113 protein-coding genes and 1 rRNA gene (1 of these 114 only partly in view) are annotated in these 114,669 nt (G+C 53.7%); 45 read left to right on the top strand and 69 right to left on the bottom strand.

The features are described from left to right. Positions 1-4: 4 nt before the first annotated feature. Positions 5-120: ribosomal RNA gene (rrf, locus tag K5Y33_RS22085) — 5S ribosomal RNA — on the top strand. Between the two features lie 75 nt (positions 121-195). On the opposite strand, the gene mobB is transcribed toward rrf, so the two are convergent. Together mobB and mobA are read right to left on the bottom strand one after the other, a co-directional pair. After that, positions 196-699 carry a molybdopterin-guanine dinucleotide biosynthesis protein MobB gene (gene mobB / locus K5Y33_RS22090; protein ID WP_222235109.1) on the bottom strand — a complete coding sequence of 168 codons (504 nt, stop codon included), beginning with the start codon at positions 697-699 and terminating at the stop codon, positions 196-198. After that, positions 696-1,271 carry a molybdenum cofactor guanylyltransferase MobA gene (gene mobA, locus K5Y33_RS22095; protein WP_192237006.1) on the bottom strand — a complete coding sequence of 192 codons (576 nt, stop codon included), beginning with the start codon at positions 1,269-1,271 and terminating at the stop codon, positions 696-698. Before mobA ends, mobB begins: the two co-directional genes overlap by 4 nt. Positions 1,272-1,343: 72 nt before the next feature. On the opposite strand from mobA, the gene K5Y33_RS22100 reads away from it, so the two are divergent. The 4 genes from K5Y33_RS22100 (at position 1,344) to polA (ending at position 6,468) form a co-directional block, all read left to right on the top strand. After that, on the top strand, positions 1,344-1,619 hold the full coding sequence (locus K5Y33_RS22100) for a YihD family protein (protein ID WP_101760725.1): 276 nt from the start codon (positions 1,344-1,346) through the stop codon (positions 1,617-1,619). 46 nt (positions 1,620-1,665) lie between these two features. After that, positions 1,666-2,652 carry a serine/threonine protein kinase gene (locus K5Y33_RS22105; RefSeq protein WP_110868417.1) on the top strand — a complete coding sequence of 329 codons (987 nt, stop codon included), beginning with the start codon at positions 1,666-1,668 and terminating at the stop codon, positions 2,650-2,652. 26 nt (positions 2,653-2,678) lie between these two features. Beyond that, a complete protein-coding gene (dsbA, locus tag K5Y33_RS22110; protein ID WP_101760723.1) occupies positions 2,679-3,308 on the top strand; it encodes a thiol:disulfide interchange protein DsbA in 630 nt (209 codons plus the stop codon). A 367-nt stretch (positions 3,309-3,675) separates the two neighbouring features. Further along, positions 3,676-6,468: a DNA polymerase I gene (gene polA, locus K5Y33_RS22115; RefSeq protein ID WP_222235110.1), complete on the top strand. Its 2,793-nt coding sequence runs from the start codon at positions 3,676-3,678 to the stop codon at positions 6,466-6,468. A gap of 395 nt (positions 6,469-6,863) precedes the next feature. Here the strand turns inward: polA and yihA are convergent, their stop codons facing one another. Then, positions 6,864-7,505, bottom strand: coding sequence for a ribosome biogenesis GTP-binding protein YihA/YsxC (gene yihA / locus K5Y33_RS22120; RefSeq protein ID WP_101760721.1), 642 nt, complete (start codon positions 7,503-7,505; stop codon positions 6,864-6,866). Positions 7,506-8,060: 555 nt separating this feature from the next. On the opposite strand from yihA, the gene yihI reads away from it, so the two are divergent. Beyond that, on the top strand, positions 8,061-8,582 hold the full coding sequence (gene yihI / locus K5Y33_RS22125) for a Der GTPase-activating protein YihI (RefSeq protein WP_222235111.1): 522 nt from the start codon (positions 8,061-8,063) through the stop codon (positions 8,580-8,582). Positions 8,583-8,818: 236 nt separating this feature from the next. Then, a complete protein-coding gene (hemN, locus tag K5Y33_RS22130; protein WP_222235112.1) occupies positions 8,819-10,192 on the top strand; it encodes an oxygen-independent coproporphyrinogen III oxidase in 1,374 nt (457 codons plus the stop codon). Positions 10,193-10,243: 51 nt separating this feature from the next. Here the strand turns inward: hemN and glnG are convergent, their stop codons facing one another. The 3 genes from glnG to glnA form a co-directional block, all read right to left on the bottom strand. Continuing rightward, the gene (gene glnG, locus K5Y33_RS22135; RefSeq protein WP_008109800.1) at positions 10,244-11,653 is read right to left on the bottom strand and encodes a nitrogen regulation protein NR(I); all 1,410 of its coding nucleotides are present in this window, start codon (positions 11,651-11,653) and stop codon (positions 10,244-10,246) included. A gap of 7 nt (positions 11,654-11,660) precedes the next feature. Further along, on the bottom strand, positions 11,661-12,710 hold the full coding sequence (glnL, locus tag K5Y33_RS22140) for a nitrogen regulation protein NR(II) (protein ID WP_008109798.1): 1,050 nt from the start codon (positions 12,708-12,710) through the stop codon (positions 11,661-11,663). Between the two features lie 187 nt (positions 12,711-12,897). After that, positions 12,898-14,307 carry a glutamate--ammonia ligase gene (gene glnA / locus K5Y33_RS22145; RefSeq protein WP_007885243.1) on the bottom strand — a complete coding sequence of 470 codons (1,410 nt, stop codon included), beginning with the start codon at positions 14,305-14,307 and terminating at the stop codon, positions 12,898-12,900. Positions 14,308-14,746: 439 nt separating this feature from the next. Between glnA and typA the strand changes: the two genes are divergently transcribed. The 5 genes from typA to fabY all read left to right on the top strand — a co-directional run bounded on the left by typA (position 14,747) and on the right by fabY (position 19,662). Continuing rightward, a complete protein-coding gene (typA, locus tag K5Y33_RS22150; RefSeq protein ID WP_008109794.1) occupies positions 14,747-16,567 on the top strand; it encodes a ribosome-dependent GTPase TypA in 1,821 nt (606 codons plus the stop codon). A gap of 184 nt (positions 16,568-16,751) precedes the next feature. Then, positions 16,752-17,348 carry a glucose-1-phosphatase gene (gene yihX / locus K5Y33_RS22155; RefSeq protein ID WP_101760718.1) on the top strand — a complete coding sequence of 199 codons (597 nt, stop codon included), beginning with the start codon at positions 16,752-16,754 and terminating at the stop codon, positions 17,346-17,348. Continuing rightward, positions 17,349-18,221 carry a virulence factor BrkB family protein gene (locus K5Y33_RS22160; RefSeq protein ID WP_101760717.1) on the top strand — a complete coding sequence of 291 codons (873 nt, stop codon included), beginning with the start codon at positions 17,349-17,351 and terminating at the stop codon, positions 18,219-18,221. It abuts the gene before it with no gap. Continuing rightward, a complete protein-coding gene (gene dtd / locus K5Y33_RS22165; RefSeq protein WP_101760716.1) occupies positions 18,218-18,655 on the top strand; it encodes a D-aminoacyl-tRNA deacylase in 438 nt (145 codons plus the stop codon). Before K5Y33_RS22160 ends, dtd begins: the two co-directional genes overlap by 4 nt. A 59-nt stretch (positions 18,656-18,714) precedes the next feature. Further along, positions 18,715-19,662 (top strand): fatty acid biosynthesis protein FabY, encoded by a 948-nt coding sequence (gene fabY, locus K5Y33_RS22170; RefSeq protein WP_222235113.1) that lies wholly within the window; start codon positions 18,715-18,717, stop codon positions 19,660-19,662. Between the two features lie 92 nt (positions 19,663-19,754). On the opposite strand, the gene K5Y33_RS22175 is transcribed toward fabY, so the two are convergent. The 3 genes from K5Y33_RS22175 to K5Y33_RS22185 all read right to left on the bottom strand — a co-directional run bounded on the left by K5Y33_RS22175 (position 19,755) and on the right by K5Y33_RS22185 (position 23,970). Beyond that, the gene (locus K5Y33_RS22175; RefSeq protein WP_222235114.1) at positions 19,755-21,434 is read right to left on the bottom strand and encodes an AsmA family protein; all 1,680 of its coding nucleotides are present in this window, start codon (positions 21,432-21,434) and stop codon (positions 19,755-19,757) included. Between the two features lie 122 nt (positions 21,435-21,556). Further along, on the bottom strand, positions 21,557-22,942 hold the full coding sequence (locus K5Y33_RS22180; RefSeq protein WP_008109781.1) for an NCS2 family protein: 1,386 nt from the start codon (positions 22,940-22,942) through the stop codon (positions 21,557-21,559). 92 nt (positions 22,943-23,034) lie between these two features. Further along, complete coding sequence (locus tag K5Y33_RS22185; RefSeq protein ID WP_222235115.1) at positions 23,035-23,970, bottom strand: zinc-binding alcohol dehydrogenase family protein; 936 nt, start codon at positions 23,968-23,970, stop codon at positions 23,035-23,037. A 70-nt stretch (positions 23,971-24,040) separates the two neighbouring features. Between K5Y33_RS22185 and K5Y33_RS22190 the strand changes: the two genes are divergently transcribed. Next, positions 24,041-24,526: a MarR family winged helix-turn-helix transcriptional regulator gene (locus K5Y33_RS22190; RefSeq protein WP_192415283.1), complete on the top strand. Its 486-nt coding sequence runs from the start codon at positions 24,041-24,043 to the stop codon at positions 24,524-24,526. Here K5Y33_RS22190 and recG read toward each other — a convergent pair. Genes recG through gmk form a run of 5 tightly spaced genes read right to left on the bottom strand, consistent with a single transcriptional unit; the run spans position 24,523 to position 30,385 of the window. Continuing rightward, complete coding sequence (gene recG, locus K5Y33_RS22195; RefSeq protein ID WP_222235116.1) at positions 24,523-26,601, bottom strand: ATP-dependent DNA helicase RecG; 2,079 nt, start codon at positions 26,599-26,601, stop codon at positions 24,523-24,525. The two genes, K5Y33_RS22190 and recG, sit on opposite strands and share 4 nt — an antisense overlap. Then, a complete protein-coding gene (trmH, locus tag K5Y33_RS22200; protein ID WP_210081773.1) occupies positions 26,598-27,293 on the bottom strand; it encodes a tRNA (guanosine(18)-2'-O)-methyltransferase TrmH in 696 nt (231 codons plus the stop codon). The genes recG and trmH overlap by 4 nt, the downstream gene beginning before the upstream one ends. A 3-nt stretch (positions 27,294-27,296) precedes the next feature. After that, a complete protein-coding gene (gene spoT / locus K5Y33_RS22205) occupies positions 27,297-29,408 on the bottom strand; it encodes a bifunctional GTP diphosphokinase/guanosine-3',5'-bis pyrophosphate 3'-pyrophosphohydrolase (protein WP_101760709.1) in 2,112 nt (703 codons plus the stop codon). A 20-nt stretch (positions 29,409-29,428) separates the two neighbouring features. Next, the gene (gene rpoZ / locus K5Y33_RS22210) at positions 29,429-29,704 is read right to left on the bottom strand and encodes a DNA-directed RNA polymerase subunit omega (protein WP_007885265.1); all 276 of its coding nucleotides are present in this window, start codon (positions 29,702-29,704) and stop codon (positions 29,429-29,431) included. 57 nt (positions 29,705-29,761) lie between these two features. Further along, positions 29,762-30,385, bottom strand: a complete 624-nt coding sequence (gene gmk, locus K5Y33_RS22215; RefSeq protein ID WP_008109768.1) for a guanylate kinase — start codon at positions 30,383-30,385, stop codon at positions 29,762-29,764. A gap of 240 nt (positions 30,386-30,625) precedes the next feature. Between gmk and ligB the strand changes: the two genes are divergently transcribed. Further along, positions 30,626-32,395, top strand: coding sequence for an NAD-dependent DNA ligase LigB (gene ligB / locus K5Y33_RS22220; protein WP_222235117.1), 1,770 nt, complete (start codon positions 30,626-30,628; stop codon positions 32,393-32,395). Here the strand turns inward: ligB and K5Y33_RS22225 are convergent. Further along, positions 32,309-32,926: a trimeric intracellular cation channel family protein gene (locus tag K5Y33_RS22225; protein ID WP_008109765.1), complete on the bottom strand. Its 618-nt coding sequence runs from the start codon at positions 32,924-32,926 to the stop codon at positions 32,309-32,311. The two genes, ligB and K5Y33_RS22225, sit on opposite strands and share 87 nt — an antisense overlap. A gap of 291 nt (positions 32,927-33,217) precedes the next feature. On the opposite strand from K5Y33_RS22225, the gene K5Y33_RS22230 reads away from it, so the two are divergent. Next, positions 33,218-33,910, top strand: coding sequence for a LuxR C-terminal-related transcriptional regulator (locus K5Y33_RS22230; protein ID WP_222235118.1), 693 nt, complete (start codon positions 33,218-33,220; stop codon positions 33,908-33,910). A gap of 80 nt (positions 33,911-33,990) precedes the next feature. Here K5Y33_RS22230 and K5Y33_RS22235 read toward each other — a convergent pair whose 3' ends face one another. From K5Y33_RS22235 to K5Y33_RS22305, 15 genes are all read right to left on the bottom strand, one after another. Continuing rightward, positions 33,991-34,635, bottom strand: a complete 645-nt coding sequence (locus K5Y33_RS22235) for an oligosaccharide flippase family protein (protein ID WP_222235119.1) — start codon at positions 34,633-34,635, stop codon at positions 33,991-33,993. Positions 34,636-34,709: 74 nt separating this feature from the next. Continuing rightward, positions 34,710-34,976, bottom strand: a complete 267-nt coding sequence (locus tag K5Y33_RS22240; protein ID WP_137386792.1) for a hypothetical protein — start codon at positions 34,974-34,976, stop codon at positions 34,710-34,712. Between the two features lie 436 nt (positions 34,977-35,412). Continuing rightward, positions 35,413-35,808, bottom strand: a complete 396-nt coding sequence (locus K5Y33_RS22245; RefSeq protein ID WP_101760704.1) for a polyketide cyclase — start codon at positions 35,806-35,808, stop codon at positions 35,413-35,415. A 106-nt stretch (positions 35,809-35,914) separates the two neighbouring features. Then, the gene (locus K5Y33_RS22250) at positions 35,915-37,060 is read right to left on the bottom strand and encodes an alanine racemase (RefSeq protein ID WP_370634160.1); all 1,146 of its coding nucleotides are present in this window, start codon (positions 37,058-37,060) and stop codon (positions 35,915-35,917) included. Between the two features lie 114 nt (positions 37,061-37,174). Continuing rightward, positions 37,175-38,614 (bottom strand): efflux transporter outer membrane subunit, encoded by a 1,440-nt coding sequence (locus K5Y33_RS22255; protein ID WP_222235120.1) that lies wholly within the window; start codon positions 38,612-38,614, stop codon positions 37,175-37,177. A 138-nt stretch (positions 38,615-38,752) separates the two neighbouring features. Continuing rightward, positions 38,753-39,676, bottom strand: coding sequence for a kdo(2)-lipid IV(A) palmitoleoyltransferase (lpxP, locus tag K5Y33_RS22260; RefSeq protein ID WP_222235121.1), 924 nt, complete (start codon positions 39,674-39,676; stop codon positions 38,753-38,755). Between the two features lie 297 nt (positions 39,677-39,973). Beyond that, a complete protein-coding gene (locus tag K5Y33_RS22265; RefSeq protein ID WP_222235122.1) occupies positions 39,974-41,761 on the bottom strand; it encodes a PglL family O-oligosaccharyltransferase in 1,788 nt (595 codons plus the stop codon). Continuing rightward, entirely contained in the window at positions 41,700-42,497 is a 798-nt protein-coding gene (locus K5Y33_RS22270; RefSeq protein WP_222235123.1) for a hypothetical protein, read from the bottom strand. Before K5Y33_RS22270 ends, K5Y33_RS22265 begins: the two co-directional genes overlap by 62 nt. After that, the gene (locus K5Y33_RS22275; protein WP_222235124.1) at positions 42,497-43,015 is read right to left on the bottom strand and encodes a fimbrial protein; all 519 of its coding nucleotides are present in this window, start codon (positions 43,013-43,015) and stop codon (positions 42,497-42,499) included. Before K5Y33_RS22275 ends, K5Y33_RS22270 begins: the two co-directional genes overlap by 1 nt. Positions 43,016-43,020: 5 nt before the next feature. Beyond that, positions 43,021-43,488 (bottom strand): fimbrial protein, encoded by a 468-nt coding sequence (locus K5Y33_RS22280; RefSeq protein WP_210081781.1) that lies wholly within the window; start codon positions 43,486-43,488, stop codon positions 43,021-43,023. After that, a complete protein-coding gene (locus tag K5Y33_RS22285; RefSeq protein ID WP_222235125.1) occupies positions 43,489-43,980 on the bottom strand; it encodes a fimbrial protein in 492 nt (163 codons plus the stop codon). 11 nt (positions 43,981-43,991) lie between these two features. After that, positions 43,992-44,495 carry a fimbrial protein gene (locus tag K5Y33_RS22290; protein ID WP_222235126.1) on the bottom strand — a complete coding sequence of 168 codons (504 nt, stop codon included), beginning with the start codon at positions 44,493-44,495 and terminating at the stop codon, positions 43,992-43,994. 11 nt (positions 44,496-44,506) lie between these two features. Then, positions 44,507-45,256 (bottom strand): fimbria/pilus periplasmic chaperone, encoded by a 750-nt coding sequence (locus K5Y33_RS22295; RefSeq protein ID WP_222235127.1) that lies wholly within the window; start codon positions 45,254-45,256, stop codon positions 44,507-44,509. 72 nt (positions 45,257-45,328) lie between these two features. Beyond that, positions 45,329-47,845 (bottom strand): fimbria/pilus outer membrane usher protein, encoded by a 2,517-nt coding sequence (locus K5Y33_RS22300; RefSeq protein ID WP_222235128.1) that lies wholly within the window; start codon positions 47,843-47,845, stop codon positions 45,329-45,331. A 72-nt stretch (positions 47,846-47,917) separates the two neighbouring features. Further along, positions 47,918-48,445, bottom strand: a complete 528-nt coding sequence (locus K5Y33_RS22305; protein WP_101760694.1) for a fimbrial protein — start codon at positions 48,443-48,445, stop codon at positions 47,918-47,920. 479 nt (positions 48,446-48,924) lie between these two features. On the opposite strand from K5Y33_RS22305, the gene K5Y33_RS22310 reads away from it, so the two are divergent. Next, positions 48,925-49,854 (top strand): haloacid dehalogenase-like hydrolase, encoded by a 930-nt coding sequence (locus K5Y33_RS22310; RefSeq protein WP_222235129.1) that lies wholly within the window; start codon positions 48,925-48,927, stop codon positions 49,852-49,854. A 60-nt stretch (positions 49,855-49,914) separates the two neighbouring features. On the opposite strand, the gene K5Y33_RS22315 is transcribed toward K5Y33_RS22310, so the two are convergent. Further along, a complete protein-coding gene (locus K5Y33_RS22315; RefSeq protein WP_222235130.1) occupies positions 49,915-50,778 on the bottom strand; it encodes a YicC/YloC family endoribonuclease in 864 nt (287 codons plus the stop codon). Between the two features lie 156 nt (positions 50,779-50,934). Between K5Y33_RS22315 and K5Y33_RS22320 the strand changes: the two genes are divergently transcribed. Further along, positions 50,935-51,378, top strand: coding sequence for a DUF3574 domain-containing protein (locus K5Y33_RS22320; RefSeq protein WP_222235131.1), 444 nt, complete (start codon positions 50,935-50,937; stop codon positions 51,376-51,378). 31 nt (positions 51,379-51,409) lie between these two features. Here K5Y33_RS22320 and K5Y33_RS22325 read toward each other — a convergent pair whose 3' ends face one another. Then, positions 51,410-52,594: a NupC/NupG family nucleoside CNT transporter gene (locus tag K5Y33_RS22325; RefSeq protein WP_222235157.1), complete on the bottom strand. Its 1,185-nt coding sequence runs from the start codon at positions 52,592-52,594 to the stop codon at positions 51,410-51,412. A gap of 144 nt (positions 52,595-52,738) precedes the next feature. Between K5Y33_RS22325 and rph the strand changes: the two genes are divergently transcribed. Together rph and pyrE are read left to right on the top strand one after the other, a co-directional pair. Next, entirely contained in the window at positions 52,739-53,455 is a 717-nt protein-coding gene (gene rph, locus K5Y33_RS22330; protein WP_101760691.1) for a ribonuclease PH, read from the top strand. A 49-nt stretch (positions 53,456-53,504) separates the two neighbouring features. Then, positions 53,505-54,146, top strand: a complete 642-nt coding sequence (pyrE, locus tag K5Y33_RS22335) for an orotate phosphoribosyltransferase (RefSeq protein WP_008109749.1) — start codon at positions 53,505-53,507, stop codon at positions 54,144-54,146. 41 nt (positions 54,147-54,187) lie between these two features. Here the strand turns inward: pyrE and slmA are convergent, their stop codons facing one another. The 3 genes from slmA to coaBC form a co-directional block, all read right to left on the bottom strand. Continuing rightward, on the bottom strand, positions 54,188-54,784 hold the full coding sequence (gene slmA / locus K5Y33_RS22340) for a nucleoid occlusion factor SlmA (protein WP_137386782.1): 597 nt from the start codon (positions 54,782-54,784) through the stop codon (positions 54,188-54,190). A 116-nt stretch (positions 54,785-54,900) separates the two neighbouring features. Beyond that, positions 54,901-55,359, bottom strand: a complete 459-nt coding sequence (gene dut, locus K5Y33_RS22345; protein ID WP_167391166.1) for a dUTP diphosphatase — start codon at positions 55,357-55,359, stop codon at positions 54,901-54,903. After that, positions 55,337-56,557, bottom strand: a complete 1,221-nt coding sequence (coaBC, locus tag K5Y33_RS22350) for a bifunctional phosphopantothenoylcysteine decarboxylase/phosphopantothenate--cysteine ligase CoaBC (RefSeq protein ID WP_110868215.1) — start codon at positions 56,555-56,557, stop codon at positions 55,337-55,339. Before coaBC ends, dut begins: the two co-directional genes overlap by 23 nt. A 185-nt stretch (positions 56,558-56,742) precedes the next feature. Here coaBC and radC point away from each other — a divergent pair, with 185 nt between their 5' ends. The 4 genes from radC to mutM all read left to right on the top strand — a co-directional run bounded on the left by radC (position 56,743) and on the right by mutM (position 58,937). Beyond that, entirely contained in the window at positions 56,743-57,399 is a 657-nt protein-coding gene (gene radC, locus K5Y33_RS22355; RefSeq protein ID WP_101760688.1) for a DNA repair protein RadC, read from the top strand. Positions 57,400-57,642: 243 nt separating this feature from the next. Then, positions 57,643-57,879 carry a 50S ribosomal protein L28 gene (rpmB, locus tag K5Y33_RS22360; RefSeq protein ID WP_007885297.1) on the top strand — a complete coding sequence of 79 codons (237 nt, stop codon included), beginning with the start codon at positions 57,643-57,645 and terminating at the stop codon, positions 57,877-57,879. A gap of 11 nt (positions 57,880-57,890) precedes the next feature. Next, positions 57,891-58,058, top strand: coding sequence for a 50S ribosomal protein L33 (gene rpmG, locus K5Y33_RS22365; RefSeq protein WP_001051798.1), 168 nt, complete (start codon positions 57,891-57,893; stop codon positions 58,056-58,058). Positions 58,059-58,127: 69 nt separating this feature from the next. Further along, a complete protein-coding gene (gene mutM / locus K5Y33_RS22370) occupies positions 58,128-58,937 on the top strand; it encodes a bifunctional DNA-formamidopyrimidine glycosylase/DNA-(apurinic or apyrimidinic site) lyase (protein WP_101760687.1) in 810 nt (269 codons plus the stop codon). Between the two features lies 1 nt (position 58,938). Here the strand turns inward: mutM and coaD are convergent, their stop codons facing one another. The 6 genes from coaD to K5Y33_RS22400 form a co-directional block, all read right to left on the bottom strand. Continuing rightward, on the bottom strand, positions 58,939-59,424 hold the full coding sequence (gene coaD / locus K5Y33_RS22375; protein ID WP_222235132.1) for a pantetheine-phosphate adenylyltransferase: 486 nt from the start codon (positions 59,422-59,424) through the stop codon (positions 58,939-58,941). Further along, on the bottom strand, positions 59,421-60,197 hold the full coding sequence (locus tag K5Y33_RS22380) for a glycosyltransferase family 2 protein (protein WP_222235133.1): 777 nt from the start codon (positions 60,195-60,197) through the stop codon (positions 59,421-59,423). Before K5Y33_RS22380 ends, coaD begins: the two co-directional genes overlap by 4 nt. Positions 60,198-60,200: 3 nt before the next feature. Next, a complete protein-coding gene (gene waaA, locus K5Y33_RS22385; RefSeq protein ID WP_101760684.1) occupies positions 60,201-61,475 on the bottom strand; it encodes a lipid IV(A) 3-deoxy-D-manno-octulosonic acid transferase in 1,275 nt (424 codons plus the stop codon). Between the two features lie 85 nt (positions 61,476-61,560). After that, on the bottom strand, positions 61,561-62,694 hold the full coding sequence (locus tag K5Y33_RS22390) for a glycosyltransferase family 4 protein (RefSeq protein ID WP_222235134.1): 1,134 nt from the start codon (positions 62,692-62,694) through the stop codon (positions 61,561-61,563). Continuing rightward, the gene (gene rfaQ, locus K5Y33_RS22395; protein ID WP_101760682.1) at positions 62,687-63,763 is read right to left on the bottom strand and encodes a putative lipopolysaccharide heptosyltransferase III; all 1,077 of its coding nucleotides are present in this window, start codon (positions 63,761-63,763) and stop codon (positions 62,687-62,689) included. Before rfaQ ends, K5Y33_RS22390 begins: the two co-directional genes overlap by 8 nt. Positions 63,764-63,836: 73 nt before the next feature. Then, on the bottom strand, positions 63,837-64,826 hold the full coding sequence (locus K5Y33_RS22400; RefSeq protein WP_222235135.1) for a glycosyltransferase: 990 nt from the start codon (positions 64,824-64,826) through the stop codon (positions 63,837-63,839). 164 nt (positions 64,827-64,990) lie between these two features. Here K5Y33_RS22400 and K5Y33_RS22405 point away from each other — a divergent pair, with 164 nt between their 5' ends. Continuing rightward, on the top strand, positions 64,991-66,022 hold the full coding sequence (locus K5Y33_RS22405) for a glycosyltransferase family 9 protein (protein ID WP_222235136.1): 1,032 nt from the start codon (positions 64,991-64,993) through the stop codon (positions 66,020-66,022). Here the strand turns inward: K5Y33_RS22405 and K5Y33_RS22410 are convergent. Further along, positions 66,003-66,968 carry a polysaccharide deacetylase family protein gene (locus K5Y33_RS22410; protein WP_137386774.1) on the bottom strand — a complete coding sequence of 322 codons (966 nt, stop codon included), beginning with the start codon at positions 66,966-66,968 and terminating at the stop codon, positions 66,003-66,005. The two genes, K5Y33_RS22405 and K5Y33_RS22410, sit on opposite strands and share 20 nt — an antisense overlap. Positions 66,969-67,173: 205 nt before the next feature. Here K5Y33_RS22410 and K5Y33_RS22415 point away from each other — a divergent pair, with 205 nt between their 5' ends. Then, positions 67,174-68,256: a glycosyltransferase gene (locus K5Y33_RS22415; protein ID WP_222235158.1), complete on the top strand. Its 1,083-nt coding sequence runs from the start codon at positions 67,174-67,176 to the stop codon at positions 68,254-68,256. 35 nt (positions 68,257-68,291) lie between these two features. Here K5Y33_RS22415 and tdh read toward each other — a convergent pair whose 3' ends face one another. Further along, entirely contained in the window at positions 68,292-69,320 is a 1,029-nt protein-coding gene (gene tdh / locus K5Y33_RS22420) for an L-threonine 3-dehydrogenase (RefSeq protein WP_101760674.1), read from the bottom strand. After that, a complete protein-coding gene (locus K5Y33_RS22425) occupies positions 69,317-70,525 on the bottom strand; it encodes a glycine C-acetyltransferase (RefSeq protein WP_222235137.1) in 1,209 nt (402 codons plus the stop codon). Before K5Y33_RS22425 ends, tdh begins: the two co-directional genes overlap by 4 nt. 231 nt (positions 70,526-70,756) lie before the next feature. Between K5Y33_RS22425 and rfaD the strand changes: the two genes are divergently transcribed. Genes rfaD through K5Y33_RS22445 form a run of 4 tightly spaced genes read left to right on the top strand, consistent with a single transcriptional unit; the run spans position 70,757 to position 74,615 of the window. Further along, positions 70,757-71,689 carry an ADP-glyceromanno-heptose 6-epimerase gene (gene rfaD, locus K5Y33_RS22430; protein ID WP_222235138.1) on the top strand — a complete coding sequence of 311 codons (933 nt, stop codon included), beginning with the start codon at positions 70,757-70,759 and terminating at the stop codon, positions 71,687-71,689. A gap of 17 nt (positions 71,690-71,706) precedes the next feature. Then, the gene (gene rfaF, locus K5Y33_RS22435; protein WP_222186092.1) at positions 71,707-72,750 is read left to right on the top strand and encodes an ADP-heptose--LPS heptosyltransferase RfaF; all 1,044 of its coding nucleotides are present in this window, start codon (positions 71,707-71,709) and stop codon (positions 72,748-72,750) included. A 2-nt stretch (positions 72,751-72,752) separates the two neighbouring features. Then, on the top strand, positions 72,753-73,715 hold the full coding sequence (rfaC, locus tag K5Y33_RS22440; protein ID WP_222235139.1) for a lipopolysaccharide heptosyltransferase RfaC: 963 nt from the start codon (positions 72,753-72,755) through the stop codon (positions 73,713-73,715). After that, positions 73,716-74,615 carry a sugar glycosyltransferase gene (locus K5Y33_RS22445; protein ID WP_222235140.1) on the top strand — a complete coding sequence of 300 codons (900 nt, stop codon included), beginning with the start codon at positions 73,716-73,718 and terminating at the stop codon, positions 74,613-74,615. 94 nt (positions 74,616-74,709) lie between these two features. Here the strand turns inward: K5Y33_RS22445 and K5Y33_RS22450 are convergent, their stop codons facing one another. From K5Y33_RS22450 to envC, 3 genes are all read right to left on the bottom strand, one after another. Further along, positions 74,710-75,786 (bottom strand): glycosyltransferase family 9 protein, encoded by a 1,077-nt coding sequence (locus K5Y33_RS22450; RefSeq protein WP_110868201.1) that lies wholly within the window; start codon positions 75,784-75,786, stop codon positions 74,710-74,712. A gap of 130 nt (positions 75,787-75,916) precedes the next feature. Next, positions 75,917-76,813, bottom strand: coding sequence for a divergent polysaccharide deacetylase family protein (locus K5Y33_RS22455; RefSeq protein WP_222235141.1), 897 nt, complete (start codon positions 76,811-76,813; stop codon positions 75,917-75,919). A gap of 3 nt (positions 76,814-76,816) precedes the next feature. Further along, the gene (gene envC / locus K5Y33_RS22460; protein WP_222235142.1) at positions 76,817-78,118 is read right to left on the bottom strand and encodes a murein hydrolase activator EnvC; all 1,302 of its coding nucleotides are present in this window, start codon (positions 78,116-78,118) and stop codon (positions 76,817-76,819) included. A gap of 249 nt (positions 78,119-78,367) precedes the next feature. Here envC and K5Y33_RS22465 point away from each other — a divergent pair, with 249 nt between their 5' ends. The 5 genes from K5Y33_RS22465 to cysE all read left to right on the top strand — a co-directional run bounded on the left by K5Y33_RS22465 (position 78,368) and on the right by cysE (position 81,481). Continuing rightward, positions 78,368-78,799, top strand: coding sequence for a rhodanese-like domain-containing protein (locus K5Y33_RS22465; RefSeq protein ID WP_008109709.1), 432 nt, complete (start codon positions 78,368-78,370; stop codon positions 78,797-78,799). Positions 78,800-78,817: 18 nt separating this feature from the next. After that, complete coding sequence (gene grxC, locus K5Y33_RS22470) at positions 78,818-79,072, top strand: glutaredoxin 3 (protein WP_007885328.1); 255 nt, start codon at positions 78,818-78,820, stop codon at positions 79,070-79,072. A 40-nt stretch (positions 79,073-79,112) separates the two neighbouring features. Further along, positions 79,113-79,577, top strand: a complete 465-nt coding sequence (secB, locus tag K5Y33_RS22475) for a protein-export chaperone SecB (RefSeq protein WP_101760668.1) — start codon at positions 79,113-79,115, stop codon at positions 79,575-79,577. Then, positions 79,577-80,596 (top strand): NAD(P)H-dependent glycerol-3-phosphate dehydrogenase, encoded by a 1,020-nt coding sequence (gene gpsA, locus K5Y33_RS22480; protein ID WP_101760667.1) that lies wholly within the window; start codon positions 79,577-79,579, stop codon positions 80,594-80,596. Before secB ends, gpsA begins: the two co-directional genes overlap by 1 nt. A 69-nt stretch (positions 80,597-80,665) precedes the next feature. After that, entirely contained in the window at positions 80,666-81,481 is an 816-nt protein-coding gene (gene cysE / locus K5Y33_RS22485) for a serine O-acetyltransferase (RefSeq protein WP_222235143.1), read from the top strand. Here the strand turns inward: cysE and trmL are convergent. Genes trmL through cpxR form a run of 3 tightly spaced genes read right to left on the bottom strand, consistent with a single transcriptional unit; the run spans position 81,478 to position 84,058 of the window. After that, on the bottom strand, positions 81,478-81,951 hold the full coding sequence (gene trmL / locus K5Y33_RS22490; RefSeq protein WP_137386765.1) for a tRNA (uridine(34)/cytosine(34)/5-carboxymethylaminomethyluridine(34)-2'-O)-methyltransferase TrmL: 474 nt from the start codon (positions 81,949-81,951) through the stop codon (positions 81,478-81,480). The genes cysE and trmL overlap by 4 nt on opposite strands. A gap of 35 nt (positions 81,952-81,986) precedes the next feature. Continuing rightward, complete coding sequence (gene cpxA / locus K5Y33_RS22495; RefSeq protein ID WP_101760665.1) at positions 81,987-83,363, bottom strand: envelope stress sensor histidine kinase CpxA; 1,377 nt, start codon at positions 83,361-83,363, stop codon at positions 81,987-81,989. Further along, positions 83,360-84,058, bottom strand: coding sequence for an envelope stress response regulator transcription factor CpxR (gene cpxR, locus K5Y33_RS22500; RefSeq protein WP_007885339.1), 699 nt, complete (start codon positions 84,056-84,058; stop codon positions 83,360-83,362). The genes cpxA and cpxR overlap by 4 nt, the downstream gene beginning before the upstream one ends. Positions 84,059-84,208: 150 nt before the next feature. Between cpxR and cpxP the strand changes: the two genes are divergently transcribed. From cpxP to K5Y33_RS22520, 4 genes are all read left to right on the top strand, one after another. Then, on the top strand, positions 84,209-84,721 hold the full coding sequence (gene cpxP, locus K5Y33_RS22505; protein WP_101760664.1) for a cell-envelope stress modulator CpxP: 513 nt from the start codon (positions 84,209-84,211) through the stop codon (positions 84,719-84,721). Positions 84,722-84,923: 202 nt separating this feature from the next. Further along, a complete protein-coding gene (gene fieF / locus K5Y33_RS22510) occupies positions 84,924-85,826 on the top strand; it encodes a CDF family cation-efflux transporter FieF (protein ID WP_110868197.1) in 903 nt (300 codons plus the stop codon). A gap of 209 nt (positions 85,827-86,035) precedes the next feature. Beyond that, positions 86,036-86,998: a 6-phosphofructokinase gene (pfkA, locus tag K5Y33_RS22515; protein WP_101760662.1), complete on the top strand. Its 963-nt coding sequence runs from the start codon at positions 86,036-86,038 to the stop codon at positions 86,996-86,998. 146 nt (positions 86,999-87,144) lie between these two features. Next, entirely contained in the window at positions 87,145-88,134 is a 990-nt protein-coding gene (locus K5Y33_RS22520; RefSeq protein ID WP_101760661.1) for a sulfate ABC transporter substrate-binding protein, read from the top strand. A 45-nt stretch (positions 88,135-88,179) separates the two neighbouring features. Here K5Y33_RS22520 and K5Y33_RS22525 read toward each other — a convergent pair whose 3' ends face one another. From K5Y33_RS22525 to K5Y33_RS22560, 8 genes are all read right to left on the bottom strand, one after another. Next, complete coding sequence (locus tag K5Y33_RS22525) at positions 88,180-89,349, bottom strand: cupin (protein WP_222235144.1); 1,170 nt, start codon at positions 89,347-89,349, stop codon at positions 88,180-88,182. A 10-nt stretch (positions 89,350-89,359) separates the two neighbouring features. Then, positions 89,360-90,142, bottom strand: coding sequence for an HpcH/HpaI aldolase/citrate lyase family protein (locus tag K5Y33_RS22530; protein WP_101760659.1), 783 nt, complete (start codon positions 90,140-90,142; stop codon positions 89,360-89,362). Further along, entirely contained in the window at positions 90,124-90,840 is a 717-nt protein-coding gene (locus tag K5Y33_RS22535; protein WP_222235145.1) for an alpha/beta fold hydrolase, read from the bottom strand. The genes K5Y33_RS22530 and K5Y33_RS22535 overlap by 19 nt, the downstream gene beginning before the upstream one ends. Before the next feature lie 2 nt (positions 90,841-90,842). After that, positions 90,843-92,024, bottom strand: a complete 1,182-nt coding sequence (locus K5Y33_RS22540; RefSeq protein ID WP_158238591.1) for an MFS transporter — start codon at positions 92,022-92,024, stop codon at positions 90,843-90,845. 10 nt (positions 92,025-92,034) lie between these two features. Continuing rightward, positions 92,035-92,796: an SDR family NAD(P)-dependent oxidoreductase gene (locus K5Y33_RS22545; RefSeq protein WP_222186079.1), complete on the bottom strand. Its 762-nt coding sequence runs from the start codon at positions 92,794-92,796 to the stop codon at positions 92,035-92,037. Between the two features lie 10 nt (positions 92,797-92,806). Then, positions 92,807-94,126 (bottom strand): histidinol dehydrogenase, encoded by a 1,320-nt coding sequence (gene hisD / locus K5Y33_RS22550; protein ID WP_101760655.1) that lies wholly within the window; start codon positions 94,124-94,126, stop codon positions 92,807-92,809. A 170-nt stretch (positions 94,127-94,296) separates the two neighbouring features. Next, on the bottom strand, positions 94,297-95,598 hold the full coding sequence (locus K5Y33_RS22555; RefSeq protein WP_222235146.1) for an amidase: 1,302 nt from the start codon (positions 95,596-95,598) through the stop codon (positions 94,297-94,299). Next, positions 95,595-96,830 (bottom strand): MFS transporter, encoded by a 1,236-nt coding sequence (locus tag K5Y33_RS22560; RefSeq protein WP_222235147.1) that lies wholly within the window; start codon positions 96,828-96,830, stop codon positions 95,595-95,597. Before K5Y33_RS22560 ends, K5Y33_RS22555 begins: the two co-directional genes overlap by 4 nt. A gap of 298 nt (positions 96,831-97,128) precedes the next feature. On the opposite strand from K5Y33_RS22560, the gene K5Y33_RS22565 reads away from it, so the two are divergent. From K5Y33_RS22565 to K5Y33_RS22585, 5 genes are all read left to right on the top strand, one after another. Further along, positions 97,129-98,196, top strand: a complete 1,068-nt coding sequence (locus K5Y33_RS22565; RefSeq protein ID WP_101760652.1) for a LacI family DNA-binding transcriptional regulator — start codon at positions 97,129-97,131, stop codon at positions 98,194-98,196. Then, entirely contained in the window at positions 98,196-99,164 is a 969-nt protein-coding gene (locus K5Y33_RS22570) for a nuclear transport factor 2 family protein (protein ID WP_110868187.1), read from the top strand. Before K5Y33_RS22565 ends, K5Y33_RS22570 begins: the two co-directional genes overlap by 1 nt. A gap of 152 nt (positions 99,165-99,316) precedes the next feature. Continuing rightward, positions 99,317-100,471, top strand: coding sequence for an ester cyclase (locus tag K5Y33_RS22575; RefSeq protein ID WP_061720303.1), 1,155 nt, complete (start codon positions 99,317-99,319; stop codon positions 100,469-100,471). After that, positions 100,468-101,766, top strand: a complete 1,299-nt coding sequence (gene hisD / locus K5Y33_RS22580; protein ID WP_101760649.1) for a histidinol dehydrogenase — start codon at positions 100,468-100,470, stop codon at positions 101,764-101,766. Before K5Y33_RS22575 ends, hisD (K5Y33_RS22580) begins: the two co-directional genes overlap by 4 nt. Positions 101,767-101,829: 63 nt before the next feature. After that, positions 101,830-102,588, top strand: coding sequence for a CDP-diacylglycerol diphosphatase (locus K5Y33_RS22585; RefSeq protein ID WP_222235148.1), 759 nt, complete (start codon positions 101,830-101,832; stop codon positions 102,586-102,588). An 84-nt stretch (positions 102,589-102,672) separates the two neighbouring features. Here K5Y33_RS22585 and tpiA read toward each other — a convergent pair whose 3' ends face one another. The 3 genes from tpiA to fpr all read right to left on the bottom strand — a co-directional run bounded on the left by tpiA (position 102,673) and on the right by fpr (position 105,004). Beyond that, on the bottom strand, positions 102,673-103,440 hold the full coding sequence (gene tpiA / locus K5Y33_RS22590) for a triose-phosphate isomerase (protein ID WP_008109693.1): 768 nt from the start codon (positions 103,438-103,440) through the stop codon (positions 102,673-102,675). A 120-nt stretch (positions 103,441-103,560) separates the two neighbouring features. Next, positions 103,561-104,151 (bottom strand): YiiQ family protein, encoded by a 591-nt coding sequence (locus K5Y33_RS22595; protein WP_101760647.1) that lies wholly within the window; start codon positions 104,149-104,151, stop codon positions 103,561-103,563. 106 nt (positions 104,152-104,257) lie between these two features. Further along, positions 104,258-105,004 (bottom strand): ferredoxin--NADP(+) reductase, encoded by a 747-nt coding sequence (gene fpr / locus K5Y33_RS22600; RefSeq protein WP_110868182.1) that lies wholly within the window; start codon positions 105,002-105,004, stop codon positions 104,258-104,260. A 289-nt stretch (positions 105,005-105,293) separates the two neighbouring features. Here fpr and emrD point away from each other — a divergent pair, with 289 nt between their 5' ends. Continuing rightward, on the top strand, positions 105,294-106,490 hold the full coding sequence (emrD, locus tag K5Y33_RS22605; RefSeq protein ID WP_255610406.1) for a multidrug efflux MFS transporter EmrD: 1,197 nt from the start codon (positions 105,294-105,296) through the stop codon (positions 106,488-106,490). Here the strand turns inward: emrD and glpX are convergent. From glpX to K5Y33_RS22620, 3 genes are all read right to left on the bottom strand, one after another. After that, the gene (gene glpX / locus K5Y33_RS22610) at positions 106,480-107,490 is read right to left on the bottom strand and encodes a class II fructose-bisphosphatase (RefSeq protein WP_222235149.1); all 1,011 of its coding nucleotides are present in this window, start codon (positions 107,488-107,490) and stop codon (positions 106,480-106,482) included. The genes emrD and glpX overlap by 11 nt on opposite strands. Before the next feature lie 96 nt (positions 107,491-107,586). Further along, positions 107,587-109,095 (bottom strand): glycerol kinase GlpK, encoded by a 1,509-nt coding sequence (glpK, locus tag K5Y33_RS22615; RefSeq protein WP_110868179.1) that lies wholly within the window; start codon positions 109,093-109,095, stop codon positions 107,587-107,589. A 30-nt stretch (positions 109,096-109,125) separates the two neighbouring features. Continuing rightward, positions 109,126-109,974 carry an MIP/aquaporin family protein gene (locus K5Y33_RS22620; RefSeq protein WP_061720295.1) on the bottom strand — a complete coding sequence of 283 codons (849 nt, stop codon included), beginning with the start codon at positions 109,972-109,974 and terminating at the stop codon, positions 109,126-109,128. Positions 109,975-110,394: 420 nt separating this feature from the next. Between K5Y33_RS22620 and zapB the strand changes: the two genes are divergently transcribed. Next, positions 110,395-110,634 carry a cell division protein ZapB gene (zapB, locus tag K5Y33_RS22625; RefSeq protein ID WP_007885384.1) on the top strand — a complete coding sequence of 80 codons (240 nt, stop codon included), beginning with the start codon at positions 110,395-110,397 and terminating at the stop codon, positions 110,632-110,634. A gap of 50 nt (positions 110,635-110,684) precedes the next feature. Here the strand turns inward: zapB and rraA are convergent, their stop codons facing one another. The 5 genes from rraA to cytR all read right to left on the bottom strand — a co-directional run. Then, positions 110,685-111,170 (bottom strand): ribonuclease E activity regulator RraA, encoded by a 486-nt coding sequence (rraA, locus tag K5Y33_RS22630; protein ID WP_061720294.1) that lies wholly within the window; start codon positions 111,168-111,170, stop codon positions 110,685-110,687. A gap of 153 nt (positions 111,171-111,323) precedes the next feature. Next, positions 111,324-112,661, bottom strand: coding sequence for an HslU--HslV peptidase ATPase subunit (gene hslU, locus K5Y33_RS22635; RefSeq protein WP_007885388.1), 1,338 nt, complete (start codon positions 112,659-112,661; stop codon positions 111,324-111,326). Between the two features lie 5 nt (positions 112,662-112,666). Further along, positions 112,667-113,203, bottom strand: a complete 537-nt coding sequence (gene hslV, locus K5Y33_RS22640; RefSeq protein WP_101760642.1) for an ATP-dependent protease subunit HslV — start codon at positions 113,201-113,203, stop codon at positions 112,667-112,669. Between the two features lie 89 nt (positions 113,204-113,292). Then, entirely contained in the window at positions 113,293-114,207 is a 915-nt protein-coding gene (gene ftsN / locus K5Y33_RS22645; protein ID WP_222235150.1) for a cell division protein FtsN, read from the bottom strand. Positions 114,208-114,358: 151 nt separating this feature from the next. Continuing rightward, positions 114,359-114,669, bottom strand: partial view of a DNA-binding transcriptional regulator CytR gene (gene cytR / locus K5Y33_RS22650; protein ID WP_061720292.1) — the 3' end only. 727 nt of this gene lie beyond the right edge of the window; only the last 311 of its 1,038 coding nucleotides appear in the window; its start codon lies off the right edge, out of view; the stop codon is at positions 114,359-114,361.

Consider the following 114,669-nt stretch of genomic DNA (forward strand, 5'->3'; position numbering starts at 1 on the left):
TTTGCCTGGCGGCTTTAGCGCGGTGGTCCCACCTGACCCCATGCCGAACTCAGAAGTGAAACGCCGTAGCGCCGATGGTAGTGTGGGGCCTCCCCATGCGAGAGTAGGGAACTGCCAGGCATCAAATAGTGAAGAAGCCCCGGACGAAAGTCCGGGGCTTTTTTACGTCTGAATGTTAGCCAAAAACTGGCTATTTCAACGCTTTTTAAGCCACTGAACAATAAAATCGGCAACCTGCTTTGGCTGATTAATATCCAACATGGGCAAATTCAGTTTCATATCCTCATCAGTAGCGACGGCAATCACATACTGATCCAGCAAATCCTTAATCTCACCTTTAACGGCACGCCGCCAAAGTGCAATTTTAGGGACCTGCTCATCTTTGAAGCCCTCGACCAGCACCAAATCCAACGTTGAGCTATCCATCTGTGATGCTAATTGCATTAGGCTTAAAGGCTTATTAGGTGATTCAACCATCAATGCCCAGCGCTGATTACTGGCGACGATCACCTGATCCGCCCCAGCTTTACGCAGCAAATAACTGTCTTTCCCCGGCGTATCGATATCCATCTGATGATGTGTGTGCTTAATTAAGCCTGATCGAATCCCCTGAGTTTTGAGAAGTGGAATGACTTGCTCAAGCAAAGTGGTTTTTCCTGTCCCGCTCCATGCGGAAATCGCCAGTAAGCGCACACTCATAAATACTTTTCCTCATTCATGAGATCGTCTGGCGTATTGATATTGCGGAACGCAGATTCTGGGTCTGAAAACGCAATAGCATGCCCGCCATGCTCATGTAAGAACTGCATTAAACGTCGCTCGCCGCGCAGTAGCCAGGTTTCAAGATCGTCAGCCAATGCACAATTGACCAGCGCTAAAGCTGGATGATCACGCTGGGAGGATTTCACCCACACAGCGGGCGCATCATTACGCTGTTGCCACAGACGCGCGACAAAGTCATTGGGGATCCATGGCGTATCACAAGCGCAGAAAGCGACCCATTCGTTTTTACTGCTGCGTAAACCACTGAGCATGCCGGCCAGCGGTCCGGGATAATCGGGCAATGTATCGATAACCACCTGACAACCGCTTGCCTGATAGCGATCAATGTTACGGTTAGCGCTTATCAACACAATATTGACCTGCGGCCGGAATCGCCGCAAAACGTGCTGATAAAGGGGTTCACCCTGTAACATCAATAACCCTTTATCCTGGCCTCCCATACGACTGCCTTGGCCACCCGCGAGGATCACGCCGGTAAATGCTGTCATCTCCGTCTCCTTGCTTCATTCTGGACGATACTTACTGAGCGGCAGCGTACCATCTGCATAAAGGAATCAATGATGAAATATCACCGACTCAATGAACTGCTCGAGCTTCTGCAACCCGCATGGCAGAAGGATGCCGATCTCAACTTGCTGGCATTTTTGCAAAAACTGGCGCAGGAATCTGGTTTCAGTGGCCCATTAAGTGAATTAACCGATGATGTATTGATTTACCATCTCAAAATGCGTGACACAGATAGCCAGAGTGCCATTCCCGGCCTGAAAAAGGATTATGAAGTGGACTTCAAAACCGCGCTATTACGTGCACGCGGTGTGATTAAGGATGATGAGTAATGTTATCCTTGCGCATTAATCGCAAAGGTAACACACAGGCAAAAAGATGAGCGAAGCCGCCTTTAATTTCCAGACGTTGAATCCCGATGTCATCCTTGATGCACTTTGGGATGCGGGTCTGCGTGTCGAATCAGGCTTAACCGCCCTCAATAGCTATGAAAACCGCGTCTATCAGTTCAGCGACGATGATAAACGCCGCTATGTGGCTAAGTTTTATCGTCCGCAGCGCTGGAGCGCACAACAGATCCTTGAAGAGCATCAGTTCACTCAGGATTTATTAGAGGATGAAGTGCCGGTTGCCGCGCCGCTCGTTCTGCAGGGCAGCACGTTGAATCATCATGCTGGCTTCATGTACGCGGTCTTCCCCAGTTTAGGCGGACGGCAGTATGAAACCGATAACGAGGATCAGATGGAATGGGTTGGCCGCTTTTTGGGGCGCATCCATCAAACCGCAAAGCTAAGTCTGTTTCAGCAGCGACCCACTTTCGGCCTTGAAGAGTATATTTTTCAACCGCGTCGGGAGCTGGAACAAAGCGCATTAGTACCGGCTTCAGTCAAAGACTTACTGCTTGCTGCCGTTGATAAGCTCAGCGCGACGCTGCAGCAGCGCTGGCATAGCCATTGGCAGCCGTTAAGGTTGCACGGCGATTGCCATCCCGGCAATATTCTGTGGCGTGAAGGCCCGATGTTTGTCGATCTAGATGATGCCCGTAACGGGCCAGCAGTGCAGGATTTGTGGATGCTGGTTAATGGCGATCGTCAGGAACAGTTGATTCAATGGGACATTCTGCTGGAAGCCTATAATGAATTCGGTGATTTTGATTTACATGAATTGTCACTGATTGAACCTTTACGCGCTATGCGCATGGTTTATTATTTGGCCTGGGTAGTACGCCGCTGGCAGGATCCCGCTTTTCCGCGCGCCTTCCCCTGGATGACAGATGAGGATTTTTGGCGCCGGCAGATTGCATTATTTATCGAGCAGGAAAGGCTGTTACACGAACCGCCGTTGCAGCTTAGCCCGCAATATTAATGAAGTACTCAGGAGATTGTTTCACGATGAAAAAGATCATGTTTGCGCTGGTAGGTTTAATGCTGGCATTTGGCGCCTCGGCGGCACAGTTCAACGATGGTAAGCAGTTCGTTACTTTGCCAAAGCCAGTGGCGGGTGAGCCGCAGGTTCTGGAGTTCTTCTCCTTCTTCTGCCCACATTGCTACCAGTTCGAACGCGTTTATCACGTGAGCGAGGCAGTGAAAAAGAACCTGCCGGCGGACACGAAAGTGACCAAATACCACGTTGATTTCCTTGGTGGTCAATTCGGTCCGGTTGTCACTCAGGCATGGGCTGTTGCCATGGCGCTAGGCGTAGAAAGCAAAGTTACTGCACCGATTTTCGACGGTATTCAGAAAACCCAAACCGTTACCGATGCAGCAAGCCTGAAAGAGACTTTTATTAAAGCGGCGGGTATCTCTTCAGAAGATTACGATGCAGCGTGGAATAGCTTCGCAGTAAAAGCGCTGGTTGCGCAGCAGCAGAAAGCAGCAGCAGACGTCAATCTGCAAGGTGTGCCAGCGATCTTCGTTAACGGCAAATATATGGTTAACAACGGCGGCCTGGATACCAGCTCAATGGACAACTTCGTTGCTGATTACGCCAATGTAGTGAAGTTCCTGGTAGAAAAGAAGTAATTTAGTTTTTAGAACGCCGGCACTGCCGGCGTTTTTTATTGCCTTTATTCTCTTATTTATGCGATGTATTTACTAACCCTTCGCTTAATATCCACATGGACGATCGTCTTTTCATTAGGGCGAGCAAGATCACAATAAGTATTTAACTTGCTGATATAAATGAATTTTTAATATTAAAGTAATTGCAATTAACGTAAATAACAATACGTTATGATTTTTACGCACAAACTTATCCACAGTTTGATCCTTGCGATCCGTGCCGCGTAACGACGAAAAAGATCCTGACTTCCCCGAGTGCATTCAACATTCTCCTCTGGTTGTGGCATCCTTATAGCCCTCATTATCGCAACGAAGAAAATACGAACCTATGGCGCAAATTGCAGAAAATCCCCTGATTCTGGTCGACGGCTCATCTTATCTGTACCGTGCATATCATGCCTTTCCGCCGCTAACGAACAGTGCAGGCGAGCCAACTGGCGCCATGTATGGTGTGCTCAACATGTTGAAAAGCCTGTTGATGCAGTATCAGCCAAGCCATGTGGCTGTGGTCTTCGATGCGAAAGGCAAAACCTTCCGCGATGAGCTTTTTGAACACTACAAATCGCACCGTCCGCCGATGCCAGACGATCTGCGTGCGCAGATTGAGCCGCTGCATGAAATGGTGAAGGCGATGGGCCTGCCGCTGTTGGCGGTATCTGGCGTTGAGGCGGATGACGTTATCGGTACGCTGGCGCTAGAGGCGGAAAAACTCGGCCGTCCGGTGTTGATCAGCACCGGCGATAAAGATATGGCGCAGTTAGTGACGCCTGCGATTACCTTGATCAACACCATGACGAATACCGTGCTCGGTCCGGAAGAGGTCGAGCAGAAATATGGCGTGCCGCCAGCACTGATTATCGATTTCCTCGCCATGATGGGCGACAGCTCCGATAACATTCCAGGCGTGCCGGGAGTCGGTGAGAAAACCGCGCAGGCGTTGCTGCAAGGCTTGGGCGGTATGCAGTCAATCTATGACAATCTCGATAAAGTGGCCGATCTCTCGTTCCGCGGTGCGAAAACCATGGCGGCGAAGCTGGAGCAAAATCGCGACGTCGCGTTCCTGTCTTATCAGCTGGCAACCATCAAAACCGACGTTGAGTTGGATCTGACCTGCGATCAGCTTGTCGTCAATGAACCTAATGTCGAAGCGCTGCAAACCTTGTTTAGCCGTTATGAATTTAAGCGCTGGATCACCGATTTGCAGGATGGTTCATGGCTGCAACAAGGTAAGAAGAGCAACGCGCAGGCTAAGAAACCGCAGCTCAGCGAACCTGCTGCGCCCGCTGCCCAAGCGACCAGCGTGCTCTCTGCGGATGGCTACGTCACTATCCTCGATGAAGCGACATTTGCCGCATGGCTCAAAAAGCTGAAAAGCGCCGAGCTCTTCGCTTTCGATCTTGAGACCGACTCGCTGGATACCTTAAGCGCCAATATTGTCGGCATTGGTTTTGCCGTCGCGCCGGGCGAAGCAGCTTATCTGCCGGTTGCCCATGATTATCTGGATGCGCCAGATCAGCTGGATCGCAGCGAAGTGCTGAAGCAGCTAAAACCGCTGCTGGAAGATGGCAACGCGGCGAAGGTTGGGCAGAATCTCAAATACGATCGCGGCGTGCTGAAGAATTACGACATTGAACTGAACGGCATCAAATTTGACACCATGCTGGAATCTTATTGCCTGAATAGCGTGGGCGGAAAACACGATATGGACAGTCTGGCCGCGCGCTGGCTAAACCATAAAACGGTGACTTTCGAAGAGATCGCGGGTAAAGGCAAAAATCAGCTCACATTTAATCAGATTGCTATCGAACAAGCGGGCCACTACGCGGCGGAAGATGCCGATGTCACGCTGCAATTGCATCTGAAAATGTGGGAGAAACTGGAGCCGGAAGCGGGGCCGAAACAGGTATTTGAAGAGATCGAAATGCCGTTGTTGAAGGTGATATCGCGGATTGAGCGCAACGGCGTGCTGATTGACCAGAATATCCTGGCCAAACACTCGCAGGAGCTGACCACGCGTGTGGCCGAGCTGGAGCTGAAAGCGCACGAGCTGGCAGGCGAACCGTTTAACCTCTCTTCACCTAAACAGCTGCAAACCATTTTGTTTGAAAAGCAGGGTATTAAACCGACCAAGAAAACGCCGGGCGGCGCGCCGTCGACCAGCGAAGAAGTGCTGGCTGAACTGGCTCTCGATTATCCACTGCCTAAAGTAATTCTGGAACATCGTGGTTTATCAAAGTTGAAATCGACTTACACCGATAAGCTGCCACTGATGATCAATCCGCTTACCGGCCGCGTACATACATCCTATCATCAGGCGGTAACGGCGACGGGACGACTCTCGTCTACCGATCCTAACCTGCAGAATATCCCGGTGCGCAACGAAGAAGGGCGCCGAATCCGCCAGGCGTTTGTCGCCGGATCGGGCAATCGTATTGTCGCCGCGGACTACTCACAGATTGAACTGCGTATCATGGCGCATCTGTCGCAAGACAAAGGCCTGCTGGATGCGTTTGCCCAGGGCGAAGATATCCACCGTGCCACCGCATCAGAAGTGTTTGGTGTGGCGTTAAGCAAAGTTTCAGGTGAGCAGCGTCGCAGTGCCAAGGCGATCAACTTTGGTCTGATCTACGGAATGAGCGCGTTTGGTCTTTCCCGCCAGCTCAATATCGGTGCGGGTGAGGCGAAGAAATACATGGATCTCTACTTTGAACGCTATCCGGGCGTGCTGCGTTATATGGAAGAGACGCGCGCGAAGGCAGCAGAGAAAGGCTATGTAGAAACGCTCGATGGTCGTCGTTTGTGGCTGCCTGATATCACCTCCAGCAATGCGATTCGTCGTAAAGCGGCGGAGCGAGCGGCGATTAATGCCCCAATGCAAGGCACGGCAGCAGACATCATCAAACGCGCGATGATTGCGGTGGATGGCTGGCTGTTGGAGCAAAAAGACGATGCCGTGCGCATGATTATGCAGGTACACGATGAACTGGTGTTTGAGATCCGCAGCGATGCAGTGGATAGCGCCATTAAGACCATCCGTGATCTGATGGAGAACAGCATGAAGCTGGATGTGCCGCTGCAGGTGGAAGTAGGCACCGGCGATAACTGGGATGAGGCACACTGATCATGCTGATTCAGCGGTATTTGCGTGCCGCTGGCATCATCATAAGAAAAAAGTTTACTTAATCGGTTCAGCAACCTCACAAAGCGGTCTATTAAATGCGCGTTTTGTAACTGCCTATCGTCTAAGCATTTTTTTAGTAATTAAACTACATCGAACGCGTGAAAGTGTGATGAGCTTAGTAAAAAAGATGTCGAATCCTGAAACTTAACAACAAAAAACCCTTTGTAGGGCGCTGAAAATCAGGTAGAGTTTGTCGCGTAGGGTACAGAGGTAAGATGTTCTATCTTTCAGACCTTTTACTTCACGTAATCGGATTTGGCTGAATATTTAGCCGCCCCAGTCATTTATGACTGGGGCGTTTTTTATTGGGCTTTTTCTCAAAAGCCGCAACAAAATCACTCTGCTGTTTCTTCGCCGTCGCCTTCTTGCGCTGGCTCCAGTTCGCTAAACCAGCTGTCCAGCTTCTTACGCACAATATCAACGCCCATCTTCTTCAGCGACGAGAACATTTCCACCTGCACATCACCGTTAAAGGCCAGCGACGCTTCGCGCACCATCGTCAGCTGTGCTTTACGTGCGCCGGATGCCAGTTTGTCGGCTTTGGTCAGTAAGACCAGCACGGGAATCTGGCTCTGCACGGCCCATTCAATCATGTTCTGATCGAGGTCTTTCAGCGGATGGCGAATATCCATCAATACCACCAGACCCTTCAGCGCCTGACGTTTTTGCAAATATTCCGCCAGCGAGCGCTGCCATTTGCGCTTCATCTCTTCCGGAACCTGGGCATAGCCATAACCGGGTAAATCGACCAGACATTTACCTTCAACCACTTCAAACAGGTTAATCAGCTGAGTACGACCTGGCGTTTTACTGGTACGGGCCAGACCTTTTTGGTTAGTGATGGTGTTCAGCGCGCTGGATTTGCCTGCATTCGAGCGCCCGGCAAAAGCAACTTCAATACCCACATCCGCCGGTAAGTGGCGAATATCGGGGGCGCTGAGCATGAAATGGGTCATGTGATAGTTCAAAGCAGACAAAGTGAAACTCCAGCAAAATGAATCGGGCAATTGGGCTGATTATACCTGTAATGGCGCAAAAGTGCCCGATAGCGTCCAAATGCGCCATTTTGTAAGAGATCTATGATTTTTACTGCCAGCGATTACCGCTTCATTGAATATTAACAATCAATTTAGATGTTATATTTCAATGATTTGAAATGAATTTAGGAAATGCCACTCTAAAATAGAGACAAGTCTCACTTGTTCATTTTACCTATTAGTCTACATTTGTTGTCAGTGCACGGCAGCACCCATCAGGATGATGAGCTCAGGAGTGTCGGGGATGACCAAGAGCATGGCGGGAAGCGATTCAGGCAGGAATCGAACAAGGACAGGGATTAATCGCAGGAGCGATGTGGCGATGGAGCAACCGGGACGTTGTGAGCCGTAAAGGATTTATTCAGTGTTTCCTTCATATGAAGGTGCGATAAAAGGCGATAGCATAGGCTATCGCCTTTTTTCTTTGCTTACTTTCTGCTAGATTTCGCCGCAATTCTATACTGAACTCACAAAGCACCGCCGAGACCGGACACCATGAAGCAACCTGCATCAGCCCCGCGTGGCAAACCTGCTGCGAAAGCCAAACGCAAATCGCGTGAAGACCTTAATCAGGAAGCGCGCGATCGCAAACGCGATAAAAAACATAGCGGCCATAAATCTGGCAGCCGCGCCAATCCTGAAACGCAAGCCGCTGGCAAAGGTCAGGGTAAAAAAGCTCAGGATCCACGCCTGGGCAGCAAAAAGCCGATCGCATTAGTTGCTGATGGTAAAACCCAGCCGGCGAAAAAGCCTGAAGCGAAATCAAAGCCAAAAGCAGAAAAAGTTCGCCTGACGCCGCAAGAAGAGCTGGCGAAGCTGGAAAATGACGAACGTCTGGATACGCTGCTGGATCGCCTGGAAAACGGTGAAACCTTGAGTGGCGAAGATCAGGCCTGGCTGGATCAAACCTTAGACCGCATCGATGAGCTGATGGAAACGCTGGGCATCGTGCTGGATGACGAAGCGGAAGATGAGCAGGCTGAAGAAGATATGATGCGCCTGCTAAAAGGTAATTAAGGCAAATTTTGATCGGCATGCGTTTTCGCGCATGCCGCGCTAAACAGGTATTCACCTATGTTTTGGCCTGGATCAATTTTCGCGCTGCTGCTGACATGTTATCTGCTCTGGTTATTGTTTAAACTACGCCGCCTGTCGCGTCTTAAGTCGCGTTTACGTCGGCGTTCAGCCCATCGCTTCGTCCACTCTTCAGCTACGCGACCCTCTCTCAGACGACGTCACCGTAAGGAGTGAGCATGTCATCGCAGCAGATTGATTGGGATCAGCGCCTCATCGAAAAATACAATTACGCTGGCCCACGTTATACCTCTTATCCCACCGCGCTCGAATTCAGTGAGAAATTTGGTGAGGCAGATTTTCAGCAAGCCGTGCAGCGCTATCCCGATCGTCCGTTATCGCTGTATGTGCACATCCCGTTTTGCCATCGGCTTTGTTATTTTTGTGGCTGCAATAAAATCGTGACGCGCCAGCTGCATAAAGCCGATCGCTACCTTGATGTGCTGGAGCAGGAAATCCGTCAACGTGCGCCCTTCTTTGCGGGCCGCTGCGTCACTCAATTGCACTGGGGTGGTGGCACGCCGACATTCCTCAACCAGCAGCAGGTGAGCCGGCTGGTGGCGCTGCTACGCGAGCATTTTACGATTGCCGATGACGTCGAAATGTCGATCGAGGTTGATCCACGTGAAATCGAACTGGAGATGATCGATCATCTGCGCGCGGAAGGTTTTAATCGCCTGAGCATGGGCGTGCAGGACTTTAATAAAGCGGTGCAGGAGCGCGTGAATCGCGTGCAGGATGAAGAAACCATTTTCGCTCTGGTGCAGCGTGCGCGTGAGCAAGGCTTCCGTTCGGTCAGCCTTGATCTGATTTATGGCTTACCGCTGCAAACGCCGGAAAGCTTCGCCTTTACCTTACAGCGCGTTATTGCACTCAATCCCGATCGCCTCAGCGTCTTCAATTATGCGCACATGCCTTCACTGTTCGCTGCGCAGCGCAAAATTAAAGATGAGGAGCTGCCGGGTGCAGCACAGAAACTGCAGATCCTGCAGGAAACCATCGCCACCTTAACCGGCGAAGGCTATCAGTTTATCGGTATGGATCACTTCGCGCGTCCGGATGATGAGCTGGCGGTGGCACAACGCGCTGGCGAACTGCATCGTAATTTTCAGGGTTACACCACACAGGGCGAAACCGATTTGCTCGGTTTGGGCGTGTCGGCCATCAGCATGCTGGGCGACAGCTATGCGCAAAATCACAAAGAGTTGAAAGCCTATTACGCAGATGTCGAGCAGCGCGGCAATGCGCTGTGGCGCGGGCTTACGTTGAGTAACGATGATTGTTTGCGCCGCGATGTGATTAAAGCCTTAATCTGTAATTTCGCACTGGATTTTGCCGCGGTCGAGGCGCAATACCCGGTTGAGTTTGAACACTATTTTGCCGAGGATTTAGCGCTGTTAGCGCCGCTGGTGGCGGATGGATTGGTCGAGCAGCGCGGTCGTAGCCTGCACGTTACCGGCATCGGTCGGTTGCTGATACGTAACATCTGTATGTGCTTCGATGTGTATATGCGCCAAAAAGTGCGCATGCAGCAATTCTCGCGAGTGATATAAAAAAACGGGGAGCCTATTCGCTCCCCGGTTTCAAAACGCAAAACGTGCGCGTTATTCCATCCCCAGCTCTTTCAACTTACGCGTCAGGGTATTTCGTCCCCAGCCGAGCAAGCGCGCCGCTTCCTGTTTGTGCCCTTGTGTATGACGCAGCGCGGTGGTGAGCAGCGTGCGCTCCATCTCCGGCTGTGCTTCCGACAACAGGTTTTGATGACCGGAACGCAAGGCGCGATCTGCCCACTGCGCCAGCAGCGTAGCCCAGCTGTCCGGCAACGATTGCACCGGATTGTCTGGCGTGCTGGATTCAAACAGTTCAGGCGGCAGATCCTGAATCAACACTTCCTGGCCAGCTGCCATCACCGTCAACCAGCGACAGGTGTTTTCCAACTGGCGCACGTTACCGGACCAATGCAGACGCGTCAGCGCGGTTTCGGTTTCGGGATGCAGAATCTTCGCTTCCACCCCTAACTCACGTGCAGCAACCTGCAGGAAGTAACGCGCCAGGCGCGGAATATCTTCACGTCGTTCACGCAGCGGCGGCAGATGAACGCGGATCACGTTAAGACGATGGAACAAGTCTTCACGAAATTTGCCTTCCTGCACGCGCAGCTCAAGATTCTGGTGGGTTGCCGCGATGATACGCACATCCACTTTTACCGGCGCATAGCCGCCAACGCGATAAAACTGGCCATCGGCCAATACGCGTAATAAGCGGGTCTGCACATCAAGCGGCATATCACCAATTTCATCGAGGAACAGCGTACCGCCATCGGCCTGCTCAAAACGTCCCTGACGAATCTGGTTGGCACCGGTGAACGCGCCTTTCTCGTGACCAAATAGCTCTGATTCAATCAAATCTTTGGGAATCGCCGCCATGTTCAGCGCGATAAAAGGAGATTTCGCACGTGGACTGTGGCGATGCAGCGCATGTGCCACCAACTCTTTACCGGTACCGGATTCACCGTTGATCAGCACGCTAATTGAGGAGCGTGAAAGACGACCAATGATGCGGAACACATCCTGCATTGCCGGCGCTTCGCCGATAATGTCGGTGGTTGGGCCGCTGACGGGCTGATTACGCGGCTGCTGCTGCTCCTGATAATGGCTAATCGCACGTTCAACCAGCGCGACCGCTTCATCAATATCAAACGGCTTTGGCAGGTAATCAAACGCACCTTGCTGATAAGCGCTGACGGCCGCATCCAGATCGGAGTGTGCGGTCATAATGATCACCGGTAGCATCGGATGGCGCTGCTTAATCTGTTTCAGCAGCGCAAGTCCATCCATGCCAGGCATACGAATGTCTGACAATAATACGTCTGGGGTTTTGCTTGCGAGCGCGTCCAATACCTCGTTAGCGCTGTCAAAGGTTGCACAGCTCAAACCGGCTCCAGTGAGTGCCCTTTCAAGCACCCAGCGGATGGAGCTATCGTCATCGACGATCCAGACTATCCCTCGTTGCATAGAAACCTCACTGGCGAATAGGCAGGTAAACCGAGAATTCGGTGTGACCTGGCCAACTGTTAAATTCTATTTTTCCTGAATGCTGATCGATCAGGCTACGGGCGATGGACAGACCTAAACCGGTGCCGCCTTCGCGTCCGCTAACCATCGGATAGAACAGGGTATCTTGTAGCTGGGCCGGAATGCCTGGGCCGTCATCTTCAATATCAATACGCGCGACTAAGCGGTAACGCGTGCCGTGCAGCGTGAGCTGGAAGGCGGTACGCGTACGAATCACAATGGTGCCGCCTTCATCGCCCAATGCCTGCAGCGCGTTTCGCACCACATTCAACAGCACTTGTTCAATCTGGTCGGGATCGTGCGGCAGTTCCGGCAGGCTTGGGTCGTAATCGCGCACCAGCGAAACGTTATCCGGCAGCTCCATCGACACCAGATTCACCACGCGTTCGGCAACCTGATGAATACTTTGCGTTACGTGCAAGCCCGGCTGTTGCGGGCCAAGCAGACGATCAACCAGATTACGCAGGCGGTCGGCTTGCTCAATGATGATGCGCGTATATTCATGCAGGGAAGGATCGGGTAACGCGCGAGTCAGTAGCTGCGCGGCGCCACGTAATCCTCCCAGCGGGTTTTTAATCTCATGCGCCAGACCGCGCACTAAATCGCGGGCAGCGACCTGCTGAGCATGCTGAATTTGTTCCTGGCTAAGACGACGTTGATTATCCATCGGCGCCATTTCCAGCAGAATAAAGCCATCCGGTAAGCGCTGTGCCGTGAGCGACATAATGTGCGCGCGGCCATCAACCACCAGAGTGACTTCGCTATCGGTAAAGCCCTGGCCAGCTCCGAGACTCTCGCTCATCACCTCAATATTCAGCGAAAAATAGCCGGTTAATTCCGGTAATGGCGTGCCGAACAATTTACGTGAGCTTTGCGCCAGTAATTGCTGAGCCGCCGGATTGGCGTAATGGATAACTAAATCGTTATCGACCAGCAAAATACTGTTGATCAGGGAGTTGAGAATCTGCCCCGCGTCGGGCAGCGTGCCAGTTGCCATACAGCGTTCCTCTGCACTAATTTGGTGCATTATAGCCTTTCAGGACGGAAATCTGTGCTTCGAACCATGAATGCGCGGAGAAAAAAGCCCATCCGGAGATGGGCTAAAGTTTCCACGGCAATTAAAAATCTTTCAGGCTGTTCACGCAGCAAAAAGAGTGCGTGAACAGGGAGCTGAAATTTTTAAATTAAACGCTGTAGTACAGTTCGAACTCAACTGGGTGCGGAGTCATACGCACGCGGTCAACTTCTGGCTTACGCAGTTCGATGTACGCATCGATAGCGTCATCAGTGAACACGCCGCCACGGGTCAGGAACTCGCGGTCTTCGTTCAGTGCGTTCAGCGCTTCTTCCAGAGAACCTGCAACTTTTGGAATCTCAGCTTCTTCTTCCGGTGGCAGGTCATACAGGTTTTTGTCCATCGCATCGCCAGGGTGGATCTTGTTGATAACACCATCAAGACCGGCCATCAGCAGCGCGGTGAATGCCAGGTATGGGTTAGCCGCTGGATCCGGGAAGCGTGCTTCGATACGACGTGCTTTCGGGCTGGCAACCACTGGGATACGGATAGAAGCAGAACGGTTACGGGCAGAGTAAGCCAGCATAACTGGCGCTTCGTAGCCTGGGACCAGACGCTTGTAGGAGTTGGTGGTTGGGTTCGCCAGGGCGTTGATCGCTTTAGCGTGCTTGATGATACCGCCAATATAGAACAGAGCAGTTTCAGACAGGCCGCCGTACTTGTCGCCAGAGAACAGGTTCACGCCGCCTTTTGACAGAGACATGTGGCAGTGCATACCAGAACCGTTATCGCCGAACATTGGCTTAGGCATAAAGGTTGCCGTTTTGCCGTACGCGTGAGCAACGTTGTGCACCACGTATTTGTAGATCTGAATTTCGTCAGCTTTTTTGGTCATGGTGTTGAAACGGGTTGCCACTTCGTTCTGACCAGCTGTGGCTACTTCGTGGTGATGTGCTTCAACCACCAGACCCATCTGCTCCATGGTCAGACACATGGCAGAACGGATGTCCTGTGCTGAGTCAACCGGTGGCACTGGGAAGTAACCGCCTTTCAGACCTGGACGGTGACCTTTGTTACCGCCTTCGTACTCTTTACCGGTGTTCCAGGCTGCTTCGATATCGTCGATAGCCACGTGTGAACCTGAAGTAGAAGAACCGAAACGGATGTCATCGAACAGGAAGAACTCTGGCTCTGGTCCAAACAGCACGGTATCCGCGATGCCTGAAGAACGCAGGAACTCTTCTGCACGCTTAGCAATGGAGCGTGGATCACGGTCGTAGCCCTGCAGTGTGCCTGGTTCAAGGATGTCGCAACGGATGATCAGGGTCGAGTCTTCGAAGAACGGATCCATGACTGCAGTGGTTGCATCCGGCATCAGCACCATGTCTGATTCGTTAATGCCTTTCCAGCCACCGATGGAGGAGCCATCGAACATTTTGCCTTCTTCGAAGAAGTCAGCGTTAACCTGGTGAGCAGGGATAGTAACGTGCTGTTCTTTACCTTTGGTATCGGTAAAACGCAGGTCAACAAACTTAACTTCATGCTCGTTCATCATCGAGAGAACGTGTTCAGCGGACATACTCAACTCTCCTGGAAATGGTCATTATCGTCATGGTGAGAGAACTTCGTTGCCGGGAATGTGTCACGACTGCTGACCACTCCTAACCAAAGATCTCGGCAAGCTCTTTCAACCGTTTTATAACTGTCGTTTTCGCTTAAAATATATAAAGCGAATTCTGTGCCAACTTTATGACAATGGCGAAAATGGCGCTACAATGCGCCCTTTCGTGAGTCGAAGGCTGCACCAGGATGGATTGCATGCATCGTTATGGTGCGCCACAGGTGAAGTTAAGCACCAATTTGGTGCAAATTACTATCGCAGTGCAGATTAATGCACCGTAAACGGTGCTAAAAACCAGCGCTATAAGAAACTTTCGGCGAAATCTGTGATCATGTTCAGTATTCCGCTTAATCCGTGTACAATACCGCGTTATTTCTATAATGCCTGAGGCAAAGCTGTGATCGAAAATTTGCGTAACATCGCCATCATCGCGCACGTTGACCATGGTAAGACCACCCTGGTTGACAAGCTGCTCCAACAGTCCGGTACTTTTGATGCTCGTACCGAAGCGACTGAGCGCGTAATGGACTCCAACGATTTGGAGAAAGAGCGTGGGATTACCATCCTCGCAAAAAACACCGCCATCAAATGGAATGACTACCGTATCAACATCGTTGATACCCCAGGACACGCCGACTTCGGTGGTGAAGTGGAGCGCGTCATGTCCATGGTGGATTCGGTGCTGCTGGTTGTAGATGCGATGGATGGCCCTATGCCGCAAACCCGCTTCGTAACCAAGAAAGCATTTGCTCATGGTTTGAAGCCGATTGTGGTTATCAACAAAGTTGACCGTCCGGGCGCGCGTCCTGATTGGGTTGTTGATCAGGTATTTGACCTGTTCGTTAACCTGGATGCGACTGACGAGCAACTGGACTTCCCGATCATCTTCGCTTCGGCGCTGAACGGTATCGCGGGTCTGGAACACACCGACATGGCTGACGACATGACCCCGCTGTATCAGGCGATCGTTGACCACGTTTCTCCACCTCAGGTTGAAGTTGAAGCGCCACTGCAGATGCAGATCTCGCAGCTGGACTACAACAACTATCTGGGCGTGATCGGCATCGGCCGCATCAAGCGCGGTACCGTGAAGCCGAACCAGCAGGTCACTATCATTGATAGCGAAGGCAAAACCCGTAACGGTAAAGTCGGTAAAGTGCTGGGCCACTTGGGTCTGGAACGTATCGAAAGTACCCTGGCAGAAGCGGGCGACATCATCGCGATCACCGGTCTGGGCGAGCTGAACATCTCTGACACCATCTGCGACACGCAGAATGTGGAAGCGCTGCCAGCCCTGAGCGTGGATGAGCCAACCGTTACCATGTTCTTCAACGTGAACACCTCACCGTTCTGCGGTAAAGAAGGTAAGTTCGTGACCTCGCGCCAGATCCTGGAGCGTTTGAACAAAGAGCTGGTACACAACGTGGCATTGCGCGTTGAAGAAACCGAAGATTCGGATGCGTTCCGCGTTTCCGGTCGTGGTGAGCTGCACTTGTCGGTTCTGATCGAAAACATGCGTCGTGAAGGTTTCGAGCTGGCGGTATCCCGTCCGAAAGTTATCTTCCGCGAGCACGAAGGCCGTAAGCAGGAGCCATTCGAAAACGTGACCCTCGACATCGAAGAAACCCATCAGGGTTCTGTGATGCAAGCGATGGGTGAGCGTAAAGGCGATCTGAAAAACATGGATCCAGATGGTAAAGGCCGTGTACGTCTCGACTACATGATCCCAAGCCGTGGTCTGATCGGCTTCCGTAACGAATTCATGACCATGACTTCAGGTACCGGTCTGCTGTACTCCACCTTCAGCCACTACGACGATGTTCGTCCGGGCGAAGTGGGCCAGCGTCAGAACGGCGTGCTGATCTCGAACGGTCAGGGTAAAGCGGTCGCGTTCGCCCTGTTCGGTCTGCAGGACCGCGGCAAGCTGTTCCTCGGTCACGGTGCGGAAGTGTATGAAGGCCAGATCATCGGTATTCACAGCCGTTCTAACGATCTGACAGTAAACTGTCTGACCGGTAAGAAACTGACCAACATGCGCGCGTCAGGTACTGACGAAGCCACCACTCTGGTTCCACCGCAGAAAATGACGCTGGAACAGGCTATCGAGTTCATCGATGATGACGAACTGGTAGAAGTGACTCCGCTGTCAGTCCGTATTCGTAAACGTCATCTGACCGAGAACGATCGTAAACGTTCTTCTCGCGGCAGCAAAGAGTAAGCGAAACAGTCTGATATTGAGCCCCGCACCCGCGGGGCTTTTTTATGTCTGCAACCCGCTGCAACGCTCGCTTAATGAAGTTTGCCTCCGCTTCCAGATTACTGATTTCCCGCCCCTCGTCCCTGTTCAGCTCCCACTTTTGCCGCTAAAGTGAATGATCCAGGGAACGAAAAGGAGAGGCGTCATGCTGTACATCTTTGATTTAGGCAATGTGATTGTTGATATCGATTTCAATCGTGTGCTCGGCGTCTGGAGCGACTTAGGGCGCGTGCCGTTATCCACGCTACAAAGTCGTTTCCGCATGGATGAGGCTTTTGAGAAACACGAACGTGGCGAAATCAGCGATCCAGAATTCGCTGCGCGCATTTGCGACCAGCTGGATATCGCGTTGAGCTATCCGCAATTCACCGCTGGCTGGCAGGCGGTCTTTGTCGGCGTGCGTCCGGAAACGCTGGCGATCATGAACAAGCTGCGTGCCAACGGCGAGCGCGTGGTGATCCTGTCCAATACCAATCAGCTGCACTTCGAGTTCTGGCCAACCCAATATCCCGATGTTCAACAGGCGGCCGATCATCTTTATATGTCGCAGGATATCGGCATGCGTAAGCCGGAAGCGCGCATCTACAACTATGTGCTGCAGCACGAAGGTTATCAGGCCGATCAGGCGGTATTTTTCGATGATAATCAGGCCAATATCGACGCTGCGCGCGCACTCGGCATTGAGAGCGTGCTGGTGGTTGATGAGAAAACTGTGCCGGACTGGTTTGCGGGTCGTCTCTGAGTGCTGAACCATCGACATCTGCGCCACTCGGCGCATGCCTTTTATTTGTGGGTAAAACTGCTGTGGCGACGCGTTGACGATGACAACATGACGACGCAGGCGGGTAATCTCGCCTACGTCTCATTGCTGGCATTGGTGCCGCTGATTGCCGTGGTGTTCGCTCTGTTTGCTGCTTTTCCGATGTTCTCGGACATCAGCGTGCAGTTGAAGAACTTCATCTTTACCAACTTCATTCCGGCAACGGGCGACGTGATTCAGCGTTATCTTGACCAGTTTGTCGCCAACGTCAATAAGATGACGGCGGTCGGCATTGTGGGGTTGATCGTCACCGCGCTGCTGCTGATGCATTCGGTGGACAGCGCATTGAACGCCATCTGGCGCAGCGATAAACCGCGTCCAATGGTCTACTCCTTTGCTGTTTACTGGATGATCTTAACGCTGGGCCCGCTGCTGGCCGGCGCAAGTTTAGCGCTCAGCTCCTATCTGCTGTCGCTGCGCTGGGTGAACGTCACGGGCGTCACCAGCTTGATCGATCATCTGCTGCGCATATTCCCGCTGTGCCTCTCGATCCTCGCTTTCTGGCTGCTGTATAGCATTGTGCCGACGCGGCGCGTGCCGACGCGTGATGCACTGATCGGCGCCATCGTTGCCGGGTTGCTGTTCGAGCTGGGTAAAAAAGGCTTTGCGCTCTATGTTACGATGTTCCCTTCGTATCAGTTAATTTACGGCGTTCTGGCGGTCATCCCCATTCTGTTCCTTTGGGTTTACTGGTCGTGGTGTATTGTGTTGTTAGGCGCGGAAATCACCGTCACGCTGGATGACTATCGCCAGCTAAAACAGCAGGAACGCGAAAAAGAACGTGAGGAAACATGATTGCTTTGATTCAGCGCGTCAGCCGCGCCAGTGTCAGCGTTGACGACGCGACAGTGGGCGAAATTGGCGCCGGCTTGCTGGTGTTATTGGGTGTGGAAAAGGGCGACGATGAACAAAAAGCGCAGCGATTAACCGAGCGCGTGCTGGGCTACCGCATCTTTGCGGATGAGAACGACAAAATGAATCTCAATGTGCAGCAGGCAGGTGGCAGCGTGCTGGTGGTGTCGCAATTCACCCTCGCCGCAGATACCAATAAAGGTATGCGTCCCTCTTTCTCTGGCGGCGCAGAACCGGCGGAAGCCGAGCGCCTCTATGAATACTTTAGCGATTGCTGCCGAGCACAGGGCGTGGCCACCGCAAACGGGCGCTTCGCCGCCAATATGCAGGTTTCATTGGTAAACGATGGTCCGGTGACCTTCTGGTTACAGGTGTGAGGGTTTCAGCCGAGCGGCAAGGACTTAGCCACGCAAGCTTCGAACGAGAGAATCACTTTATGTATCATCTTCGCGTACCGCAAACGGCGGAAGAGCTGGATATGTATTACCAGTTCCGCTGGGAAATGTTACGAAAGCCGCTGCGTCAGCCGCAGGGTTCTGAGCGTGATGCCTGGGATGCGCTGGCGCATCATCAAATGGTGGTGGATGAGCAAGGCAAACCGGTGGCAATCGGCCGTCTGTACATCAATGCCGAGAACGAAGCCGCGATTCGCTTCCTCGCCGTGCATCCTTCTGTGCAGGGCAAAGGTCTTGGCACGCTGGTGGCAATGACGCTGGAATCGGTCGCGCGTCAGGAAGGGGCAAAACGCGTCACTTGTAGCGCGCGTGAAGACGCCGTCGAATTTTTTGCCAAGCTCGGCTACGTCAACCAAGGCGAAATCACCGCGCCGCAAACTACGCCAGTGCGCCACTTCCTGATGATAAAACCGGTTGTGACGCTCGACGATATTCTGCATCGCGCCGACTGGTGCGGACAGCTGCAACAAGCCTGGTACGACCACATTCCGCTGAGTGAAAAAATGGGCGTGCGCATTCTGCAATATACCGGGCAGAAATTCGTTACCACCATGCCCGAAGCGGGCAACCAGAATCCCCATCACACCCTTTTTGCGGGCAGCTTGTTCTCGCTCGCCACGCTCACCGGTTGGGGTTTAATTTGGCTGCTGCTGCGCGAGCGCCATCTCGGTGGCACCATTATTCTGGCGGATGCGCATATTCGCTACAGCAAACCGATCAGCGGCCGTCCGGGCGCGATTGCCGATCTCGGCTCGCTCAGCGGCGATCTTGATCGTCTGGCGCGTGGCCGCAAAGCGCGCGTGCAGATGGAAGTGGAGCTGTTTGGGGATGATGAGCTGGGCGCGGTATTCGAAGGTGTGTATATCGTGCTGCCCGCCGATTCTGACGGAGCACTGGAAGAGGGCGGCTCCGGCGCCCGTATCGATTAGTCCTGCAATTTTTTTACATACTGTAGCGGCGCAATTTATTGCGCATCGCTTTTTAAAGTCAAAAGAGCGCAATGAATCGCGCCGCTACAGAATTATTGCACTTGCCCGCCCCGCATCGTTTGCTGTACAGCTTGGGCATCGGTGGTTACCGACAAGGTGCCATCCACGCTGGGGCGCAGCGGCGCGCTGGCGTTCAGCGAACCTTTCAGCTGCAGCTGTAAATTACTGTTACCGCTCAACTGCAGCGTTGGCCAACCCCAATTGCCCAGCACGTTTGCCGGCACAGCCTGGCCTTTCAGATTCAGCGTCAACGGACGTTGCGCGTCCTGCCCAACCGTTGCTGATCCTTCCAGTAAACCGCTGCCGTTAAAGGCGCTCAATTCCGTTACCTGAATCTGTTGATCGTTGGCATTCAGCGCAATGGACGGATGACGCAGATCGGTACGATTGAAGGTGGCTTCGGCCGCGTTGAAGCTGGCTTTACCGGACCAGATTCCCCACTGATGTTGACGCGCCAGTAGCAGATTATTCGCGTTGCCATCCAGTGACGTCATCTGGAACGGGAACGCCGGATTGATATCAATAATCAGGTTACGGTTGGCAGTAGCGCGGGTTATTAGCACGCTATCCAGCCAGTCCGGTAAGGTTTGCTGCCAGCGTTCACGCCAGTTTTGCGGCAAAGTATATTCCAGCCCGGCGATCGCCAGTTCATCCAGCGTCAGACGTTTGTCGCTGCGCGTCCAGTTGCCGCTGGCGCGCACCACGCCATTCACCCAGCGCGAACTGAACTGCGTCAGCGCGATGCCCTGCGCCGAGAATTCGGCATTGACGATAGGATCGTTGAGCTCAAAGCCACCGTTAATAAAATTCCCGGCATTCATGGAGAGAGAACCGCCATCGCTTTCCCAATCATCGCCGCGCAGGGTGACATTTTTCAGGGTTAAATCGAGATCGGTCACCGCCCAGTCAGGTCCTTGCAGGCGCGCATCGGTCATATCCAGACGGTTGATGCTAACAGAAGGCACAGCGCGCAGCGGATTGAGGAAGTCGCTCAGGCTTTGATGGGTTTGCAGGCGGATATCGTTGAGGCGCAGTTGGTCAATCTTCCAGTTGCCCTGCGCATCGCGCTCGGCGTTGCCGGTCATCGAACCGCGCGCCAGATCGGCGCCGATATTGCTCAGCACCAGACGACGTTGCTTGATACTGCCCTGCAGCAGCACGTTGTTACCCGGTACGCCATCCAGCGTCAGGGTGCCGGCGCTGATCTGAAACTGCGCATCGCTGCCCAGCACGTCGTTAGGCAGCGGTTTCCACGGCAGAAGACCGCCATTCACGCGCTGAGCGGTCATCGGCAATGCACTGTGCGGATTCTCAATACGCACATTATTCAGCTGCAGGCGATTGGCCTGAATCGGCAGCGTGGTATCGGGCGCTTGATTGGCGAGATTGATTTCACCGTCGCGCACTTCGATGCTGTTGAAGTGCAGTGGATCGCTGAACTGAACCAGCGCAAGGCCAAGATCAACGCGTTTCGCCACCAACACGGCGGGCTGACCATCATGACCAAAGCTGAAGTCATCGAGAATGATATGCGAAGGGGAGGAGAAGTCGTGCTCAATCTTGCTGAGAGAGAGATGCCAGGCGGTTTTATCGCTTACCCAGCGGCTAAACCAACCTGCGCCCCATTGTGTTTGTAGCAACACATACAGCACTACCAGCGCCAGCAGAATTAGCAGCAGTAAGGTAAGGAAAAACTTGCCTAAAAATTTCATCGCACTCATCCATCCCGATATTTATCCGGTGAGTGGTTGTTATGCCTGAATTACCGTTACAGCTCAACAGCCTGGATGTAAATGCGGATAAATATCAGGCAGGCCGAAGCCTGCCTGCAGGATTACTTTTCTTGCGGGAAGATCAGGTTCAGCACGATGGCGGTAATACCACCGGCCGCAATGCCAGATGAAAGCAGGGTTTTCAGCCAGTCCGGGGCAAATTGCAGAATCAGCGGCTGCTGAGAAACGCCCAAACCTACCGCCAGCGACAGCGCGATAATCATGATGGCACGACGATTCAGCGGTTCACGCGAAACGATGCGCACGCCAGATGCGGCGATGGTACCAAACATCACAATGGTGGCACCGCCCAGCACCGGTTCTGGAATATGCTGCACAAAACCACTCACGGCTGGGAACAGGCCAAGCACGATCAGCATCAGCGCCACGACAAAGCCTACATAGCGGCTGGCAACGCCGGTAAGCTGAATCACGCCGTTGTTCTGGCCAAAACAGGAATTCGGGAAGGTGTTGAACAGCGCTGAGACAAAGGAGTTAAGACCGTTGGCCAACACGCCGCCTTTCAGACGCTTCATATACAGCGGGCCACTTACCGGCTGCTCGGAAACATCAGAAGTCGCGGTGATGTCGCCGATGGTTTCCAGCGAGGTCACCATAAACACCAACATCAGCGGGATCAGCAGATTCCAGTCAAAGCCCAGGCCGTAGTAGAGCGGCGATGGCACGGCAATCAGCGGCTGATCGGCTGGCGTGCTGGTGGCGGGCAGCATATCCAGCGCCCAGGCCAGCGCATAACCTACCGCCATCGCGATCACCAGCGAAGCCACGCGCAGATAAGCATTACGCTGACGATTAAGCAGGATAATCACCACCAATACCGAAGCCGCCAGCAACAAGTTTTTCGGAGCGCCAAACGTGTGATCGCTCATCGCCGCAAAGCCGCCGCCGATGGAGGTCAAACCGACCTGAATCAGCGACAGGCCAATAATCATCACCACAATGCCGGAAACCAGCGGCGTAATGATGCGGCGCGCCAGGTGCAACACGCGTGACAGCACCATTTCGGTACAAGACGCCACCATCAGCGTGCCAAACAGCGCCGCCATCATGGTCGGCACATCAACGCCACCATTTTTCAGCGCCATGCCGCCCATGATCAGCGGCGTCACGAAGTTAAAGCTGGTGCCCTGAATCGACAACAGGCCAGAGCCCACGGGTCCCCAGGTTTTGATTTGCAGAATGGATGCCACGCCCGAGGCAAACAGCGACATGCTGATGATGTGTTGCGTGTCCTGTGCCGGTAAACCCAGCGCCTGGCAAATCAGCAGCGCAGGCGTAATCACCGCGACAAACATCGCCAGCAAATGCTGACAGGCAGCAAACAAGGTTTGCGGTAACGGTGGACGGTCTTCGAGGCGGTAAATCAGTTCACTTTTCGGGCTTGCAGCGCTGGCAGGCTGGCGAGTTTCAGCGGTGTTGACGGACATGGTGGACGTTCTCAATTACAACAAAGGGGCGATTTTAAACGGTTGCGTTGTGAAAGCAATCGTTTGCAATGCCCCTTTTTACTTCCGTTGATCTAAAGCGTAAACACCGTACGGCAACGGCTGTCATCTTCCTGCCACGCCAGCGCGACGTCGCTCAGCGAGCGCATCTGGAAGGCGATCGAAAAATCGCTCTCGGCGGCGGCCGTCAGCATTTCGCCGATGCAGGCGATCAACTCATTATCCGACACGCTGCCGAGGCCGCTGCCCATTAATGTCAGCCCGGACGAGCGCAGCAGTTTGCTGTGCAGGGTAATTTCCTGTCCGCTTAAGGAACCGATTTGCACAAAGCGTACCGTTTTCTCTCCGCCCGCTACGGCGGCGTGCATGATATCGAGTGCGCTCTGGCCCCACAGATAATCGAGTACCACATCAACACCTTCTTTCATCAACGTCGGTAACGTGTCCGGCAATTCATCCAGCGTGAAAGTGAGGTCGGCGCCCTGCGCGCGCAGTTGATCCAGCGCGGCGCGATTACGACCGGTGGCGATAATTTTTCCTGCACCCAGATGCTGTGCGATACGCACCGCTAAACCGCCCGACGTGCCGGTTGCGCCATTGATCAATACGGTTTCACCGGCACGCAGCTGGGCGCGTCGGGTTAATGCCGCCCAGGATGACATGCCCGGATTCGCCAGCGCAGCGGCCAGCACCGGATCCAATTTTGCCGGCAACGAAACGATGCTGTCGGCGGGCACTAAGGTTCTCTCCGCCATGCTGCCCCAAGGTGCAGCAAAGGCAAGGAAGTAAACCGGATCGCCATTACTCAGCGTGCCGGTACCATCAATGCCGGTAATAAAGGGATAGTGCGCGGCCGCGCTGTAATGTGTTCCGGCGGCGCGTGCTTTTGCCAGCTGGCTAACGGCGGCGGCTTTCACTGTTACCACCACATGGCTTTCATCAGCCTGCGGTTCAGGAAAATCACCGTAAACGGGCAGTTCACCTGCCGCGGAAACTATCGCTGCTTTCATGCTTTAACCTTCAGTTAAGTGGGAACTATGTGTAATATGCACACATTAGGCATACCTCAGGATAACGTCAATGAAAAGTGTGCAAAATACACATAATGGTGCTGCATTTGATGATCTGCACAACGCGCTGCTGATGATTGTAGGAACTTTCAATCGTCCACAACGTGATGAATTATTGATAAAAGAGTCAAATATTCAGCTCGACCGCGCGCTGTTTCCGCTACTGATTCAAATCGGTCGCTTCGGGCCAATTGGCGTGGTGGAGCTGGCGGAGCGGGCCGGACGCGATTACACCACCGTCAGTCGTCAGGTGGCGAAGCTGGAGGAGTTAGGGCTGGCGCAGCGCCAGAAAAATGCCAAAGACAAACGGGTGAATGAAGCGGTGATCACTGCGGCAGGTAAAGCGATGACTGACAAAATCGATGCGGCGCGCGCGCAAATTTATCAGAACCTGTTTGCCAGCTGGCCGGATGAAGAGCGCGCCGAGTTGGCGCGTCTGCTGCAGAAATTTGTCGGGGATTTTATTGCCATCGATAAAAGCAAGACGGCGGATTAAGCGTTACTGTAGCGCTCGGTTTCCGGCAGCCAGCGCTCAATCAGTGCCTGCGCCTGCTCTGGATAGTGCTGGTGGATATGACGCGCCACGCGCTGAACTTCGGGAATCATGCCCTGATCGCGCAGTAAATCCGCTACTTTAAACTCGGCGTTGCCGGTTTGACGTGTGCCGAGCATTTCACCCGGACCGCGAATCTCCAGATCGTGCTGGGCAATCACGAAGCCGTCGTTGCTATCGCGCAGCACCTGCAACCGCTTCTGCGCGGTTTTGCTGAGCGGCGCTTTGTACAACAACACGCAGTGTGAAGCGACAGCACCACGCCCAACGCGGCCGCGCAGCTGATGTAACTGAGCCAAACCGAGACGTTCCGGGTTTTCGATAATCATCAGGCTGGCATTCGGCACATCCACGCCCACTTCGATCACCGTGGTGGCGATCAGCAGCTGGATTTCATTGGCCTTAAACGCCGCCATCACCGCCTGCTTTTCGGCAGGCTTCATGCGGCCGTGTACCAGGCCAACCTGCAAATCGGGCAGCGCCACTTTCAGCTCTTCCCACGTTGCTTCTGCCGCCTGCGCTTCCAGCACTTCCGACTCTTCAATCAGCGTACACACCCAATAAGCCTGACGTCCTTCGTGACAGGCGCTTTGCACGCGCGTGATGATCTCACTGCGGCGGCTATCGGGAATCGCCACCGTGGTCACCGGCGTACGTCCTGGCGGTAATTCGTCGATGGTGGAGGTATCGAGATCGGCGTAAGCCGTCATCGCCAGCGTGCGCGGAATCGGCGTAGCGGTCATGATCAGCTGATGCGGATGGAAACCTTGCTCCTCGCCTTTTTCCCACAGCGCTAAGCGCTGGTGCACACCAAAGCGATGCTGCTCATCAATGATCACCAGCGCCATCCCGTTGAATTTCACCTGCTCCTGGAACAGCGCGTGGGTGCCGACCACCATCGCGACCTGACCGCTGGCAATGGCTTCCTGCTGCGCTTCGCGCGCTTTGCCTTTCTGCTTGCCCGCCAGCCAGCCCACTTCAATTCCCAGCGGTGCAAACCACTGGCGGAAGTTGTTGGCATGCTGCTCGGCCAGCAGCTCGGTCGGTGCCATCAGCGCTACCTGTTTGCCGTGTGCGATGACGTTCAGTGCCGCCAGTGCGGCCACCAGCGTTTTACCGGAGCCGACATCGCCCTGCACCAAACGCATCATCGGAAAATCGTTGGCCAAATCTTTTTCGATTTCTGCCACCACACGCTGTTGCGCACCGGTTGGCGAGAAGGGCAGCGCCGCCAGAAGCTGATCAACCAGCTCGTGGCGCGCCGTCATCGGCAATGCATGATGGCGCTGCGCACCGGCGCGTACTGCTAGCATGCTGAGGTTATGCGCCAGTAGCTCTTCCAGAATTAAGCGTTTCTGTGCTGGATGGCGGCCAGTCTCCAGCTCACTTAAACGCAGATCCGGCGGTGGACGATGCAGCGTGCGTAGTGCATCCGGCAGGCTAATCAGCCCGCCGCTCAGCTCGGATGGTAGCAGCTCGGCAATTGGGCAGCTCTCCAGCAACGTCAACGCCTGATCGGTGAGATTGCGCAGTGTCGCCTGGCGAATGCCTTCGGTAGTGGGATAAACCGGCGTCAGGGTTTCCTGCAGCTCAACTTCGCCTTGTTCGCCCTGCACGCGAAACTCGGGATGAATGATTTCAGCACCGCGCTGACCGCGCTTAATCTCGCCGTAGGCGGTAACGCGACGGCCCGGCGCCAGGCTGTTTTTCATCCCGGCATTGAAATTGAAGAAACGCATGGTAAGCATGCCGCTGCCATCGCTGATCTGGCACACCAACATGCGGCGGCGACCGAAAGTGATTTCGCTGCTCAGCACTTCACCTTCCACCGTGGCATAAACGCCGGGCAGCAGGTCATTGATTTTATACAGTTGGGTGCGATCTTCGTAACGCAGTGGCAGATGCAGCAGTAGATCCTGAATGGTGAACAGGCTAAGTTTGGCCAGCTTGCCCGCCTGACTGGCGCCGACGCCGGTCAGGGTACTGAGCGGGATGGCATCCAGCAGACGGCCTTTCATTTTCTACCTGTTGATTGCATGGTGGCCCACCACTCGGCGTCGGCTTCTACTTCGCCCTGACCATTGATGTGCGGATACGGCAGGCCCTTCTGCTTGGCGACGCGTGCCAGCACCGGATAACCGCCTTCGAATAGCAAACGCTGCTGCTCATCTTCATCCAGCAGGCTATAGGTGCGCTGATACATGCCGGCATTCTGTCGCTGACGTTGCGCTTCATACAAAATCAGCGCGGAAGCCACTGAAACATTGAGCGACTGCACCATGCCCACCATCGGCACAATGATGTCCTGATCGGCCAGCGCCAGCGCTTCAGCGGTAATACCGGTTTTTTCCTGACCCATCAGAATGCAGGTCGGTTTGGTGTAATCGATGTCGCGAAAATCTACCGCTTTGGCGGACAGATTGGTCGCCAGCACCTGCATGCCTTCATCCTTCAGATGACGCACTGCATCTGCAATATGCTGATGCGTTTTAACCTTCACCCAACTGTTGCTGCCGGCCGAAGCGGAAACCATGGTGCGCATACGCACGCTTGGCCAGACGGCGTGCACTTCATGAATGCCCACCGCATCGGCGGTACGGATCACCGCCGAGACGTTATGCGGTTTATGCACCTGTTCCATGCAGACGGTGAGATCGTGCTGGCGCAGGGCCAGCATCTCCTGAATTCGGGCAAAACGTTGAGCGTTCATGGGCTAGTTACGGTTGCGGTGAACTTTGATCACGTCCGGCATTACGCGAATTTTGCGCATAATATTCGCCAGATGGACGCGATCGTTCGCGGTGAGGCGGATAAAGGCGCTATACACGCGACCATCACGCTCTTCGGTATTCAGGCTCTGAATATTGGAACTGGCGGTGTTGATTGCCGCGGTCAGATTCGCCAGTGCGCCCTGATGATTGAACATGTCGACTTTAATCTCAGCGACAAATTCCTGGTCGGTCACTTTATCCCACTCAACCGGCATGAACTTTTCAGGCTCTTTTTGGTAGCCACGGATGTTACGGCAGGATTCGTGATGCACCACCAAACCTTTTCCGGGACTAACGTGCGCCACAATCGGGTCACCAGGAATTGGACGGCAGCATTTGGCAAAGGTAATCAGCACGCCATCCGCGCCTTTGATCGGCAGCTTTTTGCGTTTGCTGTTGCTCTGCGGCTCTTCACTGCCTGACTGCAGCAAGTTCTTTGCCACCACCACGCTCATGGCGTTGCCCAGGCCGATTTCTGCCAGCAAATCATCGATGGCGGTCAGCTTCATGCGCTCAAGTTCGTGCTGAATGTTCTCAACCGGAATCTCTGCCAGCTTCTTGCTGCCGCCGAGCGCGTGGCTCAACAGACGACGACCCAGGTTGACGGAGTCTTCACGTTTGAGGTTTTTCAGCAGCTGACGGATTTTGGCGCGCGCTTTCGAGCTGACGACGAAATTGAGCCAGGCAGCGTTCGGGCGAGCACCCGGCGCGGTGATGATTTCAATGGTTTGACCGCTGGTCAGCGATTGTGACAGCGGGTAAGGCTGGCGATCAACGCGTGCGCCGACGCAGGCATGACCGATATCGGTATGCACCGCATAGGCGAAATCGACCGGCGTGGCGCCAGCCGGCAATTCGACGATGCGGCCTTCCGGCGTGAACACATAGATCTCATCCGGGAAGAGATCGGATTTCACGCTTTCGATAAATTCAAATGAGCTACCGGCGCTTTGCTGCAGCTCCAGCAGGCTTTGTAGCCAGCGTTGAGCACGAATCTGCGCGGTGGTGCCGCTGACTTCGCCGCTCTCTTTATACGCCCAGTGTGCTGCCACACCCATTTCTGCCATCTGATCCATATCTTCAGTACGGATCTGCACTTCAACCGGCACGCCGTGCGGGCCGATCATTGAAGTATGCAGCGATTGATAGCCGTTGGCCTTGGGAATGGCGATGTAATCTTTTACGCGTCCGGGACGCGGTTTGTACAAGCTGTGCATCTGTCCGAGCACGCGATAACAGGTATCCAGATCTTTCACGATGACGCGGAAAGCGTAGATATCCATGATCGAGTGAAAACGCTGCTCTTTCAGGTGCATTTTGCGGTAGATCGAGTAGAGATGTTTTTCGCGTCCACTTACGCGGCAGGGAATACCTGCTTCCTGTAAGCGACCGTCGATTTCAGCAAGGATCTTCTGAATCATCTCTTTACGGTTACCGCGCGCCGCTTTCACCACCTCTTTAATCACGCGGAAACGGTTCGGGTAGAGCGCTTCAAAGCCGAGCTCTTCCAGTTCTGTTTTCAGGTGATGAATACCAAGGCGGTGCGCCAGAGGACTGTAAATCTCCAGCGTTTCCAGCGCGATACGGCGTTTTTTATCCGGACGTAACGCGCCGAGCGTGCGCATGTTGTGCGTGCGGTCAGCCAGTTTGATCAAGATGACGCGGATATCCTGCACCATCGCCATGATCATTTTGCGGAAGTTTTCAGCCTGCGCTTCTTTCTTGTCGCGGAACTTCAGCTTATCGAGCTTGGATACACCTTCCACCAGTTCGGCAACGCTTTTACCGAACAGCTGTTCCATATCCTGGTAAGTGGCGGGCGTATCTTCGATCACATCATGCAGCAGCGCCGCCATTAGCGTTTCATGGTCGAGTTTCATCTCGGCCAGAATGCAGGCGACAGCAACAGGATGGGTGATGTAAGGCTCGCCGCTGGAGCGTGTTTGACCCTCGTGGGCATCACGCGCGACTAGATAAGCTTGCTTGAGGCGCTTAATTTGCTCCTCAGGCAAGTATTTTTCAATCAGTTGATTGAGGCTTTCAAACAGATACAAGGGCGACCTGCGAAGTGCTGTTAACGACGACCTTCAGCGATAGCGGTAACGGCTTGTAACTCAGCGGCTTCCTGCTCATGCTGTTCCTGACGATCACGGACATCCAGAATCTGGGTAGTGATCAAACCTTCTTCGATTTCGCGCAGGGCGATAACGGTTGGCTTATCGTTCTCTTCCGGAACCAGCGCATCTTTACCGCCTACCTGCATCTGACGTGCACGACGTGCAGCGACCAACACCAGGTCAAAACGGTTACCAACTTTCTCTACTGCGTCCTGAACGGTTACGCGTGCCATAGGTGTGCTACTCCACAGATGATGAAGAAATGACTGGGCATAATACTGAAAGTGAATTCAGACTGCCAATAGTTTGCTGATTAAAGCATCATGTCGCGATTTTTGGCGACCCATACGCAGACGTTCTGCGCGAATAATGGTTTTCAGATCTGACAGCGCCAGATCGAAATCATCATTAACAATTAAATAGTCATATTCGGCGTAGTGGCTCATTTCCGCCACTGCCTGTTGCATACGACGGGCAATCACCTCTTCGCTGTCCTGACCGCGGCCACGCAGGCGACGATCCAACTCTTCGGTAGAAGGCGGCAGCACAAAGATGCTGCGTGCAGCAGGCATTTTCTGGCGAATTTGCTGCGCACCTTGCCAGTCGATATCCAGGAAGACGTCCACGCCGGTCGCCAGCACCTGCTCAATCGCAGCGCGTGACGTACCGTAATAATTGCCAAACACTTCCGCATGTTCGAGGAAGTCGTCTGTTGCAATCATGGTCTCGAACTCGGACTTAGAGACGAAAAAGTAGTGCTCACCATGAGCTTCACCGGGACGCACGCCACGGGTGGTATGAGAAATAGACACCTGCGTATCGTACAGCGGTTGTGTCTTTAACAGCGCCTGAATCAGGCTGGATTTACCCGCGCCGCTGGGGGCGGAAACTATATAAAGCGTGCCTTGAGCCATGGTTATCTTGAATTGAGTAAAGAGCGGAGTCGATTTCCTGCACAGTATACACGGCTTGGGGTGGTCACGCAGCGTTTGCCGCTTGGCTGAGGCAATTCTTTTTTCTGTGAAGCCGCGCCAGAGGCTGATGTAGCAGACTGCAACAGCAATTTAATCTCTGGAATCTGCATCCAGCGCGCAATCTTCATGGCTGGTAAAGGCCTGCGCTGCGCGCTCCAATAGCGAAAAAGGAGAGCGAAGATGAAAGGATGCCTGAGTCTATTGTGTTGCTTATTCAGTATAGGTTGCTGGGCCGAAGCGCTCTGCCCGAATTGGTCGCCGGTGCGCGCGGGGCAGGAAATCACACAGCTGCAAACCCAGCTACGACAGTGGGATGACGCGTATTACCGGCAGGGCACAAATCTGGTGACCGATGCCGATTACGACAGCCTGCAACAGCGATTACAGCAGTGGCAGCGCTGTTTCACTCCGGCGCACGCCACCTACGATGCACAACTCACCACCGACGGCAGTACGCATCATCCGGTGGCGCATACCGGCGTGCGCAAACTGCGCGATAAGCTGGCAGTGGCGTACTGGATGCAGGACAAATCTGTGCTATGGCTGCAGCCGAAAGTCGATGGCGTCGCCGTTACTTTGGTATATCGACAGGGTAAGTTGGCCTCATTGATCAGTCGCGGTGATGGTTTACGTGGCGAAGAGTGGCTGGCCAAATCCGCACATATTCCCTCCATCCCGCAGCGGCTGGATACCTTGCGTGAGGAAGTGGTGCTGCAAGGTGAGCTGTTTCTGCAAATGACCGATCATCAACAGGCGCGTGACGGCGGCAAGAACGCGCGCGCGCAGGTGGCGGGAGCGATGATGCGCCACGACAACAGCCCGCTACTTGAGCAGCTTAGCGTATTTATCTGGGCGTGGCCGGATGGACCCAATTCGATGCCCGATCGTCTGGCGCAGCTCACACAATGGGGATTTGGGCTGGCGCTGAGCTGGAGCCGTCAGGTGAGTAATGAAGAAGAGGTCGCGGTATGGCGCGATCGTTGGTTCCGCGAATCGCTGCCGTTTGTCACCGATGGTGTAGTAATTCATCAATCACCCGTCAGCGCAGGGCGCGATTGGCAGCCCGGCCAGGGCAGTTGGTCAGCGGCATGGAAGTATCAACCAGCAGAAGTCAGCAGCGAAGTGCTGTCAGTGGATTTCAATGTGGGCCGCACGGGCAAGATCGCCGTGGTGCTAAATCTGATACCGGTGCAACTGGAGGACAAAACGGTACGCCGGGTAAACATTGGTTCCCTGCGACGTTGGCGGGAACTGGATGTGATCGCGGGTGATGAGGTGACGCTCACGCTGGCGGGATTAGGCATTCCGCGACTGGAGCGCGTGATTTGGCGTGTGGCGCAGCGCGATTATCCAGCGTCGCCACAGGAGGGCGAATTCCACGGCTTAACCTGTCTGCACTTTAGCGCCGACTGCCGGGCGCAGTTTTTATCTCGCCTTAGCTGGCTCAGCCAGAAGTCGGTACTCGATATTGCGGGCGTTCAGCGCAGCAGCTGGCAGCGCCTGCTGGATAGCGGCACTATCAGCCATCTCTTTTCCTGGCTGACACTGACGCCGGATCAGATTGCGCAGGCTAATGGCATCACGCCGGCTCGCGCGCAACTTATCTGGCACCGCTTTAACCTGACGCGTCAGCAGCCGCTGCGACGCTGGGTGAGTGCGCTTGGCTTGCCGTTGCCGCATGCAGCGTTACAGGCTTTACCGGATGCGCAGTGGTCGCAGTTGCTGGCGCGAACGGCGGAAAGCTGGCAGCAGCTGCCCGGTATCGGTAGCGTGTTAGCACAACGGATTGTGATGATGCTGCAGGATGCGCACCTGCAGCAGTTGATTCACTTTCTGCAGCAGCAGGAGATTCCTGCAACTGATTCAATGTTCAGGATGGGGATAGTTGAAGATCGGCAAACCGAGGCGGAAACGCAGCGCCAGCAAGCGGGCGAAGAAGCCGAACAGTAGCGTGATGATCACCACCGCTTCATGCGCCAGCGGCGTTTTCAACAACAGGATATACATCCAGCCCGAGGCAAAAGCGATACCGGCATACAGCTCTTTCTGGAACACCAGCGGAATGCGGTTGCAGAACATATCGCGCAGCACTCCGCCAAACACGCCAGTGATCACGGCGGCGATGGCAGCAATGATGGAGGCGTGCCCGCTATCCAGTGCAACCTGGGCGCCAATAATCGAGAACACCACTAAACCCAGCGCATCCAGCACCAGAAAAACTTTGCGCAGGTGCGTCATTAGCGGTGCAACAAAAGTGGTCACAACCGCAGCCGCAGCCACGATCATGATGTACTCCGGGTTTTTAACCCAACTGAGCGGATAGTGGCCCAGCAAAATGTCACGCACCGAACCGCCGCCAATGGCGGTGACCGAGGCGATGATGATCACGCCAAACAGGTCCATTTTACGACGTCCTGCCGCCAGCGCGCCGGTCATGGCTTCGGCTGTAATACCAATAATATAGAGAACGGTTAATAACATAGAGCACTCCAGTAAATTGGCGGCAAGGCTAAAGATTTCCCAGAGTGTAGACCACTGAGATTTTCTAAATAAAGCGTCATCGGATTAGGCATTTTGATGGCGTGCATGCTAACAGGCTTAGCAGGCGGGATAAATCTGCAGTTATTGGCCTTTTCGCATAAGTATAAATGATGCGAAGAGGGGCAGATCTTCTCTTCTTAAGTTCTAGCCAGTTTGTGTCGTACGTGATTACTGGCAATTGAAGCAGGCTTTCCGCTCTCAGGCATCACGTGTAGCAACTATTGGACAGGCATGAAAACTCGTAACGAAGACATCCTCTTTTTCTCCTCTGACAAACTGGCGGCGCTGGGGCTTGAGAGTCTTTTGTCCTCGTTACCTGTTGCGTGTCAGCTGCATGAGCTATGGTCTCTCAGCACGGTCATGGCGAAGTGCGAAAAGATGAAACCGCGTTTGCTGGTGTGTATCTTTCATGAAAATATGCCACTAACTGGCACCTTAAAAGTGCTTTACGCCTTACAGCAGCAGTTTCCCGCGATGCAAATCATGGTGCTGACGCGGCGTTTGTTACCGCTGATGCATGCGCTCAGTCGTTACCTGCCTTCGCTGACGGTGTTGGACTTAAAATCCTCTCGTCAGATACTTTCCAGCCGTCTTCTCACCAGCATCAACACTAATGCCCAAATTCAGTTAGTTGAAGGTGCGGATATTCTTTTGCCAGACAGGCAATTAAGGGTATTACTGATGATGGCGTGGGGTTACAGCATAGAGCATATCGGCATTCGCTTAGGTATCAGTCATAAAACAGTGAACGCACACAAACTCAATGCACTGGCGCGGCTGCAGGTCAAAAGCAAGAATGATATGGCCGATCTCTACATGGTGATTGATGAGTTACGTATGATAGTGAGTTGGCTGCGCTTGCAGCGTAACGGCAAGTTAAGTGAACTCAGTTTTCAGTCACTGGAAGAGTTACTGGAAGCCTAAAAAGAAAAAAGCGTGCTGGCGACCAGCACGCGAACGCATCTTTTCAGATGCCCAGAGCCCACCATACAGACTTGTTTTTATTATCCGTTTCTTGCTCGCACGTTAGCGAAACTTTTCAGGCTAAAACGGTACTCTGGCTGGAACCAGGAGCGACCGTAGTAGCAGTAGATCAGCATTCTGATGGATGCCATGGCGAGGTAGCCCCAGATGGCGCATAGCACTGAAGGCGTCAGCCACACGGTAAAGAGTGTGACGCTTAATCCCACCAGTACAGAAGATGTTTCCGCAAAAGCGATGCGCGAAAATTGGTTTTCCCGCTGTAATATGGCGCGATAATATTGTCCCTGCGGAATAATAATGAAGATGACCGAAATCATTTCCAGCATTATTGCCATTTCGGGTTGATTCATCATTCGACTAGAAATATCGCTACCAATAAACAGCGCGGCAAAAATAGCGAGTCCGCTTAATACATTCCCCCAATATAATATTGAGAGATCGCTATTGTTCAGGTTTTTAGTTCTGATAATGGCATTGCCAAATCCGCGATCGGCCAGTGTGTCAATAATCAATAACATTACAATAGCAATGGCGAGTAAATTTAACTCGTTTGCCTGGAGTATTTGTGCCAGAAGTGAAAGTTGTAAAACACCAATGCCGACGATTTTAATCGATGACAAAATTGACCATTTAGCGTTGGTCAGATTTTTTTCTCTTATCGCCATATTCTGCTCATTATGGTACATGTACCAGTGCAATTAAGGGGTTACTCTGGCCACAGGCCAAAGCACAGCTTACATCAATGCAGCGCATCCTGACGCAGCCCTGATATACCTTTCAGGTTTTGCCACGTAAAAATGCGTTCAATTAAATGATGTTCTGAATTTATTAAGATGACCCTGGCGCTTAATGATGTTGTTGTCTTAATGGTATCTCCTCCTGTGCGGAGGAAATCCGTAAGATCATTATAAAATCCCTTTGAGTTTATATATTCCCCGGCCAGCATCCGGCTGGCAATCTCAACAAATTCTTTTTCTGATAACAAAGGATAGGTTGAGCGATCCATGTTATTTCCCTGCTGTTGTTATTATGGTTACTGCTGTGTGTGAAATGAGTTATACCGTGTTTTAATTAATTTAACACCATCAGAAAACTCCTATAAATAGACCGCAGGAATAAATGGTTTCAGAATTTGCATCAGAATATATAAGGCGAGTGATTTACTATTTATTAGTGCTTTTCTTCATTCCATAGGGTTGAATGGATCAGTGATAAAGAAAAAAAGAAAAAACTTTGATAAATCAGAGGCACTCAGCATTTTTCTGCACATCCTCACCAGGAATTTTCCTGTTGAGGATGCTTAAGCCAGACTGGTGTTTAACAGATAAATACGTGAAGGTTTGAGCAAAACAGTTAAACGCTACTGAGCAAAAAAGTAAGCGATTTTTATTGATTGATTCCAGCATGCGTTAAAGAAGCGATCTCTGCATAATCCATTGATTCTAATGAGTTAACAGATGAAGAAGCTGTTCCAGGTCGCGTTTTACCCATGCAACATCCTCGGCAAACTTCTCGTCAGACATGAATGCTTGACGGTAAACCACCATCACGACTTCCGCGCCTTGCTCATTAGCAATCACCCGCATCGGCATATAAATCTCTTTACCCGTTCCGGTATCAATCCAGTGATCCATCACGCCAAAGGGATTGTGTGGGGTAAAGCGAATCTTTACCGTTCCCTCGGGACCTTTGGCTTTCCAGCTGTTCCCTTCCTGCGTCAGCGTACTGGCGCTGAGTCCGCTAGCCCATTTGGCAAAGCATTCCGGTTTCCAGATGGTTTCATACAAATCTAACCAGTTGCGTGGAACCGTTAGTGTGACGGTCTGAGATGGCAGCATGGGACCTCCTGATGTGATACAGCCATTAAAGCACGCTGATACCGGGCTGCAAACGGCCCGGTCATGGAAGTGTGGGTCAGCAGCGGTTTCCGTGAAAACGCTGTAATCAGATAAACTTGCCGCGTCCCTGAATAGCCTGTTCTTCACCCGTACCATCAGCATGGCGCAGCACGAAGCGATCGGACTGCGCAACTACCGCGCAGCTGTGATTAGGGAAGATGCGTAGCAGCGCGCCAACGGCGGGTGCCTGTTCAGCATATTGCAGGAAACCATGCTCCTCCGACAGCTTCAACACTTCATAATCATTGCCTTGCTCATCGACGGCGATGCCAAATCCGCTGGCATTGGTGCCGTGCGGCCCTTTGTCAGAGCTAAGCATTTTGGAACCGGCATCAATAATGGCGAAGTGCGGATTGACCGCTACCACGCGCGTCACCACGCTCAGCGCCAACGCCTCTGGCGTGCAAAGACCTAAACGCCATGCGGTAAGATCGAGCAGCGCATAATTGCCGGGGCGGATTTCATCGCTGCCTTGCGCGACGGGTGCCGCCAATGCCGTTGGCGTTGAACCGACTGAAATCGGGCAGTGCGCAAAACCAGCGGCAATCAGGCGCTGCTGCAGATCACGCATCAATGTGATTTCCTGCAGGGCAACGTCGGCAATCGCTGCGGCGTTGCCTGCGCCATAAGCGTGACCGGCATGAGAAACCAGCCCGGCAAACGTGAGGCCCGCACCCTGTATCTTCTGCGCCAGCGTAACGGCGGCATCGCCGTGCGGATCAACACCGATGCGATGTAATCCCACATCCACTTTGATGGCTAACGCCAGCTGGCAATCGGGCTGGCGCTGATGTGCAGCCGCTATTGCCGCCACGCCATTCGTGCAATCCGCAATGCAGGTAATGCGCGCCTGATGTTGTGCGGCCACCGCCAAAAATTCTTTCAGCGTTTCGGCATGCACTACGGGGTAAGCCAGCAGCAGATCGCGTTCGCCACCGAGAATAAAAGCGATGCCTTCACTCGGTTTAGATACGGTAATGCCGCGCGCGCCGAGCTTTCGCTGCTGCTCAGCAATCCAGACGCTTTTATGGGTTTTGATATGAGGACGTAGCGTGACGCCAGCGGCATCGGCTTTTTGCTGCATCTGTTGCAGGTTGCGTTGCAGGCGCGCTGCATCAATTTCGAGGTAAGGTGTGAGTCGGTCGGCAATCAGAGGCCGCAACCAACCAGCCTCAATATTCTTTTCCATCATAATAGTCCGCAGGTGATTACACAGTGCGGACTATGATTCATCAATGCACGCTAGAATGCCAGCCGACAAAATCGGCACATTCCTGCTGTAGGGGCGCCATTCATGGCGACCGTTTCAAACCTTAGAGCTGCCGCTCTGGAATCCGCCGCCCAAATCCTCAATCAAAACCACCGCAAGGTTAATTTGCTGCGCCTTCAGCGCCACCATTTTTTGGTCGGATTCGATCAGCTGATTTTGAATTGTCAGCACATCAAGATAAGGACGCAGGCCCGCTGCGTATTCACTATGCAAATCATCCCACGCGCTGTGAATCAGCTGGTTGGCGCTTTCCTGTTGCGCCAGCTGATCCTGAATCGACTGCAACTGAGTAATGGTGTCGCTGATATTGCCCAGTGAACTAATCAGCAATTTGTTGTACTGCGCTACCGCCAGATCGTAATCGGCGTCGCTCTCTGCTAAATCGGCGCGACGTTTGCCCGCGTCAAAGATCGGCAATGACAAACTCGGTCCCACATTAAAGAAGCGGCTTGGCGCACCAAAGAAGGCATCGCCGAGCAGTGATTTGGTGCCGGCTTCGGCCACCAAATTGATGTTGGGATAGAACTCGGTTTTGCTGGCGGCGATCTGTTTTGATGCCGCTTCAACGCGCCAGCGCGCGGCCACCACATCCGGACGACGACCCAGCAGTTCGGCCGGAATGGCGTTTGGCAGCATGGCGGCGACCGGCACATTCATCTGCGCCGGTTTTAGCTGGTGCCAGTAATCCGGGCCTTTACCTATCAGCGTCGAAAGCTGAATACCGGCATCGGTGACTTGCTGTTGAGCTTGCGTCAATTCGGCTTGCGCGGTTTTCTGCTGCGACAGCGCCTGCTTATATTGGTAATCGGAAGTGAGGCCAGCGCTGACATATTGCTGCTGAATTTTGGCGATACCCGCCGCACGCTCGGCATTCTGCTGCGCCAGTTCGGCATTATTCCAGGCGAGATTAAGGTTGTTCCACGCTCGCGTCACGTTCGCGGCCAGCGTTAACTGACTGGCCTGACGATCCAACTCGCTGGCACGTGCTTGCCCCAATGCGGCTTCAGCGGCATCTTTTTTGCCGCCCCATAAATCGAAGGTGTAGCTCAAGCCAACGTTAGCGGTGCGCAGCGTGCTATAGCTTTTCCCCTCCAGCAGCGGATCATCCACTTTTGCCACACGCGAGCGCGTAATGCCCGCGTTGAGATCGACATCCGGATAGCGTTCGGCATCGGCGGCAATCACTTGTGCATTGGCTTTATCCGCTTGCGCGTTGACTACCTGCAAATCCGGGCTGGATGCCATCGCATCATTAATCAGTCGATTGAGTTGAGCATCGTTAAAACCTTGCCACCATGCGCTTTTTGACCAATTCGCGGCGCTGAAATGCGTGTTTTTCAGGGATTGACTGGCTTGCAGAGCGTTAGCATCAAGCAGCGTGTTTTTGGGGTGTAAGCCGTGTGGATTGGCACAACTGGCCAGCAGCGCAGTGGCAACGGCCAGCGCGAGAAATTTGCAGTGAAAGTGCTGTGTCATGGTTCTGGTCAAAGAGAGGTGAAGGCGACCATTACAAGAGGCGGGGCAGATTTTGACAAACCTGTTTTTCGTTAAGAATGGTTGTTAAATGTGAGCAGAGAAAATGAGCAGCAGGTGAAAACCTGCTGCATCAAGAGATTAGATATAGAGAGACGCTTCACCCGGCGGACGGGTTTTAAAGCGACGGTGCAGCCACAGATATTGGTCGGGCGCGCGCAGAATTTCATTTTCAATCACGCGATTCATGTAAGCAGCGGCAGCGGCTTCATCTTCATACGGATAATTTTCCAGTTCAGGCTGAATAATCAGCTGATAACCGCTCTTATCCTGGTTACGAATCAATACGATGGTCAGCATCGCCGGTTTTGCCAGACGAGACAAAACATAGGTGCCGTTGGTGGTCGCCGCTTGTTTCACCGCAAACAGCGGAGCAAACACGCTGCCTTTGGGGCCGTAATCCTGATCCGGTGCGAACCAGACCGCTTCGCCTTTTTTTAGCGCCTGCACCATGCCGCGCAAATCGCGACGATCGATCATCGCTTTATTCGAACGCATGCGACCCTTGGTTTGTGCCCACTCCATCGCCTGATTATTGTGCGGACGATACATCGCCATCATTGGCTGGCATAAACCGGTAATGCGGCCGCCCAGTTCCAGCGACATAAAGTGCACACCGATGACCATCACACCACGCTGGTGGCTTTGTGCGTGCTGCAGGTTTTCCAGACCATGCACTTCGAAGTAACGACGCACGCGTGCATCAGACCAGAACCAGGCAATACCGGTTTCTGCCAGCGCCATTCCTAGCGATTCGAAGTTGCCGGCAATCATCGCCTCGATTTTCTCTTCCTTAATATTGGGGAAGCACAGCTCGATATTGCGACGGGTAATGCGTTCGCGGCGCTTCAGGAAGTGACGCGACAATTTGCCAGCGCCAGCACCAAGCCGGATCAGAATGGGGTAAGGAAGTTGCACCAGCAGCCACAGCACACCTAGCCCAAACCAGGTAAACCAATAACGGGGATGCATAAGTTTGGAATGGAACTGCCTGGATTTCGTCATAACGCCTTCATGTCGGGGAAAAAATGTATCGCACGAAGAAAAAGGGTCCCTGAGTTCCTGGAGCGGTACAACTGTATTGATTACGACCAGCACTTTAGCAAAAAGTGCCGTCAATGTTACCCAATCTCTGCAATCCTCAGGATTGAGCACATTCATGGTTAGAACGGCCTCATTCTATCACCTTTTATTCATTCCCTTTAAAAACAGCAGGGTAAACTCATCCTAAAGAAGTCAAAATAGCCATCACGTAGTAGATTAAGAACTGTCTGTTAATAAGGACACACTAATCTTTACGCTTTATTTACTTTGCTCAGGAAGATTAAAGCGTTTGTCTTCAGGAAAAAGCTGATGACCGCGCTGATGCAGTCTCTGTTGCCATTCCATGTCTCCCTGCAACATGGCAATTTTAAGCAGTGAGTAGGTAACGTTGGCATCATGGTGCTTTGTCAGGTATTCCCTTGCCCACACTTTGAATGGGATTAATTGCACGACATCGTTTGTGCTGTTGAACGTCATTAGACGATGAAGGTTTGCATCAAACTGATAGCGCTCCCATTGGGCGTAAGGATTAATAAGTTGCTCAGCATGGGAAAAATCAGCAAACCTGTTGCGCTCAATTTGCGTCAGGATGGCATTGGTGTGCAAACCTGTTGCCGCAAAAACCATCAAAGCGAGAGCAAAAAGGGTGACAAACCCAGCCGCAGCGTAATGCGCCAACGGGCGCAGAGTCAGGCTTTGCAGATCTGACTCAGATTGCATCAGACGGATCAGCAGTAGTAATACCAGACCATGCGGCGCGGACTGGTAGAGTGGATACTCAAAAAGCAGATGGGTCACGATAGGTAAGGTCATCGTCCAAAACGTAAAGGCGCGTCGCCTTGCATGAGGGCTGCCGGTTACGACGGGCTTGAACCATGCCCAAATTATTAGTGCCACTCCCGCCAGCGCAATAACGCCATTTTCCACCCACTGAAACAGGATTTCATTATGCGGGTGCGTTGGGGGACGAGAATTCAACGGATGCGCCGTTTCCTCACGTACGTGCAGCAGATAATCGTGCTCAAAATGACCGGCACCCCAACCACGTAAAGGACGTTCGGCGATCATATGCAGGCTGTGCGTGATCATCTGCACACGACCTGCCGTTGAATGGGTTTTATCCACTTTGTGTAATCCCGCCATGGGGGCATACGCGAGCAGGGTCTGGCAAGCTATCACAATTGCTAATGCAATCGGTAAGCCAATCAAGAGGTGTTGCCGCCAATGGCGATGCCGGCGGAATGTCCAGATAAGCAAAGCGCTACTGGCCGACGCACCAAGCCAGGCAACGCGAGACTGGATGATCATTAAAATCACCAGCAATACAGCCATGATCGCTGCCAATAGTAAACGAAGCCCGCCATGACGCACCTTAAAGCTAAAATACAGCGCTAACGTCCAGCCAGTAGCCAGAAAACTACCCAGTAAATTTACCTGCTGGAAAATGCCATAGACGCGGGTGCCATTTGCCGGAAATTCCATCCAGTTATTTGCCCCCGTCATGAAGAGTTGGCATAGCGCCAGCATCGCTTGCGCCACGGCCGCAGTAATGATGCATATCAGCCAGAGCCTTTTAACGTTTGGCGAAAGGGGGATTTGTAGCATGGCCAGGTAAAACAGCACTGCCAGAGCATAGGCAGTTAGCTGGGGGAGTAAGGTCACATCATGATTGCCGTAAAACGTATAGAGTATGGGCTGGCTAAGGAGCAGAAACGCTAGCAGCCATATCGGTGTCACCTTTGCCACTCGCACCCCGTCCGTCGAGGGGGGCGAAAAGAGGCATTTTATTGCCACAATAAAAATACAAATGCCCATAAAAATGAGCGTAATAAGATTTTGCGGCAGGCGAAAACCTGAACCGCCCATATTGGCAACGTAAACTTGCAGCATCAATAGTAAGTCGCTCGCCACGACCAATGACACAAGTAATGTAGTAAATGGGGGCTTGCGAAAATTAGGGATAAAAAACATGTTTTTCTTCAAATCAATAAGCGGAAATGATGAGCGTGCCGGCACCATTAAATGCGCCAGGTGCGACTGCTCCATGAGTACGCAGCGTTGAGCTAAGCGTAAATGTTGCCAGCGAGTCGGCTGAATTTACTTTAAGCTCAATGCCTTCAGAAGCATCTTGATCGTTGACTTTTAATTCAGTCTGCAAACTGTTATCCGAACGGAGTGAGACAATATTGGTGTTAAACCCTACCGCGTAAATTTGTGCCGTTGCCGCTGAGCTACAGGAGAGTGTTAACTGCGTTTGAGCAGTATTACCGTTTATGCTTTTATCAGAAACATAGCCGTGATAGAGATTAGTATCACCCAAAAGTGAACAGCTGACGGGATATTTATGATACTGGATACAGATATTATCAGGCAGGAAGGTTGCATCACGCCAATCATTTTGAAATGCTGCCAATCGAAAACAATTGTATAGAGCTGACCTGCCGTCTATTTGGAAGGTATGTTCTGTCGATAAAGGGTATTTAGCTTTATACGCTTTTCCCAGTTCACCAATGGTTGCATAGTTTTCTGCAGATAAGACATTTGGCGCATGAATGTCAGCGGGAACCCCATTATTTTCCGGAAAAGATGCGATCTTACAGCCCGGCTGCTTATAACACGGATTTTTCAAAGGGCTATCTTCATCCCAGTGATAAACATACACACGAAAGGTAGTATATTGCCCAATCCAGGAAAGAAAAGTATTATGGCTGATGATCGTGGCTTGTGCTAATGCAGGAGTAATTATGCAAATAAAATAAAAGATGAGTTTAAAAATGCTCATTAGTGATACTCCAGTTCTACAGTTGCGCTGGCATTTATTGTCCCGGGTTGTAATTCGTTATTTTTAATGCTTTCACGATTAGCAGACAGGAATAAGTCAAAGACAATTTTGTTGTCACCAGAATGGAAAATCCTCTCGACGCTTTTGTTTATCGTAATAAAAATACCTTTTTCTTCAATGCCAATGGCGATACCTTTTGCGGTACTGGATGGATCAAGTGCCATCATGCCCGCTTGCTGTGCATCTTCTGTTGCCTTAAAGGTGATTGAGAGTTTATTGGTTGTTGAGGTATCGCAACCCTGTAAATTAAGCGTTATGGGAATACCCGCGGTACGCTGGTAGCGATAAAGAAATTTATTAATGACGCTGCCAAAATCAATAACAATATCACTGCTGTTGGGGTCAAGTATGCAGGGTTCCTGCACCAATCCGCCCGTAAAAGAAAAGTCAGCAGCTGCAAAGGCGTTTATAGAACATGTTGATAGCAGAGTTATTATTAACATTACAGGGATGCGCATAATCATTACTCGTATTTAATAACAAGCGTTGCTAGCGCTTTAAAACGTCCGCTTTTCAAAGCGCTGCCAGCTCGCTTTATCGGAACGGCATAAAATATTGGCTGCGTAACATCATCAAGCGTAAAGCGCTGATTGATTATAATGGGTTGATTATTCTGCATTATCCTGATACCTAAATCATCAATCCCTGTGAATAATGCGCTGGCATCAAAATTGCTGGTTATGCCCAAAAATGCCAGTTCCAGCTGTTTTCCCGGCGGGGTCCGACATACGATGCTGATAGGAACACGCTGTTGATATCTCACACCATCAATATGATTTACTCCTACTGCATCACCAAAATCAACGTCTGCCGGTTTGTCATTGTTTATTACGCAATTAATACTGATCAGTGTGGCTGAAAAATTTATTTTCACAGCGTGTGAATTACAACAATAAATAAACAGTGATAGTATGAGTATTGCAGTTTTCATTCACTGAGGCTCGACAATCAGTTGAGCACTTATTGTTAACTTACCTGGTAAGGGTATTGAACCAGATTTTTTAACAGGAACCACCTTTAGAGAAAAATCCCCTGTCTGCACGTAATTGTATTTTTTGTTTATTTCGAGTGGTGTGCCATCTTTACCATTGATGAATTTTATCCCAACGTTGGTAATGTTAGTGCGTATTGCTGCTTTATCAAATGTTGCTGCGCTACCCGATACACGGAAGTAAAGATTTTCGGAATAGTTTTCATCGCACCTAATCGACAGCGTCAACAATTCAGTGTATTTCAGACCATCTATTTCATTAATATCCACACTGTCGCCAAAGTTGACATCGATATCTTTATTATTGTCAATTTTACACGGGACGTTAATCAGCTTTCCTGAAAAGTTGACGCCTGCATTGGCATTAGACAACGTGCTATGCAACGCAAATGCAATGATCAGTGGACAGAACATTATTTTTATAATCTGCATTCCGTGTCTCCTCAACGAACATTCAATACCATGGTGGCGGTTGCAGTAAAGTTACCCGCTGTGACTTTGACCTTGTTTTTAACCGGCACGGCAATCAATGTGTTTGATATTCGCCAATCAATGTTGTGTGCTTTATTTATTTCGATTTCTTTACCGTTTAATATTAATTTGATGCCCACATTGCTGTTGGTGGTAGAAATGACATTTTTATCAAACACCGCCGCTGTAGCTGAGATAAAAACTTCCTGCTCCCCGTTGAAAGCTCCCGGACACGTGACGGTGAATGGCACCGATTTACTGAATCGGATACCATCAATTAGCTGAATGATGATATCGCCGAAGTTAACACGACTTTCTCGATCACCATTCAAAGTACATTGGGAGCTGACGATAATCCCCGACACATTAATTGGATATCTATTCGTGCCGGGGATAATTTCTTCATGCGGCGCGATCGGCGCTGAGAAGAGCATTTCGCAGTGCAGCAGTGCGAAGAAGATGACCAGCCACTTCATGCTGTTCATGCTTATTCGCGGCTATCAGTGACACGGCACACATTGGCTTTGCAACTGAATGTCAATTTTGGCCGACCGCCGAAATCGTCGATATAGCTTAATACCGGATGCGAACCTAACTTACTGGCTTTTACGTTAATAGCGGCACTGCTCTGTGGCGGAATCATGATCGGATTAAAATCACTTTCTTCTTTACCATCAACATGACTGGCTGCAGTAATCAGCGTGACATAATATCCGGTAGGATTTATCACCGTGTATTGATCACCGTTTTTTTTCAACGTGAGTTGATTTTGTACGGGTTTGATCGAAGCCCGTGGATCGATCATTAATTTTTCTGGGCGATAAAAGAGTTTGATGCGGGTCTGTAACGCAATTTGTAATACGTTTTGTTTTTCACTGCGTGGCGGAATCTCGCGCAAATTAAAGTAAAACAAAGATTCACGATCCTGAGGCAATGATTTTGCGGCAGGTAAAGATTGGATTTTAATCGCGCTTTTATGACCCGGCTCAATACGCTGAACTGGAGGGAGCGCCATAAGCGGCGACTTTATTTTTTTTCCTTGCTCATCTTCCAGCCAGCTTTGCGCCAGATACGGACGCGCTTTATTTTCATTGCTGATATTCAAACTGATTGAGCGTTCAGCGCCGTCATAAATGACGCGGGTGCGATCCAATGCAACAGCAGCCAGCGTGCTTTGTGAAAAAATCATAGCGCCAAACAGCATCGCCACGGTAGCGAGAGAAGCCTTCAGGTTCATAAAATTAATACTCACTCTATATGTCTGGGGTAATAGAGCGACAGATACTCAACAAACTTTAATGCGCAAAAATTATTCTTTTTCTGTACACGGAAGCAGCAGGTTTGTTTCTCCACTCTCATCAATGGGTAATACTTTTGGGAAGGTAATTTGGCATTGAATATTGCCGTTCCAGCGGACATCCATCAGCATTTCAGGGTTTACACCACTAAGCCAGACGCTGCCCATCTCATCAACAATGCCGGTCTCACGCCCTTTACTTAATACGCTCGCGCCAAACGGCGGATAACTGCCATCACTTAGGCGAATAACCGCCATTAGCTTTTGACCTTTAATTAATCGAAAGCGACGATAGCCAATGGCGCCTTCGGTTAAGGTTAATTGCAAAACGGGCGACTCCGCTTCAATGTCATCGTTGAGTTGGTTGATATCCAGATGTGCCTGATTACGTATATAGCTACTGACATCCGCCAGTACCGCTTTTCCGAATTTGTTGCTATGAGTGGCCGCACCGGAAGACTTAATGGGCACATCGCTAATACCTTCAGTATCCAGCATCAGACGCGTGCCTCCAGGTATTATGGTGCGATGTAATGCTGCTCCATGTGCTGTGGCCGTTAATCCTCCCTGCATGGACAGGGCTGCGGAGCGATACTGACCGGGTTTATAACTGGCACTATAGTTCGTTAGCGTGTTATCGCCGGTATGGGTGTAGTAGCCACTATAAGCGCTTCGTTGTTGGCGATCGACATTGGCGCCTAAGCGATAACTGTTGCGTTCATCCATGCGGTTATACCAACTCAGGCTATTGATTTGGCCGGCATCTGAATTTTGTGCATTGATATTCAAGCCCGATGAGGTCCCGAAAGGCACGTTCAGGCTTAAGAACACTCCGCCATCTTGTATACCTGAATTTTGTGCGCGATAGGCGGAGAGATTGAAACTGACGTTTTTAAAATTTCCCACATCGAAATAACGCGCAAACGACATATTCCAGCGGCTGGTCGCCTGACGATTCCAGTAAGTCTGATAGTTATAATTTAAAAATGCGCTGACGCCGAGTGTACGGAATTGTTTATTAAGTGAAACGGTATAGGTCTGCTTATTCGCTGCATTATTACGAATAACCAAATGCTTACGGCTCGCCTCAAGATATTGATTTAGACTAAGATAGCTCTTCTCCGTAAAGCGATAACCTGCGAAGGTAACCTGCGTGTCATAGTTTTCGAAGCGTTTAGAATAACTCAGGCTATAGGAGCCGCCAGAGCGCGTTTGGTTATTAGGCAGCTTTGCATAAGATTGGGTTGCGGTGAGTGCCAGGGCCCCAAACGATAAGAGGTCACGCCCTGCACCCAACGACGCGGCATGATATTTTCCAGAGGATAATCCACCCCCGAGCAGCGACCAACCGTTACTAATACCCCATGAGAATTCCCCTGCCATTAACCTTTCATTCTGCAGATGAAATCTATCGTCTGTCGTTTGCCCTACCGCCGCCTTAAAGCGAACCTGTCCAGGACGACTAAGATAGGGAACAGATGCGGTTTCGACTTGAAAGGTCTGAACGCTGCCATCTTGCTCTTCAACTTTGACATCCAGCGTGCCAGTAATAGAGTCGCTCAAGTCCTGAATAATAAAAGGACCGGGAGCCACCTGGCTTTCATATAACACACGTCCAGCGTGACTAATGGTGACTTTTGCATTGGTCTTCGCCACGCCACGGACCTCCGGTGCGTATCCACGCAAATTGGGGGGTAACTGGCTATCATCACTAATAAGGCTGGCGCCAACATAGCGTGCATTTTCAAACACATCACTGGCGAGGTCATTTTGACCAATAATTAATTTTGCGCCCCAAGGTTTGATTGCCCTAAATGCCTGATATTGATTCCAGTTAAAAGTAGAGGTTTTAGTGTTATTGGCAGTGTAATGAGTACCATTCCAGAACGCACGCATACGCCAGGGACCGGCGTTGACACCTACCACGCCATTACCGCTTAATTCGCGTGATTCACTGCCTTGTGCCGGGGAGGAGTAATTAAAATTGGTGTTATAATCCGCAATAAATCCAGCAATCCCTTCGTCCCAGCGTGAAGGGGGATCCCAGTTAGCCGTTTGATATTCAATATATGCCTGAGGAACACTCATGTAGAGCGTTGATGACGCGAGATCAGGACGCAAAATGATACCCGGCATGATATCAAGCCGGGCACATTTTTCATTATTCCAGTAGGTAACTTTATCTAACCATGACTTCTTTAAACCGAAGCCTGCCATCATTTTTGGTGTTAAGCAGGCGACAGTTTCGTTTTCATCATGTTCAGACGGTAAAAAAGTAACCTCCTCGGTGGGTGATTCATTGTCATTAATTTTGATTGCCATGTCATATTGACCAGGCATCATATATCCTGCCCGGGAAAATTGACTCATATCAATGTTTTCCCGGTCGGAAATATCCATGTTGTCCAGATTAAACTCAACTTCCTCTGCTAATGCACTGCTAAAAAAAGCCAATGATAAAGCAATTACTAACGGGCGTAAGCGCCAGTTATTTTGAAAAGGAAATGAGTTCCTGGTATGGACTGACATACTACTAACACCCTGTTGAAATAAACAAGAGATGCGCAGATTACGCATGTCTCTAATTAGCGTGGAAAACGATTACTGATAATCCAGGCTAAAGTCGACGGTGCTTTGAAATACCCCCGGTGTGATGGTTGCAGAGGCACCATCACCCTGCAAATATGCAGAGAACGACAAAGTGTTGCTACCATTCTGCAGAGTCATGGTTGATGGCTGACCCAATTTAATTAGCTGGCCTGAGCCATCTGTCAGGCCAATGCTGGCACCGCTAGCGGTACCGGTCATGCCAATCAGGGTCGGTACGGCAGCAGAGGCCTGGCCGGTAAAGGTCACACTCACATCTTTACCTGCGGTGAAATCGCAATTCTCCAGTTTGATGTTGAAGGGTACCGGTGTTGATTTACCACCCGCTGCCAACTGCTTTTTCGATACCTGACCCAGATCAATGGTTTGATCCTGCGAGCCTGGGTTGATTGAACAAGGTGCATCAATAATTGAGCCCTTAATGGTGACAGTACCTGCACCCTGGCTATTTACAGCGTTAGCCAGGCTGGCGGTCATCATCAATCCCAAGCCGAGTGCGACTGACATCTTGTTAAATCTCATAATATTTACCTGTTCCTATATGGGTGTTTGAAGGCGCAAAGGAAAAGAACCGCGATAGTGATGAGCATAAAATTCGCTTTCCTTAAACGATCCATTGCATGTGCACGAATTGAAGGGCGACAGGTTTCTCGAAAAAATTAATAGGAAAAGTAAAATATTACGATCACGAGTAATATTCAGAAAAACAGGGTCTTTTTCTTTTCATCCTTAGGGCATTAATAAGTTTTGTGCTAGAGATATTAAGGAGGAAATTTCAAAATTAGAGACATTTCTTATACACGGAAATGAAAATGTCTTATTTAAAATGAAATAAGGCGTTGCCTGATGATGAACATTTTTTTCATGTATAGCTTTCGCTACCTGGTACAGGGGATATTTACAAAGAGTTGATCAGGGCGGATATCTTTTGGATCCCTAACTGTTATTTTATGCATAATTTCCCGATCTTAACCTGATGCTTACCAAAGAGAATAAATTCTATGACACATAAACGTTTGCTGGATTGCTCAGCTTCCGAGCTGCTGCCGATGGATAAAGATGCGTTGATATATGCTGTGCGTGCCAGCGAAGGACGGGTGGTAGTCAGCGAAACTATCGGCATGACTTCACCCTTGCTGCATAATATTACTAACGCCGAATTGGCGGCCTCTCAGGGGGCTGATATTGTATTGATCAACATGTTCGACAGTGAAAACCCTGTTATTCATGGCATGCCCGCAAACATTGCGCCGGAACAAACTTTACATGAATTATGCCGGCTGACCGGGCGTATTATTGGGGTCAATCTTGAAGCGGTAGATCCTGATTTTAATGCCACGCATCTTGATGAATTACAAATGGTGCCAGGGCGCGCAGCAACAGCGGAGAACGCCTGCCGTTTGGTGCAAATGGGAGCCAAAATTTTGGTTCTCACGGGCAATCCTAATAACGGTGTAAGCAATCGTGCGCTGGCTAAAGCGGCGAAAATGATCCGCGATGCGGTTGGTAACAGCGCACTCATTATCACCGGTAAGATGCATGGTGCTGGCATTGTTCAGGAGAGTGGCAGCGACATCCTCACCGAGCAAGATATTGCTGAGTTCGTGCAGCAAGGGGTTGATGTGGTGTTGGTGCCTGCACCCGGCACACTACCGGGTATGAGTCAGCAGAAAGTTGCCTCACTCATTGAATGTATTCATTCGCATGGCGCTTTGGCGATGACCGCGATCGGGACATCGCAAGAGGGGGCAGATGTGAATACCATTCGTCAAATCGCGTTAATGAGTAAGATGGCGGGCGCAGATCTTCATCATATTGGTGACACCGGTTACATCGGGATGGCATTGCCTGAAAATATCATGGCTTACAGCATTGCCATTCGCGGTATCCGACATACTTACACGCGCATGGCACGCTCAATAAATCGTTAACCCACATTAACCGTCAAGCCCGTAGGATGACGGACTTGACGTTATTAATGGAGGGCGTGATCACTCAATATTCTGAATCTGCTCACGCATCTGTTCAATCAACACTTTCAGCTCAATCGCTGATGTCGTGATCTCGGCATTAATTGATTTTGAAGCCAGCGTGTTCGACTCGCGGTTCAACTCCTGCATCATAAAGTCGAGGCGGCGGCCAACGGCTTCTTTCTTTTTCAGGATGTTGTAGGTTTCTTTAACGTGAGCATCCAGGCGATCCAGCTCTTCCGACACATCGGTGCGCTGCGCCATCATCACCAGCTCTTGCTCCAGGCGATTGTTTTCCAGCTGCACTTCGGCTTCTTCCAGCTTGGTGACCAGACGTTCGCGCTGCCATTTAATCACTTCTGGCATCTGCGCGCGCACTTTGCTGACTTCGTGCGATACGCCTTCCAGACGCTGTTCAATCATCGCTTTCAGCGCGGTGCCTTCGCTTTCACGCGCTTCGATAAAGTCATCTAACGCGCCATCCAGCGCCACCAGCAGTTCGGCGTTGATGGCATCGAGATCCTGCTCTTGCGCAGACATCACGCCCGGCCAGCGCAGAATATCCAGCGGATTAATTGCGCCTTCATCACTCTGCATCTTCACCCAGTTGGCGGCCTGCACCAGCTGTTTGGCCAGTGATTCATTCAGCTGCAGTTCGCCTTGCGCGCTGGCATCGGCATCATAACGCAGGTTGCATTCGATTTTACCGCGCGTCAGGCGATTGCGGATGCGCTCGCGGATGACCGGCTCCAGGCCACGAAATTGCTCCGGCAGACGGATATAGGTTTCCAGATAGCGCTGGTTAACCGAACGGATTTCCCAGGCGGCGCTGCCCCAGTGGCCTTTGGCTTCGCGGCGGGCGTAAGCGGTCATACTGCGGATCATAATCGTCTTCTCTTTTTCAGAAATGTTGGGTGAAGTATAGCGAGGCAGCCTCGACGCTAACAGGCATAAGCGCACTTAAGCGTGAATAACAAAAAATTACCTCTTTTACCGACAGACACTTATGCTTAGCGCTGGTTCGCTTAAAAGGATGAAGTGATGTTCCGCTCTCTGGCTCTTCCTGCTTTATTAACCTTACTGCTCGCTGGCTGTCAGGCCCCGTCGACGAAAATGCATCAGATCCCGCCCAACACCGCGCCAGTTGCGGTATGCGGTTCTGGTGACGTGATGATGCAAACTACATTGTGGTTTGGCATGAATAAACCGAAAGGTGGCATCGTCAGCAGCAGCGAATGGCAGCAGTTTGTCGATAACGATGTGACGCCGCGTTTCAAAGACGGTTTATCGGTATATGACGCCAAAGGTCAGTGGCTGGGCGATAACGGTAAGCTGGCGCGGGAAAACAGCAAAGCGTTGATGCTGATTCACACTCCGGATGTGGCGAGTTCTGACAACATCAACAAACTTCGTGATGTGTATAAACAGCGCTTCGAGCAGGAATCGGTGATGCGGGTTGATTCACTGGTGTGCGTGGCGTTTTAAAAAATGGCGGCCATGCAGCCGCCATGCGTTATCAGATAAACAGCCCGGCGAACGCGGCCGAGAGCAAGCTCACCAGCGTGGAGCCATACACCAGCTTCCAGCCAAAACGGGAAACCACATTGCCCTGTTTCTCGTTCAGGCCTTTAATCGCACCGGCAACGATGCCGATTGAGGCGAAGTTAGCGAACGAAACCAGGAACACTGACAGAATCCCCAGTCCGCGTGGCGTCATTTCAGCCGCCACTTTCTTCAGCTCGATCATCGCAACAAATTCATTCGCTACCAGTTTGGTGGCCATAATACTCGCCGCCTGCAAAGCATCGGCGGAGGGAATGCCAACCAGCCATGCAAACGGATAGAAAACGTAGCCAAGCAGCTGCTGGAAGCTGTAGCCAAATACCGCAGAAAACAGCGCATTGATTGCTGCAATCAGCGCAATAAAGCCAATCAGCATCGCCATGATGATCATCGCCACTTTAAAGCCGGCGAGAATGTATTCGCCCAGCATCTCAAAGAAGCTCTGATCTTCATGCAGCTTATCCAGCGCAATCTGCTCTTCGTTTTCCGGGCGGGTTGGATTGATGATCGACAGGATAATAAAGGTGCTGAACATATTAAGCAGCAGCGCCGCAACCACATATTTGGCATCAATCATCGACATATACGCGCCAACAATCGACAGCGAAACCGTCGACATCGCCGTCGCCGCCATGGTGTACATGCGTGGCGCGGAAATATCAGCGAGAATGCCTTTATAGGCAATGAAGTTTTCCGACTGGCCGAGAATCAAGGTGCTGACGGCGTTAAACGACTCCAGCTTGCCCATGCCATTCACTTTTGACAACAGAGTGCCTACGGCGCGAATCAGCAGCGGCAGAATGCGCCAGTGCTGCAAAATGCCGATCAGTGCGGAAATAAACACAATCGGACAGAGCACGCCGAGGAAAATAAAGGCTAATCCCTGATCCGCCATATTGCCGAAGACAAATTTGGTTCCTTGCGCGGCGTAGGTTAATAAGGTTTCAAAGAAGCCGCCCACCGCAGTGACCACCGATTGTCCGCCCGCTGAGTGCAGGAAGAACCAGCCCAGCGCGGCTTCGACAACCAGCAGCTGAATAATAAAGCGGGGACGAATGCGTTTGCGGTCGTGGCTGACCAACAGCGCAAGGGCAAAAATCACCACCAGCGCCAGCAGGAAATGGAGTATCGCGATCATCATTTATCTTTTTAAGGGAGGAAACGCGCATTTAGCCACAGCCACCACAGAATTTCATCCAGGATTGTGGCGATCGCGGGCGGGACAGCCGCAGCTGAAGTCCGTATAATGCGCAGCCAAACCTAAGCAAGCCGGAGAGAAACCATGCGTCCAGCAGGCCGTAGTGCATCTGAAACACGTCCCGTCACACTCACTCGTCACTACACCAAACATGCAGAAGGCTCTGTGCTCGTTGAATTCGGCGAAACCAAAGTGCTGTGCACCGCAACCGTCGAAGAGAGCGTGCCGCGTTTCCTCAAAGGCAAAGGTCAAGGCTGGATCACCGCTGAATACGGCATGCTGCCGCGTTCGACCCACAGCCGCATGGCGCGTGAAGCCGCCAAAGGCAAACAGGGCGGACGTACGCTGGAGATTCAACGTCTGATCGCCCGTTCACTGCGCGCAGCAGTGGATTTGCAAGCGCTAGGTGAATTCACCATCACGCTGGATTGCGACGTGATTCAGGCCGATGGCGGTACGCGTACTGCATCTATTACCGGCGCCTGCGTGGCGCTGGCCGATGCACTGAATGCGCTGGTTGCGGCTGGCAAGCTGAAAGCCAGCCCGCTGAAAGGCATGGTGGCGGCGATTTCTGTGGGCATCGTCGGCGGTGAAGCGCTGTGCGATCTGGAGTATGTGGAAGATTCCGCCGCAGAAACTGACATGAACGTGGTGATGACCGAAGACGGCCGCATGATTGAAGTGCAGGGCACCGCAGAAGGTGAGCCCTTCAGCCACGACGAGTTACTGCAGCTGCTGGCGCTGGCGCGAGGCGGCATTGAGCAGTTGATTCAGGCGCAGAAAGCGGCGCTAACTAATTGATGTAACAGGCGACCATAGAGTCGCCTTTTCTTTATTTGAGGAGTGAGAAATGAAAGCCTGGCAGCGTCAGTTTATTGAATTCGCCCTGAACAAAGGGGTGCTGAAGTTTGGTGAGTTCACCCTGAAATCGGGACGTAAAAGCCCCTATTTCTTCAATGCCGGTCTGTTTAATACCGGTCGCGATTTGGCGCTGTTAGGCCGTTTCTACGCGCAGGCGCTCGTTGATGGCGGCGTTGATTTCGATCTGCTGTTTGGCCCGGCGTACAAAGGCATCCCAATTGCCACCACTACCGCGGTGGCGCTGGCCGATCATCATGAACGTGACGTGCCTTACTGCTTCAACCGCAAAGAAGCCAAAGATCACGGCGAAGGCGGTTTGCTGGTGGGCAGCCCGCTGCAAGGCAAAGTGATGCTGGTGGATGATGTGATCACCGCCGGTACCGCGATTCGTGAATCAATGGATATCATCAGTGCGCATAACGCGACATTGGCGGGCGTGTTGATTTCGCTGGATCGTCAGGAACGCGGTCGCAGCGATATTTCGGCGATTCAGGAAGTGGAACGTGACTATAAGTGCAAAGTCACGGCGATTATTACCCTGGCTGAGCTGATTGATTACCTGGAAGAGAAGCCGGAGATGGCTGACCATCTGGCGAAAGTGCGCGCGTATCGTAAAGAGTACGGGATTTAATTATTCGGTAATGAGGTCGGCATTTATGCCGACCTGGTCTTTTAAACCAACTGTGCAGCCATCAGCGGCCAGCGGCTCTCGAAATCCACGGTCGGACGAAAGCGGAATTCGGAGCGCACATAGCGCGACAACAGCCCTTCACAAAACGCCAGTAACTGACTCGCCAGCAGCGTTTCGTCGTTCTGGAAACCTTCACCATCACGCATTTTCTTCTCGCGCATCACCTGACGCAGCTGCACTTCAATACGCTCAAACAGCTGATTAATACGCCCTTGCAGGCGATCCTGTTCAAACATCAGCGCGTGGCCGGTCAAAATACGCGTCAGCCCCGGATTACGCTCACCAAATCCCAGAATCAGCTGCACGATTAAACGCAGGCGCGTCAGCGTCTCTTTTTCATCTTTCAGGATCAGATTGATGCGGGTAATCAGACTGTCTTCAATAAACTCGATCAGGCTGTCAAACATGCGCGTTTTGCTGGGAAAGTGGCGATAAAGCGCCGCTTCCGACACGCCGACATTAGCGGCCAGCTTCGCGGTGGTGATGCGCTGACTGCCATCGCCCGACTCCAGCATTTGCGCCAGCGCCTGCAAAATCTCTTCGCGACGATTCCGTTTCGCGACTTTTTTTTCTGCCATGACCTTCAACACCCCTGAAATTCACCAAAAACAGGCAATACTGCCTCATCTGCCACAGACATAGCGGCCTGTGGCGACAAGAAATAAAAAGATGGCTAAGCGAAAAGTGTCGCGTATTACTGGCGGCCTGAGTGACCGAAGCCGCCTGCGCCGCGGTCGCTGGTGTCAAAATCTTCCACCAGGTTAAATTCGGCCTGCACGACCGGCACGAAGACCAGCTGTGCTAAACGGTCGCCTGGCTGCAGCGTGAAGCTGTCCTGGCCGCGGTTCCACACGGAAACCATCAGTTGGCCCTGATAATCGGAGTCGATTAAACCAACCAGATTACCCAGCACGATGCCATGTTTATGGCCAAGACCGGAGCGCGGCAGAATCACGGCGGCAAGAGCAGGATCGGCAATGTGAATCGCCAAACCGGTGGGAACCAGCGTGGTCATGCCTGGTGTGATTTCCAGCGCATCATCCAGGCAGGCGCGTAAATCGAGGCCTGCGGAACCAGAGGTTGCATAAGTCGGCAGCGGGAATTCGTTGCCCACGCGTGCATCAAGAATTTTAACGTCGATTTTTTTCATCATAACGGCTGACAATCTCGTCTATTAATTGTTGGCCAAGGAGCGTCTTATCACTGAGCGGTAAGACTTTTTCTCCTTCCTGCCAAAAAAGGTGAAGAGCATTGGTGTCGCTATTGAAGCCCTGACCCGCCTGCGCCACATCGTTCGCACAAATCAGATCCAGGTTTTTTCGCACCCGTTTTTGCCGCGCGTATTCTTCCACATTCTGGGTTTCGGCAGCAAATCCCACAACATAAGGGCGATTTTCCTGCAGCGCCGCGACGCCCGCGACAATATCGGGGTTCTTCACCAACTGCAGCGTGACGCTGTCGTCGCCACCCTGCTTTTTGATTTTCTCTGCGGCAATGTTAGCCGCCCGGTAGTCTGCCACGGCTGCGCTGGCAATGAAAATATGTTGTTGCTGGATTTGCGCCATCACCGCCGCTTCCATCTCCAGCGCGCTGTCGACGTCCACGCGTTGCACGCCAACTGGCGTTGGCAGCGCCACCGGGCCGGTAACTAATGTCACCTTCGCACCGCGTTTGGCCGCAGCCGCAGCAATCGCAAAGCCCATCTTGCCCGAGCTGTGATTGCTGATATAACGCACCGGATCCAGCGCTTCGCGGGTTGGACCGGCGGTGATCATAATGCTGAGATGTTGCAGATCGTTGACGGGCGCAGCCCATTCAAGCGCGTGCGCCACAATCGCCAGCGGATCGAGCATGCGGCCGGGACCCACATCGCCGCACGCCTGGCTGCCGCTGTCGGGGCCCCAGATCAGCATGCCGCGCTGCTGCAGACGCTGCAGGTTATCTTGCGTGATCGGCGCGCGGTACATCTGCTGATTCATGGCCGGGACGATGGCAACCGGCGCTGCGCTTGCCAGGCTCGCGGTAGTGACCAAATCATTCGCCATGCCGGCAGTGACGCGGGCAATCAGATCGGCGGTAGCCGGCGCCAGCACAATTAAATCGGCCCATTTCGCCAGTTCAATATGGCCCATCGCCGCTTCGGCTGCCGGGTCGAGCAAATCATCAAATACCGGATAACCGGAAACCGCCTGCAGGCTCAGCGGAGTAATAAAGGCCCTGGCCGCTTCGGTCATCATTACGCGCACATCAGCACCGCGATCGCGCAGCCGACGCACCAGCTCCGGCGCTTTGTATGCAGCAATGCCGCCGCTCACGCCCAGCAGAATTTTCTTTCCAGCTAATCCCGTCATGTTGTTCGCCTCAAAGCAAATTGCCGCGTCAGGGGCGGCAGATGCAGGCAACTTTATCACAAAATCCACAGTGCGCCTTTTCACTGCCTGCGGCCTTTGCGAGCTGGCTCTGAAATCGTTCAGCGCGTGCTGGCGCTGACGGTGGCTGACGCGCAGAATCGCCGCATTGCAGGGAGGAGATGGTCATGACGGAACTGGCACCACGGGAAAAACTGATGTTAATGGGCGCTGAAGTGTTGAGTGATGCTGAGCTGCTGGCGATTTTTTTGCGTACCGGCATCAGCGGCACCAGCGTGCTGCTGTTGGCGCATCAGATGTTGAACGAGTTTGGTTCGCTCTATCGCATTATGACGGCCAGCAAAGAGGAACTCGGGCAGATTAAAGGCGTGGGTAGTGCCAAAATGACGCAGCTGTATGCCATCGCCGAGCTGGGAAGGCGATTTTTTGCCAGCCAGCTGGCGCGGGAAAACGTGATGGAGAATCCGCAGGTGACGCGCCATTACCTGCAAAGCGTGCTGGCGCATCAGGAGCGCGAAGTGTTTATGGCGCTGTTCCTCGATAATCAGCACCGCGTGTTGCAGGCGCAGAAGATGTTTTCCGGCTCGATTGCCAGCGTGGAGGTTCACCCGCGCGAAATCGTGCGCGAAGCGCTGAAACTTAACGCGGCGGCGGTGATTCTGGCGCACAATCATCCGTCGGGAATCGCTGAACCCAGTCGCGCCGACCGCGATATTACCGGAAAAGTCGGGCAAGCGTGCGCGCTGCTCAATATCCGTTTACTTGATCATTTGGTGATCGGTCACGGCGAGTTTACCTCTTTCGCCGAGCGCGGTTGGTTGTAATTCATCGATTCAACTGAACAGAAATAGGGCATTTTTGCGCGATCCAGAGGGATCTTTATCTGTTCGGGACTTGAGCACTCGGGCTGAGCGGCGTATACTACGCCACCTTTGAGAATCTCGGGTTTGGCGTTTGGGCCAGCTTAGCGGGTTCACATGGAACTCGCCTGGGCGGGCTAAGGCCTGACGAGGCGGCCAAAACCTAGTTTTTAAAGCTCGAGCTGATTTGATTTTTGGAGAATAGAAATGTCACGAGTCTGCCAGGTAACTGGAAAGCGTCCGGTAACGGGTAACAACCGTTCCCACGCAATGAACGCGACGAAACGCCGTTTCCTGCCGAACCTGCACTCTCACCGTTTCTGGGTTGAGAGCGAAAAGCGCTTCGTTACTCTGCGTGTATCTGCTAAAGGTATGCGTGTTATTGATAAAAAGGGCATCGATACGGTTCTGACCGAAATCCGCGCCCGTGGTGAGAAGTACTAAGGAACTGAATCATGGCTAAAGGTATTCGTGAGAAGATCAAGCTGGTTTCCTCTGCTGGTACAGGTCACTTCTATACCACCACGAAGAACAAACGTACTAAACCAGAGAAATTAGAACTGAAAAAGTTCGATCCGGTTGTACGTCAGCACGTGATCTACAAAGAAGCTAAAATTAAGTAATTTTAGTGTTCTGTGAAAAACCCGGCTTCGGCCGGGTTTTTTGTTTCTGCGATTCGTTGAGGAGATGAGATGCCTGAATTACCTGAGGTAGAAACCAGTCGTCGCGGTATCGAACCCCACATGGTGGGAGCCACGATTCTGCATGCGGTGGTGCGCAATCCACGTTTGCGCTGGCCGGTCTCGCATGAAATCCACGCGCTGAGCGACCAACCCGTATTGAGCGTGCAGCGTCGCGCTAAGTATTTGCTGCTTGAACTGCCGCATGGCTGGATCATCATTCACCTCGGCATGTCCGGCAGTCTGCGCGTGCTACCCGGCGAACAACCGGCCGCCAAACATGACCATGTTGATTTAGTGATGAGCAACGGCAAAGTGTTGCGCTACACCGATCCACGTCGCTTTGGCGCCTGGCTGTGGAGCAATGACCTCGCAGGCAGCAGCGTGCTGGCCCATCTCGGTCCGGAACCGCTCAGCAGCGAATTTGATGGTGCCTATCTGTTTGAAAAGTCACGCGGCAAACGCACCGTGATTAAACAGTGGCTGATGGATAACAAAGTGGTGGTAGGCGTCGGAAACATCTACGCCAGCGAATCGCTGTTTACTGCCGGGATCTTGCCCGATCGTTCGGCAATGAGTTTGAGTCAGGAAGAGGCCGAGCTGCTGGTTAACACCATCAAAGCGGTGTTGTTACGCTCGATTGAGCAGGGCGGCACCACACTGCGTGATTTCCTGCAAACGGACGGTAAACCCGGCTACTTCGCGCAGCAGTTGCAGGTTTATGGCCGCGCCGGCGAACCTTGCCGTGCGTGCGGTACGCCGATTGTCAGCGGCAAACATGGTCAGCGCAGCACCTTCTGGTGTCCACGCTGCCAGCACTGAGTTAAGGCTGTGCCAGTCGCGCCAGTAACGCCTTATGCACAACGGCAGGCAGAAATGCCTGCACGTCACCGGCATGGCGCGCGACTTCTTTGACCAGCGAAGAAGAGACGAACGAGAAACCCTCTGACGGCATCAGAAATACGCTCTCCAGCGTGGGCAACAGATGACGATTCATCTGCGCCAGCTGCAGCTCATATTCGAAATCCGAAACCGCACGCAATCCACGCACCAGCACATTGGCATTCTGCGCCTGAGCAAAGTTCGCCATCAGGTCGCTAAACCCGATCACCTCGACATTCGGCAGATGTGCCGTCACCTGACGCGCCATATCCACGCGCTCATCGAGACTAAACAGCGGCCTTTTACTCGGGCTGGCGGCAATCGCCACGACGATGCGGTCAAACATCTTCGCTGCACGCGTAACAATATCCAGATGACCCAACGTGAAGGGATCAAAGGTGCCGGGATAAATCGCTTTCGTACTCATACGCGACCTTGTGTTGAGGTGTGATGCAGCGCCCAGAGCGCCGAGTATTTGTTGAAAGTGTACTGCGCATTAACCACCGCCAGAATCCAGCCCTGTTTACCATCGAGAAAACCCGCACGCAGCAGCAGGGTTTTAACGAATGCGCCGAGCGTGTGGCTAAAGATCGAGAACAAGCCGCAGCGTTTGCCGCGCTGGAAACGCTCATTTGCCCAGGCTTCGGCATAGTTCATCTGCTTACGCTGAAACGCCATCAGGTCACGACAGGTGAGATGTTGCAGATCGCCCGCCAGCTTCACTACCGGCGCACCCTGCGTCTCCAGTGATTCATGCACCAGATTGTCGTTGTAATTGAACTTGCGCGGATAGAGGCGCATAACGCGATCGGGATACCAGCCGCTGTGGCGCATAAAGCGGCCGAGAAACAGGTTGCTGCGACCGAGGCTGTAAACGTTGTCCGAGGCGGGCTGTGCGAGAACCTGCTCGATAGCGCGACGCAATTCGGGTGTAACGCGCTCGTCGGCATCGATCATCAAAATCATCTCGCCTTGCGCATGGGCCTGCGCGCGCTGGCGCTGCTTGCCAAATCCCTGCCAGCCTTCCGCCTGGAAAACCTGCGCGCCCTGTTCGCGAGCGACCTGTATCGTGTTGTCGCTGCTGCCGGAATCGAGCACCACAATCTCATCTGCCCAACTGACAGAAGCCAGCGCCTCCGGCAGCAGTTCAGCTTCGTTTTTGGCGATCATCACTACGGAGAGACGTTGGCGTTGCGACATGAATTAGTGAGCTCGCGGCGGTAAGTGAGGTTCGAGTAACTGTAGCAGACGCTGTAATGCGCCCTGATTTTGATGCAGCACTTCCACAGCATGACGGCCGTAATAGCGGCGATAATCGTCATCCTGCAGCAGGTTAGCGACTTCTTTCTGCAGCGATACCACGTCAGTAACGGTAATCAGCCCTTCGGCCTGCTGCAGCTTGGCGCAGATATCTTTGAAGTTCCAGATGTGCGGGCCCATCAGCACCGGAATGGCATGCGCTGCCGGCTCCAGCGGATTGTGGCCGCCGCGCTCAACCAGGCTGCCGCCAACAAAGGCGAGGTCGGCGATGCCGTACAGCATCATCAGCTCGCCCATGGTGTCGCCAATCACCACCTGCGTGGAGCTTGATGGAATTTCGCCGCTGCTACGCAGGATAAAGCTGAAGCCGCGTTTTTGTGTCAGGTCGCAGGCATCTTTGAAACGTTCCGGATGGCGCGGCACCAAAATCAGCAGCAGATCGGGGAACTGCTGCAGTAGACGTCGATGCGCATCGAGCACAATTGCCTCTTCGCCTTCGTGAGTGCTGGTGGCGATCCACACCGGACGACGCGACGCCCACTGACGACGCAGCGTGACCGCTTTTGCCGCCAGCTCTGGCGTTACGGAGATATCAAACTTGAGGCTGCCGGTAACGGTGAGATGCGAACGTTTCAGGCCAAGGCTGAGGAAACGGTCGCCATCTTCGGCGTTTTGCGCGGCAATCAGCGTGATGCGCTGCAGCAGGTCGCGCATAAAGCCGCCGAGTTTCTTGTAGCCTTTGGCCGAGCGCTCAGATAGGCGCGCGTTGGCAATTACCAGCGGAATCTTGCGCTGATGCAGAATACGGATAATGTTTGGCCACAGCTCGGTTTCCATGATGATCACCAGTCGCGGATCGACGGTATCGAGGAAACGGTTAATCGAACCAGGCAGATCGTAGGGCAGGTAAACGTGGTGCACATCCTTGCCAAACGCGGACTGCGCACGTTCGGAGCCGGTTGGCGTCATGGTGGTGACGGTAATCGGCAGCGTTGGATAGCGGTGGCGCAGCGCGCGCACCAGCGGCACTGCCGCCAGCGTTTCGCCGACGGAAACCGAGTGCAGCACAATGCCATGTGGCAGCACTTTTCCGCTGCAATAGCCGTAGCGTTCTGCCCAGCGTTTACGATAGGCCGGTGCTTTTCGACCGCGCAGCCACAGGCGCAACCAGATTAGTGGCTGAATCAGGTAGAGCAAGGCTGTGTATAGAGTCGTCATAGTTACCGTTACGACAGAATCGCGTCAAAAAACAGATGAAAGGCGGCATGTTATCAGAAATTAACCGCCTGCTCATACCACTTCGTCAGCTGGTCTGCAGCACTTGCTGATACAGCGAGGTCAGCGCTTGCGCCAGCCGCTGCGGACCATAAGGTTCAATTCTGCGACGTGCGGCTTCGCCCATGGCAGAATTGTGTGAAAGCGCCGGTGTTGCCAGTACGGCTTCATTTAACGCGTTGATATCTAATGCATCGCAGACAAAACCTTCCTGACCCGCGGTGATAAACTCCGCGCCGCCGCAGCCGGTGCTGGTGATCACCGCCAGGCCGCAAGCCATCGCTTCCAGCACCACATTTGGGAAGGGATCATAAAGCGTGGGCAGCAGCAGCGCATCGGCTGCATGGTAGAACGGTTGCACGTCCTGCTGCACGCCGACGAAGCGTAAGCGATCGAGGCAATTGAGCTGGTTTGCCAGCTGCTGATAGCGCGACAGCTGCTTATCCTGGCCGACCACCACCAGATATCGATCGCTTTTCGCCACCGCTTCAATCGCCGCTTTTAAGCCTTTACGCTCAAAACCCGAACCCACGTAAATCATCACCGTGGCATCCTGCGGCAGTTTGAGCTGCTGACGTGCCGCATGACGCAGCGCTTCGCTAGCTGGCTGGAAGCGTTGGCTATCAATGGCGTTGTGAATCACATGGATCTTGCTGGCATCAAGAGAGAAGTGACGCAAAATATCCTGCTTCACCATCTCTGAATTACAGATCACCGCTTTCAACGATGGCGCGTTGAACATGTCGGCTTCTGCCTGTAACACATAACGATGATAAGGACTGAGGCGGGCGCTTAAGCGCTGCCACGGCGACACGATGCGCGCGCGCTGCTCTAGCCAGACGCGATGCACGCCATCACCGGCGCGAAAGATATCGCAACCGGCGATGCGTTCGTGGCTCTGCACAATGTCGAACTTTTCGCGTTCCCAACATGCACGCGCGGCACGCGCAAAACCGCGCTCGCGCGAGATGCGACCGAATTTCGCTGGATTGCAGATGTGCAGATGCCAGGCCGGATTCGGCGTGCCCTGCCAGCTGCGAGTGATGATATTGAGATCGAGCTGCTCACCGTCCAGCGCTTCCAGCGCGCGCGAGATAAAGCGTTCGGCGCCGCCGTCTGGGCGGTATTTCTGCCGGACAATCGCCAGGCGTAACTTACTCATGCAAAAAACTCCGGGCGGCAGCCACCACATCCTCAACGGGAATGGCAGAAAGATAGCGCTGTTGCGTGTTGGTATCGATGTCGTCTGGCGAGGGGAGCGGGCCATAATCACCGGCCCAGATCACGCGATTGTGATCGCCCCACGGACGCCAGTGTTGCAGCTTGGTGGGTCCAAACAGCGCAAGACACGGCGTTTCCAGCGCGGCGGCCATGTGCATCGGCGCAGAATCTACGCCGATAAACAGCTGTGCCGCATCAATCAGCGCCGCCAGCTGCGGCAAGGATAATTCTCCCGCCAGCGACACCACATTGTGGCTGCGACACAGCGACTGAATATTGGCGATCATTGCCATTTCTTTCTGGTCCGGCGCCGCCGTCAGTACCACGGTGCGGCCTTCGGCAGCGAGCGCATCAATTAGCTGTGCGACTTTTTCATCTTCCCAGCATTTGAACAGCCAGCGAGAAGTGGGTTGCAGCACAACAAACGGCATTTTCACCGCATGATGAGCCAGTACATCCTGCACTATTTGTTGATCGGCTGTGCTGAAATGCATCGAGGCTTTTGCGCCGGCGCCGCCGATGCCCAGCGGCTTGAGCGCGGCCATATTCTGTTCAACCGTATGCAGCTGATGATGATCTTCCGTGCTGACCAGATGGTTGTGCATCCAGCGCCATAAGGCGTTATCACGTTTGCGGAAGGCAAAACCGATACGCACCGGCGCGCCAGAGAATCCGGTAATGATGGCGCTGCGCCACTGATCGGCGAGGTTAATCACCAGGTCATAATGGCACGCGCGCACCGCGGAAAGCAGGGCCATTTCATGCCGGAATTTCTGCCAGCCGCCTTCCTTCTTCCAGTTGCGATCGATGATGTGCAACTGGCGAATGGCCGGGTGCGCCTCCAGCATTGGACGGGTTTCTTTGTAGAGCAGAACGTCGATGTTCGCCTGAGGATAGCGTTGGCGCAGCGCGTTTATCGCGGGCGTGGTCAGCAGCATGTCGCCGTGATGACGCAGCTTGATCAGCAGAATATTTTTCGGTGCAAATTGGTCTGGAATCGGGCTTGCCATACTCAAATGATCTCAGAATTCAGTCAGCTGATTGTAAGGCAAACCCCAAAGGCGTGAAAGCCGGACGCGGCGCTTATTTCTTGCGCCAGCGGTAAATCCGGCTTAGCCATAGCAGCAGTTGATACCATTGCTTTATACCGCGCGCGTTACGCAGCATGCGCCGGTGAGTTTGCGTAGCGAACAAATCGGCAATCATCGCCTGACGTGCGCTCTCTTCGGGTTCGCGTCGGATACAGTGGCAGACGCTGAGCGCCTCATGCGTAATCTGGTAGTGAAACGCCGGGTAGATTTTTACCTTATGACGGTAGCGTGCATTGAGCTCTTCCAGCAACTGCGCGATTCTCAGGTAGTGACGCTGATATTCCACATTACGCTGGCCGGTGCGCTTACGGTTGCTGATGGAAGCATCATGCATGTAGTAGCAGTACAACACTTTATCGGTGTAACGCACACGTTGCGCGTTGAGCATGAACTCGGTGGTCCATGGAATGTCCTGATGATGCAGGCCGGGTTCAAAGTAGAGTTTAAGCTGTTCGATCAACTCTCGGCGGTAAATGCCCAGCCAAACCACATGCATGTAGCGATGCGTTTGCAGCGCCTTATTAAGCCACTCAGGGCCGCTCAGTACCTCGGTGCTGGTGAGGCGATCGAGCGGAATCAGCGGTTTTACTTGCTGGCTGGCTTTGAAAAACCATTCCGCGTTGCACTGTGCGGCATCCAGATTGTCGCGCTCCGCCATCTCAACCAGCGTTTGATACATCGCGGCATCCATGGTGTCGTCAGCATCCGGAAACGAAACGTACTTACCGCGCGCCACCGCTAAGCCCGCATTACGCGCGCGCGATACGCCGCCATTGGTCTGATGGATAACGCGAACATGGGGATGCTGCTGCGCATAAGTATCAGCACGTTCGCCCGAACCGTCAGTGGAACCATCATCGACAATGATAATTTCCAGTGAGGTGAGAGTTTGAGCCAGTAGCGAATTCATAAACGTCTCAAACATCACACCAGCGTTGAACAGGGGCGTGATGACCGAGAGCAAAGGGATAGTTTGCGACATTGTTCATCTAATAATTTACAAATTTATTACATCAATTATTAGTAGGGAATTCAGAACTTTTTGCACATTAATGGTCAAAAGCCTTTTGTTCCCTGGTTTTCCGCATTTTTTTGAGTTTGTCTTAGTGGATAAGCGAGACAACGCTCCTCAATCTGGGCATCAGCATGAAAAATATTCTCGTGATTAGGCGCGATAACATTGGCGACATGGTGTGTACCACCCCGCTACTGGAAGGGTTAAAACGGGCCTTTCCCGAGGCAAAACTGACCTTGTTGGTAAACAAAGTTGCTGAGGATGTGGTGAGCCATAATCCGCATGTTGATCGCCTGTATGTTTACAAGAAAGCCAAGCACCGCGCTAAAAACGAAACCACGCTAGGTGTCTATTGGCAGCGAATAAAGGTCATGCTGGCGCTGCGTAAAACGCGCTTTGATGCGACCATTCTGGCGAATCCTGTGCCGTGTAAATACAGTCTGCGATTGGCGAAAATGGCCGGTGCAGGGAATGTGATTGGCGCGGCTCAGAATGACGCACAGCTTGATCATCCGTTCCAGAAAAGTGATTTCCACGGCGAGCATCAGGTTGAACACACCTACTCTTATCTCTCTGCGCTAACCAGCACGCCGCCTGCTATACCCGCTGTGAATCTCTATCTCTCCACCAGCGAACGTGAAGCAGCTGGCAAACGCATCAGCGCTTTGTTCCCCTCATTGGGCAAGGTTTATGGCGTGCACATCAGTAGTCGCAGCCCAAAGCGCCGCTGGCCGGTGGAATCCTATGCGGCTTTTATCAATAAGCTGCTGGAAGATGAGCAGGCGCGCGTGCTGGTATTCTGGTCGCCGCAGGGAACGCTCGATCTCAATGATAAAGGCGATGCAGCACGCACCGATGAGCTGATGCAGTTGGTCAATTCGCCGCGGGTGGCGCGCTATCCCACCGCATCTGTGCGCGAACTGGTGGCGGGTTTTGATCGCTGTGAGCAGATTCTGTGTAGCGATGGCGGGCAGATGCATCTTGCCGCCGGGCTGCACAAAAAGCAGGTGGTGTTTTTTGGTGATACCAATGCCAGCCAGTGGCATCCGTGGTCAGGGGAATACCGGATCATGCAGACCGCTTCGGGCGAATGTCAGGATGTCTCGCCAGAAGCAGTATGGGAAGCATGGCAGCAACTCAGCGTTAAGCCTGTTGCAGTTTGAAGTTGTCGTGATACTCCGACAGTGTCTGTCCGACGAAGCGGGGGGCTAACCAGCTAAACAACGCTTCTAAATCTTCGTACAGTCGCTCGATATCCTGTTGGTTTTTGAACGTTGGACTGCCGTCAGGCATAAATTCTGAGCTGTGCAGCATAAACTCGGCGTAATCCTGGCCTTCGGCCAGCGACATTTCAACCACGCGTTTCATGTCAGCCAGATTCCCGCCTGATGGACGTAACCAATAAACGGCAGGACTCTTTTGTTTGCCGCGTAAGCGGTACAGACCCTGTTTGACCGTATTCATCAGCGGTGAATACTTGTATTGAATGCTCATGGGGATTTCGAGCAGCGAGGAGTGACCGCTGCGTGAGATGTCGTCAGGATCGATAAAATAAGGTTTATGCGGGAAATGAGTGTAGTTCGTGCCGCCTTTCCCCTGCGGCGCACCACGGGTGAAGGCCCAGTTAACGCGCGGTGTGACGGAGCAGTCTACCTTATAGCCCAGTTCAGTTAAGATCGCCGCATAGCGCTCATCAAAAGCCCAGCGTCCGGCACGATGGCTGAGCATTTTTGTCTGGAACTTCTCCTCCAGCAGATCAGTCATATAGGCAACTTTATCCCGCAGTACTGCATCGGGATATTCAATCAGAAAAGGTTGCCAGCGCCAGTCATCATCGGTGAGTGGCGCTTCCGGTGGGCTGTTCCAGGCGTGAAGATGCATGCCAATTTCGCCCTGCTTGCGTGCAATCACATCTTTGCCGAATTCGACAAAAGCAGGATCCGTTGCCATTTCATAGTTGGTTAGCCAGGTAGGTTTAAAACCATAGCGCTCACATAAAGCCTGAAAGCGTGGCAAATAGCCGGTATTTTCAGTGGTGATGGAGCGATGATTGCGCCAAAGGTTGTCGCCTTCGGTGTCTATGGTAATAAGGAAAGCATGCCGGGTCATGTTTGCCGCCTGAGGCCAATAAAATCGCAATGTTACGCTGTGCTTTTCAGTGACGCAAAACTAATTGCTGCGGATGCTTAGAGCGAAAATAGCGCCGTGAAAAATCGGATTTGCTAGCAGACTGCGTTAAGATTCACGCGGCAATATTTAGTCAAACAGAGTTTTAAAATCAGACAGGTGGAGCATTTTGTCAAAGCGCATACTGATGGTGATTGATGGTTTACCGGGCGGTGGAGCCGAAAAAGTCGTGCTGACGTTGGTGACCGGTATGCTTGAGTTGGGACATCGGGTGTCGCTGTTCTCGCTGCGCAAAGTATGCGATTACCCTTTGCCTGACGGCGTTGATTATCAGGTCATCCAGGATACTAATCGTCAGCCCTGGCGCAAGCTGACCGAACTAACGCGTCGCGCCAGATTGCTGGATGACGCTGTTCTGCGGGCAGAACAGCGCGCCGGTAAGTACGATTTAGTGGTATCTCATTTACACAAAACCGATCGTATTGTGCGCCGTTGTCGAACCCTCTTGCCTCATAAAACCTGGTTTTGTCTACACGGTGTATTCTCCGCCTCCTATCTGGGCCATCGTGCGGGACTATCGCGCTGGTTAAAAGCACGCAAAATTCACCGTGTTTATCAGGCACGCAACGTGATTGGCGTCTCTGCTGCGGTGGTGGAAGACCTAAAGACTGCTTTTGCGGTTACGCCGGCGCGCGAGGCCGTGATTGGTAATCCGTTCGATATCGAAGATATTAAGCAACGTGCAGCGGAGCCGGCTGATGTGCCGCCGCAGGGATTTCTGGTGCATGTGGGGCGATTTCACGAAACCAAACGTCATGATCGCTTGTTGCAAGCCTATGCACTGAGCAACATACCGCTGCCGCTGGTGTTATTAGGCCAGGGATCACCGCAGCGTAAAGCTGCGCTGCAGACGCTGGCCCAGCAGTTAGGTATTGCGGATCGCGTCATCTTTCAGGGATTTACGCTCAATCCTTATGCGTGGATTAGCCGGGCAACAATGCTGATAGTCAGCTCGGACAGCGAAGGTTTTGGTAATGTCCTGATTGAAGCGATGCTGTGCGGCACGCCGGTGGTGAGTACGCGCTGTCCGGGTGGGCCAGCTTCGTTACTACAAGGCGATTTGGCGCGCGGACTGGCGGATTTAACACCTGAATCTGTGGCAGAAAAGATGCTGGAGATTTATCAGTCCCCACCTCAGCTCCATGCTGATGAGTTCGCTGCTTTTGATACCAAGGTCATTTGCCAGCGCTATCTGGCGCTGGCCGAATAATCATAAATGGGAGCATTGCTCCCTTTTATGAGTGTTTAATCCCAGCTCAACACCACTTTGCCGGATCTTCCCGAGCGCATCTCATCAAAGCCCTGCTGGAACTCATCAATGTGATAGCGATGGGTGATGATAGGCGTGAGATCGAGGCCGGACTGAATCAGCGCCGCCATCTTGTACCAGGTTTCGAACATCTCGCGGCCGTAGATGCCTTTGATGAACAAGCCTTTAAAGATCACCTGATTCCAGTCGATGGACATCTCGCCCGGCGGAATGCCCAGTAGCGCGATGCGGCCGCCGTGGTTCATTACCTCCAGCAAGGTGCGGAACGCCGGTGGCGCACCAGACATCTCCAGACCGACATCAAAACCTTCGGTCATACCGAGTTCGGCCATCACATCACGCAGATTTTCCTGCGCCACATTGACGGCGCGCGTTACGCCCATTTTGCGCGCCAGATCGAGGCGATAGTCGTTAATGTCGGTGATCACAACATGGCGCGCGCCGACGTGCTTGCACACCGCCGCCGCCATGATGCCAATCGGCCCGGCACCGGAGATCAGCACATCTTCGCCCACCAGATCGAACGACAGCGCAGTGTGCACCGCATTGCCAAAGGGATCGAAAATCGCCGCCAGTTCGTCAGAAATGTTGTCGGGAATTTTGAAGGCATTAAATGCCGGAATCACCAGATATTCGGCAAAGCAGCCCTGACGATTGACGCCAACGCCTACCGTGTTGCGGCACAGATGCGTGCGTCCAGCGCGGCAGTTGCGGCAATGGCCGCAGGTGATGTGGCCTTCACCGGAAACACGATCGCCAACGGCAAAGCCCTTAACTTCCTGGCCCATTCCCACCACTTCACCCACATATTCGTGGCCGGTGATCATCGGCACCGGAATGGTTTTGCGCGACCAGTCATCCCAGTTGTAGATGTGCACGTCGGTACCGCAGATAGCGGTTTTACGAATCTTAATCAGCAGGTCGTTATGGCCGGGTTCAGGAATTGGCGCGTCCTTGACCATCCAAATGCCTTCTTCAGCTTTCAATTTGGCGAGTGCTTTCATTTCCCTGCTCCTGAAATAACGCCCAGCTGTTGACCAATACGGGTGAAGGCCGCCACTGCGTGCTCCAGCTGCGCCTGCGTATGTCCGGCAGAGATCTGCGTGCGGATACGTGCCTGACCTTGCGGTACCACCGGATAGAAGAAACCTGTGACGTAGATTCCTTCCTGCTGCAACAGGCTGGCAAATTGCTGCGCCACTTTGGCATCGCCCAGCATCACGGGGATGATGGCGTGATCGGCGCCAGCCAGCGTGAAGCCTGCGGCAGTCATCTGTTCGCGGAAGAAGCGGGCATTTTCCCACAGACGCTGGCGTAAACCGTCACCTTCACTCAGCAGCTCCAGCACGCGCAGCGAGGCAGCCACAATCGCGGGTGCCAGCGAGTTGGAGAACAGATACGGACGCGAGCGCTGACGCAGCCACTCAACCACTTCTCTTTTCGCCGCCACGTAGCCGCCCGATGCGCCACCCAGCGCTTTACCCAGCGTGCCGGTCAGAATGTCGACGCGATCCATCACGCCGCAATATTCGTGCGTGCCGCGTCCGGCAGAACCCACAAAGCCCACCGCATGGGAATCATCGACCATCACCAGCGCATCGAACTCATCGGCCAGATCGCAAATGCCCTGCAGATTGGCAATCACGCCATCCATCGAGAACACACCATCGGTGGCAATCAGGATGTGGCGCGCGCCTTTGTCGCGTGCTTCCTGTAAACGCGCACGCAGCTCACTCATGTCATTATTGGCGTAACGATAGCGCTGCGCTTTACACAAACGCACGCCATCAATGATCGATGCGTGATTAAGGGCATCTGAAATAATCGCGTCTTCGGCGCTGAGCAGCGTTTCAAACAGGCCGCCGTTGGCATCAAAGCAGGACGAGAACAGAATCGCGTCTTCCATGCCGAGGAACTCAGCCAGCTTGTGTTCCAGCTGCTGGTGGATGTCCTGCGTGCCGCAGATAAAGCGCACCGAGGCCATGCCAAAACCGTGCGAATCCATGCCGTCTTTCGCCGCCTGGATCAATGCCGGATGATTGGCTAAACCCAAATAGTTATTGGCGCAGAAGTTGATGACGGGCGGGCTGTTGGCAACGTTGATTTCTGCCTGCTGCGCCGACGTGATGGTGCGTTCTTGTTTGAACAATCCGTCCTGACGTGTTGTCTCAAGTTGTTGACGAATTTGCGAATAAAACTGACTGGACATGATTATGCTCCTCAGATAGCAAATATTTGGCACATATTACTGATCGAAAAGCGAATCAACGACATTTAAGCCATCAATATCTCGGTTTTGTAGCATAGTTCACGCTGCGAACAGGAATTGTGCAGCGCATACGGCGTCATCTGGCTGCCTGCGTCTGGCTGAAATGTTATGATGATAGGCATTCGTGGGTGAAACCTCCTGTTTCCCCCCAACTCTTTAAAGGCAAAGCATATGATTATCGTAACCGGTGGCGCTGGCATGATTGGCAGCAACATTGTTAAAGCGCTGAACGACCGCGGTCTGACCGACATTTTGGTGGTGGATAATCTGAAGGATGGCACCAAGTTCGTGAATCTGGCGGATCTCGACATCGCCGATTACATGGATAAAGAGGAATTCCTCAGCTACATCATGTCTGGCGAAGATCTCGGCCCCATCGAAGCCGTGTTCCATGAAGGTGCGTGTTCCGCAACCACCGAGTGGGATGGCAAGTACATGATGGATAACAACTATCAGTACTCCAAAGATCTGCTGCACTTCTGCCTCGAGCGCGAAATCCCGTTCCTCTACGCCTCATCTGCTGCCACTTACGGCGGCCGCAATGAGAACTTCATCGAAGAGCGCCAGTACGAGCAGCCGCTGAATGTGTACGGCTACTCAAAAATGCTGTTCGATCACTACGTGCGCCAGATTCTGCCTGAAGCAGACTCACCGGTGTGCGGCTTCCGTTACTTCAACGTGTACGGCCCGCGTGAAGGCCACAAAGGCGGCATGGCGAGCGTCGCGTTCCACCTCAATACGCAAATTAGCAACGGTGAAAATCCAAAACTGTTCGAAGGCAGCGACGATTTCCGCCGCGACTTCATCCATGTTGATGACGTGGTTGCGGTAAATTTGTGGTGCTGGGAAAACGGCGTTTCCGGTATCTACAACTGCGGAACTGGCCGTGCTGAATCTTTCCAGGAAGTGGCGGATGCGGTGCTGAACTTCCATCAGAAAGGCCAGATTGAATACATTCCGTTCCCGGACAAGCTGAAAGGCCGTTATCAGGCGTTTACCCAAGCCGATCTCACTAATTTGCGTGCAGCCGGTTATGACAAGCCGTTCAAAACCGTTGCGCAAGGCGTGGGCGAATATATGGCCTGGCTGAACCGTAACGCATAAGGAAACCGGCAGCAGCGATGAAAATTCTGGTTATTGGCCCATCATGGGTCGGCGATATGATGATGTCGCAAAGTCTCTATCGCACGCTCAAGGCTGAGCATCCTGAAGCGGTGATCGACGTGATGGCGCCGGCCTGGTGCCGCCCATTGCTGTCGCGTATGCCGGAAGTGAATCAGGCGCTGGCGATGCCGCTCGGCCACGGCGCATTGGCGCTGGGCGAGCGTCGTCGTTTGGGGAAAACCCTGCAGGCCAGTGGCTATGACCGCGCCTATGTGCTGCCGAACTCCTTTAAATCTGCACTGGTGCCGTTTTTCGCCGGGATCAAACGTCGCACCGGCTGGCGCGGCGAGATGCGCTATGGCGTATTGAATGATGTCCGCGTGCTGGACAAAGCGGCCTTTCCGTTGATGGTTGAGCGCTATGTGGCGCTCGGCTATGACAAACCGGTTGCTTCCGCGCAGCAGTTGCCGCAGCCATTGCTGTGGCCGCAATTGCGCGTCGATGACGATGAAAAGCGGATGACGGCGGCGCAGTTTGCGCTGTCCGCCGAACGTCCGGTGATTGGGTTTTGTCCGGGCGCAGAGTTTGGCCCGGCGAAGCGCTGGCCGCATTATCATTATGCCGCGCTGGCAGAGCAGCTGATTGGCGAAGGTTATCAGGTGGTGCTGTTCGGTTCGGCGAAAGATCGTGAAACCGGCGACACCATTGTGCAGACGCTGTCAGAAGCGGCGCGTGCGCACTGTAAAAATCTGGCGGGTGAAACGCAACTTGAGCAAGCCGTGATTCTGCTGGCGAACTGTGCGGCGGTGGTCAGTAACGATTCCGGCCTGATGCATATCGCTGCGGCGCTTAATCGTCCGCTGGTGGCGCTGTATGGCCCAAGCAGCCCGGACTTCACTCCGCCGTTGTCTCAGCAGGCGCGCATTATTCGTTTGATCACCGGCTATCACAAAGTCCGCAAAGGTGATGCCGAACAAGGTTATCACCAGAGCCTGATTGATATTCAGCCAGCGCGCGTCCATCAGGAACTGAGCGCGCTGTTGCATCCGGTGCAGGAGTAAAGATGCACGTTTTGATTGTTAAAACCTCCTCGATGGGAGACGTGCTGCATACCTTGCCAGCGCTCACGGATGCGATGCAGGCGATTCCTGGCATCAAGTTTGATTGGGTGGTTGAAGAAAACTTCGCTCAAATCCCCGCCTGGCATCCGGCGGTGGATAAAGTAATGCCGGTGGCGATTCGCCGCTGGCGCAAGCACTGGTTCGGTAGTCAGCAGCGTGAAGAGCGTGTGCAATTTAAGCGTGAGCTGCAATCGCGTCAGTATGATGTAGTGCTGGATGCACAAGGTTTGATCAAAAGCGCCGCGCTGGTAACGCGCCTGGCAAAAGGCGAGAAGCACGGGCAGGACAGCCGCAGCGCACGCGAACCTTTCGCCAGCTGGTGGTATGACAAACGCCATGAAATCAACAAGCAACAGCATGCCGTCGAACGTACGCGCGAGCTGTTTGCCAAAAGTCTCGGCTATGAAAAGCCTGCAACGCAGGGCGACTACGCGATTGCCGGCCATTTCCGCTCTACGCTGCCCAATGACACGCAGCCTTATCTGGTGTTTCTGCATGCTACCACGCGTGATAACAAACATTGGCCGGAGTCACACTGGCGTGCGCTGATTGAGTTAGTTCAGCCAACAGGATTGCGCGTGAAATTGCCGTGGGGCGCAGAGCATGAACATCAACGCGCACAGCGTCTGGCCGAAGGCTTCGACCATGTTGAGGTATTGCCTAAGTTAACGCTGGAGCAGGTAGCGCAAGAATTAGCTGGCGCGCGCGCGGTGGTGTCGGTAGATACCGGTTTAAGTCATCTGACGGCGGCGCTGGATCGTCCGAATATCACGCTATTTGGTCCCACCGATCCGGGACTGATTGGCGGGTATGGCAAGAATCAGCATGAATTAAAAGCAAGCGATGGTACCATGCAGGCAATTACGGCCGAGATGGTTATGGAAAAATTGAAGGAACTGCTCTGAATGACCTCAATTTTTAAACAAATCTATCGTTATACTCATGCAAGGGCATTGAGACATAACGAAAACTTGTGGCCCCATATTAAGATTCGCCGAGCCAAAACCGATAATATTCAGCGGCTAAGCTACTGGGGAAAGCAAGTTAAGATTGAGGATCTCATCGCATTGCGTGCCACGATTACGGGAGATGTGACTATCCTGGCTACTGGCCCTTCGGTTAAATCATTAGACATTGAGAAACTTGCCAGCACCACATTTGTGGGCGTGAATGGCGCCTATAATCTGCGCGATAGAATTACCTTTGCATATTATGTCATCGTCGATCGGGGATTTATCGATAAAAGATTCGATCTTGTCACAGATATTATTAATGACGAAAAGCTGGTTCTGTTTACAACCGTGCACTGCTTCAATGATATCTTGCAGCGCGCTGATTTACGGGACGTTAAGTGCCGCCTGGCAATTATTGAAGATCTCAGCTTTAAAGTATTCAGAGGTATCGTTCGCCCTGAAGAGTATGCCCTCAATTATCAGGGGAAAATGGGGATTTCTCTCTCTGAAACGCCATTCATCTCTGGTTTTTCCTGGGATATTTGTCAGGGGGTTTTCGATGCTGGCACGGTTGCTTATTGGGCCTTGCAGATATCCGTCTGGCTGGGTGCCAGTCGTATTTTATTAGCTGGCGTTGATATGAATAATTTTTCAGCGCCGCGCTTTTATGAAAGCGACAATGATAAGCTTCCAAGCCTACTTGAATCTAACTTTAGCGGGGTTATTAAACCCGCCTTTATCCATGCAAGCCGGGAATTAGAACGAGCGGGGATTAAAGCGTATAACCTTTCATTAGAAAGTGCTCTTGATGAGAATATTTTTGAGAAGGCTACACCAGAAGCTATTTTTTAAAATAGATCGTAACCTAAACTCAACTTATTGTTTTTTATTTTTCCAAATTTCAAAAAACCATACCAGGCTTCACATTAAAACCTGGTATATATTATCAATTTAACGTTTTCAACACTGCGTTATAGACCTGTTCCACATTGATTTTCCGCATAGGAAATTGTGGGTCATCATTTTCCTCAGGCTCAATACGGATTATCTGGTGAATATCCAGATCCTGATAAGGTCCAGTATGGCGAGGATTGGCACCCACATACAGACTTACCGTCGGCGTTTGCGCGGTAACAGCAATATGTAATGGTCCCGTATCGCCCGTTATCAATACATCAATTCGCTTAATAAGCTGAAGCAGTTCGGGCAGACGCGTTTTGCCAATATATGAAGTGACCCGATGATGATACTTTTCTGGCAGTAGTGCAAAGAAGGCGCTTTCGATCGGGCGATCCTGGCCGGCTCCAGTCAGAACCAAAGTGGATTCTGGACTGTGGCTAAAAATACGCTCTGCCAATTGTGCAAAGTGTTCCACGGGCCAGCGGCGGTTATCACCTGATGCGCCCATTTGAAAACCGACAATGGTTGAGCTTTCCTGCTGGTGACCATCATCAACTTTTATAGGAAATTCCATGCGGATATCAGTGGTGTCACAGCCTAATGAACCAATAAGATTCAGTTTACGTTGAATAATGTGTGATTCTGCTCGCGGTGAGTAGAGATCAAGCCAATGATTAAATACAGGATTATCGCTACCGAAATTATCTCTAACCAGATATTTTGAGCCGCTTAACCGCGCGCAAAGAATATCGTAGCCTAAGCTGGAGTGCAGTAGCAGCGTTAGATCAGGTTTGAAGCGGCGTAGTTTCCTGATCAGATTAGGCGCACGGACAATTTTATTGTCCCAAATAGCCACTTGATCAAACCATTCGCTGTCTTCAACCAGATCGCGGTTTTTATCGCTGGAAACCAGCATGATTTTGGCGGATGGATAACGGCGCTTAATCGCTTTTATTGCTGGTGTGTTAAACAGCAGGTCACCTAATGCCGTCGTCGAAAAAATAACGATGCGCTCGAACTCATGGGTCGCGCTCAGCGGGGACTTATTTCTGTCGATTTGGCTCAGTTTAGCGTGCAGACTCAGCACGGAGTTAATTAGATTTATTTTCCAACGCTTTTTCATTAATACGGCTTACCCTAGAGAATCTGACTATTCGACAGCCATAGCAAAAAATAATTTCGCCATTATAACGAAAAAAACATCAGCCCCGTATAGAGGCTAACGTTAAGGCCGGTTTGCACTTTGACTTAATTTAGAACAAAGACTCTAAATGCTTGAACAATGGGCTTTGCGCAATGCTTTCACTGATCAACTCAACGGCATAGTGCTGCGGCACGGGCGGCAACGGTTTGCCCGGCTTACACACGCCTGGCGCACGGAAGCGTGGCGGCTGGGTTTTGGATGGCGGCGGAGTCGCAGCCTGATGCAGCGGCTCATTCAGCAACTGGCTTGGCCGCACTAGCGTGATATCGGCTGGCAATGTCGGCAGCATCTGCTGCAAGACGCGCACCGTCGTCGGATGCGGATGACCAATCGCAATGGCATAACCATCGCGCTGCGCAAGTTTCACCGCGCGGGTAAACTGCGCGCGGATTGAAGCCTCATCCTGACTATCATCAAGGAACACGCGGCGTTTCAGGACGTTAACGTTGGTACCTTGCGCGGCTGGGATCGACTGACTATTGCCAATCGTCATGCTATCGAGAAAGTAATAGTTGTAGTGATTGAGCACCTGCATCACTTTCTGCATGCCGGGCAGGCTGGAGGTCATTTTGCTGCCCATATGGTTATTCAGGCCAACCGCAAAAGGCACTTTGCCGCTGGCTTCTCGAATAATCCGCTCGATTTCCGTGCTGCTCATCTCGGGCGTCAGCGTGTCTTTTTCCAGCGGCTGTTTGCTGAGCGGCGCCATCGGCAGGTGGATCAGCACTTCGCGACCACCCTGATGCGCTTTGGTGGCCATCTCACGCGCATGGGGCGCATTCGGCAGGACCGCAACGGAAATCGCGGTGGGCATCTGCAGCACTTTATTCTCTTCTTTTGGCCGATAACCAAAGTCATCGATCACGATGGAGAGTTTTCCCGCATGGGCGGAAAGTGACAGAAACAGGCCGCACAGGGCGGCCGAGAGCTTAGAGGGTTGAAACAAAACTTATCTTCCTAACCACGGTAGTGGATTGACAGCCTGTCCCTGGCGTCGGATTTCAAAGTAGAGCGAAGGCGTGCCGCGGCCGCCGCTGGTGCCCACAAGGGCGATAGGCTGTCCTGCCTTCACCTGAGCACCCACGCTCACCAGTGCGCTTTGGTTGTAGCCATAAAGGCTCATATCACCTTTACCGTGTTCCAGAACGACAACCAGACCATAGCCTTGCAGCCAGTCGGCCATCAATACGCGTCCATCAGCGATGGCTTTCACTTCGGTACCTTCTGGCGCATCGACCACCAGACCTTTCCAGCGCAATTCGCCCTGCATTGATTCACCGAAGCGATGTTCAATACGTCCCCGAACCGGCCAAACCGCTTGCCCGCCGGGCTTGCCTAATCCGCCGGTACGCGCCATCAACTCGCGCTCACTCTGCGTTGGCTGATAACTTGATCCTTTGGCTTTCGCCTGCGCCTGACGCTGACGCACTTTTTCCGCCTCGCGCGCTTCACGTTCCGCACGTTCGCGTGCTTCACGCTCTGCCTTGGCGATTTTGCTTTGCAGGCGGCTTTCATTCTCACGCATTTCAACCAGGTCCGCCTGATCTTTCTCCAGCGAACTTTCCAGTATGGTGAGCGTTTTCTTACGCGCCGCGCTGGCGACTTCCAGCTTGCTTTGCTGCGTCTGCTGCTGGGCCAACAACGATTTTTGCTGCTCCTGTTTGCCCTGCAATGATTGACGCTGTTCCGCTAATTGCTGCTGGGTTTGTTTGAGGTCGTCGATGTTTTTCTGGCGTGCGGCGTTGAGATAGCCGAAATAGGCAAGAATACGCTCACTGCGCTGGGCTTCTTCGCCTCCGAGCAGCAACTGCAGACCATTATGCTGTCCCTGACGGAAGGCGGCATCAAGCTGTTGTGCCAGCAGTTTTTCCTGCTGTGCTTGCTGCTTTTCCAGCCGCGAGATAGAAGAGGTGACCTGCGCGATTTCACCCTCGAGCGTGCTGAGGCTGTTACGCGTTTCGCGCAGCTGACGGCTGGCCTGTGCAATCACTTTTTCCTGGCTTTGCAGCTGATCCAACAACTTACTGCGCTGCACTTTCTGCGCTTTAACGCTCTTTTCTTTCTCGGCAATGTCCTGCTGAATGGACTTCAACTGCGTTTTACTGTCGTCCGCACTGTGAGCGGCGGCAGGAAGTAATAATGTGCCCGCCAGAAGCAGACTCAGGGAGATTTCGGACCAGCGAAACGACAACGGAAGCGCAGTGCCGTTGTAACGGGTCCTTGTGTGTGTAACGGTCGCTTTTCCCTTCATAGTCGATAATTATTCCACGATGAACAGCCGCTTACCAGTTAGCCCGGCCGGGTTTTACTTTACTAAAAATGTCTGTACCGAGCTTACCGGCATAAACTTTGTCTTAATTTTGGGATTAGAACACTTTTTTTGGAAAATGACGCACAAATCGTAACTCTGTCCCCTTAGCGACTGTACATGCGAAGTGGCGCAGGTATACTCAGAACCCTTGTTTTAGCTTATCAGCCCGGTTTGGAGTCGTTACCCCTCATGCAAGAAATTATGCAGTTTGCAAGCAATCACCCCATCCTCAGTCTGGCATGGGTCGCTTTACTCGTTCTCGTGATTGTGACCACCGTTAAAGGTATGTTCTCTAAAGTAAAAACTATCAGCCGTGGTGAAGCTACCCACCTGATAAACAAAGAGGACGCGGTGGTGGTAGACGTGCGTTCACGTGACGATTACCGCAAAGGACACATTTCTGGGGCTATCAACGTAGCGGCAGCAGACATCAAAAAAGAGAGCTTTGGCGAGCTGGAAAAGCACAAGTCACAGCACATAATTGTAGTTTGCGCGACCGGTCAAAGTGCGGGTGAATCTGCAGCGAAATTGAGCGCAGCGGGTTTTGAAAAAGTCTCTGTACTGAAAGATGGCGTGAGCGGCTGGAGTGGTGAAAATCTGCCACTGGTGCGCGGTAAATAACTTCTCAGAGGTAACCGTATGGCGAATGTAGAGATCTACACCAAAGTCACTTGTCCTTATTGCCACCGTGCAAAGGCGTTGTTGGATCAGAAAGGCGTGTCGTTCCAGGAGATTCCCATTGACGGGAACGCGGCGAAACGTGAAGAGATGATTCAACGCAGCGGCCGCACTACGGTGCCACAGATTTTTATTGATGCGCAGCACATTGGCGGCTGTGACGATCTTTACGCGCTGGATGGGCGTCAGGGACTTGATCCTTTACTCCAGGCATAACTTTTCGGTCAGACAATTTTAACTCACAGGATTTAGTCACATGTCAGAGCAAAGCAGCAGCGAAATGCAGTTCCAGATTCAACGTGTTTACACCAAAGATGTTTCTTACGAAGCGCCAAACGCACCGCAGGTTTTCCAGAAAGAGTGGGAACCGGAAGTGAAGCTGGATCTGGACACCGCCTCTTCTCAGTTAGCTGATGGCGTTTTTGAAGTCGTTCTGCGCGTTACCGTAACGGCAACCGTTGGCGAAGAAACCGCATTCCTGTGTGAAGTACAGCAAGCGGGCATTTTCACCATTAGCGGTATCGAAGGCACGCAGATGGCGCATTGCCTCGGCGCGTACTGCCCAAACATTCTGTTCCCGTATGCACGCGAATGCGTAACCAGCCTTGTGTCTCGTGGTACTTTCCCGCAGCTCAACCTGGCGCCAGTGAACTTTGATGCGCTGTTCATGAACTATCTGCAGCAGCAAGGTGAAGGCGAAGCGCCACATCAGGATGCCTGATGACTACACTCAACGCTTCAATTAGCGTCATCGGTGCCGGCTCGTACGGCACCGCATTGGCCATCACGCTGGCCCGCAACGGCCATCCGGTTCTGCTCTGGGGCCACAATCCTCAAAGCGTGGCGCAGCTGCAAGCTGACCGCTGTAATGCTGCTTTCCTGCCCGATGTCCCTTTCCCTGATAATCTCGTTCCTGAAGCCGATCTGGCAACCGTGGTTAACGCCAGTCGCGATCTGCTGGTCGTCGTGCCGAGCCATGTATTTGGCGACGTGCTGACGCAGCTTAAGCCGCATTTGCGTGCCGATTCGCGGATTGTCTGGGCGACTAAGGGGCTGGAAAAAGAGACCGGCCGGTTGCTGCAGGATGTGGCGCGTGAAATCCTCGGCGATGCGATTCCACTCGCGGTGATTTCCGGACCCACCTTTGCCAAAGAGCTGGCAGCCGGCATGCCAACGGCCATCGCACTGGCATCCACCGATGCGGAGTTCGCTGAAGACCTGCAGCAGAAGCTGCACTGCGGCAAAAGTTTCCGCGTCTACAACAATCAGGATTTCATCGGCGTGCAGTTAGGCGGCGCGGTGAAGAACGTGATTGCGATTGGTGCGGGGATTTCTGACGGCATTGGCTTTGGTGCCAACGCGCGTACCGCCTTGATCACTCGCGGCCTGACGGAAATGAGCCGTCTTGGCGCAGCGCTGGGCGCCGATGCCACCACCTTTATGGGCATGGCCGGTTTAGGCGATCTGGTGCTGACCTGTACCGATAATCAGTCGCGCAACCGTCGTTTCGGCATGATGCTGGGGCAAGGCGAGAGCGTAGACGAGGCGCAACGCATTATCGGACAAGTTGTAGAAGGCTACAGAAACACCAAAGAAGTCAAAGCATTGGCCGCGCGCGTCGGCGTAGAAATGCCGATTACCGAGCAGATTTATCAGGTGCTCTATTGCGGAAAATCAGCGCGAGAGGCAGCATTGACCTTACTTGGCCGTGCAAGGAAGGACGAAAACAGCCAAAGCTAAAGCAGGATGCGCCAGCGTCACCACCTGTAGCGCCCCATCAGGCGCTTTTTTTATCGGGAGCAAACAGCAATGTCGTCTGAAGAGTTAGAACTGGTCTGGAACCATATCAAAGCCGAAGCCAGAGCCCTGGCCGACTGTGAACCGATGCTGGCCAGCTTTTACCATGCGACACTGCTCAAACACGAAAACCTCGGCAGCGCGCTCAGCTACATGCTCGCTAACAAGCTGGCGAACCCGATCATGCCCGCTATCGCTATTCGCGAAATCGTGGAAGAAGCCTATCGTGAAGACCCGGAGATGATTGTCTCTGCGGCCTACGATATTCAGGCTGTACGCCAGCGCGATCCCGCCGTTGATAAATACTCTACGCCGCTGCTTTACCTCAAAGGTTTCCACGCCTTGCAGGCCTATCGCATCGGCCATTGGCTGTGGAAAGAGGGCCGCCGCGCGCTGGCTGTCTATCTGCAGAACGAAATCTCCGTCTCATTTGCCGTGGATATTCACCCGGCGGCACGCATTGGTCGCGGCATCATGCTTGATCATGCTACCGGCATTGTCATCGGCGAAACGGCAATCATTGAAAATGATGTTTCAATTCTGCAATCGGTGACGCTCGGCGGTACTGGTAAAACCAGCGGCGATCGCCATCCGAAGATCCGTGAAGGTGTGATGATTGGCGCCGGTGCCAAGATTCTGGGCAACATTGAAGTGGGTCGCGGCGCAAAAATCGGAGCCGGTTCAGTTGTCCTGCAGCCTGTACCGCCGCATACCACGGCGGCCGGCGTACCAGCGCGCATTGTCGGTAAACCGGCCAGCGATAAACCGTCGATGGATATGGATCAGCACTTCAACGGCGCAGGCTTTGAGTACGGCGACGGCATCTAGCCTTTGATCAGTGCGCCAGCATAATCGAGTTGGCGCCACGCTTCATACACCACCACTGATACTGCATTAGACAGGTTCATGCTGCGGCTCTCCGCCATCATCGGAATGCGGATTTTCTGCTCAGCGGGCAGCGCGCTGAGAATTTCTGCGGGTAAACCGCGACTCTCCGGACCAAACACCAAATAATCACCCTTCTGATAGCTCACCGCGCTGTGCGCAGGCGTTCCTTTGGTGGTGAGGGCGAACATGCGCTGTGGCGTTTCTGTTGCCAGAAACTCTGCGTAATTGGCGTGTTTTTTTAAGGCGGTATATTCGTGGTAATCCAGCCCGGCGCGGCGCAGGCGCTTGTCATCCCAGGCAAAGCCCAGCGGTTCAATCAGGTGTAACTGGAAACCGGTATTTGCGCACAAGCGAATGATGTTGCCGGTATTTGGCGGAATTTCAGGTTCAAATAAGACAATGTTTAGCATAAGGCCCCCAGAAACGAGGGCCGAAGCATAACAAATTATTGACGGGCGGAGTACAGCGGCAGCCATAGCGTGAGGCGTAAACCGCCGAGCGGGCTGTCATCCGCTTTAACCCAGCCGCGATGCTGCTGGATGGCGGTTTCGACAATCGCCAGGCCTAATCCGGTGCCGCCTGACTCACGATCGCGCGCCTCATCGGTCCGGTAGAACGGACGGAAAATCTGCTCGCGATCTTCTGGGCTGACTCCTGGACCATCATCATCGACATGAATGGTGATGCCCGCAATATCCACCGAGAAGCTGACGCTGATGTGCGAATTCGAATAGCGCAGCGCATTACGCACGATATTTTCCAGCGCACTCTCCAACGCATGGGGATTACCGTACAGCGGCCACGGGCCAGGCGGATAGGGCACTTCCATCAGTTTGCCCATCTGCTCGGCTTCAAATTTGGCATCTTCCAGCACGCCATTCCAAAGCTGATTGGCCTTCATCGCTTCGCTAACCAGTGCGTTATTGTGCTGCGTTCGCGACAGCACCAGCAGATCGTTAATCATGCCATCCAGACGCTGCGCTTCCGTTTCGATGCGCTGCAGCTCTTTGCCTTCACCGTTACGGCGACGCAGGAGCGCGGTTGCCAGCTGCAAGCGAGTTAACGGCGTACGCAATTCATGGCTGATATCGGATAGCAGACGCTGTTGCGCCGTCATCATGCGTTCGAGCGCGCTCACCATTTGGTTGAAACTGGAACCCGCAGCCAGAAACTCTTGCGGCCCCGATTCCAGTTCCGGATGCTGGCGCAAATTGCCGCTTGCCACTTCATCCGCCGCATATTTAAGTTTGCGCGCGGGGCGCGCCAGGCTCCAGGCCAGCCACAGCAGCAGCGGCGAGCTGATCAGCATCGTGACAATCAGCAGCAGTAGCGGGCGGTCAAACAGCAGATTAACGAAATCGAGCTGCGAGCTGGTGGCAGGACGAATCAGGTAAAGCTGATAGTTGTCTTCGCCATCGCGGACCGCGAAAGGTCCAACCATCTCCACGCGACCATACTTTTTCTTTTGTGGGTGGTCGGCGTTATCCGACTGCCCAATAAAGTTGCGGATGATCTGCATTTCATTGTGCTGAGCGCCAATCACCCGGCCTTCGCTGGTCACTAATAATAAACGCTGACCGGGCGGCGCCCATTTGTCGATGGAGCGGAACAGGCGACGCCACCACATTAAGTCGTTCGGTGGATCCTGAGACAGCTCCGCTTCAACGTGCTGTTCAATCATGGTGCCCTGACGCTGCTCGCTTTCCAGTAACGCGGTCATCTGGCGCGAATCGAGTTTAGGCACCATGAGAACCAGCATCAACACCAACGCTAGCGTGAGCCAGAAGATGGCGAAGATGCGAGTGGTTAAACTTCCAATCATGATGCCGAAACCATCAGATAGCCGCGTCCGCGTAGGGTTTTAAACCACGGATGACCATCACGACGTTCCGGCAATTTACGACGCAGGTTAGAAATGTGCATATCGATAGCGCGGTCAAACGGTGTCAGACGTTTGCCCAGCACTTCCTGACTAAGGTGCTCACGCGATACTACCTGACCCAGATGCTGTGCCAGCAAATAGAGCAGGGTGAACTCGGTGCCGGTGAGATCCAAAGTTTCGCTGTCGAAGCTGGCTTCCTGACGACCCGGATTCAGGCGCAGGCAGTCGACTTCCAGCGTTGGTGAGCTGTTATCGTGCTGCTGTTGCTGCTCGCTCCAGTTTGAACGGCGCAGAATGGCACGAATACGCGCTACCAGTTCACGATCGTTAAACGGTTTAGGCAGATAGTCATCTGCGCCCAGTTCAAGGCCCAGAACGCGGTCCAGTTCGCTGCCACGTGCAGTCAGCATAATGACCGGAGTTTGGTGCTGTTGGCGTAGTTCTTTCAAAGTGTCGATACCGTTCTTCTTCGGCATCATCACATCAAGCAATAGCAAGTCCACGGTGTTGTCTAGCAGGTTAAGCGCCTGCTCACCATCGCTTGCCACAATGACTTCAAAACCTTCCATCTCAAGCAATTCTTTAAGCAGCGAAGTTAATTCGCGGTCGTCATCAACCAACAGGATTTTATTCATTTTTTATTGCCCTCCGCAGGCAAAATACCGTGTTCCTTGACTTGCAATCCAACGCTTTACGTACTTTTACACCCCCTGACGGATGTTTGCAGCCACCGCCGTACACTGGCTCTCGTTGAATCGCAAAACGGAACGAACTGGGAGTTAACGATGCGCTACTTAACCGCCGTCGTCATTGCCTCAGCGATGGTTCTCAGTCACGCCAGCGCCGAAGCAGCAGACACGACGACGATTGACGAGATGCATCCGAACAGCGGATTGACGACAGGCAGTATGACGCAAAATCCGCAAAGCTACATGTTCGATGGCATTGAGCTGACTGAACAACAGCGGCAACAGATGCGAGACCTGATGCAGCAAGCGCGACACGAACGCCCAACAATCAGCGTTCAAGATATAGAAACTATGCATGACCTTGTCATTGCAGACAAATTTAACGAATCGGCTATCCGACAGCAGGCAGAGAAACAAGCCCGCGCAGCGGTAGAACAGCAAGTCGAGATGGCTCGGGTTCGTAATCAGATGTATCACCTGCTAACGCCTGCACAGCAAGCGACATTGCAGAAAAATTATGAGCGACGATTAGCTGAAGTTCGTCGGCTCTCAGGATTGCAGCCATCATCACCGCTGCAAGCAGTGAGTAGTACCAGCAGTAACCAGTAACATAGTATCCCTGTTTTCCTTGCCATAGACACCATCCCTGTCTTCCCCCGCATGATGCGGGGGTTTTTTTTGCCTGTCATTTCTCTCTAACATCATTGCCTTAAAATTCAATCACGCAGCACACTTATGCCGATGATAAACTTTAGCCATCTTGAGACCTAAAGGCCGCACCTATGAAGCGTGCGATCCGACGAGGCATAGCATGGATTCTTCCTATGCAAAGTTAGTTAATCGGGCGGCGCTGGCGGCAACTACGCTGGCGACATTGCTGTTAATCGTAAAAATTTTCGCCTGGTGGCATACCGGTTCAGTCAGTATGTTGGCGGCGTTAGTAGATTCATTGGTGGATATCGCCGCTTCACTCACCAATTTGCTGGTGGTGCGCTATTCACTGCAGCCGGCCGATGACGATCACACCTTCGGCCACGGTAAAGCCGAATCTCTGGCCGCGCTGGCGCAAAGCATGTTTATCTCCGGCTCGGCGCTGTTTCTGTTTCTCACCGGCATTCAGCATCTGGCCTCGCCCGAAACCTTACATGCGCCGCTGGTGGGTATTGTGGTGACGGTGATTGCGCTGTTTTCAACCCTGACGTTGGTTGCCTTCCAGCGCTGGGTGGTGCGACGCACGCGCAGCCAGGCGATTCGCGCAGACATGCTGCACTATCAATCTGACGTGGTGATGAACGGCGCAATATTGGTCGCTCTCGGTTTGAGCAGCTATGGTTTTGTACGGGCGGATGCGTTGTTCGCGCTCGGCATCGGCGTTTACATTCTCTATAACGCGTTGCGGATGGGTTATGACGCGGTACAGGCGCTGTTGGATCGTGTTTTGCCCGAGCATGAAACGCAGGAGATTATCAACGTGGTGACCAACTGGCCGGGCGTACGTGGCGCGCATGCATTACGCACGCGACAATCGGGCCCCACGCGTTTTATCCAGCTGCATCTGGAGATGGAAGATCAGCTGCCGCTGGTGCAGGCCCATCAGGTGGCCGATCAAATTGAGCAGGCGTTACTCAAGAGGTTTCCCGGCTCAGACGTCATCATCCATCAAGATCCCTGTTCTGTTGTGCCGAGCAATCAACATGGATTTTTTCAAGGTTAGCGACTTAAAATCATGCAATTACACAAAAAAAGTGACGTAACGCTAACAACTCTGTAAAAAATTAGCGAAAACTTGTCTGACCTGAATCAATTCAGCATCAAGCGTTTGATATACTATTTTGCAACTATTAAGCCATGCGATCGCGAGCTGGTCCACGCCGGACACATGGCAGGAATAATCCTTAGTTTTTGAACAATCCAGAGGTTGTCATGATCAAAAAAATCGGAGTACTGACCAGCGGCGGCGACGCCCCAGGCATGAACGCAGCCATTCGCGGAGTTGTACGTTCCGCGCTGAGTGAAGGACTGGAAGTTTTTGGTATTTACGACGGCTATCTGGGATTGTACGAAGATCGCATGATCAACCTTGACCGCTACAGCGTGTCAGACATGATCAACCGCGGCGGCACCTTCCTCGGTTCCGCCCGCTTCCCAGAATTTCGCAACGATGAAGTGCGCCAGACCGCGATTGATAACATGAAAAAGCGTGGTATTGATGCGCTGGTGGTTATCGGCGGTGATGGTTCCTACATGGGTGCTAAGCGCCTGACTGAAATGGGCTTCCCGTGCATCGGCCTGCCTGGCACCATTGATAACGACGTAGCAGGTACTGATTACACCATCGGTTATTTCACTGCGCTGGAAACCGTGGTTGAAGCGATTGACCGCCTGCGTGACACCTCATCTTCCCACCAGCGTATCTCCATCGTGGAAGTGATGGGCCGTTACTGCGGCGATTTAACCCTGGCGGCAGCGATTGCCGGTGGTTGCGAGTTCATCGTGCTACCTGAAATCCCGTATACCCGCGAAGAGCTGGTTGCTGAAATCAAAGCCGGCATTGCCAAAGGTAAAAAGCACGCCATCGTGGCGATCACCGAGCACATCTGCGATATCGACGATCTGGCGCACTTCATCGAAGCTGAAACTAAACGCGAAACCCGCGCTACCGTTCTCGGTCACATTCAGCGTGGCGGCGCACCTTGTGCCTATGACCGCATTCTGGCCTCGCGCATGGGCTCCTACTCCATCGAGCTGCTGCTACAAGGCTACGGCGGACGCTGCGTCGGTATTCAGAACGAAAAGATGGTGCATCACGACATCATCGATGCGATTGAAAATATGAAGCGTCCATTCAAACGCGACTGGCTGGATACCGCGAAAAAACTCTACTGATTATTCAGCATCAAGGCGCGACGTGATTCGCGCCTTTTTTATGCCTGCTCATATTCCGTGGGGTTATAACAGCTTATTTTTAATTCTTTAATCCGTGGATAAGTTTGTGTCAGTCTTGTTCTATAACGACCTCGGGAGAGCAAGCAATGAATAAGTGGAGTATTGGTGTCACCCTGTTACTGGCTTCAACCAGTGTTCTGGCAAAGGATATTCAGCTGTTAAACGTCTCTTACGATCCAACCCGTGAGCTGTACGAGCAGTACAACAAAGCGTTTAGCGCGCATTACAAGCAGGAAACCGGCGACAACGTGGTGATTCGCCAGTCGCACGGCGGTTCAGGTAAACAAGCAACCTCAGTGATCAATGGCATCCGAGCTGATGTGGTTACGCTGGCGCTGCAATCTGATGTCGATGCTATTGCTGACCGTGGTCGTATCAATAAAGACTGGATTAAACGCCTGCCGGACAACTCCGCACCCTACACCTCAACCATCGTGTTCCTGGTGCGCAAAGGCAACCCGAAAGGCATTCATGATTGGCCAGATCTGATCAAACCGGGCGTTTCCGTCATCACGCCAAACCCGAAAACGTCAGGCGGCGCGCGCTGGAATTATCTGGCTGCATGGGGCTGGGCGCTGGATCAAAACAACGGCGATCAAGCCAAAGCGCTGGCTTACGTGAAATCGCTGTTTAAGAACGTAGAAGTGCAGGATTCCGGCGCACGTGGTGCCACTAACACCTTCGTGGAACGCGGCATTGGCGATGTGCTGATAGCGTGGGAAAACGAAGCCTATCTGGCGGTAAATAAGCTGGGTAAAGACAAGTTTGAGATCGTCACCCCAAGCGAATCGATTCTGGCGGAGCCAACGGTTTCGGTAGTGGATAAAGTGGTCGACGAGCAGGGCACCCGCAAAGTAGCCGAAGATTACCTCAAGTATCTCTACTCGCCGGAAGGTCAGACTATCGCGGCGGAAAATTTCTATCGTCCACGTGATAAAGCCGTTGCGGAGAAATTTGCCAATAAATTCGCTCCGGTAAAACTGTTCACTATCGACAATAAATTTGGTGGCTGGACGCAAGCCCAGAAAACCCACTTCGCCGATGGTGGCAGCTACGACCAGGTGATGAAGCCATAACGTACATCGTCAGGTCGCCATTTATGGCGACCTTTTTACATACCATTACGCCTCTTGCGTCGCCAACCGCCGACCGGCACGCTGCGCCACCAGCGGCAACAATGCCTGACGTACCAGATAGCCATCTGGATCCAGCCCCCAACCTAACGCAGCAGCGGCATCGACAATCGCTTTATCCCATTCCAGTTTTTTCCGTCCGTCACCCGCAGTGGTAATCACCACTTCACACGCATGATCGGATGCCTGATAGCGACGCCAGCTGCCTGCCGGCACGGAAATTACCGAACGCTCCGGCGCGGTCATCGTCACTTCTTCACCATCACGATTGAAGGTCACAGTAAGCGTGCCCTTAAACACCATGAGTACTTGCACCTGTGCGCAGCGATGCGTACCCATTTCACCCGCTTGTGGCAAAGCCAGCCACTCTACCGAGAAGCCGTGTGGCGTGTTGATGGGCGGAGCGGCCTGACGATCCTGATTAATGCCATAGCCGATGACGGGCGCCATACGCGCACCGTGACCCGGCAACATGGCATCCAGTAGCGCGTGATCGCTCCAGGCGCGCTGCTCACCGGTGACGGCAAACTGCGCCATCTGCTCGGGCGTAAAATGCTGTAGCTGCGCCATCTCCGCCTCGGGCAGCGGCGGCATACGCTCTGCAACCGGCGGGATCGCCGCGCCGGTTGAGGTATCGATCAGCATGTTATTGGGGCTGAGATAGAGTCCATATTCCGCCGCCGCCGACATCACATCGGGATGCCAGATAATGCCGCCGGTGTTATCGCCGCCCAGCACGGTAAATACCCAGCCATCGGTATCGGTAGCCGACACATTGGTGAAGCCACGGAAAATCCAGGTGGGCAGGCTGACAATCGCCGGAGCGTCGAGCTCCAGCGACTCTTCGCCTTTATTCCCCCAGCGGAAACGCCAGCGGCCTTCATGGATCAGGAAGACTTCGGCAGTGAAATGCAGATGCAGATTATTGGTCACGCCTTTTGGCATCGCCGCCGCGCCAATATTAAAACCGTGCGCTTCAGGAATATTGATCACCTGCTCAGACGACTGCGTCACGCCCGGCCCGATAAATGAGTAATTCTGCTTGAGATGCGAACCCGGCAGTTTGCAGTCGATAAACGCCAGATTGCACGACACCATATCTTGCGGCGCGATCAGGCGCGCACGTGCTGCTGTAGCGGACAATGTTTGCTGTTTCATCTTCTTCTCCTCAATAACCCGAACCAGAACGAACAGGCAACGCCTCACCGCGCGCGGTGGCGACAGCGTGGCGTGCGGCATGCGTTAGCTGCATCACATCATTGGCGGGGGTCACCAACTGAAAGCCCTGTGCGATGCGCTGTGCGGCGGCTTCTCCGCTGGTACAAAAAATACCGGCCAGTTTGTGGCCGGCGCGGGTGCGGCTCAGCACCCGTTCAATGGCATTTAACATCTCAGGATGCTGCGATTCGGCGCTGGCCTGGCCGGTGAGCGTAAGAGACAGATCGTTGGGGCCGATAAACACGCCGTCCAATCCCTCGACGTCGAGAATGGCATCAAGATTGGCCAACCCCGCGCGTGTTTCAATCATCGCCAGCGTCAGAATTTGCTGGTTAGCATGCTGCGGATAATCTTTGCCGCCATACAGCAGCGCACGCGCTGGACCAAACGAGCGCGAACCTTGCGGCGCATAGCGGCAGGCATCGACAAACTGCTGCGCTTCGGCGGCATCGTTGATCATCGGGCAGATAATGCCGTAGGCGCCGGCATCCAGCATGCGCATAATCTGCGCCGGCTCGTTGTGCGAGACGCGCACCAGCGGCGTCGCGGGTGTGGAGGATAGCGCCTGCAACATGCTGAGCGCGGCGGCGAAATCGATCAGGCCATGTTGCAGGTCAACGGTGACGGCATCAAAGCCCTGATGTCCGGCAATCTCGGCGCTGTAGCTGCTGGGGATCGCCAGCCAGCCGTTAATAATCGGTTCACGGCGTTGTTTTAAAGGGTTGATACGCATAATTCACTCCTCTTAATCCAGGTTTGCAGCGCGCGGGCACAGGCTTGCGGCTGCTCCAGCAGCAGAAAGTGTCCGCACTGTTCAAGCGTGATGTGGCGTGCGGCGGGAGCCGCTTTGACAAGCAGGTGATGGTGTTCGGGGGTGCAGATGGCGTCGCTGTCGCCGTTGAGGATCAACAGCGGTGCCTGCAGCGCCGGTAAGGTATGCCGTAAATCGCGACGTTGTATGGCGATGGCGGTCTGTTGACGAAAGCGCTCAACGCTGCTGCGTTCTGCCATCGTCACCAGCGCGCCAAGCAGCTCGCGATCCGCCAGCCGCGATGCATGCACATAGCGCGGCCAGAGTTGCTCAATCACCGATCGCATACCGTTTTTCGCAGCCCGATCAAGCAAGGCAATACGTCCCGCAGCGTTGACCGGCGCATCCGCCAACGGATTCACCGCCAGCAGCGCGAGGCCCGCGATGCGTTGCGCGGCTTGCGCCTGCATCTCCATCGCCACCAGCGCACCCAGCGAGAATCCCACCAGTAAAAAGCGCGCCGGCAAGTCAGTCAGCAGTTGCGCCGCGAGCTGTTCGGCGCTGTCAGCACCGCTCATCTCGGGAATGATCATCGGCTGCGGCGGTAGATGGCGGCAAAGCGGTTGCCACAACGCGCCGTCGCACAAGGTACCGCCCAGTAACACCAAAGGCAGTGACATGATTAGCCCTCCGCCACAGGACGGGCATTCACCATCCGCATCACATGGCGCACCAGCAGCAGCGACAGCAATGAAATAATGCCAATCACCATAAAGCCCTGTTGCATCGCGAAGTAATATTTGATGTAGCCGACCAGCACCGGGCCAAAGAAAATCCCAGCGGAGTAGATGCTTTGATATAGCCCAACGCGAGTGGATTGCTGCCAGGCGGGCGTGCGGGTGACGATCAGCGAATTCAGCACGGTGGAGATCATGCCGAAGGCACAGCCCGCCAGCGCCTGCAAGCCATACAGCAGCCAGATATTGGGCGCGTAAGGCATGGCTATCGCTACGGCCCCTTGCAGCACGCCGCCGATAATTGCCGTGTTGCGTAAGCCCAGCAGGCGATAGAAGAAGGGCGCGCACAGCGCGGTGGCCAGCGCATAGAAGAACAGATGGATGCCGCTTAGCGTCGCCAGCGAAGCGGCCGCCATGCCAAAGCCTTCTGCCAGTAGCGGCGTCAGCGTGTCGCGCGTGGCAAATGGCACCATCATCACCAGTGCACAGAGTCCGCCGAGATACCACACCGAAGGATCACGCAGCTGAGTGCGAACCGCAGAGAGACGTTGCGCCGTGGGCATCGCTTCCGGGCGTTTTTCACGGATAAAGAACGTCAGCAAAAAAGCCAGCAGCGCGGCAGCGGACGCCACCAAAAAGCTCGATTCGGCACCGAAATGACGGGCAATAAATCCTGCCACCGAAATCCCGATAAAAGTGCCTACCGGCGAGGTGACGCTCAGCATGGCGATCGCGGCGGCGGCTTCCAGCGGCGGGAAGTAAGCCACGAACATCACGTTATACACCACCCACGTCGCGCTGGTGACGCCATCGGCGAGCTTGGCGATAAACAGTGTTTCCGGTGTCGGCCAAAGGTAAACCACCGGCCAGGCGATAAGCGTAAACAACAAGCCAATCTGGATAATGCGTTTGCGGCGGCGAAAGCGGTCCGACAGAATGCCGGTCGGAAAACGCAGCAGCATCGAGGCCAATCCGGTCGCACCGATGATGATTCCCATCACGCGCGCCTCGACATTCAGCGACATGATGTAGGGGGCGAGAAACGGATCAAAGGCGTGAATGCTGATAAAAAACAGCAAGCTAATAATGAAAAACAGCAGCACATCACGACGCAATAACGCTTTCATAATGAGTTCCTCAATAAGCCGTCCAGCCGCCATCCACCTTCAGCGCGCTGCCGGTGACCAACGCTGCGGCCGGTGATGCCAGAAACACCACCGGCCCCATCACATCTTCCAGCGTGCCAAGACGACCAATCTGAATGCGGCGCAGCGTCTGCTGGCGAAACGCTTCATCTGCCAGCGAGGCCTGCGACAGTTCGGTTTCGATAAAGGTGGGGCACAAGGTGTTGATGCGAATGCCGTCGCGTCCCAGCTCCAGCGCCATGGCACGCGTCAGCCCTTCCAGCGCCGCTTTTGATGCGCAGTAGACGCTGCGCTGCGGGCCGCCGACGTGCGCCATCTGCGAAGAGAGATGGATAATGCTGCCGCCGTGTCTGGCGGCCTGCATACCGGCTGCGACCTGCTGCGACAGGAAAAACGTGGCGCGCAGGTTGACGTCCATCACCGCATCAAAGTTGGCTTCGCTGACCTCGCTAAACGGCTGATGGCGCGCCAGCCCGGCGCTGTTGACCAGCACATGAAAGCTCGGCAAATCGTGCAGTGTCTGGCGCACCGCGCGCGTGTTGCAGACGTCGAGCGGCAGCGGATGCAATGTCAGGCCGGCGCTCGCCGCCTGCTGCACGGCGTGCGCCAGGCGATCGGCGTCGCGCGCGGCAATCCACACCTGCGCTCCGGCGTCGGCCAGCGCGATAGCGGCGGCAAAACCGATACCGCGCGAGCCGCCGGTCACCAGCGCGCGCTGTCCATCCAGGCGAAATGAAGGGGTAGTCGGAACCATGCGCGCCTCCTTATTTCACCGTAACCGGCGCGGGTGCGGCGTAGGCCACTTCCTGCTGGCCGTAGCGGCGCACGCGGATGTTGGCCTGTTCGGCATGACCGGCAAAGCCCTCCAGCAGCGCCAGACGCGAGCAGTAAGCGCCGATTTCTGCCGAAGCCGCATCGCTGGTGACGCGCTGCCAGGTGCAGGTTTTCATAAATTTGCCCACCCACAAGCCGCCGGTATAACGCGATGCACCCAGCGTGGGCAGCGTATGGTTGGTGCCGATCACCTTGTCGCCATAAGCCACATTGGTACGCGGCCCGAGAAACAGCGCGCCGTAATTGCGCATGTTCTGGTGATACCAGTCATCGCGATCGGTCATCACCTGCACGTGTTCAGAAGCGATGCGGTTGGCTTCTGCCAGCATCTCATCGTGATCGGCACAGAGAATGATTTCGCCATAATCGTGCCAGGCTTGTTGCGCCACATCGGCGGTAGGCAGTTGCAGCAACAGCTGGTGGATATAGCGCTCGGTCTCCTGCGCCAGCTGGCGCGAGCAGGTCAGCAGAATCGCGGGTGAGGTGGGGCCATGTTCCGCCTGGCCGAGCAGATCGGTTGCGCAGAGTTCACCGTCAACGCTGTCATCGGCGATCACCAGCGTTTCGGTCGGGCCAGCGAACAGGTCGATGCCAACGCGACCAAATAGCTGGCGTTTGGCTTCGGCCACCCACGCGTTGCCCGGCCCGACTAACATATCGACCGGCGCAATCCGCTCAGTACCAATCGCCATGGCGCCCACCGCCTGAATGCCGCCGAGCGCATAGATCTCGTCGGCGCCGGCCATCGACTGCGCCGCAACAATGGCTGCAGCCGGTTTACCGTGAAACGGCGGGGCGCAGCTCACGATGCGATCGCAGCCTGCGACTTTGGCGGTAATGATCGACATATGCGCCGAAGCCAGCAGCGGATATTTGCCGCCCGGCACGTAACAGCCGACATTGCTGATGGGAATGTTGCGATGGCCAAGTATCACGCCCGGACGCGTTTCAATCGCTAAATCGGTCAGGCAATTTTTTTGCGCCTGAGCGAAGTTATGCACCTGCTCCTGAGCGAATTCGATGTCGCGAATATCTTGTTTGGTCAGCTGTTGCAGGCAGGCATTGATCTCCTGCGGCGTTAAGCGAAAATCATCGCGGGCAAAGCCATCGAACTTAATCGAGAGTTCGCGCACCGCGTCATCGCCGCGCGCTTCAATTTGCGCCAGCACTGCTTCCACATCGCTGCGAACGCGCTGTTGCTGCTGTTGGCGTTCTGCTTTCGCTGCCGCCTGTTTTAACCAGATTGCCATGCTCTTTTCCTCATCATTGATTGCTGTTAATCAGGTTTGCATACGTATGCAAAGAGCGTAAAGAGGCTGAAAGGGGAAAAAATGAAAAGTGAGAATGTGCGCAGTTTTTTCAAATTGCAGGCAGCAGAAAGCCCCGCAGAACGGGGATTAACATGATGAATTTTCTGGTTTTACAGTCGCTCTATCGCCAAAGCGAGCGCCAGCAATGCTTCTTCATCAGGCGCTGGATAGAGCAGTTCCAGCCCCAGCGGCAAACCGTTAGCTAGTTGACCAAACGGCAACGTTACGGCGGGTAAGCCGCTGATGGCCGCCAGCTCCGGCGCCCAGCCCGGCGGCATCTTCTCCAGTGAAATCGGAGTGCGCTGGCTGGTGGGATAAATCAGCGCCTCCAGCCGCTGATCCTGCATCTGCTGTTGCAGTTGCTGACGCAAATGGCGTTGAAAACGGCGTTGCTCGTGCCATGCGGCACACACCAGCTCGCTGCGCGTGAGGTGTAATTGCAGCAGTTCATCGAACTCGGCGAGATGCTCGCCTCGTGCCAGCAGATCCGAAAGAGAAGCAGGCGCATGGTCCATTTTGCTTAGCCAGCGGGACATCGCCGGATGGAATTCGCGCAGGCTGAGACAAGGTTCCTGCGCCACGCGCGATGATAGCGGTAACCGCAGCGGAATCAGTGTGGCGCCCGCCCGCCGCAGACGAGAGAAAGCCTGTGCTAATGCCTGACGTTGCGCGTCATCATCGCCTGGCAGATCGCTAACCATGCCCAGCCGCACACCCCGCAAGGTTCGCTGCGCTAGCGGGCGCACCGGCAGCCCATGCGTTACCTGATGCAGCAGCGCCGCATCAGCCACGCACCATGTCATCGGCCCAACGGTGTCTTTGCTGAGCGAAAGCGGCGCGACGCCGCGCAGCTGGCGGCGGCGAAATGCCGGACGCAGTCCCACCAGACCGGTCCATGCCGCGGGAATGCGGATCGATCCGCCAGTATCGCTGCCGAGTGCCGCATCCGCCATACCGGCCACCACCGCCGCTGCGCTGCCGCCGCTTGAGCCACCGGCGGTCAGCTGTGGATTCAGGGGATTGCGCACATCGCCGCCGAGCGAACTGCGCGAACGTACGTCAAAGGCGAACTCAGACAGATTCGCTTTGGCGAGAATCAGCGCACCCGCAGTTCTCAGGCGTGCAATTACGCGCGCATCTTCACGTGGCTGTGCTTCGGCCAGCGCCCGGCAGCCGAGCGTGGTAGCCATGCCGACGCAATCAATATTATCTTTTATCACCAGCGGAATGCCGTGCAGCACGCCAACCGGCGCGCCGCTACGCCATAAGCGATCGCAGCGCTGTGCCTCTTTCATCACCTGGGGATTAATACTGATAATCGCGTTGAGCGCGCGACCTGCGTTGATAGCGGCTAAGCGGCGTTCAACCTCTTCCGCACTGTTGCGCTGCGGTTGCAGGCGCGCGGCACTCATTTCACCGCATCCTGCGACAGCATGCCGCTCGCTTTACGTGCCGCTGGCGGCAACTGACGCTGCTGCACCCGTTTTGCCGCTAGCGGTGTTAACACGCCAGCGATCAGACACAAGCCACCAATCACCCAATAACCCGCGTAGACATTGACGTGTTGCAACAACACGCCCATCAGCACCGGGCCGAAAAACATGCCGCACGAATAGATGGTTTGAAACAGCCCCATCCGGGTGGTTTGTTCATGTTCCGAAGTGTTAACCACGCTTAAGGACATAAACACGGCAAACGCCATGCCAAAGGAAAAACCGGCCAGACCTTGCCACAGGTAAATCAGCCACATGTTGCTGGTCAAGGGGACGAAAATTGACGAGATGATTTGTAATCCGATGCCCACCAGCGCGGTGTTAACCAAGCCCAGCCGCTGATAAAACACGGAACTGCACAATGCCACGGCCACACCATAAAACAACAAGTGGATATTACTCAGCACTGCCAGCGTGCCCGCCTTGGCACCTAACTGCTGAGCGTATATGGGTGTGAGCGTGTCGCGAGTGGCAAACGGGACCAAAATCACCACCGTCGCCAGCAGCCCAATAAACCAAATTGAGCGGTCCGCTAGCTGGCGTTTAGCGCTGTCGATACAGGCTTTGAGGTGCGGCGCTTTGTGGCTATCTTCCTCTTCACGAACGCGCAGGCTGAGAAGCAGCGCCAGGCAACCGGCAATCGCTGGCACAAAAAACGCCTGCGTACTGCCCAGCCATAAGGCAACGGCACCGCAAATGGCATTGCTAATAAATACGCCAATCGGCCCGGCCAATGCCAACAGCGCCACTGCAGCCGGCGCGTCATCACGAGGAAAATAGCGGATGAAAATGATGTTGTAGAGCACCCAACTCGCGGCAGCGATGCCGCAGGCCAGCTTGGCCAGCCAGAATGTCAGCGCAGCGGGGAACATCCACGCCAGCGGCCAGGCAATCACCGGCAGCAGCAGGGCGAACTGCATAAACACTTTGCGATTTTTCATCACGTCAGAGATGACGCTGAGCGGAAAACGGATACACAGCGACGCAAAACCAGAGGCGCCCATGATCATGCCGATGGTTTGCGGTTCAATGCCTAATCTCACCATGTAAGGCGCCATGAAGGCATCGAAGCCGTGAATGCAGATAAAAAACAGCACGCTCATGGTGAAAAACGTCAACAGCTCGGGACGGCTAAACAGTGCTCGAAACATGTTAAACCTCTTATCAACACAGATAAGTGACTAAAAACGCGGGTTTCATCCTGAGTCCGGGTCGGTTATGTTGCATGCATTGAATACGTATTCAACGGCCGAAGTTACGAAATGATTTCATGTTTGTAAAGTGCGTGCTTGGCAATGTGAAAAAAAAGTTATTGAGTGTTGCATACGCATGCAAAAAAGGTGTAAGAGTAAAAAACACACACCGAAGCAGGTGAGTCCGGTTGATGAAATTGGCTACAATGCCCGGCAGTCACCCGTGCATCAGTGTGCTAAACAGGAAGATAACGCCATGAAACGTAAGACCTTCGGTCCAGTGACCTCACAACAAGTTGCGCAGCACGCCGGCGTTTCACAGTCTGCGGTATCGCGTACCTTCACGCCGGGCGCCAGTATTTCACCGGCCACGCGTGAAAAGGTGCTGCAGTCTGCCCGTGAGTTGGGTTATCGACCCAACGCGTTGGCGCGATCGCTGAACACCGCACGTTCGCGCATCGTTGGTGTGGTGATCTCCTGTTTCGATAATCCGTTTTATCCCCATGTGCTGGAAGCGTTGGGGCGTGAACTGGATGCGCTTAACTACCATCTGCTGCTGTTCGTCAGCGATCGGGATAGCAATGTTGACCGCATTTTCGATCAGATCATGCAGTACCGCGTGGATGGCATTGTGCTGGCATCCGGCGCGTTATCCGATGCCTTATCCGAAGAGTGCCACGGCGCGGGCATTCCGGTGGTGCTGTTCAACCGCACCGCCGAAAGCGAAATGGCGTCAAGCGTGAATACCGATAACCGTGCCGCCGCACGTCAGATCGCCGAATTTCTGTTGGCAGGCGAACATCAACGCTTTGCCTGCATTACCGGCGCGGACAACGCTTCGGTAAATCAGCTACGGCTGGACGGTTTTCGCGAGGCATTGCGCGCGCGCAACATCGACGTCACGGTGTTAGCGGGTCAAAACGACAGCGAGCAAACCGCACAGGCGGCGCGTCAATTGTTCAGCAGCGGCACGCCGCCCGATGCGGTGTTTGCCGTCAACGATCATATGGCGCTGACGGTTATGGATGTGGCGCGTTACGAGTTTGGTCTGCGCATTCCGCAGGATGTGTCGGTGGTGGGTTATGACGATGTTGGTCCAGCGGGCTGGCCTTCGTATGCGCTGACGTCTATCTGTCAGCCGGTTGAAGTGATGGTGCAACGCACCATTGGCCTGCTAATGCAGCAAATCGACAGCGCGGTGATGGCACCCGAGCAAATTGTTATTCCCGGCACGTTGGTAGTACGCCACTCCGCGCGGCGTCCGCGTCACGGCGTGGTAGAAGAGAACGGCCAGCTGCTATTTCGTTCAGAGGAGGTTGAGTAATGCGATTGCCGGGTTTCAGTCCCCAGTTTGATTCTATTCAGCAGTTTATTCTGACGTTAACCCACGTGGTATGGGAGCAGAAGGATATCGGGCAGCTGGCTGATTTCTACGCCACGCCGGTGGTATTTCACACGCCGGAAAAGCGCCTGACCGAACTCAGCGATTTCATGCGTTTGACGCTGGAAGCGTTACATTGCTTCCCGCAGCGTCAGGTGCTGACCGAAGATATTCTCACCGCGCGTGAAGGCGATACCTGTTGGTACGCCTCGCAGCGCACGCAGGCACGTATTCAGCATCTGGGCGAAGGCTTCTTTGGCGCGCCGAGTGGCAAAACGGTTTGGGTACGTACTTTCGCCGATCGTATTTGTCGTGATGGGCTGGTGGAGCAAGAGTGGCTGCTGCAGGATCGCGCGGGCATTCTTGCGCAGATTGGTACCAACGTGGCGGAGTTTGCCCAGCATCTAACGCAGATGCGCCAGCAGCAAGGGCTGGAGATGCCCGCGCCCGAAGAGCTGGAAGCGCGTTGGGCTGGCGGCCCGGATGGCGATGATGCCGAAGGAACCATCGCGGGTTTGATTGAGCGCTATCTCAGCATGTGGGCCGGCGGCAACAGCGGCGTGGTGCCAGGTGTTTATCATCCTGCCGCCACCTTGCACGGACCGGGCCACAGCAGCTTTACCGGCGAGCAGGAGATTGGCAGCTTCCTTTCCGGCTATCGCGCCTCATTCGCTGACAGCGAAACGCAGCTGCATCATTTGGTGGTGCGCCGCGATGCCAACGAACCGGTGCGCATCAGCCTGCGCTGGTCACTGTTGAGCTGGCATGACGGCTACGGAAAGTTTGGTCCGCCGTCGCGCAAGCCAGTGTGTATTTCCGGTATTTCTCATTTGGAATTACGTGATGGCGTCATCATGCGGGAATATTTAGGTATTGATGAACTCTCAATCTGGTTACAGCTACTCAGCTGATTAATCAGCACTTTTAAATAACGCATCACGTCACGGTAATTAATCCCTTAATTACCGACGGCGTTCTGCACCCTGAATTCAGCCGGGTGAATCGGCAGCGCTTGATTGCGAGGACCGCGCTCACCCTTAATTCGTCAAAAGCAGGAGTGTTTATGTCTACAACGGATACGGCTAATAAAGCCACCGCCAGTGAAAAGAGCGCAGAAAAAACCTCAGCACGCACCCAGGCCGAACCGGTTTTGCAGGTTGAGCGACGGGATTTTGTCGATCTGGTTCCAGAAAACCGTGCGCGGGTGCAGCCAATGCGCGGTTTCGATCCCTGCTATACCGATATCGTTGATTACATTGTGCGTTGTACCCACAAGATCTGGGATGAGCGCGATGTCGGGCTGATCTACAGCCATTACACCCATAACTGCGTGTTATATAACGCATTGGGCACCATTTATACCCGTGAACAAGTGGTGCTCGATACCTTGCAACGTTTGGTCGCCTTCCCGGAACGTCGCGGCATGGCAACGCAGGTGATCTGGAACGGCAACGACGTTGACGGTTTTTACACCTCGCATCTGGTTACCGGTAGCGGCCGCCACACGCAGCCAAGCCAGTACGGTAAACCCACTAATCGCACCTTTACCACGCGTACCGTGGCGGATTGCATGATTCTGGAAAACAAGATTTACCGCGAATGGGTGGTGAGCGACAACATGTCGCTGATGCGTCAATTGGGGCTGGATACCGACCAGATCGCGTACAACATGGCGAAAGAGCAGTTTGATAAGGGTTTCCGACTGACGGAGATTGGCGAAAACCGTCGTCTGCTCGGCCAGTATCCGCCGGAAAGCGATCCGGATTACACGCTGGCGCACAGTGATACCGAGGCGCAGGTGCTGGGCTGGCTGCACGAGATTTACAACAAACGCATGCTGGGCAAAGTGAAAGAGGTTTACGCCAGCAATGTGCAGTGGCACGGCCCACTGATGAAAGAGTTATATGGTCAGGCATCGGTGATCCATCAGACGCTGGCGCTGATCGGCATGATCCCAGACGGCGCATGGATGCCGCAGCATATCTGCTCCAATCCATGTGAAGAGGGCGGCACCAAAGTGGCGGTGCGCTGGGTAATGGAAGGGCATCATCTTGGCTACGGCGAGTTGGGTAAACCAACGGGACAGCGTCTGCTGGTGATGGGTATGAGCCACTATCACGTGGTGAACGGCAAAATTGTTGATGAATGGGTGGTTTACGATCACCTGGCGATGCTGGCGCAGATCAAATTGGGACAACTGGCGGAGACGGAAGCATGAGCAAACAACGCGTGCAGTTTATCAAGCAAGCCGCGGGCGAAGATGCGCAGGCGGATGCCAGCCTGATCGCCACCGTGAGCGACATTATTAGCAACGTGCGTCAGCGCGGAGACGCGGCACTGCGTGATTATTCGCAGAAATTTGATGGTGTCGCGCCGGAGCAGCTGGAAGTTTCGGCAGCAGAGATCGAGCAGGCGCTGGCGCAACTCGCCGATCAAACCCGCCAGGACAGTGAGTTTGCTATTGCCCAGGTGCGCCGCTTCGCCGAAGCGCAGCGCGCCACCTTGCAGCCGCTGGAGATTGAGACGTTGCCGGGCGTTCATCTGGGGCATCGCATCATCCCGATTGAAACCGTGGGCTGCTATGTGCCGGGCGGACGCTATCCGATCCTCTCCGCGCCGGTGATGTCTATCGTGCCAGCGGTGGTGGCGGGCTGCGATAACATCATCGCCTGTCTGCCGCCGGGCGCTCATCCGGCAATGATTGCAATTTGCCACTTGGCCGGAGCGCACCGCATTTTCAAAGTTGGTGGTGCGCAGGCCATTGCCGCGATGGCATACGGCACCGCATCGCTGCCGGCGGTGGACAAGATCGTCGGGCCGGGCAACGCTTTCGTCAATGAGGCGAAGCGTCAGGTATTTGGCAAAGTGGGTATTGATGCGTTGGCGGGGCCGAGCGAAATCTTTATCGTCGCCGATGACAGTGCTGATCCGCGCGTGCTGGCAGCGGATCTGCTGGCGCAGGCGGAGCATGACGTGCGCACGCGTGTTGGGCTGGCGACCACCAGCGAACGCGTGGCGCATGCAACATTGCGGGAAATTGAGGCGCAGCTGGCATCCTTGCCGACGGCGAAAACGGCTGGTGAGGCGTGGCAGCGTCAGGGCGAAATTGTTCTCTGTGCCGACGAGGATGCGATGGTGGCGTACACCGATGAGATCGCCACTGAGCATCTGCAAATCCATGCGCGCGATCCCCATGCGCTGGCGGCGCGCATCCGCAATTACGGATCGCTGTTTATCGGGCAAAACGCCAGCGTGGTGTTTTCTGATAAATGCTGCGGCACCAACCACACGCTGCCCACCATGGCGGCGGCACGTTACACCGGCGGATTGTGGGTCGGTGCGTATCTGAAAACCTGCACGCATCAATGGATTGACGATCAGGGCATCGCCGCCATCGCTGCTCCTGCGGTGCGCCAGAGCCGTACCGAAGGGATGCAGGCGCATCGTCGTGCAGCGCAGATTCGTTTGCAGCCAGAAAAACTCGACGCCATCCTGCGTGGCGCGGAGGATTAGTCCGTGACTTTCATCACCTGCCAGGCGAGGATGCTGGCAGGTGATGAACAGAGGAATCGGGCTATGCAGGGCAGTCGTCGTACCCTGAAGTTACTTACCGCTTTATTGGTGCTGTTGATTGTCGGACTGATCGCCGGCGCCATCCATTTCCATAAAAACGCCAACGCCTTATGGCAGATCATCAGCGAAAAGTGCGTGCCGAATATGGCGGCGACGGGCAACCCAGCGCCATGCCAGCAGGTGAATAGCGCGCAGGGTTACGTCACGCTAAAAGATCTCAACGGGCCGTTGCAGTATCTGCTGATGCCGGTCGAAAAAATCACCGGCATGGAAAGTCCCATCATTCTTGAACCTGCAACGCCAAATCTGTTTGCCGAAGCCTGGCAACAGCGCGCATTACTGGCGCAAAGGCACGGCGCGCCGATTCCCGATAGCGCGCTGTCGCTGGCCATCAATGCGCAATACGGGCGTACGCAGAATCAGCTGCATATTCATATTTCCTGTCTGCGTCCGGATGTGCGCCAGCAGCTGGATGCGCTGGCACCGAGACTGAATGCGCAGTGGCAGAGTGAAACGCTGCGCAAGCATGGTTATCTGGTGCGGGCGCTTTCTAAGCAAGAGCTGGCGCAGCAGAGTGCGTTTATCCGTCTGGCGGATGAAGTGCCGCATGCGCGCAGCGAGATGGGGAAATATGGGCTGGCGCTGGCACAGCTGCCGGATGGCCGTTTAGCGCTGCTGGCGCTGGAACGTAACTGGCTGAAGCTGAACAGCGGTTCGGCGGAAGAGATGCAGGATCATAACTGCAGCATATTGCCGCAATAACCCTTTTTTCGTAGGGACGCAATTAATAGCGGCCAATAAAAAAGGCGGCTAATCAGCCGCCTTAATCTGCATCTAAACGCTAAGTTACGCGTTTTTCGCTGCTGCTGCCGCTTTCACGATTACCGCAAAAGCATCCGCTTTCAGTGAAGCACCGCCAACCAGCGCGCCATCGATATCTGGCTGGGTGAACAGCTCAGCGGCGTTTTTGTCGTTGACCGAACCGCCGTACTGAATGATCACTTGCTGAGCGATAGCCGCATCTTTCTTCGCGATATGGTCACGAATGAATTTATGCACCGCCTGAGCCTGCGCTGGCGTAGCAGATTTGCCGGTACCGATAGCCCAAACCGGCTCATAAGCGATGACTGCGCCTTCGAACGCCGCGGCGCCCTGCGTTTCCAGCACGGCGTCGATCTGACGTGCGCACACTTCTTCCGTTTTGCCCGCTTCGTTTTCTGCGTCAGTTTCACCGATGCACAGAACCGGCACCAGACCCGCTTCTTTCACTACGGCAAATTTCTTCGCGATGAACTCGTCGCTCTCTTTGTGGTAGGTGCGGCGCTCAGAGTGGCCGATGATGATGTATTTCGCGCCAACGTCTTTCAACATGTCTGCGGAAGTTTCGCCAGTGAATGCGCCAGACAGATTAACGTCAACGTTCTGAGCACCCAGAGCAATGTGGCTACCGGAAATGGCGTGTTTTGCCAGGTCCAGATAGATGGCTGGCGGTGCAATCGCGACGCCACAACCATCAACACCAGACAGCTCTTTGCGCAGGCCTTCAATCAGCTCTTTGGTGATCTGCTTGCTACCGTTCAGTTTCCAGTTACCCATAACCAGTGGATGTCGCATTCTTTCCTCCGCATAACGCGATTCATGAAATAGCGCTGCCATCGGGCAGCGATGTCTGCGAGACAGTATAGAGATCAAATGTGTTGCTGGCTTTGCTTTTCGTCATTTTTGCCGGTGCGATCAGGGCGTCGCGAGCGCCAGTTTTATCGGTTCAACGGCGAAGGTCAAACCCTTGTCGCCGTTGTCTGCCACCACGAAACGCAATGCACCTTCGGTGCGGGCAAAATAGCGCGCACCTTTACCGGCGCTCAGCAGGGAATCGAGTTTTTTACGCCCCTCTTCAGGCGACAAGCCGGGAATGAAGAAGCGCAGCAGGGCGGTCATGTAATCCATGGCGCGAGCCTGCGCGGCTTTCATATCGGGACCGGGAACCGGCAGCCAGGTGATTTGCAGGGTTTTGATTTTGCCGGTGCCTTGCTCCAGCGCGGTTGAGGCATACAGCGTTTCGCTGATTTTGCTGGCGGCACGCGTCAGATTGCTTTTATCGCCGCGACTATCAATCGCGCGATACTCCTGCAGCAATGCATTGGGATTAGCAGCGTTGTACTTCTCACGGAACTGAGCAACGGTCATATCGAACGTCGGCGCACCCGCGAGCAGATAGGGCGCTGCAGGCAGATGATCGCTACGATCCAACGCGGGTGCATCGTCCGCCCAGGCGGGAAATGTCAGTGCGAGGCCAAGCAGCAGCGCGACTGGCAGGTTGTTCATTGCTTCGGCCCTAAATCATTCACTTAGCCCACGATTAGAACGGTTTTTACCGGGCAAAGTCAAAACCCACACTGGGAAAAATCTCAGATTATTCGCTCCGCGCCGATTACCAGTAATGCTCGCTGGTCATGTGGCCGGGTTTGCGTTTGAAATGTTTGCGCATCTCACGCGTATCTTTCAGCAGCTGCTGGGTATCGCGCACCATCTGTGGATTGCCGCACAGCATCACATGGCTGGTTTCTGCCGTCAGCGGCAAGCCAACCGCACGCTCCAGTTCTCCGCTTTCAATCAACTGCGGTACGCGGCCGTGCAGCGAACCGGCGATCTCTTCGCGGCTCACCACCGTTTGGATGTGTAACTTGCCCTGATAGCGCTGCTGCAACGCCTGCATCAAGGGCAGGAAGCTCAGATCGTCGGCGAAGCGCGCGGCGTGTACCAGCACAATATTGTCGAAACGATCCAGATCTTCGCCCTGTTGCAGAATCGATAAATAGGGGCCGATCGCCGTGCCGGTCGCCAGCATCCACAGCGTTTGGCAATCTGGAATTTCGTCGAGCACAAAGAAACCCGCCGCCTCTTTGGTGATCATCACCTGCTCGCCGGGCTGCAGCGCCTGCAAACGCGGGCTCAGTTTGCCTTCCGGTACCGTGACCAGATAAAACTCCAGCAGCGGATCCTGCGGCGCGTTGACGTACGAATAGGCACGCTGCACGCGCTCACCGTCAATCTCCAGAGCCAGCTTGGCAAATTGTCCCGCGGTAAAGGTATCAATCGGCGCTGCAACGCGCAGGCTGAACAGTGCGTCGGTCCAGTTTTTTACCTCTTTCACTTCAGCATTGATCCACTCAGCCATGCTCACTCCTTAGTGTTGAATATTCAGGCTCATGATTATCATCGTTATCCATCCGATAAATTTCCAGCCCGGTACCCTGTAAAGGGCTCTCAGCGACAAACGCAGCGCACAGATCAGCAACTGTAGCGGGCGGTTTACAATCTGGACAAACAGCTTGACGGCTTGAGACATACAGCTTTGCCCGCGCCTCTCGATTTGTCACTGAATCCTGATATTTTTGCCGCCATAAATCCGAGGCGGCCTGTTTTGTGCTGCTTATTCTTTGTTTCTCAGGCAGACATTTTGTTCCATGTTGATAAGTAAAACGCAAAATCGCTTTCTGTTATTCATGCTGATCGTGCTGGTGGCGGTTGGGCAGATGGCGCAAACCATCTATGTGCCAGCCATGGCCAACATGGCCGAAACGCTTAATGTGCGCAGCGGGGCGATCCAGCAGGTGATGGCCGCCTATCTGATGACCTACGGCGGATCGCAGTTGATCTACGGCCCGCTGTCGGACAGTTTTGGCCGACGTCCGGTGATCCTGATTGGCATGACGATCTTTGCCGTCGGCGCGTTGATCGCCATGTTCGCGCCCTCGTTGGAGATTCTGGTGCTGGGCAGCGCGGTACAAGGTTTAGGTACCGGCGTGGCGGGCGTGATGGCGCGCACCATGCCGCGCGATCTCTACGCCGGCATCGCACTGCGCCAGGCGAACAGCTTGCTTAATATGGGCATTCTGGTCAGCCCGCTGCTGGCTCCGGTGATTGGGGCGCTGCTGACGCATCTGTTTGGCTGGCACGCCTGTTTCGCCTTCCTGCTGCTGCTGTGCGTCGGCGTCACCGCGTCGATGGCGCGCTGGCTGCCGGAAACGCGTCCAGCGGATACGCCCGCCACGCCGTTCCTGCGCCGTTATGCCACTTTGCTGAGCGACGGCAACTTTGTGCGGTACCTGCTGCTACTGATTGGCGCGCTGGCGGGCATCGCAGTGTTTGAAGCCAGCTGTGGCGTGCTGATGGGCGGCGTGTTGGGGCTGGATGGATTGACCGTCAGCATCCTGTTTATCCTGCCGATTCCGGCGGCGTTCTTTGGCGCCTGGTTTGCCGGACGTGAGCAGAAATCCTGGCACACGCTGATGTGGTACGGCGTGAACAGCTGCCTGTTAGCGGGCTTGCTGATGTGGGTTCCGGCCTGGTTTAGCGTGATGAACATCTGGACGTTGCTGGTGCCGGCTGCGCTGTTCTTCTTTGGCGCGGGCATGCTGTTTCCGCTGGCAACCTCGGGCGCGATGGAGCCATATGCGTGGCTGGCGGGCAGCGCGGGTGCGTTAATCGGAGGCTTGCAGAATCTCGGTTCCGGCGTGGTGGCGTGGCTTTCTGCGCTGTTGCCGCAGCACGATCAATCCAGCCTTGGCATGCTGATGTTCGTGACGTCGCTGGTGATGCTGCTGTGCTGGTGGCCGCTCTCACGTCATCCGGAGAGCGGTAAGCAGGCGATTACAGGATAAATTGATGCAGCGCCGCGTCTTTGCGATCCAGATAGTGGATTGACTGGATGCGGCGAATGGTGCGCGATTTACCGCGCACCAGCAGGGTTTCGCTGGTGGCGATGTTGCCGTTACGCGTGATGCCTTTTAGCAAATCGCCGGTGGTGATGCCGGTGGCCGCGAAGATAACGTTATCGTTGCGCGCCATCTGATCCAGTTTCAGTACCTGACCCGCTTCAATGCCCATCTCGGCGCAGCGTTGCAGTTCATTCTCGCCCAGACGACGATTCTCTTCGCTATCCCCTTTCACCTGGTGACGCGCCAGCAGGCGTGCCTGCATGTCGCCGTCCATCGCACGGATCACGGCCGCAGATACCACACCTTCCGGCGCGCCGCCGATGCCGTACATCACATCCACTTCGCTATCCGGCATACAGGTCAGAATCGAGGCCGCGACATCGCCATCCGGGAAGGTGAACACGCGCACGCCGAGCTGTTGCAGCTGGGCAATCACCGCATCGTGGCGGGGCTTGGCCAGAATCGATACCGTTAACTGGCTGAGCGGTTTGCCCAATGCCAGCGCGATGTTTTTCAGGTTGATATCAAGCGGCAGATTGAGGTCGATGGTGCCACGTGCGCCCGGTCCAACAATCAGCTTTTCCATGTACATATCAGGTGCGTGCAGGAAGCTGCCCTTATCACCAACCGCCAGCACCGCCAGCGCATTGGCCTGGCCCATGGCCGTCATGCGTGTGCCTTCAATCGGATCGACCGCGATATCCACCGCGTCGCCACGGCCGGTACCGACTTTCTCACCGATATACAGCATCGGCGCTTCGTCGATTTCGCCTTCGCCAATCACAATCTGGCCGTCGATATCAATAGTGTTGAGCATAATGCGCATGGCGTGAACGGCTGCGCCGTCGGCCGCATTTTTATCGCCGCGTCCTAACCAGTGATAGCCCGCCAGAGCGGCGGCTTCAGTCACGCGGGAAAATTCAATCGCGAGTTCTCGTTTCATGGTGGCACCTGACAAAAAACAGGCAGGCAGTTTAACACAGCGGAGAAGCGTGGCAGGGGAAAAACCCGCGGCAGGGCGCCGCGGGTTAGCAGGATGTTACTCTTCGTCTTCCCACGCTTTAGCGCGAGCGACGGCTTTCTTCCAGCCGGCGTAACGGACGTTACGTTCGGTGGTTTCGATGCTTGGGCGGAACTCACGCTCAATCACCGCTTTAGCGCGGACTTCTTCCAGGTCGCCCCAGAAGCCAACGGCCAGGCCAGCCAGATACGCCGCACCCAGCGCTGTAACTTCACGCACTTCCGGACGCTCAACGCGCGTGCCGAGAATGTCAGACTGGAACTGCATCAGGAAGTTGTTGGCGACCGCACCACCATCCACGCGCAGTGACTGCAGGCGGGTGCCAGCATCGTTCTGCATCGCTTCCAGTACATCGCGCGTCTGGTACGCAATCGACTCCAGCGTGGCACGGATGATGTGGTTAGCGTTCGCACCGCGCGTCAGACCGAAAATCGCGCCGCGTGCATACGGGTCCCAATAAGGCGCGCCCAAACCGGTGAAGGCCGGCACCATATATACGCCGTTAGTGTCTTTCACTTTCAACGCGAAGTATTCAGAGTCGGTTGAATCACTGATCAGCTTCATCTCATCGCGCAGCCACTGAATCGACGCACCACCGATAAACACCGCACCTTCCAGCGCATAGTTCACTTCGCCGCGTGGGCCGCAAGCGATGGTGGTCAGCAGGCCGTGCGTAGACGTCACGGCTTCGGTGCCGGTGTTCATCAACATAAAGCAGCCGGTGCCGTAAGTGTTTTTCGCCATACCCGGTTGTACGCACAGCTGGCCATACAGCGCCGCTTGCTGGTCACCGGCGATTCCGGCGATAGGAATACGCGTACCGCCTTTACCACCAATGTTGGTCTGGCCGTACACTTCGGAAGATCCTTTCACTTCTGGCAGCATTTCACGCGGGATATCGAGGATCTCCAGCATGCGCTCATCCCACTCCAGCTTGTGGATGTTGTACATCATGGTACGTGAGGCGTTGGTGTGATCGGTGACGTGCACACGTCCCTGCGTCATTTTCCAAATCAGCCAGGTATCAACGGTACCGAACAGCAGTTCGCCGCGTTTTGCACGCTCACGTGCGCCTTCAACGTGGTCAAGAATCCACTTCACTTTGGTGCCGGAGAAGTACGGGTTAATCACCAAACCGGTGGTGTGCTGGATGTACTCTTCCAGACCCTCTTTCTTCAGTTTGTTACAGTAATCTGCGGTGCGCGGATCCTGCCAGACGATGGCGTTGTAAACCGGTTTGCCGGTCTCTTTATCCCACACGATGGCGGTTTCACGCTGGTTGGTGATACCAATCGCCGCGATTTGATCGGAGTTAATGTCGGCGTGCGCCAGCACTTCCACCAGCGTCGAGCTTTGTGACGCCCAGATATCCATTGGGTCATGTTCAACCCAACCCGCTTTCGGGTAGATCTGGGTAAATTCGCGCTGAGAAACCGCAACGATGTTGGCATCATGATCAAGCACCACGGCGCGTGAGCTGGTTGTGCCCTGATCGAGTGCAACTATATATTTTTTATCAGTAGTCATTGTGCTGTCCTGATGTGGTATCGATGAAACTTACGCTTTACGCTGCTGAGCGCGCGCAACCGGTTTTTCTGCTGTGCTGGCTTCCGCAACGTTAACTGGCAGATGGCGGCCAATCAGCGAACGGTAACCAAAGGCTCCGAGGCAAGCACCGACCAGCGGGCCAAAAATCGGAACCAGGAAGTAAGGAATATCTTTGCCACCGGTGAAGGCGACGTTGCCCCAACCAGCGAAGAACGCGAACAGTTTTGGACCAAAGTCACGCGCCGGGTTGAGTGCGAAGCCGGTCAGTGGACCCATTGAGCCACCGATGACCGCCACCAGCAGACCAATCAACAGCGGAGCCAGCGGACCACGCGGCACACCGTTGCCGTCATCGGTCAACGCCATGATCACCGCCATCAACACCGCTGTAATCACCATCTCAACCAGGAACGCCTGAGCTACGCTGATGTGCGGGTTCGGGTAAGTCGAGAAGATACCGGCCAGATCGAGGCTTTCAACACTGCCGCGCACCATTTGATGGCCCGCTTCGTAATCAAAGAACAGATTGTAGTAGAGACCGTAAACCAACGCGGCAGCGCAGAACGCGCCGGCAACCTGCGCCAGAATATAGGGAACAACTTTGCGACCTTCAAAATTAGCAAACAGGCACAGCGCGACGGTAACGGCTGGGTTAAGATGCGCGCCGGAAACGCCTGCGCTCAGATAGACTGCCATGGAGACGGCTAAACCCCAGATAATACAAATTTCCCACTGACCGAATGACGCACCGGCCAGTTTCAGTGCAGCAACGCAGCCTGCACCAAAGAAGATAATCAAACCTGTACCGAGAAATTCAGCGATGCACTGACCTTTTAGTGTGTTAGTTGTCTGACTCATAATGGCATTCCTGAAGCGAGGTTAAATTTTATCAGTTTTTGTTCTCATCCATGAGTCGCCCAGCTATCAATGTAGGGTTGATGTGAATTTATCGTTAACGAGCATAAACGAGAAATAGCGAAATTGAAAACTGTGTACTGTGTCATAAAAATGCGCGTTTTCGCGTCTTTTGCGTTTCTTTAAGGCCCATTCACCGCGCTTTACTGGTCGATGCTGACGTGATCGCGCACACAGATGCGCGAAGATGCGCATTTTTTTAGGCATAGACTGAAAAGTGTTACAGACTGCCCTCGCAGGCCTTGTGCCGCTGGACTTGCTGGGTTTGGCTACATACAATCGAGTCATCGTGGCTGAGCGCACTGTAATAAGGCATGCACTAGCCCCATCAACGCCTTGCAAGATTTAGGAGAGGTCAGAAAGATGTCATTTGAAGTGTTCGAGAAACTGGAAGCGAAAGTACAGCAGGCGATTGATACCATCACTCTGCTGCAGATGGAAATTGAAGAGCTGAAAGAGCAAAACAACACGCTGAAAAACGAAGTCAGCCAGGCTTCAGGCAACCAGGATGCACTGGTGCGTGAAAATCAGCATCTGAAAGAAGAGCAGCATGTCTGGCAGGATCGTCTGCGGGCACTGCTGGGAAAAATGGAAGAAGTTTAAGCTTCAATGCTTAAACCAACGGGTGCCGCGGCACCCGTTTTTGTTGCGGCTTACTCGATGTCGAGCGCGTCTTCAGACAGAATGATGCCGGTATTGTCGGCATACAGATGGTCGCCAGAGAAGAAAGTCACGCCGCCGAAGTTAACGCGCACGTCACTTTCGCCAATGCCTTCACCCGCTGCACCCACCGGAATCGCCGCAATCGCCTGAATGCCGATTTCCAGCTCTTCGAGATCGTCAACCTGACGCACCGAGCCGTACACCACAATGCCTTCCCACTCATTTTGCGCCGCCAGACTCGCCAGCTGGGCATCGACCAGTGCGCGACGGACCGAACCGCCGCCATCCACCAGCAATACGCGACCCCGACCGTTCTCTTCCAGCAAATCGTAGAGTAAGCCGTTATCTTCGAAACATTTCACTGTGGTGATTTGACCACCGAATGAGCTGCGCCCACCAAAGTTCGAAAAAAGCGGTTCAACAACATTCACAGCTTCGTGGTAGATGTCACAGAGTTCAGATGTATCGTATTTCATGAGGGTTTTCGTCTGTTTGCCACAGGAGCGCTAAGTATATCGCTATCTGGCGATTGTTGGCAAAATCATCAACCGCCAAAAAAAGCGTTGCATCAATATCCTGCGTAAAAAAAGCCCGGCACAGTGGCCGGGCAGAGATTTCGCGGGTGAAGCTTACAGAATGAAGCGGCTGAGATCTTCGTCGGCCACCAGCTCATCCAGATGCTTACCAACGTACTCGGCATCGATAGTGATCGACTCACCGTTACGATCGCTGGCGTCATAGGAGATATCTTCCATCAGACGCTCCAGCACGGTATGCAGACGACGCGCACCGATGTTCTCGGTGGTCTCGTTCACCTGCCATGCGGCTTCGGCGATACGCCGCACTGCGTCGTCGGTGAAGTCGATATTGACCCCTTCGGTGCCCATCAGCGCTTTGTACTGCACGGTAACCGAGGCGTTTGGCTCGGTCAGAATGCGCTCGAAGTCATTGACGGTCAGCGCCTGCAGTTCAACGCGAATCGGCAGACGGCCTTGTAGTTCTGGGATCAGATCTGACGGGCTGGCGACCTGGAACGCGCCGGAAGCGATAAACAGAATGTGGTCGGTTTTCACCATGCCGTGCTTGGTGGAAACGGTGCAACCTTCAACCAGCGGCAGCAGGTCGCGCTGTACGCCTTCGCGTGACACGTCTGGACCGCCCGCATTCTGGCCGCCGCGCTTACAGATTTTGTCGATTTCGTCGATGAACACGATACCGTGCTGCTCAACCGCATCGATGGCATCCTGCTTCAGCTCTTCCGGGTTCACCAGCTTGGCCGCTTCTTCTTCAATCAGCAGCTTCATGGCTTCTTTGATTTTCAGCTTACGCGGTTTCTGCTTCTGCCCACCGAGGTTCTGGAACATCGATTGCAGCTGGCTGGTCATCTCTTCCATGCCCGGAGGCGCCATGATCTCAACGCCAGCCGATGAAGCGGCCAGATCGATCTCAATCTCTTTGTCATCCAGCTGGCCTTCGCGCAGTTTCTTGCGGAAGGATTGACGCGCTGCCGATGGCTCAGCCGCTTGTTCAGCCTGGCCCCAGTTATTTTTCGCGGGTGGGATCAGCACATCCAGGATGCGCTCTTCCGCCATCTCTTCCGCGCGGTACTTGTTCTTCTCGATTGCCTGGCTGCGCACCATCTTGATGGCAGAATCGGTCAGATCGCGAATGATGGAATCAACCTCTTTACCGACGTAACCGACTTCGGTGAATTTGGTGGCTTCCACTTTGATGAACGGTGCGTTCGCCAGTTTGGCTAAGCGACGGGCGATTTCGGTTTTACCGACACCGGTTGGACCAATCATCAGAATGTTTTTTGGCGTCACTTCATGGCGCAGCTCTTCGTCGAGCTGCATGCGGCGCCAGCGATTACGCAGGGCGATCGCGACCGCCTTCTTTGCGCCGTCCTGGCCGATGATAAAGCGATTAAGCTCGCTGACAATCTCGCGTGGAGTCATCTCAGACATGATGTTTAGTCCTTAGCCTTAGACGGTAATGCTTCGAAGTTAATATTGTGGTTGGTGTAGATACAGATATCGCCAGCGATGTTCAGCGCTTTCTCCACGATATCGTGTGCACCAATGTCGGTGTTTTCCAGCAGCGCGCGTGCCGCTGCCTGGGCGTAAGGCCCACCAGAACCAATTGCGATCAGGTCATTTTCCGGCTGGATAACGTCGCCGTTGCCGCTGATGATTAATGAGGCGTTTTCGTCGGCCACCGCCAGCAGCGCTTCAAGGCGGCGCAGCATGCGATCGGTACGCCAATCTTTAGCCAGTTCGACCGCCGCTTTCACCAGATGGCCCTGGTGCATTTCCAGCTTGCGCTCAAACAGTTCAAACAGGGTGAAGGCATCTGCGGTACCGCCAGCAAAGCCGGCGATCACTTTATCGTTGTAAAGACGACGGACTTTTTTAACGTTGCCTTTCATTACGGTATTGCCGAGCGTAGCCTGGCCATCACCGCCAATCACTACCTGGCCGTTGCGTCGTACACTTACTATTGTTGTCACGGGCAGACCCCTTGTTGCAGTAGAAAAGGAACTCCGCGCACTCGGCGCGGAGTATCATGCAACCAGATATGGGGTAGGAAAAAGGGGTTTCAACCCCCGAGAGCGAGGGGAATACAACTTCCGTGGCCGGAACTGTGTAAGCGTTTGACTGTGCTGTCGGCGCTGCTGCGATCTTTGAACGGCCCGATCACCACGCGATTCCAGCCACCGCCGGTGGTAATGCGGCTCTCAAATCCTTCAAATGCCAGACCGGCGCGCACGGATTCCGCCTGATCGGTACCTTTGAACGAACCACACTGCACCATCCAGCGTTGTGAAGCGGCTTTCTCTTCCGCTTTCGCCTTGGCCGTTTCCTGCGGCTTGGTTTGCTGCGTTGGCTCACGCGTGATCGGCGCAGCTTGCTGTTGCTGTTGCTGTTGCTGACGCGCGGCCTGTTGTTGCTGCAACTGTTGCTGGCGCTGCTGCTGCTGTAACTGTTGCTGCTGACGTTGCAACTGCTGCTGTTGTTGTTGCTGAACCTGCTGTTGCTGCACCTGCTGACGCTGCAGCGTTTGCTGGCGCTGCGCCGGGGTTTGTTCGTTCCACGGCACTTCGTTCAACTGCGTCGGCTGCTGGCGCATATCGGCCTGCATCTGCTCCAGCAGCTGGCGCTGTTCATCGGTCAGCTGAGTTTGTGATTGCACGCCACCAGCCGAAGGCTCAGTTGGCGACGGAACGGTAATTTGGCGATTTTCCAGCTCTTTGATGTACTTCCAGCGCTCTTCCGGCTTCGGCGGCAGGCCGTTACCGTTGGCTTTGTGGTTTGGAATGACCTCAATCTCTTCTTTCTTATGATGCGAGATAAACCATAAACCACCGGCAAAGGTGACCAGCACGGCCGCGGCCAGTACCATCATGAGCTTTGAAGTGCCTGATCCGCCTTTGCTTTTCTTGCTGCGGCTGGCGGGTTTTTTGCGACGCGTCCCTGTTGAACGCCCGCGGCCTACATAATCTTTCTGTGCCACTTTCGTTCTGCTACCCTTCAAAAAAATGCCAATGGGCATGTAAATGTGCTGTTAATTGCCCGGCAATGAATGCGCCATGTTACGCAAGGGCTGGAACTTTGACCAGCACAGTCTGCCTTCAGAATCCGCTGAAAATGCAGGCGTCTACGCACTATTTTTCCCGTTTTGCCGCCGGTGCCGTACTGCCGCGCACGCGTAGCTCCGCATCCAGCAGGCGCGAACCGTTATTCACGCGTTTACCCTGCAGCTCATCAAGTAACAGCAGCATCGCTTCTCGGCCGATGGCAAAACGCGGCTGGGCCACGGTGGTCAGCGGCGGATCGTAGTATTGCGCCAGTTCGATATCATCAAAGCCCACCACCGACAGATCCTGCGGAATGCGCATACCGAGTTTACGCGCCTGGTTCATCGCGCCCAGCGCCATCAAATCGCTATGGCAGAAAATCGCTTTCGGCGGCTGCG

The sequence above is a fragment of the Pantoea sp. DY-17 genome (assembly GCF_019795975.1).
GTDB classification, from domain to species: domain Bacteria; phylum Pseudomonadota; class Gammaproteobacteria; order Enterobacterales; family Enterobacteriaceae; genus Pantoea; species Pantoea leporis.

Coding starts and splice junctions, on each gene's coding strand:
- K5Y33_RS22245 (WP_101760704.1), bottom strand. CDS start 35,808: ATGCTGCCATCTCAGACCGTCACACTAACGGTTCCACGCAACTGGTTA.
- K5Y33_RS22185 (WP_222235115.1), bottom strand. CDS start 23,970: ATGAAAGCAGCGATAGTTTCCGCGGCAGGTGAACTGCCCGTTTACGGT.
- gpsA (WP_101760667.1), top strand. CDS start 79,577: ATGACTACACTCAACGCTTCAATTAGCGTCATCGGTGCCGGCTCGTAC.
- cysE (WP_222235143.1), top strand. CDS start 80,666: ATGTCGTCTGAAGAGTTAGAACTGGTCTGGAACCATATCAAAGCCGAA.
- K5Y33_RS22280 (WP_210081781.1), bottom strand. CDS start 43,488: ATGAAAACTGCAATACTCATACTATCACTGTTTATTTATTGTTGTAAT.
- pyrE (WP_008109749.1), top strand. CDS start 53,505: ATGAAAGCCTGGCAGCGTCAGTTTATTGAATTCGCCCTGAACAAAGGG.
- hisD (WP_101760649.1), top strand. CDS start 100,468: ATGAGCAAACAACGCGTGCAGTTTATCAAGCAAGCCGCGGGCGAAGAT.
- K5Y33_RS22175 (WP_222235114.1), bottom strand. CDS start 21,434: ATGAAATTTTTAGGCAAGTTTTTCCTTACCTTACTGCTGCTAATTCTG.
- K5Y33_RS22225 (WP_008109765.1), bottom strand. CDS start 32,926: ATGTTATTAACCGTTCTCTATATTATTGGTATTACAGCCGAAGCCATG.
- zapB (WP_007885384.1), top strand. CDS start 110,395: ATGTCATTTGAAGTGTTCGAGAAACTGGAAGCGAAAGTACAGCAGGCG.
- K5Y33_RS22270 (WP_222235123.1), bottom strand. CDS start 42,497: ATGAGCATTTTTAAACTCATCTTTTATTTTATTTGCATAATTACTCCT.
- envC (WP_222235142.1), bottom strand. CDS start 78,118: ATGAAGGGAAAAGCGACCGTTACACACACAAGGACCCGTTACAACGGC.
- rph (WP_101760691.1), top strand. CDS start 52,739: ATGCGTCCAGCAGGCCGTAGTGCATCTGAAACACGTCCCGTCACACTC.
- K5Y33_RS22285 (WP_222235125.1), bottom strand. CDS start 43,980: ATGCAGATTATAAAAATAATGTTCTGTCCACTGATCATTGCATTTGCG.
- rfaC (WP_222235139.1), top strand. CDS start 72,753: ATGCACGTTTTGATTGTTAAAACCTCCTCGATGGGAGACGTGCTGCAT.
- K5Y33_RS22555 (WP_222235146.1), bottom strand. CDS start 95,598: ATGAGTGCCGCGCGCCTGCAACCGCAGCGCAACAGTGCGGAAGAGGTT.
- K5Y33_RS22300 (WP_222235128.1), bottom strand. CDS start 47,845: ATGTCAGTCCATACCAGGAACTCATTTCCTTTTCAAAATAACTGGCGC.
- K5Y33_RS22545 (WP_222186079.1), bottom strand. CDS start 92,796: ATGGTTCCGACTACCCCTTCATTTCGCCTGGATGGACAGCGCGCGCTG.
- K5Y33_RS22465 (WP_008109709.1), top strand. CDS start 78,368: ATGCAAGAAATTATGCAGTTTGCAAGCAATCACCCCATCCTCAGTCTG.
- K5Y33_RS22450 (WP_110868201.1), bottom strand. CDS start 75,786: ATGAAAAAGCGTTGGAAAATAAATCTAATTAACTCCGTGCTGAGTCTG.
- K5Y33_RS22190 (WP_192415283.1), top strand. CDS start 24,041: ATGAAAAGTGTGCAAAATACACATAATGGTGCTGCATTTGATGATCTG.
- hslU (WP_007885388.1), bottom strand. CDS start 112,661: ATGTCTGAGATGACTCCACGCGAGATTGTCAGCGAGCTTAATCGCTTT.
- K5Y33_RS22525 (WP_222235144.1), bottom strand. CDS start 89,349: ATGAAACAGCAAACATTGTCCGCTACAGCAGCACGTGCGCGCCTGATC.
- K5Y33_RS22445 (WP_222235140.1), top strand. CDS start 73,716: ATGACCTCAATTTTTAAACAAATCTATCGTTATACTCATGCAAGGGCA.
- K5Y33_RS22235 (WP_222235119.1), bottom strand. CDS start 34,635: ATGGCGATAAGAGAAAAAAATCTGACCAACGCTAAATGGTCAATTTTG.
- K5Y33_RS22585 (WP_222235148.1), top strand. CDS start 101,830: ATGCAGGGCAGTCGTCGTACCCTGAAGTTACTTACCGCTTTATTGGTG.
- yihX (WP_101760718.1), top strand. CDS start 16,752: ATGCTGTACATCTTTGATTTAGGCAATGTGATTGTTGATATCGATTTC.
- K5Y33_RS22305 (WP_101760694.1), bottom strand. CDS start 48,445: ATGAGATTTAACAAGATGTCAGTCGCACTCGGCTTGGGATTGATGATG.
- dtd (WP_101760716.1), top strand. CDS start 18,218: ATGATTGCTTTGATTCAGCGCGTCAGCCGCGCCAGTGTCAGCGTTGAC.
- K5Y33_RS22325 (WP_222235157.1), bottom strand. CDS start 52,594: ATGATCGCGATACTCCATTTCCTGCTGGCGCTGGTGGTGATTTTTGCC.
- tpiA (WP_008109693.1), bottom strand. CDS start 103,440: ATGCGACATCCACTGGTTATGGGTAACTGGAAACTGAACGGTAGCAAG.
- K5Y33_RS22520 (WP_101760661.1), top strand. CDS start 87,145: ATGAATAAGTGGAGTATTGGTGTCACCCTGTTACTGGCTTCAACCAGT.
- emrD (WP_255610406.1), top strand. CDS start 105,294: ATGTTGATAAGTAAAACGCAAAATCGCTTTCTGTTATTCATGCTGATC.
- rfaF (WP_222186092.1), top strand. CDS start 71,707: ATGAAAATTCTGGTTATTGGCCCATCATGGGTCGGCGATATGATGATG.
- K5Y33_RS22320 (WP_222235131.1), top strand. CDS start 50,935: ATGTTCCGCTCTCTGGCTCTTCCTGCTTTATTAACCTTACTGCTCGCT.
- K5Y33_RS22565 (WP_101760652.1), top strand. CDS start 97,129: ATGAAACGTAAGACCTTCGGTCCAGTGACCTCACAACAAGTTGCGCAG.
- mutM (WP_101760687.1), top strand. CDS start 58,128: ATGCCTGAATTACCTGAGGTAGAAACCAGTCGTCGCGGTATCGAACCC.
- K5Y33_RS22255 (WP_222235120.1), bottom strand. CDS start 38,614: ATGACACAGCACTTTCACTGCAAATTTCTCGCGCTGGCCGTTGCCACT.
- K5Y33_RS22240 (WP_137386792.1), bottom strand. CDS start 34,976: ATGGATCGCTCAACCTATCCTTTGTTATCAGAAAAAGAATTTGTTGAG.
- mobB (WP_222235109.1), bottom strand. CDS start 699: ATGAGTGTGCGCTTACTGGCGATTTCCGCATGGAGCGGGACAGGAAAA.
- fieF (WP_110868197.1), top strand. CDS start 84,924: ATGGATTCTTCCTATGCAAAGTTAGTTAATCGGGCGGCGCTGGCGGCA.
- K5Y33_RS22250 (WP_370634160.1), bottom strand. CDS start 37,060: ATGATGGAAAAGAATATTGAGGCTGGTTGGTTGCGGCCTCTGATTGCC.
- grxC (WP_007885328.1), top strand. CDS start 78,818: ATGGCGAATGTAGAGATCTACACCAAAGTCACTTGTCCTTATTGCCAC.
- coaBC (WP_110868215.1), bottom strand. CDS start 56,557: ATGACGGGATTAGCTGGAAAGAAAATTCTGCTGGGCGTGAGCGGCGGC.
- dsbA (WP_101760723.1), top strand. CDS start 2,679: ATGAAAAAGATCATGTTTGCGCTGGTAGGTTTAATGCTGGCATTTGGC.
- K5Y33_RS22410 (WP_137386774.1), bottom strand. CDS start 66,968: ATGACCCGGCATGCTTTCCTTATTACCATAGACACCGAAGGCGACAAC.
- hisD (WP_101760655.1), bottom strand. CDS start 94,126: ATGGCAATCTGGTTAAAACAGGCGGCAGCGAAAGCAGAACGCCAACAG.
- rraA (WP_061720294.1), bottom strand. CDS start 111,170: ATGAAATACGATACATCTGAACTCTGTGACATCTACCACGAAGCTGTG.
- K5Y33_RS22265 (WP_222235122.1), bottom strand. CDS start 41,761: ATGGAGCAGTCGCACCTGGCGCATTTAATGGTGCCGGCACGCTCATCA.
- K5Y33_RS22315 (WP_222235130.1), bottom strand. CDS start 50,778: ATGATCCGCAGTATGACCGCTTACGCCCGCCGCGAAGCCAAAGGCCAC.
- dut (WP_167391166.1), bottom strand. CDS start 55,359: ATGATGAAAAAAATCGACGTTAAAATTCTTGATGCACGCGTGGGCAAC.
- fpr (WP_110868182.1), bottom strand. CDS start 105,004: ATGGCTGAGTGGATCAATGCTGAAGTGAAAGAGGTAAAAAACTGGACC.
- polA (WP_222235110.1), top strand. CDS start 3,676: ATGGCGCAAATTGCAGAAAATCCCCTGATTCTGGTCGACGGCTCATCT.
- radC (WP_101760688.1), top strand. CDS start 56,743: ATGACGGAACTGGCACCACGGGAAAAACTGATGTTAATGGGCGCTGAA.
- K5Y33_RS22275 (WP_222235124.1), bottom strand. CDS start 43,015: ATGCGCATCCCTGTAATGTTAATAATAACTCTGCTATCAACATGTTCT.
- coaD (WP_222235132.1), bottom strand. CDS start 59,424: ATGAGTACGAAAGCGATTTATCCCGGCACCTTTGATCCCTTCACGTTG.
- slmA (WP_137386782.1), bottom strand. CDS start 54,784: ATGGCAGAAAAAAAAGTCGCGAAACGGAATCGTCGCGAAGAGATTTTG.
- K5Y33_RS22100 (WP_101760725.1), top strand. CDS start 1,344: ATGAAATATCACCGACTCAATGAACTGCTCGAGCTTCTGCAACCCGCA.
- rpmB (WP_007885297.1), top strand. CDS start 57,643: ATGTCACGAGTCTGCCAGGTAACTGGAAAGCGTCCGGTAACGGGTAAC.
- rfaD (WP_222235138.1), top strand. CDS start 70,757: ATGATTATCGTAACCGGTGGCGCTGGCATGATTGGCAGCAACATTGTT.
- cpxP (WP_101760664.1), top strand. CDS start 84,209: ATGCGCTACTTAACCGCCGTCGTCATTGCCTCAGCGATGGTTCTCAGT.
- rfaQ (WP_101760682.1), bottom strand. CDS start 63,763: ATGGCAAGCCCGATTCCAGACCAATTTGCACCGAAAAATATTCTGCTG.
- glpX (WP_222235149.1), bottom strand. CDS start 107,490: ATGAAACGAGAACTCGCGATTGAATTTTCCCGCGTGACTGAAGCCGCC.
- K5Y33_RS22180 (WP_008109781.1), bottom strand. CDS start 22,942: ATGTCCGTCAACACCGCTGAAACTCGCCAGCCTGCCAGCGCTGCAAGC.
- waaA (WP_101760684.1), bottom strand. CDS start 61,475: ATGACGACTCTATACACAGCCTTGCTCTACCTGATTCAGCCACTAATC.
- K5Y33_RS22535 (WP_222235145.1), bottom strand. CDS start 90,840: ATGTCACTGCCTTTGGTGTTACTGGGCGGTACCTTGTGCGACGGCGCG.
- K5Y33_RS22380 (WP_222235133.1), bottom strand. CDS start 60,197: ATGTCGCAACGCCAACGTCTCTCCGTAGTGATGATCGCCAAAAACGAA.
- trmH (WP_210081773.1), bottom strand. CDS start 27,293: ATGAACGCTCAACGTTTTGCCCGAATTCAGGAGATGCTGGCCCTGCGC.
- yihI (WP_222235111.1), top strand. CDS start 8,061: ATGAAGCAACCTGCATCAGCCCCGCGTGGCAAACCTGCTGCGAAAGCC.
- secB (WP_101760668.1), top strand. CDS start 79,113: ATGTCAGAGCAAAGCAGCAGCGAAATGCAGTTCCAGATTCAACGTGTT.
- K5Y33_RS22560 (WP_222235147.1), bottom strand. CDS start 96,830: ATGTTTCGAGCACTGTTTAGCCGTCCCGAGCTGTTGACGTTTTTCACC.
- rpoZ (WP_007885265.1), bottom strand. CDS start 29,704: ATGGCACGCGTAACCGTTCAGGACGCAGTAGAGAAAGTTGGTAACCGT.
- tdh (WP_101760674.1), bottom strand. CDS start 69,320: ATGAAAGCACTCGCCAAATTGAAAGCTGAAGAAGGCATTTGGATGGTC.
- recG (WP_222235116.1), bottom strand. CDS start 26,601: ATGAAAGGCCGTCTGCTGGATGCCATCCCGCTCAGTACCCTGACCGGC.
- K5Y33_RS22230 (WP_222235118.1), top strand. CDS start 33,218: ATGAAAACTCGTAACGAAGACATCCTCTTTTTCTCCTCTGACAAACTG.
- trmL (WP_137386765.1), bottom strand. CDS start 81,951: ATGCTAAACATTGTCTTATTTGAACCTGAAATTCCGCCAAATACCGGC.
- hemN (WP_222235112.1), top strand. CDS start 8,819: ATGTCATCGCAGCAGATTGATTGGGATCAGCGCCTCATCGAAAAATAC.
- K5Y33_RS22595 (WP_101760647.1), bottom strand. CDS start 104,151: ATGAACAACCTGCCAGTCGCGCTGCTGCTTGGCCTCGCACTGACATTT.
- lpxP (WP_222235121.1), bottom strand. CDS start 39,676: ATGACGAAATCCAGGCAGTTCCATTCCAAACTTATGCATCCCCGTTAT.
- K5Y33_RS22105 (WP_110868417.1), top strand. CDS start 1,666: ATGAGCGAAGCCGCCTTTAATTTCCAGACGTTGAATCCCGATGTCATC.
- K5Y33_RS22405 (WP_222235136.1), top strand. CDS start 64,991: ATGAAAAATATTCTCGTGATTAGGCGCGATAACATTGGCGACATGGTG.
- pfkA (WP_101760662.1), top strand. CDS start 86,036: ATGATCAAAAAAATCGGAGTACTGACCAGCGGCGGCGACGCCCCAGGC.
- K5Y33_RS22400 (WP_222235135.1), bottom strand. CDS start 64,826: ATGTCGCAAACTATCCCTTTGCTCTCGGTCATCACGCCCCTGTTCAAC.
- K5Y33_RS22310 (WP_222235129.1), top strand. CDS start 48,925: ATGACACATAAACGTTTGCTGGATTGCTCAGCTTCCGAGCTGCTGCCG.
- mobA (WP_192237006.1), bottom strand. CDS start 1,271: ATGACAGCATTTACCGGCGTGATCCTCGCGGGTGGCCAAGGCAGTCGT.
- K5Y33_RS22295 (WP_222235127.1), bottom strand. CDS start 45,256: ATGAACCTGAAGGCTTCTCTCGCTACCGTGGCGATGCTGTTTGGCGCT.
- glnL (WP_008109798.1), bottom strand. CDS start 12,710: ATGGCAACTGGCACGCTGCCCGACGCGGGGCAGATTCTCAACTCCCTG.
- K5Y33_RS22575 (WP_061720303.1), top strand. CDS start 99,317: ATGTCTACAACGGATACGGCTAATAAAGCCACCGCCAGTGAAAAGAGC.
- K5Y33_RS22530 (WP_101760659.1), bottom strand. CDS start 90,142: ATGCGTATCAACCCTTTAAAACAACGCCGTGAACCGATTATTAACGGC.
- K5Y33_RS22390 (WP_222235134.1), bottom strand. CDS start 62,694: ATGAGTAAGTTACGCCTGGCGATTGTCCGGCAGAAATACCGCCCAGAC.
- glpK (WP_110868179.1), bottom strand. CDS start 109,095: ATGACTACTGATAAAAAATATATAGTTGCACTCGATCAGGGCACAACC.
- glnA (WP_007885243.1), bottom strand. CDS start 14,307: ATGTCCGCTGAACACGTTCTCTCGATGATGAACGAGCATGAAGTTAAG.
- fabY (WP_222235113.1), top strand. CDS start 18,715: ATGTATCATCTTCGCGTACCGCAAACGGCGGAAGAGCTGGATATGTAT.
- K5Y33_RS22620 (WP_061720295.1), bottom strand. CDS start 109,974: ATGAGTCAGACAACTAACACACTAAAAGGTCAGTGCATCGCTGAATTT.
- rpmG (WP_001051798.1), top strand. CDS start 57,891: ATGGCTAAAGGTATTCGTGAGAAGATCAAGCTGGTTTCCTCTGCTGGT.
- K5Y33_RS22290 (WP_222235126.1), bottom strand. CDS start 44,495: ATGAAGTGGCTGGTCATCTTCTTCGCACTGCTGCACTGCGAAATGCTC.
- ligB (WP_222235117.1), top strand. CDS start 30,626: ATGAAAGGATGCCTGAGTCTATTGTGTTGCTTATTCAGTATAGGTTGC.
- K5Y33_RS22415 (WP_222235158.1), top strand. CDS start 67,174: ATGGTGATTGATGGTTTACCGGGCGGTGGAGCCGAAAAAGTCGTGCTG.
- K5Y33_RS22570 (WP_110868187.1), top strand. CDS start 98,196: ATGCGATTGCCGGGTTTCAGTCCCCAGTTTGATTCTATTCAGCAGTTT.
- gmk (WP_008109768.1), bottom strand. CDS start 30,385: ATGGCTCAAGGCACGCTTTATATAGTTTCCGCCCCCAGCGGCGCGGGT.
- glnG (WP_008109800.1), bottom strand. CDS start 11,653: ATGCAACGAGGGATAGTCTGGATCGTCGATGACGATAGCTCCATCCGC.
- K5Y33_RS22425 (WP_222235137.1), bottom strand. CDS start 70,525: ATGTCCAGTCAGTTTTATTCGCAAATTCGTCAACAACTTGAGACAACA.
- cpxR (WP_007885339.1), bottom strand. CDS start 84,058: ATGAATAAAATCCTGTTGGTTGATGACGACCGCGAATTAACTTCGCTG.
- cpxA (WP_101760665.1), bottom strand. CDS start 83,363: ATGATTGGAAGTTTAACCACTCGCATCTTCGCCATCTTCTGGCTCACG.
- K5Y33_RS22540 (WP_158238591.1), bottom strand. CDS start 92,024: ATGAAAGCGTTATTGCGTCGTGATGTGCTGCTGTTTTTCATTATTAGC.